This window comes from Pigmentiphaga aceris (assembly GCF_008119665.1).
Classification (GTDB): Bacteria; Pseudomonadota; Gammaproteobacteria; order Burkholderiales; family Burkholderiaceae_B; genus Pigmentiphaga; species Pigmentiphaga aceris.
In genome coordinates, this window is sequence record NZ_CP043046.1 from 1,380,099 (window position 1) to 1,495,441 (window position 115,343).

100 protein-coding genes, 1 other RNA gene, 1 pseudogene and 1 riboswitch (2 of these 103 cut by a window edge) are annotated in these 115,343 nt (G+C 61.5%); of the genes and pseudogenes, 63 read left to right on the plus strand and 39 right to left on the minus strand.

What is annotated here, in order from left to right; genetic code table 11:
* Both FXN63_RS05805 and FXN63_RS05810 read left to right on the plus strand, forming a co-directional pair.
* Positions 1-2: a 2-nt sliver of an IMPACT family protein gene (locus FXN63_RS05805; protein ID WP_148813599.1), read on the plus strand. It extends 595 nt beyond the left edge of the window; just 2 of its 597 coding nucleotides fall inside the window; the start codon falls outside the window, past its left edge; the stop codon is cut by the window's left edge — 2 of its three bases fall inside, at positions 1-2.
* Between the two features lie 324 nt (positions 3-326).
* Positions 327-2,417: a putative bifunctional diguanylate cyclase/phosphodiesterase gene (locus tag FXN63_RS05810; protein ID WP_148813601.1), complete on the plus strand. Its 2,091-nt coding sequence runs from the start codon at positions 327-329 to the stop codon at positions 2,415-2,417.
* A 306-nt stretch (positions 2,418-2,723) separates the two neighbouring features.
* Here FXN63_RS05810 and FXN63_RS05815 read toward each other — a convergent pair whose 3' ends face one another.
* Positions 2,724-2,927: a cold-shock protein gene (locus tag FXN63_RS05815; protein WP_148813603.1), complete on the minus strand. Its 204-nt coding sequence runs from the start codon at positions 2,925-2,927 to the stop codon at positions 2,724-2,726.
* A gap of 386 nt (positions 2,928-3,313) precedes the next feature.
* On the opposite strand from FXN63_RS05815, the gene FXN63_RS05820 reads away from it, so the two are divergent.
* Positions 3,314-4,168 carry a 23S rRNA (adenine(2030)-N(6))-methyltransferase RlmJ gene (locus FXN63_RS05820; protein WP_148813605.1) on the plus strand — a complete coding sequence of 285 codons (855 nt, stop codon included), beginning with the start codon at positions 3,314-3,316 and terminating at the stop codon, positions 4,166-4,168.
* A 1-nt stretch (position 4,169) separates the two neighbouring features.
* Entirely contained in the window at positions 4,170-4,910 is a 741-nt protein-coding gene (locus tag FXN63_RS05825; RefSeq protein WP_148813607.1) for a pseudouridine synthase, read from the plus strand.
* Here FXN63_RS05825 and FXN63_RS05830 read toward each other — a convergent pair.
* Positions 4,883-5,713, minus strand: coding sequence for a GntR family transcriptional regulator (locus tag FXN63_RS05830; RefSeq protein WP_246165043.1), 831 nt, complete (start codon positions 5,711-5,713; stop codon positions 4,883-4,885). The genes FXN63_RS05825 and FXN63_RS05830 overlap by 28 nt on opposite strands.
* A 360-nt stretch (positions 5,714-6,073) precedes the next feature.
* Between FXN63_RS05830 and atzF the strand changes: the two genes are divergently transcribed.
* The 8 genes from atzF (at position 6,074) to FXN63_RS05870 (ending at position 18,923) form a co-directional block, all read left to right on the plus strand.
* Complete coding sequence (gene atzF, locus FXN63_RS05835) at positions 6,074-7,795, plus strand: allophanate hydrolase (protein ID WP_148813610.1); 1,722 nt, start codon at positions 6,074-6,076, stop codon at positions 7,793-7,795.
* Between the two features lie 143 nt (positions 7,796-7,938).
* Entirely contained in the window at positions 7,939-9,198 is a 1,260-nt protein-coding gene (gene urtA / locus FXN63_RS05840; protein ID WP_148813612.1) for an urea ABC transporter substrate-binding protein, read from the plus strand.
* Positions 9,199-9,302: 104 nt separating this feature from the next.
* Entirely contained in the window at positions 9,303-11,018 is a 1,716-nt protein-coding gene (gene urtB, locus FXN63_RS05845) for an urea ABC transporter permease subunit UrtB (protein ID WP_425468663.1), read from the plus strand.
* Complete coding sequence (gene urtC, locus FXN63_RS05850) at positions 11,015-12,181, plus strand: urea ABC transporter permease subunit UrtC (RefSeq protein ID WP_148813614.1); 1,167 nt, start codon at positions 11,015-11,017, stop codon at positions 12,179-12,181. Before urtB ends, urtC begins: the two co-directional genes overlap by 4 nt.
* Positions 12,182-12,195: 14 nt before the next feature.
* A complete protein-coding gene (urtD, locus tag FXN63_RS05855) occupies positions 12,196-13,029 on the plus strand; it encodes an urea ABC transporter ATP-binding protein UrtD (protein WP_148818985.1) in 834 nt (277 codons plus the stop codon).
* Between the two features lie 3 nt (positions 13,030-13,032).
* On the plus strand, positions 13,033-13,731 hold the full coding sequence (urtE, locus tag FXN63_RS05860) for an urea ABC transporter ATP-binding subunit UrtE (RefSeq protein ID WP_148813615.1): 699 nt from the start codon (positions 13,033-13,035) through the stop codon (positions 13,729-13,731).
* A gap of 48 nt (positions 13,732-13,779) precedes the next feature.
* Positions 13,780-17,424 (plus strand): urea carboxylase, encoded by a 3,645-nt coding sequence (gene uca / locus FXN63_RS05865; protein ID WP_148813618.1) that lies wholly within the window; start codon positions 13,780-13,782, stop codon positions 17,422-17,424.
* 356 nt (positions 17,425-17,780) lie between these two features.
* Complete coding sequence (locus FXN63_RS05870; protein WP_148813619.1) at positions 17,781-18,923, plus strand: GGDEF domain-containing protein; 1,143 nt, start codon at positions 17,781-17,783, stop codon at positions 18,921-18,923.
* 96 nt (positions 18,924-19,019) lie between these two features.
* Here FXN63_RS05870 and FXN63_RS05875 read toward each other — a convergent pair whose 3' ends face one another.
* The 8 genes from FXN63_RS05875 to FXN63_RS05910 all read right to left on the minus strand — a co-directional run bounded on the left by FXN63_RS05875 (position 19,020) and on the right by FXN63_RS05910 (position 28,309).
* Positions 19,020-20,405: a tripartite tricarboxylate transporter permease gene (locus FXN63_RS05875; RefSeq protein WP_148813621.1), complete on the minus strand. Its 1,386-nt coding sequence runs from the start codon at positions 20,403-20,405 to the stop codon at positions 19,020-19,022.
* Between the two features lie 13 nt (positions 20,406-20,418).
* Complete coding sequence (locus FXN63_RS05880) at positions 20,419-20,886, minus strand: hypothetical protein (protein WP_246165044.1); 468 nt, start codon at positions 20,884-20,886, stop codon at positions 20,419-20,421.
* A 111-nt stretch (positions 20,887-20,997) separates the two neighbouring features.
* The gene (locus tag FXN63_RS05885; RefSeq protein WP_148813625.1) at positions 20,998-22,284 is read right to left on the minus strand and encodes a hydroxymethylglutaryl-CoA reductase, degradative; all 1,287 of its coding nucleotides are present in this window, start codon (positions 22,282-22,284) and stop codon (positions 20,998-21,000) included.
* 458 nt (positions 22,285-22,742) lie between these two features.
* Positions 22,743-24,716 carry a helix-turn-helix domain-containing protein gene (locus FXN63_RS05890; RefSeq protein WP_148813627.1) on the minus strand — a complete coding sequence of 658 codons (1,974 nt, stop codon included), beginning with the start codon at positions 24,714-24,716 and terminating at the stop codon, positions 22,743-22,745.
* 72 nt (positions 24,717-24,788) lie between these two features.
* Positions 24,789-25,751, minus strand: coding sequence for an alpha/beta hydrolase (locus tag FXN63_RS05895; RefSeq protein WP_246165045.1), 963 nt, complete (start codon positions 25,749-25,751; stop codon positions 24,789-24,791).
* Positions 25,748-26,542: an ABC transporter ATP-binding protein gene (locus tag FXN63_RS05900; protein WP_148813629.1), complete on the minus strand. Its 795-nt coding sequence runs from the start codon at positions 26,540-26,542 to the stop codon at positions 25,748-25,750. The genes FXN63_RS05895 and FXN63_RS05900 overlap by 4 nt, the downstream gene beginning before the upstream one ends.
* Positions 26,535-27,356 (minus strand): ABC transporter permease, encoded by an 822-nt coding sequence (locus tag FXN63_RS05905; RefSeq protein WP_148813631.1) that lies wholly within the window; start codon positions 27,354-27,356, stop codon positions 26,535-26,537. Before FXN63_RS05905 ends, FXN63_RS05900 begins: the two co-directional genes overlap by 8 nt.
* Entirely contained in the window at positions 27,356-28,309 is a 954-nt protein-coding gene (locus FXN63_RS05910) for an ABC transporter substrate-binding protein (RefSeq protein WP_148813633.1), read from the minus strand. The genes FXN63_RS05905 and FXN63_RS05910 overlap by 1 nt, the downstream gene beginning before the upstream one ends.
* Before the next feature lie 491 nt (positions 28,310-28,800).
* On the opposite strand from FXN63_RS05910, the gene FXN63_RS05915 reads away from it, so the two are divergent.
* The 5 genes from FXN63_RS05915 (at position 28,801) to FXN63_RS05935 (ending at position 33,905) form a co-directional block, all read left to right on the plus strand.
* Complete coding sequence (locus FXN63_RS05915; protein WP_187395209.1) at positions 28,801-29,472, plus strand: c-type cytochrome; 672 nt, start codon at positions 28,801-28,803, stop codon at positions 29,470-29,472.
* A complete protein-coding gene (locus FXN63_RS05920) occupies positions 29,472-30,758 on the plus strand; it encodes a c-type cytochrome (RefSeq protein ID WP_148813635.1) in 1,287 nt (428 codons plus the stop codon). Before FXN63_RS05915 ends, FXN63_RS05920 begins: the two co-directional genes overlap by 1 nt.
* 3 nt (positions 30,759-30,761) lie before the next feature.
* Positions 30,762-32,189 (plus strand): aminotransferase-like domain-containing protein, encoded by a 1,428-nt coding sequence (locus tag FXN63_RS05925; protein ID WP_148813637.1) that lies wholly within the window; start codon positions 30,762-30,764, stop codon positions 32,187-32,189.
* Between the two features lie 180 nt (positions 32,190-32,369).
* On the plus strand, positions 32,370-33,482 hold the full coding sequence (locus FXN63_RS05930) for a PA0069 family radical SAM protein (protein ID WP_148813639.1): 1,113 nt from the start codon (positions 32,370-32,372) through the stop codon (positions 33,480-33,482).
* Positions 33,483-33,599: 117 nt separating this feature from the next.
* Positions 33,600-33,905 carry a hypothetical protein gene (locus FXN63_RS05935; RefSeq protein WP_148813641.1) on the plus strand — a complete coding sequence of 102 codons (306 nt, stop codon included), beginning with the start codon at positions 33,600-33,602 and terminating at the stop codon, positions 33,903-33,905.
* A gap of 135 nt (positions 33,906-34,040) precedes the next feature.
* Here FXN63_RS05935 and FXN63_RS05940 read toward each other — a convergent pair whose 3' ends face one another.
* The 7 genes from FXN63_RS05940 to mntP all read right to left on the minus strand — a co-directional run bounded on the left by FXN63_RS05940 (position 34,041) and on the right by mntP (position 43,720).
* Complete coding sequence (locus FXN63_RS05940; protein ID WP_148813643.1) at positions 34,041-34,403, minus strand: DMT family transporter; 363 nt, start codon at positions 34,401-34,403, stop codon at positions 34,041-34,043.
* Positions 34,396-35,337, minus strand: a complete 942-nt coding sequence (locus FXN63_RS05945) for a glycosyltransferase family 2 protein (RefSeq protein ID WP_187395121.1) — start codon at positions 35,335-35,337, stop codon at positions 34,396-34,398. Before FXN63_RS05945 ends, FXN63_RS05940 begins: the two co-directional genes overlap by 8 nt.
* Positions 35,338-35,400: 63 nt before the next feature.
* On the minus strand, positions 35,401-37,434 hold the full coding sequence (locus FXN63_RS05950; protein ID WP_148813647.1) for a DUF6311 domain-containing protein: 2,034 nt from the start codon (positions 37,432-37,434) through the stop codon (positions 35,401-35,403).
* Between the two features lie 256 nt (positions 37,435-37,690).
* Positions 37,691-40,162 (minus strand): sensor domain-containing protein, encoded by a 2,472-nt coding sequence (locus FXN63_RS05955; protein WP_246165046.1) that lies wholly within the window; start codon positions 40,160-40,162, stop codon positions 37,691-37,693.
* 297 nt (positions 40,163-40,459) lie between these two features.
* Positions 40,460-42,283 carry a glycoside hydrolase family 15 protein gene (locus FXN63_RS05960; RefSeq protein ID WP_148813651.1) on the minus strand — a complete coding sequence of 608 codons (1,824 nt, stop codon included), beginning with the start codon at positions 42,281-42,283 and terminating at the stop codon, positions 40,460-40,462.
* Entirely contained in the window at positions 42,276-43,073 is a 798-nt protein-coding gene (locus tag FXN63_RS05965) for an SDR family oxidoreductase (RefSeq protein ID WP_148813653.1), read from the minus strand. Before FXN63_RS05965 ends, FXN63_RS05960 begins: the two co-directional genes overlap by 8 nt.
* A gap of 77 nt (positions 43,074-43,150) precedes the next feature.
* Positions 43,151-43,720, minus strand: coding sequence for a manganese efflux pump MntP (mntP, locus tag FXN63_RS05970; protein WP_148813655.1), 570 nt, complete (start codon positions 43,718-43,720; stop codon positions 43,151-43,153).
* Positions 43,718-43,892: riboswitch (yybP-ykoY riboswitch) on the minus strand. It overlaps the preceding gene by 3 nt.
* 331 nt (positions 43,893-44,223) lie before the next feature.
* On the opposite strand from mntP, the gene FXN63_RS05975 reads away from it, so the two are divergent.
* Both FXN63_RS05975 and mqo read left to right on the plus strand, forming a co-directional pair.
* A complete protein-coding gene (locus tag FXN63_RS05975; RefSeq protein WP_148813657.1) occupies positions 44,224-46,017 on the plus strand; it encodes an ABC transporter ATP-binding protein/permease in 1,794 nt (597 codons plus the stop codon).
* A 159-nt stretch (positions 46,018-46,176) separates the two neighbouring features.
* Complete coding sequence (mqo, locus tag FXN63_RS05980; RefSeq protein WP_148813659.1) at positions 46,177-47,817, plus strand: malate dehydrogenase (quinone); 1,641 nt, start codon at positions 46,177-46,179, stop codon at positions 47,815-47,817.
* A gap of 231 nt (positions 47,818-48,048) precedes the next feature.
* Here mqo and ssrA read toward each other — a convergent pair.
* From ssrA to ompA, 4 genes are all read right to left on the minus strand, one after another.
* Positions 48,049-48,467, minus strand: a transfer-messenger RNA (tmRNA) gene (gene ssrA / locus FXN63_RS05985).
* Between the two features lie 16 nt (positions 48,468-48,483).
* On the minus strand, positions 48,484-49,146 hold the full coding sequence (gene gph / locus FXN63_RS05990; RefSeq protein WP_148813661.1) for a phosphoglycolate phosphatase: 663 nt from the start codon (positions 49,144-49,146) through the stop codon (positions 48,484-48,486).
* Positions 49,143-49,877: a bifunctional 2-polyprenyl-6-hydroxyphenol methylase/3-demethylubiquinol 3-O-methyltransferase UbiG gene (gene ubiG, locus FXN63_RS05995; RefSeq protein ID WP_148813663.1), complete on the minus strand. Its 735-nt coding sequence runs from the start codon at positions 49,875-49,877 to the stop codon at positions 49,143-49,145. Before ubiG ends, gph begins: the two co-directional genes overlap by 4 nt.
* A 126-nt stretch (positions 49,878-50,003) precedes the next feature.
* Positions 50,004-50,648, minus strand: a complete 645-nt coding sequence (gene ompA / locus FXN63_RS06000) for an outer membrane protein OmpA (RefSeq protein WP_148813665.1) — start codon at positions 50,646-50,648, stop codon at positions 50,004-50,006.
* Positions 50,649-51,309: 661 nt separating this feature from the next.
* On the opposite strand from ompA, the gene gyrA reads away from it, so the two are divergent.
* The 9 genes and pseudogenes from gyrA (at position 51,310) to FXN63_RS06045 (ending at position 63,052) form a co-directional block, all read left to right on the plus strand.
* Positions 51,310-53,994 (plus strand): DNA gyrase subunit A, encoded by a 2,685-nt coding sequence (gyrA, locus tag FXN63_RS06005; RefSeq protein WP_148813667.1) that lies wholly within the window; start codon positions 51,310-51,312, stop codon positions 53,992-53,994.
* A gap of 120 nt (positions 53,995-54,114) precedes the next feature.
* On the plus strand, positions 54,115-55,245 hold the full coding sequence (gene serC / locus FXN63_RS06010) for a 3-phosphoserine/phosphohydroxythreonine transaminase (protein ID WP_148813668.1): 1,131 nt from the start codon (positions 54,115-54,117) through the stop codon (positions 55,243-55,245).
* Positions 55,238-56,317, plus strand: coding sequence for a prephenate dehydratase (gene pheA / locus FXN63_RS06015; RefSeq protein WP_148813670.1), 1,080 nt, complete (start codon positions 55,238-55,240; stop codon positions 56,315-56,317). Before serC ends, pheA begins: the two co-directional genes overlap by 8 nt.
* Positions 56,318-56,366: 49 nt before the next feature.
* Positions 56,367-57,281 (plus strand): prephenate dehydrogenase, encoded by a 915-nt coding sequence (locus FXN63_RS06020; protein ID WP_148813672.1) that lies wholly within the window; start codon positions 56,367-56,369, stop codon positions 57,279-57,281.
* Positions 57,282-57,284: 3 nt separating this feature from the next.
* Complete coding sequence (gene aroA / locus FXN63_RS06025) at positions 57,285-58,652, plus strand: 3-phosphoshikimate 1-carboxyvinyltransferase (RefSeq protein ID WP_148813674.1); 1,368 nt, start codon at positions 57,285-57,287, stop codon at positions 58,650-58,652.
* A complete protein-coding gene (gene cmk / locus FXN63_RS06030; RefSeq protein WP_148813676.1) occupies positions 58,649-59,326 on the plus strand; it encodes a (d)CMP kinase in 678 nt (225 codons plus the stop codon). Before aroA ends, cmk begins: the two co-directional genes overlap by 4 nt.
* Before the next feature lie 373 nt (positions 59,327-59,699).
* The gene (gene rpsA / locus FXN63_RS06035; RefSeq protein WP_148813678.1) at positions 59,700-61,409 is read left to right on the plus strand and encodes a 30S ribosomal protein S1; all 1,710 of its coding nucleotides are present in this window, start codon (positions 59,700-59,702) and stop codon (positions 61,407-61,409) included.
* A 45-nt stretch (positions 61,410-61,454) separates the two neighbouring features.
* Positions 61,455-61,760: pseudogene (locus FXN63_RS06040) on the plus strand (integration host factor subunit beta); the annotation flags it as partial.
* A gap of 278 nt (positions 61,761-62,038) precedes the next feature.
* On the plus strand, positions 62,039-63,052 hold the full coding sequence (locus FXN63_RS06045) for a Bug family tripartite tricarboxylate transporter substrate binding protein (RefSeq protein WP_148813679.1): 1,014 nt from the start codon (positions 62,039-62,041) through the stop codon (positions 63,050-63,052).
* A 220-nt stretch (positions 63,053-63,272) separates the two neighbouring features.
* On the opposite strand, the gene FXN63_RS06050 is transcribed toward FXN63_RS06045, so the two are convergent.
* The 3 genes from FXN63_RS06050 to FXN63_RS06060 all read right to left on the minus strand — a co-directional run bounded on the left by FXN63_RS06050 (position 63,273) and on the right by FXN63_RS06060 (position 67,069).
* A complete protein-coding gene (locus tag FXN63_RS06050; protein WP_148813681.1) occupies positions 63,273-64,856 on the minus strand; it encodes an aldehyde dehydrogenase (NADP(+)) in 1,584 nt (527 codons plus the stop codon).
* A gap of 225 nt (positions 64,857-65,081) precedes the next feature.
* Positions 65,082-65,996, minus strand: a complete 915-nt coding sequence (gene kdgD / locus FXN63_RS06055) for a 5-dehydro-4-deoxyglucarate dehydratase (RefSeq protein ID WP_148813683.1) — start codon at positions 65,994-65,996, stop codon at positions 65,082-65,084.
* Positions 65,997-66,307: 311 nt separating this feature from the next.
* Positions 66,308-67,069 (minus strand): FadR/GntR family transcriptional regulator, encoded by a 762-nt coding sequence (locus FXN63_RS06060; protein WP_148813685.1) that lies wholly within the window; start codon positions 67,067-67,069, stop codon positions 66,308-66,310.
* Between the two features lie 214 nt (positions 67,070-67,283).
* Here FXN63_RS06060 and garD point away from each other — a divergent pair, with 214 nt between their 5' ends.
* The 7 genes from garD to cysM all read left to right on the plus strand — a co-directional run bounded on the left by garD (position 67,284) and on the right by cysM (position 74,278).
* Positions 67,284-68,867 carry a galactarate dehydratase gene (gene garD / locus FXN63_RS06065; RefSeq protein WP_148813687.1) on the plus strand — a complete coding sequence of 528 codons (1,584 nt, stop codon included), beginning with the start codon at positions 67,284-67,286 and terminating at the stop codon, positions 68,865-68,867.
* Positions 68,868-69,096: 229 nt separating this feature from the next.
* On the plus strand, positions 69,097-69,426 hold the full coding sequence (locus FXN63_RS06070; protein ID WP_148813688.1) for a LapA family protein: 330 nt from the start codon (positions 69,097-69,099) through the stop codon (positions 69,424-69,426).
* Between the two features lie 12 nt (positions 69,427-69,438).
* Complete coding sequence (gene lapB / locus FXN63_RS06075; protein WP_148813690.1) at positions 69,439-70,674, plus strand: lipopolysaccharide assembly protein LapB; 1,236 nt, start codon at positions 69,439-69,441, stop codon at positions 70,672-70,674.
* A 16-nt stretch (positions 70,675-70,690) separates the two neighbouring features.
* Entirely contained in the window at positions 70,691-71,626 is a 936-nt protein-coding gene (gene rfaE1 / locus FXN63_RS06080; RefSeq protein ID WP_148818993.1) for a D-glycero-beta-D-manno-heptose-7-phosphate kinase, read from the plus strand.
* A 40-nt stretch (positions 71,627-71,666) separates the two neighbouring features.
* Entirely contained in the window at positions 71,667-72,656 is a 990-nt protein-coding gene (gene rfaD / locus FXN63_RS06085; protein ID WP_148813692.1) for an ADP-glyceromanno-heptose 6-epimerase, read from the plus strand.
* Between the two features lie 168 nt (positions 72,657-72,824).
* Positions 72,825-73,343: a ComEA family DNA-binding protein gene (locus FXN63_RS06090; protein ID WP_148813694.1), complete on the plus strand. Its 519-nt coding sequence runs from the start codon at positions 72,825-72,827 to the stop codon at positions 73,341-73,343.
* Between the two features lie 29 nt (positions 73,344-73,372).
* Positions 73,373-74,278 (plus strand): cysteine synthase CysM, encoded by a 906-nt coding sequence (gene cysM, locus FXN63_RS06095; protein WP_425468665.1) that lies wholly within the window; start codon positions 73,373-73,375, stop codon positions 74,276-74,278.
* A gap of 200 nt (positions 74,279-74,478) precedes the next feature.
* Here cysM and mltB read toward each other — a convergent pair whose 3' ends face one another.
* Positions 74,479-75,825: a lytic murein transglycosylase B gene (gene mltB, locus FXN63_RS06100; protein WP_148813696.1), complete on the minus strand. Its 1,347-nt coding sequence runs from the start codon at positions 75,823-75,825 to the stop codon at positions 74,479-74,481.
* 166 nt (positions 75,826-75,991) lie between these two features.
* Between mltB and FXN63_RS06105 the strand changes: the two genes are divergently transcribed.
* The 4 genes from FXN63_RS06105 to FXN63_RS06120 all read left to right on the plus strand — a co-directional run bounded on the left by FXN63_RS06105 (position 75,992) and on the right by FXN63_RS06120 (position 80,738).
* Complete coding sequence (locus FXN63_RS06105; protein ID WP_148813698.1) at positions 75,992-76,918, plus strand: histone deacetylase family protein; 927 nt, start codon at positions 75,992-75,994, stop codon at positions 76,916-76,918.
* A gap of 237 nt (positions 76,919-77,155) precedes the next feature.
* Entirely contained in the window at positions 77,156-77,905 is a 750-nt protein-coding gene (locus FXN63_RS06110; protein WP_148813700.1) for an electron transfer flavoprotein subunit beta/FixA family protein, read from the plus strand.
* Positions 77,906-77,909: 4 nt separating this feature from the next.
* Positions 77,910-78,839 (plus strand): electron transfer flavoprotein subunit alpha/FixB family protein, encoded by a 930-nt coding sequence (locus FXN63_RS06115; protein WP_148813702.1) that lies wholly within the window; start codon positions 77,910-77,912, stop codon positions 78,837-78,839.
* A 96-nt stretch (positions 78,840-78,935) separates the two neighbouring features.
* Positions 78,936-80,738 carry an acyl-CoA dehydrogenase gene (locus FXN63_RS06120; RefSeq protein WP_148813704.1) on the plus strand — a complete coding sequence of 601 codons (1,803 nt, stop codon included), beginning with the start codon at positions 78,936-78,938 and terminating at the stop codon, positions 80,736-80,738.
* A gap of 69 nt (positions 80,739-80,807) precedes the next feature.
* Here FXN63_RS06120 and FXN63_RS06125 read toward each other — a convergent pair whose 3' ends face one another.
* From FXN63_RS06125 to cysP, 5 genes are all read right to left on the minus strand, one after another.
* Positions 80,808-81,296, minus strand: coding sequence for a type II TA system antitoxin MqsA family protein (locus FXN63_RS06125; protein ID WP_148813706.1), 489 nt, complete (start codon positions 81,294-81,296; stop codon positions 80,808-80,810).
* Position 81,297: 1 nt separating this feature from the next.
* Positions 81,298-81,603: a type II toxin-antitoxin system MqsR family toxin gene (locus FXN63_RS06130; RefSeq protein ID WP_148813708.1), complete on the minus strand. Its 306-nt coding sequence runs from the start codon at positions 81,601-81,603 to the stop codon at positions 81,298-81,300.
* Between the two features lie 156 nt (positions 81,604-81,759).
* Positions 81,760-82,599, minus strand: coding sequence for a sulfate ABC transporter permease subunit CysW (cysW, locus tag FXN63_RS06135; RefSeq protein WP_148818997.1), 840 nt, complete (start codon positions 82,597-82,599; stop codon positions 81,760-81,762).
* Positions 82,599-83,447, minus strand: a complete 849-nt coding sequence (gene cysT, locus FXN63_RS06140; RefSeq protein ID WP_148813710.1) for a sulfate ABC transporter permease subunit CysT — start codon at positions 83,445-83,447, stop codon at positions 82,599-82,601. Before cysT (FXN63_RS06140) ends, cysW (FXN63_RS06135) begins: the two co-directional genes overlap by 1 nt.
* A gap of 176 nt (positions 83,448-83,623) precedes the next feature.
* The gene (gene cysP, locus FXN63_RS06145) at positions 83,624-84,640 is read right to left on the minus strand and encodes a thiosulfate ABC transporter substrate-binding protein CysP (protein ID WP_148813712.1); all 1,017 of its coding nucleotides are present in this window, start codon (positions 84,638-84,640) and stop codon (positions 83,624-83,626) included.
* Positions 84,641-84,880: 240 nt separating this feature from the next.
* Here cysP and FXN63_RS06150 point away from each other — a divergent pair, with 240 nt between their 5' ends.
* From FXN63_RS06150 to FXN63_RS06160, 3 genes are all read left to right on the plus strand, one after another.
* Positions 84,881-85,528 (plus strand): peroxiredoxin, encoded by a 648-nt coding sequence (locus tag FXN63_RS06150; RefSeq protein WP_148813714.1) that lies wholly within the window; start codon positions 84,881-84,883, stop codon positions 85,526-85,528.
* A 207-nt stretch (positions 85,529-85,735) separates the two neighbouring features.
* Positions 85,736-86,926: a CaiB/BaiF CoA transferase family protein gene (locus FXN63_RS06155; protein WP_148813716.1), complete on the plus strand. Its 1,191-nt coding sequence runs from the start codon at positions 85,736-85,738 to the stop codon at positions 86,924-86,926.
* An 11-nt stretch (positions 86,927-86,937) separates the two neighbouring features.
* Entirely contained in the window at positions 86,938-87,735 is a 798-nt protein-coding gene (locus FXN63_RS06160; protein WP_148813718.1) for an enoyl-CoA hydratase, read from the plus strand.
* Between the two features lie 116 nt (positions 87,736-87,851).
* Here the strand turns inward: FXN63_RS06160 and FXN63_RS06165 are convergent, their stop codons facing one another.
* Both FXN63_RS06165 and FXN63_RS06170 read right to left on the minus strand, forming a co-directional pair.
* On the minus strand, positions 87,852-88,661 hold the full coding sequence (locus tag FXN63_RS06165; protein ID WP_148813719.1) for a MetQ/NlpA family ABC transporter substrate-binding protein: 810 nt from the start codon (positions 88,659-88,661) through the stop codon (positions 87,852-87,854).
* A gap of 54 nt (positions 88,662-88,715) precedes the next feature.
* Positions 88,716-89,702 carry a CysB family HTH-type transcriptional regulator gene (locus tag FXN63_RS06170; RefSeq protein WP_148813721.1) on the minus strand — a complete coding sequence of 329 codons (987 nt, stop codon included), beginning with the start codon at positions 89,700-89,702 and terminating at the stop codon, positions 88,716-88,718.
* Positions 89,703-89,938: 236 nt separating this feature from the next.
* Between FXN63_RS06170 and FXN63_RS06175 the strand changes: the two genes are divergently transcribed.
* The 7 genes from FXN63_RS06175 to FXN63_RS06205 all read left to right on the plus strand — a co-directional run bounded on the left by FXN63_RS06175 (position 89,939) and on the right by FXN63_RS06205 (position 97,229).
* Positions 89,939-90,970, plus strand: a complete 1,032-nt coding sequence (locus FXN63_RS06175; protein ID WP_148813723.1) for a sulfate ABC transporter substrate-binding protein — start codon at positions 89,939-89,941, stop codon at positions 90,968-90,970.
* Complete coding sequence (gene cysT / locus FXN63_RS06180) at positions 90,971-91,864, plus strand: sulfate ABC transporter permease subunit CysT (protein WP_148813725.1); 894 nt, start codon at positions 90,971-90,973, stop codon at positions 91,862-91,864. It begins immediately after the preceding gene.
* Positions 91,865-91,925: 61 nt separating this feature from the next.
* On the plus strand, positions 91,926-92,867 hold the full coding sequence (gene cysW, locus FXN63_RS06185; RefSeq protein WP_148813727.1) for a sulfate ABC transporter permease subunit CysW: 942 nt from the start codon (positions 91,926-91,928) through the stop codon (positions 92,865-92,867).
* A gap of 29 nt (positions 92,868-92,896) precedes the next feature.
* Positions 92,897-93,955: a sulfate/molybdate ABC transporter ATP-binding protein gene (locus tag FXN63_RS06190; RefSeq protein WP_148813729.1), complete on the plus strand. Its 1,059-nt coding sequence runs from the start codon at positions 92,897-92,899 to the stop codon at positions 93,953-93,955.
* The gene (locus FXN63_RS06195; RefSeq protein WP_148813731.1) at positions 93,952-94,776 is read left to right on the plus strand and encodes a phosphoadenylyl-sulfate reductase; all 825 of its coding nucleotides are present in this window, start codon (positions 93,952-93,954) and stop codon (positions 94,774-94,776) included. Before FXN63_RS06190 ends, FXN63_RS06195 begins: the two co-directional genes overlap by 4 nt.
* 213 nt (positions 94,777-94,989) lie before the next feature.
* Positions 94,990-95,904, plus strand: a complete 915-nt coding sequence (gene cysD / locus FXN63_RS06200; protein WP_148813733.1) for a sulfate adenylyltransferase subunit CysD — start codon at positions 94,990-94,992, stop codon at positions 95,902-95,904.
* On the plus strand, positions 95,904-97,229 hold the full coding sequence (locus tag FXN63_RS06205) for a sulfate adenylyltransferase subunit 1 (RefSeq protein ID WP_148813735.1): 1,326 nt from the start codon (positions 95,904-95,906) through the stop codon (positions 97,227-97,229). The genes cysD and FXN63_RS06205 overlap by 1 nt, the downstream gene beginning before the upstream one ends.
* 160 nt (positions 97,230-97,389) lie before the next feature.
* Here the strand turns inward: FXN63_RS06205 and FXN63_RS06210 are convergent, their stop codons facing one another.
* The 4 genes from FXN63_RS06210 to FXN63_RS06225 form a co-directional block, all read right to left on the minus strand.
* Positions 97,390-98,700, minus strand: a complete 1,311-nt coding sequence (locus FXN63_RS06210; protein ID WP_148813737.1) for an MFS transporter — start codon at positions 98,698-98,700, stop codon at positions 97,390-97,392.
* 144 nt (positions 98,701-98,844) lie between these two features.
* Positions 98,845-99,507 carry a DUF4286 family protein gene (locus tag FXN63_RS06215; RefSeq protein ID WP_148813739.1) on the minus strand — a complete coding sequence of 221 codons (663 nt, stop codon included), beginning with the start codon at positions 99,505-99,507 and terminating at the stop codon, positions 98,845-98,847.
* Between the two features lie 103 nt (positions 99,508-99,610).
* Entirely contained in the window at positions 99,611-100,558 is a 948-nt protein-coding gene (locus tag FXN63_RS06220) for a LysR family transcriptional regulator (protein ID WP_148813741.1), read from the minus strand.
* A gap of 7 nt (positions 100,559-100,565) precedes the next feature.
* Positions 100,566-101,006, minus strand: a complete 441-nt coding sequence (locus FXN63_RS06225) for a TM2 domain-containing protein (RefSeq protein WP_246165048.1) — start codon at positions 101,004-101,006, stop codon at positions 100,566-100,568.
* Between the two features lie 350 nt (positions 101,007-101,356).
* On the opposite strand from FXN63_RS06225, the gene rpsP reads away from it, so the two are divergent.
* The 12 genes from rpsP (at position 101,357) to FXN63_RS06285 (ending at position 111,723) form a co-directional block, all read left to right on the plus strand.
* Positions 101,357-101,617, plus strand: a complete 261-nt coding sequence (gene rpsP / locus FXN63_RS06230) for a 30S ribosomal protein S16 (protein WP_148813743.1) — start codon at positions 101,357-101,359, stop codon at positions 101,615-101,617.
* A gap of 91 nt (positions 101,618-101,708) precedes the next feature.
* Positions 101,709-102,374 carry a ribosome maturation factor RimM gene (rimM, locus tag FXN63_RS06235; RefSeq protein WP_148813746.1) on the plus strand — a complete coding sequence of 222 codons (666 nt, stop codon included), beginning with the start codon at positions 101,709-101,711 and terminating at the stop codon, positions 102,372-102,374.
* A gap of 11 nt (positions 102,375-102,385) precedes the next feature.
* Complete coding sequence (gene trmD / locus FXN63_RS06240; RefSeq protein WP_148819001.1) at positions 102,386-103,153, plus strand: tRNA (guanosine(37)-N1)-methyltransferase TrmD; 768 nt, start codon at positions 102,386-102,388, stop codon at positions 103,151-103,153.
* Between the two features lie 115 nt (positions 103,154-103,268).
* Complete coding sequence (rplS, locus tag FXN63_RS06245) at positions 103,269-103,664, plus strand: 50S ribosomal protein L19 (protein ID WP_148819003.1); 396 nt, start codon at positions 103,269-103,271, stop codon at positions 103,662-103,664.
* A 146-nt stretch (positions 103,665-103,810) separates the two neighbouring features.
* A complete protein-coding gene (locus FXN63_RS06250) occupies positions 103,811-104,578 on the plus strand; it encodes a CoA pyrophosphatase (RefSeq protein ID WP_148813748.1) in 768 nt (255 codons plus the stop codon).
* 62 nt (positions 104,579-104,640) lie between these two features.
* Positions 104,641-105,657 carry a CobD/CbiB family protein gene (locus FXN63_RS06255; RefSeq protein WP_148813749.1) on the plus strand — a complete coding sequence of 339 codons (1,017 nt, stop codon included), beginning with the start codon at positions 104,641-104,643 and terminating at the stop codon, positions 105,655-105,657.
* A 221-nt stretch (positions 105,658-105,878) separates the two neighbouring features.
* Positions 105,879-106,664: a methionine ABC transporter ATP-binding protein gene (locus FXN63_RS06260; RefSeq protein ID WP_148813751.1), complete on the plus strand. Its 786-nt coding sequence runs from the start codon at positions 105,879-105,881 to the stop codon at positions 106,662-106,664.
* Positions 106,661-107,326 carry a methionine ABC transporter permease gene (locus FXN63_RS06265; protein WP_148813753.1) on the plus strand — a complete coding sequence of 222 codons (666 nt, stop codon included), beginning with the start codon at positions 106,661-106,663 and terminating at the stop codon, positions 107,324-107,326. Before FXN63_RS06260 ends, FXN63_RS06265 begins: the two co-directional genes overlap by 4 nt.
* 91 nt (positions 107,327-107,417) lie before the next feature.
* Positions 107,418-108,269: a MetQ/NlpA family ABC transporter substrate-binding protein gene (locus FXN63_RS06270; protein ID WP_148813755.1), complete on the plus strand. Its 852-nt coding sequence runs from the start codon at positions 107,418-107,420 to the stop codon at positions 108,267-108,269.
* A gap of 134 nt (positions 108,270-108,403) precedes the next feature.
* Complete coding sequence (locus FXN63_RS06275) at positions 108,404-109,705, plus strand: O-acetylhomoserine aminocarboxypropyltransferase/cysteine synthase family protein (protein ID WP_148813757.1); 1,302 nt, start codon at positions 108,404-108,406, stop codon at positions 109,703-109,705.
* Between the two features lie 340 nt (positions 109,706-110,045).
* On the plus strand, positions 110,046-110,681 hold the full coding sequence (locus FXN63_RS06280) for a YbhB/YbcL family Raf kinase inhibitor-like protein (RefSeq protein WP_148813760.1): 636 nt from the start codon (positions 110,046-110,048) through the stop codon (positions 110,679-110,681).
* A 160-nt stretch (positions 110,682-110,841) separates the two neighbouring features.
* Complete coding sequence (locus FXN63_RS06285) at positions 110,842-111,723, plus strand: helix-turn-helix transcriptional regulator (protein WP_148813762.1); 882 nt, start codon at positions 110,842-110,844, stop codon at positions 111,721-111,723.
* Between the two features lie 74 nt (positions 111,724-111,797).
* Here the strand turns inward: FXN63_RS06285 and rsgA are convergent, their stop codons facing one another.
* From rsgA to FXN63_RS06300, 3 genes are all read right to left on the minus strand, one after another.
* Positions 111,798-112,745, minus strand: a complete 948-nt coding sequence (gene rsgA / locus FXN63_RS06290; RefSeq protein ID WP_148819005.1) for a ribosome small subunit-dependent GTPase A — start codon at positions 112,743-112,745, stop codon at positions 111,798-111,800.
* A 125-nt stretch (positions 112,746-112,870) separates the two neighbouring features.
* Entirely contained in the window at positions 112,871-113,212 is a 342-nt protein-coding gene (locus FXN63_RS06295) for a 4a-hydroxytetrahydrobiopterin dehydratase (protein ID WP_148813764.1), read from the minus strand.
* 53 nt (positions 113,213-113,265) lie between these two features.
* Positions 113,266-114,555 carry a M48 family metallopeptidase gene (locus tag FXN63_RS06300; RefSeq protein WP_148813767.1) on the minus strand — a complete coding sequence of 430 codons (1,290 nt, stop codon included), beginning with the start codon at positions 114,553-114,555 and terminating at the stop codon, positions 113,266-113,268.
* 133 nt (positions 114,556-114,688) lie between these two features.
* On the opposite strand from FXN63_RS06300, the gene orn reads away from it, so the two are divergent.
* Together orn and FXN63_RS06310 are read left to right on the plus strand one after the other, a co-directional pair.
* A complete protein-coding gene (gene orn / locus FXN63_RS06305) occupies positions 114,689-115,273 on the plus strand; it encodes an oligoribonuclease (RefSeq protein ID WP_148813769.1) in 585 nt (194 codons plus the stop codon).
* 5 nt (positions 115,274-115,278) lie between these two features.
* Positions 115,279-115,343, plus strand: the 5' portion of a protein-coding gene (locus tag FXN63_RS06310; protein ID WP_222864006.1) for an AEC family transporter. 823 nt of this gene lie beyond the right edge of the window; only the first 65 of its 888 coding nucleotides appear in the window; its start codon is at positions 115,279-115,281; its stop codon lies beyond the right edge, outside the window.

Sequence of the window (115,343 nt, forward strand, 5' to 3'; positions counted from 1 at the left end):
AAATACAGGCTGGAATCGCCGGTTGGCGATGCCGTCTTGATAATGCCGCCCCGGGTGTGAGACTGGTATTAACCCTTGGTTTTGGCCGCTGACATCATTTTTGCCGGGTTGTATTGGTAAAAACCGCATGCAAGCGTGCAACCTGATATCCACAAGACAGTTCGCCGGAAAACTTCACATTGACGGCGTGTCTGCGGGATTTCAGAATGGCGGATTTCGCAGTCATGTGTTCGTTATTTGGCGGGTATTTCAAGGCCACCGCCGCGCCAGGCCATTTGCCGGCTCTTTGCTTTGCGCATTCCTGACCAGGACCACGGGCCCTTGCCATGACACCGCCTCCCAGTTTTTCTGCTTATTCGTCCGAGCTGTCCGAGCTCGTCGCCACGCTTTTCGAGGCGGCGGTGGACGGAATCCTGGTGTTCGACGAAAAGGGCTTGATCCAGGGCTTGAATCAGCGCGCCTCGCATATCTTCGGCTATGCCTCAGAAGATGTGATTGGCAGCAGCATCTTGTGCCTGCTGGCGCAGATCGACGCGCCAGATCAGACGGACGACGAGGCTGGTCTGACTGTTGCCAGCACCGGCTTCAACCTGCTGCCTATTCTGACCAGTCGCAATCTGCACGGTGTCAGACAGGACGGCCGGCAGTTTCCCATGCTGATCACCGTCAGCACCCATGACATGCATGGCGTGCGTTTCCACGTTGCGGTGTGCCACGATGCTTCCGAAGTGGGGGCCAGCAGTAACGCACCGGGCACATCCCAAGGCGAACCGCGACATGATCTCGTTGCGCGTCGCAACGAGGTGTTCTGTCGCTTCGGCACAGACTTTCGCCTGAGTTTCGTGAACGATGCTTACTGTCACTTCATGGCAGCAAGCCGCGAGCAATTGATCGGGCAAGACGTGTTTCGCGGCATTGGTGCCGACGATCGTGAAAAGATCGTGCTCAATCTGCGTCGCTTGCAAGGCAACGGTGCGCATTCCCGTTACGTGCAGCAGATCACGCTGCCCACCGGAGAGCGCCGCTGGCTGGAACGCGAAGACCAACTGATCGAGAACAAGGACGGCGCGATTGTCGAGTACCAGTCATTCGGTGTGGATATCACCGAACGCAAGCTGGCCGAAGAGCACGTTCACTACCTGGCCACGCACGACGTACTGACTGGCTGTGCCAACCGCAACCTGCTTGGCGATCGCATGCAGCAGGCGATCAGCGACGCGAAACGGCATCGTGCCACGGTGGTAGCCTTGTTCATCGACCTGGACGATTTCAAGCTGGTCAATGATCGGCTGGGGCACCGGATTGGGGACGACGCGCTGACGGTCATCGCCCAACGCCTGCAGAATTCGCTGCGCGACACCGACACCCTGGCGCGTGTTGGTGGTGACGAGTTCGTGGTGGTGTCCGAACTCGCTGGCAACGCCGAAAACGCATCCCACATTGCCGACCGTGTGCTGGAAGCCATGGCCGAACCGGTGGAAGCCGGTGGCGAATTGCTGTCGGTGGGTGCCAGTATCGGCATCAGCATCTATCCCGACGACGCGTCCACGCCAGCCGAATTGCTGCACCACGCCGACATGGCGATGTACCAAGCCAAGAGCCTGGGCGGCCGTCGCTTCCAGTTCTTCACGCCGGCCATGCAGGAACGCGCCACGTATTCCGTGAATCTGGCGGGGCGGCTGCGACGCGCTATCGACGCACGGCAGTTCGAGCTGCATTACCAGCCGCTGTTCAATCTGGGTTCCCTGAAAATTACCGGGATCGAGGCCTTGCTGCGCTGGAACGATGGCAGCAATGGGCAGGTCTTGCCCGAGCATTTCCTGCCTTTTGCCATCGAACATGGGTTGATGGCATCGATTACCCGCTGGGTATTGCGACAGGCCTGCACCGATAACCGCCGCCTGCTCGACATCGGTCTGCTCGATGTGCCGGTATCGGTCAATATGTGCAGTGTGCTGTTCCAGAACGGTCAGTTCCCGCGCGTGCTGGAGCGTGTGCTGGCAGACACCGCATTGCCAAGCGGCAACCTGGAACTTGAAATCACGGAATCGATCGTGATGGCGGAAAGTCAAGCGGTTGCGGCCAACCTGCGAGCGGTAAAAAAAATGGGCGTGCGCTTGTCGCTGGATGATTTCGGCACCGGGCAAAGCTCGCTGGCGCAGCTGCGGCGCGTGGGCTTCGATCGCGTGAAGATCGATGGTTCCTTCACCCGCACGCTGCCGGAAAGCGGCGATAGCGCGGCGATTTCGGTGGGTATCCTGCGCATGGCTGACGCGATGGGCATGCAGGTGGTTGCCGAAGGAATCGAGAAGGAAACCCAGCGTAATTTCCTGCGCGAGCATGATTGTGCGATTGGCCAAGGGTATTGGTATGCACGGCCAATGCCCTTTGATCAGTTATTGCTGGCCTTGAAATAAGCAATAAATGTGGGTGTGGTGCAGGGTATCTATTATGTGTGCGCATGGTCTGCGCTTAATGCATAAATAAATATGCTGCTTATTGTTTTTTGATGGTTTTCGATGTCTTTGTGGGGGCGTTTGCCGACGCACATAATGCAGCTGGAAATCGGACCACAGACAATCGAACAAGCGAAGACGCACGGCGAAAAACGCAAAAACCATAAAAAAATGGCCCGACGAATCGGGCCATTTTTTTCGCTCAGCTCGGCAGCCTGAGCTGCCGAAACATTCAGGCAGCGCGGCGAACCGCGCTGGCCCTTGCCCTTAGATGGGCTGAATGTTCGAAGCCTGACGACCCTTCGGGCCGTTGGTGACGCTGAAGCTCACTTTCTGGTTTTCTTGCAGGGTCTTGAAACCCTCAACGCGGATTTCCGAGAAATGCGCGAACAGGTCGTCGCCGCCTGCGTCAGAAGCGATAAAGCCGAAGCCCTTGGCGTCGTTGAACCACTTTACGGTACCGGTTTCCATATTTATTCCTAGCCTTAATTGACAAAAGAGCTTTCGCTCGGGCACATGACGATCAAGGAAGGGACAACGTACACGCGAGTACCGCAAAGAAGCGCCCAATGAACAGCGCCCTCATCACTTGAAAATCTTGCCGATTGTTTTTACTTGAAATTCGCGTATATCGTCAAGCGGAGATAGTCGCGATTTGATCTAGGTCAGGGTTTGCGCCAGTCATTTATCAAGACCAGCTGAATACGCTGCAGATTCAAGCATCCATTCAACATTTGCCTGGTCGGAATTCAACATTTGTCGGGCGTGGCAAGCAGGCACAGATCACCCGATGTGCGGCCGTTTTCGGCATCGGACGCCGGGATGACTACAATCACGCCACTCTTTCAAGGCTTTCCATGTTCAGTTATCGACACGCGTTCCACGCCGGCAACCACGCCGACGTGCTCAAGCACCTCATCCTCATCCAGCTGCTGAAGTACCTCGGGCAGAAGGACACGCCCTATTGGTACATCGACACCCATTCGGGCGCGGGTGTCTACGCCCTGGAAGGCGAGTGGGCCGGCAAGAACGCCGAGCACGAAGGTGGCATTGCCCGTCTCTGGGAGCGTGACGATCTGCCGCCGGCGGTGGCCGACTATGTAGAAGAAGTGGCCGCCTGGAATGAAGACGGTGCGCTGCGCCACTATCCGGGCTCGCCGTTCATTGCCGGGCCGATGCTGCGCGATCGCGACTGCATGCGCCTGTTCGAAGCGCATCCGACCGAGATCACGGTCCTGCAGGACAACGTGCGCACGCTGGGCCGTCATGTGCAGCGCAAGACCATGTTCTACGACCGTGACGGTTTCTCCGGTCTGAAGGGCTTGCTGCCGCCGCCGACGCGTCGCGGCCTGGTGCTGATCGATCCGTCGTACGAAGACAAGCGTGACTACACCTATGTGATGCACACGCTGCAAGAAGGCCTGGAGCGCTTTGCCACCGGGATGTATGCCGTCTGGTATCCGCAGGTGGCGCGCCGCGAAGCACAGCAACTGCCCGAAAAACTGATGCGCATCGACGCCAAGTGGCTGCACGTGAGCCTGACCGTGCGCCAACCGTCGGGCATCGGCCTGGGTCTCAATGGCAGCGGCATGTTCATCATCAACCCGCCCTGGACGCTGGCCGCGACCCTGAAGTCGGTCATGCCGTGGCTGGTCGAGGCCCTGGGTGAAGACGAAGGCGCGACCTTCACGCTTGATACGCACGGAGTCTGAGATGGCCGAAGAAGAAAAGATCCGTATTTCCAAGCTGATGTCCGAGCGCGGCCTGTGCTCGCGCCGCGAAGCCGATGCCTTCATCGAAGCCGGCTGGGTGTACCTGGATGGCGAGCGTGTCACCGAGCTGGGTACCAAGGCCTTCCCCAGCCAGACCGTGACGCTCAATCGTGCCGCGCAGGCGCAGCAGACCAACCGCGTGACCATCTTGCTGAACAAGCCGATCGGTTTTGTGTCGGGCCAGCCAGAGCCGGGCTACGAGCCGGCGGTGTCTTTGATCAGCCAGGGCACGCGTTACCAGGGTGACCGGGTCAAACAGCGCTTCCAGCACAGCCAGTTGAAGGGGCTGGCTCCGGCTGGCCGCCTGGACATCGACTCGCTGGGCTTGCTGGTGTTGACGCAAGACGGCCGCATCGCCAAACAACTGATTGGCGAAGACTCTGAAGTCGACAAGGAATACCTGGTGCGCGTGACGGGCGAGATTGCGCCCGACGGCTTGAAGCGCCTGAATCACGGCCTGTCGCTGGACGGGCAGGCGCTGCGTCCTGCACAGGTCGACTGGTTGAACGAAGACCAGTTGCGCTTCGTATTGCGCGAAGGCAAGAAGCGTCAGATCCGTCGCATGTGCGAAATGGTGGGCCTGCGTGTGGTCGGCCTGAAGCGTATTCGCATTGGTGGTGTGCTGCTGGGCGATCTGCCGATCGGCCAGTGGCGTTACTTGCGCGAAGACGAACGCTTCTGAGCGGGCGTCTTGGTAGGGCGGGGCGGCTTGGCAGCGGGGAGCGGTTCCGTGCTTTGCTCAGCGTCCTGTTCAGACACCTGGCTCGCCGCCTGGCGGGCCAGGAACAGGCGATGCAAGGTGATCTTGCGCACCTCTGCCTTGCTGGCCTCGATATGACTGCGCAGCAACTGCAAGGCATCATCGGTGCGTCGACAGAAGATCGCGTCCAGAATCAGCGCGTGTTCGTCGTAGGTCTTTTCGATGCGCGGCGCGCGTGTGAAGTCCAGGCGGCGAATGATCCGAATGCGTTCGGTCACGTCACGATGCACACGCGACAATTCCGCATTGCCCACCGCTTCCACCAACGAGATGTGGAACGCCTCATCGTGGCTCGCGACCAGCAAGCCATCGCTTAGCCGATCGGCAACCGGCACCATCCAGATCGCTTTCAGGCCATCCAGCACTTGCCGGGCAAATGTCTGACTGTCGAGTGCCGATTCGCACAGGCGACGCACGGCGGCCGTCTCAAGAATGATGCGCAGGTCGTAGAAGTTTTCGAACTGCTCGAAGTCCAGCGGCAGCACCGACCAGCCATTGCGGAAGTGCACTTGCAGATAGCCTTCCTGCTGCAGGCGGAACAAGGCTTCGCGTACTGGCGTGCGGCTGATCTGCAAGCGTTCGGCAGTGCTGGTTTCCGAGAACCGGTCGCCGGGTGCCAAGCGGAAATCGAAGATTTCTTCCTTCAATCGGGCATAGGCCGTATCTGCCAATGACAGGATTGGCGAACGGGACTTGCGCGACTGAGAAGGGATACTTGGCTGCATGGCGATCGCAGGATACCGGGTTTTCATCTGGTGAAACAAGCAGCCGAACATCGCGTATAGCCTGCGCGTCACGTGGGTTTCTGCATGAACTCATCGGGTCTTGGTGGTCTGCTCGCATGCGACGCTGATATGCCGTGAGTGCGGCTTCAGCTTCAGCCCAGATCGGTGCAAATGCATGTGCGGGTGCGCCAATGTGGTGCTGCGAACGCACCACTTCACGTCTACGCCAAATGACGTAGATGCGACGCGCAGGGGGCAGGCTTTGTCATCTCCCTGGGCAGCGCAGCAGACTGCTCGTCGACGCATCCGCATGGCACGGATTCTGCATTACGTCTGTTGTATACAAGACGGAATGCGAACATGCCCCACCCCGAATCTATCGCCCAGCGCCTGGCTCGCTTCAACACAGAAGCCGAGCTTGCGCCTGCCAATATCTGGATCGATCGCAAGGCGGTAGCCGCCGGTGCGGACAGTGGTCCGCTGGCTGGCCTGCTTGCTGCCGTCAAGGACAACATCGATGTCGCGGGTTTCCCGACGACGGCGGCCTGCCCAAGTTTTGCGTATGAACCGACCCGGTCTGCCACGGTGGTGGAACGTCTGCTGGCTGCGGGTGCCAGCGTGGTCGGCAAGACCAACCTAGATCAGTTTGCGTGTGGTCTGGTCGGCACCCGCTCGCCCTACGGTCCGGTGCAGAACGCGTTCAAGCCTGAATACGTCAGTGGCGGTTCCAGTTCTGGTTCTGCGGTGGCCGTGGCGCTGGGCCTGGTGGATGTGTCCTACGGCACCGACACCGCAGGTTCCGGTCGTGTGCCGGCCGGCCTGAACAATATTGTGGGCCTGAAGCCCTCGCGTGGACTGATGAGCACGCGCGGCGTGGTGCCGGCCAGCCAGCACATCGACTGCGTGTCGATCTTTGCGCGCACTGTGCCGCAAGCTATCGAGGTGTTGATGGCGGTTGCCGGCCACGACCCCGAATGCCCATATTCGCGTCACCTGCCGCTCGATCCGGCCGCCATGCCCGAGCAATTCCGCTTCGGTCTGCCGAATGCCGAGCAGCTTGAGTTCTTCGGTGACAAGCAGGCGCAAGCCGCGTTCGATGCAGCCGTAGTGGCACTGGAAGGCTTGTCGGGCACCGCGTCGCGTATCGACTATGCCCCCATGCTGGAAGCCGCCACCGCCTTGTATGAAGACGTGTGGGTGGCTGACCGGTATGCGGCCATTCGCGAGTTCTTCGACACGCGTCCCGACGAGATCGATCCCACGGTGCGAACCATCATCGGTGCAGGCCAGAAGTACGTGGCTGCCGATGTGTTCACCGCCATGGGCCGCATGGGCCTGCTGCGTCAATACGCCGACAGCCTGTGGAAAGACATCGATGTGCTGGTGGTGCCGACCGCGCCGACCGCACACACCATTGCCGCCGTTCAGGCCGACCCGATCGTGCGCAATCGGGAGCTGGGCTACTACACCAACTTCGTGAATCTGCTGGACCTGTCGGCGATTGCCGTACCGGCATCGATTCGTCCCGACGGCCTGCCGTTCGGCATCACGCTGATCGGACCGTCGGGCAGCGAATTGCGCCTGGCCGATCTGGCGCAACGCTTCCATCAACAGACCGGCCTGACACTCGGTGCAACTGGCGAGCCGTTGCCTGCCGCCAAGCCGATTCCTCGCGTTCCCGGCAGCACCGTCAAGGTCGCTGTGGTCGGTGCGCACCTGGCAGGTCTGCCGCTCAACAGCCAATTGCTGGAACGCGGCGCACGCCTGCTGTCCACCGTGAAAACCGCACCGCATTACCGCTTCTACGCGCTGGCCGGCACCGTGCCGCCCAAGCCCGGCATGTTGCGTGTGGCCAAGGATGGTGCCGCCATCGAAGCCGAAGTCTGGGAGATGCCCATGACTGCCTACGGCTCGTTTGTGGCAGGCATTCCGGGCCCGCTGGGCATCGGCAGCATCGAACTGGAAGACGGCTCGCGGGTGCAGGGTTTCCTGTGCGAAGCGTCTGCCTTGGAAGGCGCGGAAGACATCAGTGAATTCGGTGGCTGGCGGGCCTATCTGGGCCGGGCGAAAGCTGCCGCGTAAGCGCGTTGCGCGGCGCAAGCCGCGTGCATGGGGTGCTGTCTGGGCTGCCATCTGGACAGCGTGAACGTCTCGTAATCATCAGCAGTGAAACCGCACGGTCGACAAGGCGTCGACCGGCATCCGAAACGACAGGGAGTGGGGCAATGGATCGCAGAACAGCCATCAAGCAGATCGCAGTGACGGCCGGCGCAGTGGCCGCCGGTGGAGTGTCTCCTTTGGCCCTCGCTCAGGGAACGGGTCCGATCAAGGTCGGCATCCTGCATTCCTTGTCCGGCACCATGGCCATCTCGGAAACGTCTTTGAAAGACGTGGCGCTGATGACCATCGAGGAAATCAACGCCAGCGGCGGTGTGCTGGGTCGCAAGCTGGAACCGGTGGTGGTCGACCCGGCATCGAACTGGCCGCTGTTCGCTGAAAAGGCCCGTGGCCTGATCGCGCAGGACAAGGTCTCGGTGGTGTTCGGCTGCTGGACCTCGGTGTCGCGCAAGTCGGTGCTGCCGGTGTTCAAGGAACTGAACAGCCTGCTGTTTTATCCCGTGCAGTACGAAGGCGAGGAACTGGAAAAGAACGTGTTCTACACGGGTGCTGCGCCCAACCAGCAAGCCATCCCGGCCGTGGAATACCTGATGAGCAAGGACGGCGGCGGGGCCAAGCGCTTCGTGCTGCTGGGCACCGACTACGTGTACCCGCGCACCACCAACAAGATTCTGCGCGCCTTCCTGCACAGCAAGGGGGTAAAGGATTCGGACATCGACGAGGTTTACACCCCGTTCGGTCATGCCGACTATCAGACCATCGTGGCCAACATCAAGAAGTTCGCAGCCGGTGGCAAGACGGCCGTGGTGTCGACCATCAATGGCGATTCGAACGTGCCCTTCTACAAGGAACTGGGCAACGCGGGCCTGAAGGCAACCGATGTGCCGGTGGTGGCCTTCTCGGTGGGCGAAGAAGAACTGCGCGGCGTGGACACCAAGCCGCTGGTGGGTCACCTGGCTGCCTGGAACTACTTCCAGTCGATCAAGAACGCCACCAACACGGCGTTCATCGCCAAGTGGAAGGCATACGCCAAGGCGAAGAACCTGCCGAATGCCAACACGGTCGTGACCAACGATCCGATGGAAGCCACCTACATCGGCATCCACATGTGGAAGCAGGCGGTCGAAGCTGCCAAGACCACGGATGTGGAAAAGGTCATCGCGTCGCTGGGCGGCCAGACCTTCGATGCGCCTTGCGGCTTCAAGGTCACGATGGACAAGACCAACCATCACCTGCACAAGCCCGTGTTCATCGGCGAAATCAAGGCCGATGGTCAGTTCAATGTTGTGTGGAAGACCAAAGGCCCGGTGCGCGCACAGCCCTGGAGCCCGTTCATCGCGGGCAACGAAGACAAGCAGAAGATCTGATTTTTTCAGGACCGGTGCATAGCGAGTCGTACTCAGCGCTACGCACCTTGCACCACGCTCTTCGCACCACGCACGCGGCACTACGTTAAACGTCCAGGCGACCCATGCATCTTCTGTTTACCTTGATACGACTGCTCGCACGGCTGACCGCTGTCGTGTCGGATGCATGTCGTCGCCCTGTCCGTATATGCTCGGCGTTGAGCACGACCGCCGGTTTTTTTCTGGCTTGCTCGCTGCTGTTTGTGTTGCCGCAGCAAGTTGCACACGCCGCTGCCACCCCGATTCCGCAGACCATGTTGGCCCCGTTGGCGGCCGACGATACCGATGAACGGCTTGCCGCAATCACTGCTCTTGGTGAGCTTGCCAGCCCGGCTGCTGCCGCAGTGCTAGATGCATTGGGCAGCGACCGATTGTTTGCGACCGAAGCCGGTCGCATCCTGATTCAAGACGCGCAGAGCACCGTGTCAGACCCCGAGACGGGTGAGACGCTGGCCCTGCCGGAAGATGCCGCCAGCATCTCCATCAATAACCGCCTGCGTGTCGGCATTGCCAACGCGCTGGCTGCACAACAGATCCTGAGTGGCGACGTGCCCACGCGACTGGCTGCGGTGCGCAGTCTGCAACGCGATGTCGACCCAGATCGTGCGCCGCTGTTGCGCAAGGCGCTGACGCAGGAAACCGATCCGCAGATCACCGGATTGTTGCGTCTGGCCTTGGCCAACATCGAACTGTCCGACGACGACCCCGCCATGCGTCTGCGCGCCGCGCAGGCATTGGCAGATGCGACCGACGCCGGAGTGAAAACCGTACTGGCCGCCCGCTTGGTGAAGCAAGCCGATGGCAGTTATGTGGAACCCGATGCGTCGGTGCGCGCCGCCGTGCGCATTGCGCTGCACCGGCTGGACATTCATCTGTCGCGCATCGAGTGGCTGGGCAATCTGTTCTATGGCGCAAGCCTGGGCAGCGTGCTGTTGCTGGCGGCCCTTGGTCTGGCGATCACCTTCGGCTTGATGGGCATCATCAACATGGCGCACGGCGAGCTGTTGATGATCGGTGCCTACGCCACCTACGTCGTGCAATACCTGTTCCGCCAGTTCGCGCCCATGTGGACCGACTGGTATCTGCTGGCTGCATTGCCAGTGGCGTTTGCCGCATCGGCACTGGTGGGCATGGCGCTGGAGCACAGTGTCATCCGCTGGTTGTATGGCCGTCCGCTGGAAACGCTGCTGGCCACCTGGGGCATCAGCCTGATCCTGATGCAGGGTGTGCGCAGCCTGTTCGGCGCGCAGAACGTGGAAGTGGGCAACCCGTCGTGGATGAGCGGCAGCATGGTGGTACTGGACGGCCTGGTGCTGCCCTACAACCGGCTGGTCATCATCGGTTTCTCGCTGGCGGTGGTGGTGCTGGTGTGGGTGCTGCTGAACCGCACACGGCTTGGCTTGTTCGTGCGTGCCGTCACCCAGAACCGGCGCATGGCGTCCTGCGTGGGGGTTCCCACCGGGCGCGTGGACATGCTGACTTTCGGTCTGGGTTCGGGCATTGCAGGCCTGGGCGGTGTCGCGCTTTCTCAGCTTGGCAACGTCGGGCCTGATCTTGGCCAGGCCTACATCGTCGATTCCTTCATGGTGGTGGTGCTGGGGGGTGTCGGCCAATTGGCAGGCACCGTGATCGCCGCCATCGGCCTGGGCGAAATCAACAAATTCCTTGAGCCGTACTCGGGTGCCGTGATGGCCAAGATCACCATCCTGGTCTTGATCGTCCTGTTCATCCAGAAGCGCCCGCAAGGCCTGTTTGCCCTCAAGGGTCGGAGCGTCGAATGAGCAGCCCCACGCAACATTCAACCGTGCTGGCCGCTGCCTCGGTACGGCCAGCGCGCGAATCCTTCGCACCGCCGCGCGCCCGGCTTTTCCCACCCGCTGTATGGACTGGCGTGTTGATCGTGACCGCCTTGCTGGCCGTGTTGCCGGTGTTGAACCTGGTGTTCCCAGCCGGCCACGCACTGCACGTCTCGGCCTTCACGATTGCCTTGCTGGGCAAATTCATGTGCTACGCCATCGCCGCGTTGGCGCTGGATCTGGTCTGGGGCTACACCGGCATTCTGTCGTTGGGCCACGGCTTGTTCTTCGCGCTGGGTGGGTATGCCCACGGCATGTATCTGATGCGCGCCACGGCTGCCGCACAAGGCGCGGATCGCATGCCCGACTTCATGAACTTCCTGGACTGGAAAGCCTATCCCTGGTTCTGGTCCTTCACCGAGCACTTCCCCTACGCGATGTTGCTGGTGGTGCTTGCGCCGGGCTTGCTGGCCTTGGTGTTCGGTTTCTTCGCGTTCCGCTCGCGCATCAAGGGCGTGTACTTCTCGATCATCACGCAGGCGCTGACCTTTGCGGCCATGTTGCTGTTCTTTCGCAACGAAACCGGGTTCGGCGGCAACAACGGCTTCACCGACTTCCGCGAAATCCTGGGCTTTTCCATCACTGCACCGGGCACCAAGGCCACGCTGTATATGCTGACGCTCGCCACCTTGCTGGGTGCGCTGGTGTTTGCGCGCAGCCTGACGCAATCGAAGCTGGGCCGTGTGCTGACCGGCATCCGTGATGGTGAAACGCGGTTGATGTTTGTGGGCTACGACCCGCACTGGTTCAAGCTGTTCATCTGGACGGTGTCGGCGGTGTTGTGCGGTATTGCGGGTGCCTTGTATGTGCCGCAAGTGGGCATCATCAACCCCGGCGAAATGTCGCCCGCCAACTCCATCGAAATGGTGATCTGGGTCGCCACCGGCGGACGCGGCACGCTGATCGGTCCGATCATCGGTGCGGGTGTGGTCAATGGTCTGAAGACCTGGTTCACCAGTGTGTTCCCCGAGTTCTGGCTGTACGCACTGGGCCTGATCTTCGTGCTGGTGACTTTGTTCTTGCCGCGCGGCATTGTTGGCTTGGTGTCCAGCGTGCGCGAACGTCTTCAGTCGCGGAGGGCAGCATGATGATCGACAAGACCATGCAGCCCGTATCGAACGATGCGGAAGTCGGTGGCTCGGGCGGTTCGTCCAGCTATGGTCGCCTGCGTCCCGAAGGTGTCGATACCGCCCACGGCGTCATCTTGTACCTGGAAGACATCACCGTCAGTTTCGATGGTTTCCGTGCCTTGAATGCACTGACTTTGGACATTGGCGTGGGTGAACTGCGCTGCATCATCGGTCCCAACGGCGCAGGCAAGACCACGATGATGGACGTGATCACCGGCAAGACCCGGCCCAGTTCCGGTACGGCATTTTTCGGCCAGAGCATCGACTTGTCGCGCATGTCGGAAACCGCGATTGCGCACGCCGGCATCGGCCGAAAGTTCCAGCGTCCGACCGTGTTCGAACAGCACACGGTCTTCGAGAACCTGGAACTGGCGATGAAGGCCGACAAGCGCGTACGCCGCACCTTGCGCGCACGACTGAGCGGTGAGCAGATCGACACCATTGGCGAACGCCTGCAACTGATCCGCCTGCTGGGCGAGGCACATCGGCCCGCTGGCTTGTTGTCGCACGGCCAGAAGCAATGGCTGGAGATCGGCATGTTGCTGATGCAGGAACCGCAGCTGTTGCTGCTGGATGAACCTGTCGCCGGCATGACCGATGCCGAAACCGAACGCACCGCCGAACTGCTGAACGAGTTGCGCGGCAAACATTCGCTGATGGTGGTCGAACACGACATGGATTTTGTGTCCGCGATTGCGCGCGACGGCAAGGTTACGGTGCTGCACGAGGGTTCCGTGTTGGCCGAGGGAACCATGGACGCGGTGCAGTCCGACCCGCGTGTGGTTGAAGTCTATCTAGGTCGCTAAGCCATGCTCGAAGTCCAACAAGTCAATCAATACTACGGCGGTAGCCACACGCTGCGCGGTGTGTCGATGTCGGTGCAGACCGGACAGTGCACGGCGCTGTTGGGCCGCAATGGCGTGGGCAAGACCACATTGCTGAAGTGTCTGATGGGCGTGTTGCCCGTGGCGTCCGGGCAGGTGTCGCTGGATGGCCAGGACATCACCAAGATCGCGCCATACAAACGTGCCGCATTGGGCATGGCCTACGTGCCGCAGGGCCGCGAAATCTTCGCCCGGTTGACCGTCGAAGAGAACATCTTGATGGGCATGGCCACCAAGCCGGCCCGCGACGCGCGTCGCATCAAAGGCGAAATCTACGAGCTGTTCCCGGTGCTGAAAAGCATGTTGTCGCGACGTGGCGGCGACTTGTCGGGCGGGCAGCAACAGCAGCTGGCGATTGCGCGGGCGCTGGTGTCGGAACCGCGCCTGATCATTCTCGACGAGCCGACCGAAGGCATTCAGCCATCGATCATCAAAGACATTGGCCGCGTGATTCGCCTGCTGCGCGAGCGCGGCGACATCGCCATTTTGCTGTGCGAGCAGTACTTCGATTTTGCCCATGAACTGGCTGACCGTTTTGTCGTGATGTCGCGCGGCGAAGTCGTTGCCGAGGGCGAACACGCCGACATGAACAGCGAGGACGTACGCCGACATCTGTCGGTCTGATCTTCCCGCTGTTCTTCCGTTCCACTACTTCTAAATGCGAAGCCTGCCATGTTCACCAAAGTCCTGATCGCCAACCGCGGCGAAATCGCCTGCCGCGTGCTGCGCACACTCAAGAAGCTGGGCATTGCGTCCGTCGCGGTGTATTCCGAAGCCGATGCCACCAGCGCCCATGTGTTGCAGGCCGATGAGGCCGTCTGCATCGGCCCGGCACCGGCTGCGGAAAGCTATCTGGCCACCGACAAGATTCTTGATGCGGCGATTGCCACCGGCGCGCAGGCGATTCATCCGGGCTACGGTTTCCTGTCCGAGAATGCAGACTTTGCCGAAGCCTGCGAGGCACGCGGCATTGCGTTCATCGGACCCACGCCCGCCCAGATGCGTGACTTCGGTTTGAAGCACACCGCCCGCAAGCTGGCCTTGGACAATGGCTTGCCCTTGCTGCCCGGCAGCAGCCTGCTGGCAGACCTGGAAGAAGCCAAGCGCGAATCGCTGCGCGTGGGTTATCCGGTGATGCTGAAAAGCACGGCGGGTGGCGGCGGAATCGGCATGTCTTTGTGCGCGGATGAAGCGGCGTTGGAAGCCGCGTTTGAATCCGTCAGCCGCCTGGGCAAGAGCTTCTTCAAGAACGGCGGCATGTACGTCGAGAAGTACGTGACCAAAGCGCGTCATCTGGAAGTGCAGTTGTTTGGTGACGGCAAAGGTACGGTCGCCGCGTTGGGTGTGCGCGAATGCTCGGTGCAGCGTCGCAACCAGAAAGTGATCGAGGAAACGCCTGCGCCGCGTATCTCGCCGGAACTCACCGCTGAACTGTCGGCAGCTGCCGTGAAGCTGGGCGAAGCTGTGCGTTACCGCTCGGCGGGCACCGTGGAATTCGTCTATGACGACGATGCCGAACAGTTCTATTTCCTGGAAGTGAACACGCGTTTGCAAGTCGAGCACGGCGTGACCGAATCCGTCACCGGCCTGGACCTGGTCGAGTGGATGCTGCGCCAGGCCGCAGACGAAACCCTGCCGCTGGCGGGCTACACCTTCACGCCGCAAGGGCATTCGATTCAGGTGCGGGTGTACGCCGAAGACCCGGGCCGCAACTTCCAGCCCAGCCCGGGAGTATTGACCGGTTTCTCGGTGCCGGACGATGTGCGTTGCGACACCTGGGTGTCGCAGGGGACTGAGGTCAGCGCCTTCTACGACCCGCTGATCGCCAAGCTGATCGTGCATGCCGACACGCGTGAAGCCGCTGTCGAAAAAATGGCCGAGGTGCTGGCCAAAACCCGCATTCACGGTATTCGCTGCAACCGTCAATACCTGCAGCAGATCGTGGAGAGCGAGGCTTTCCGCACCGCGCATGTCTTCACGCGTTTCCTGGACAGCTTCGACTATCTTCCGACCACCATCTCGGTGATCGAACCGGGCACCTACAGCTCGGTGCAGGACTACCCGGGCCGTCACGGCTACTGGGACATTGGCGTGCCACCTTCGGGCCCGATGGATGACCTGGGCATGCGCCTGGCCAATCGCATCGTTGGCAACCCGGAAGGATATGCCGCGCTGGAATTCACGGTGCAAGGCCCGACGCTGCGCTTTGATTTTGACACCACCATTGCACTGACCGGTGCCACCATGCCCGCCGATGTCGATGGTGTCACCGTGCCGTTCTGGACGGCCATCGATGTGAAGGCGGGCAGCACCCTTACCCTGGGTGCCGCAGGCGGCACGGGCTGCCGTGCATACCTGGCCGTGCAGCGTGGTTTCGACGTGCCGGAATACCTGGGCAGCAAGTCGACGTTCTCGCTGGGTCAGTTCGGCGGTCACGCCGGGCGGCCGCTGCGCAGTGGTGACGTGCTGGAAGTGATGGATGACACCGCGCAAGACCACAAGCTTGATGCCGCCATGTACGAAGGCCTGGCGTCTGAGCTGATCCCGGCTTATCCGACGCAGTGGCAGATCGGCGTGCTGTATGGCCCGCACGGCGCACCGGACTTCTTCACGGCGGAAGCCATCGAGATGTTCTTCACGTCGGACTGGGAGGTGCACTACAACTCGAACCGCCTGGGCATCCGCCTGAACGGCCCCAAGCCCACGTGGGCGCGTGCCGACGGTGGCGAAGCGGGGCTGCATCCGTCGAACGTGCACGACTGCATGTACGCCGTGGGCAGCATCAACTTCAGCGGCGACATGCCGATCATCCTGACGCTCGATGGACCGAGCCTGGGTGGCTTTGTGTGCGCCGCAACGATTGTGCGAGCCGAAATGTGGAAGGTCGGGCAGATCAAGCCGGGCGATACCGTGCGCTTCGTGCGTTTCAGCGAAGCCCAGGCACTGGACGACGAGCTGTCGCAGATCGCGCTGGTGCAGGCACGTGCTGGCAAGCCGGTGCTGGTGGCATTGCCGCCCAGCGACGAAGCCGCCTTGGCCACGCCCGCGATCATTCACGAGATTCCCCATACCGATACGCAGACCGGCGTGGTGTATCGCCGTGCAGGTGACAAGTACATTCTGATCGAATACGGCCCGGCGATTCTGGACCTGAACCTGCGTTTCCGCGTGCATGCCTTGATGGAGTGGCTGAAGGCCAATCACGTCGATGGCCTGCAGGAACTGTCGCCGGGCGTGCGTTCGCTGCAGATCCATTATGAAAGCCGCACGCTGCCGCTGGCACGCCTGATGGACATGTTGCTGCGCGCGGAACAGGAACTGCCACCGGAAGAGTCGATCACGGTCAAGAGCCGCATCGTGCATCTGCCGATGGCGTTCGAAGACAGCTCGGTGCTGGAAGCCGTGTCCAAGTACATGCAGTCGGTGCGCAAGACCGCCCCGTACTTGCCGTCCAACGTGGAGTTCATGCGCCGCATCAACGGCCTGGACAGCGTGGAGCAGGTGCGCGACATCATCTTCCAGACCAGCTACATGGTGCTGGGCCTGGGTGACGTGTATCTGGGCGCACCGTGCGCGGTGCCGGTGGATCCGCGTCATCGCCTGCTGACGTCCAAGTACAACCCGGCGCGCACCTTCACGCCGGAAGGCGCGGTGGGTATTGGTGGCGTCTATATGTGCATCTACGGCATGGACTCGCCCGGCGGTTATCAACTGGTGGGCCGCACCGTGCCCATCTGGAACAAGTTCCTGAAGAACCCTGACTTCGCGCCGGGCGAACCGTGGCTGCTGCGCTTCTTCGACCAGGTGCGTTATTACCCCGTCAGCGAAGCAGAACTGACCGAATACCGTGCCGCGTTCCGTGAAGGCACGGTACGCCTGAACATCACCGAGGAAGACTTCAACCTGGGTGACTACAACCGCTTCCTGGCATCCATCGATACCGAGCTGAAGGAGTTCAAAGCCAAGCAGCAGGCCGCCTTCGATACCGAGCGGATTCTGTGGGACAACGAACGCGCGGAAGAAGAGGCTGCAGCGGCGGCAGTGGGCAGCATGGCCGGCAACGGTTCGGCAGCCGATGAAGATTCGCCCTTGGTCACCGGGCAGTCTGCGCTGCACGCCGACATTCCGGGCAACATCTGGCGCTTGCTGGCAGAGCCTGGCATGAAGGTCGAAGCCGGTGCGCAACTGGCCGTGATCGAATCGATGAAGATGGAGTTTTCAGTGACCGCCCGGCGTGCTGGCACCGTCAGTCGGATCTTGTGCCAACCTGGTCAGCAGGTGCGGTCGGGGCAGCGTCTGTTTGTGCTGGATGCATGACCGAGGTGTGATGTCGGATCAGATGTTGGCAAGTGCGTGATTCGCGCTTGATCAGAATCTGATCAACAAAAAGACATTTTGATTAATGGTTTGATTGGTATTTTGGATTGGCCGGAACAGCCTGTGCGAACAGTATTTTCAGAACTCGAATTCCTGTTCGGATGCGTCGTTTGATCCAGCAATACTGACCAATTCTGACATTATGGCCACGGGATACGAATATATATCCCGTGGCCGTTTTTTTATCGGGCTTTTCCTAGTGGGAAAGCGCGTGAAACCTCAGTTTTCATCTGTTTTGATGAACTTGTCCGACATAGAATGAGCCATCTTTAACTCGACCTTTCGGTGCAGCCCGCATGCTGCTCGACGTTCGCACTTTATATGTTGCCACTGCCGCCATTGCCGTCGCGCTTGGCATGGTGCAATTGCTTGCCTGCGTCACGCAGCGTTTTCCATCGTGGGTAGCTTGGTGGGGGGCCAGCAATCTGCTGGTGGGGTTAGGCGTACTGTTTCTGTCGCAGCGTGGCGTTGCCCCGGATTGGGTATCAGTACCACTGTCGAACCTGTTGATGACGGTGGGTTATGGACTGTTGCTGGTGGGCATGCGGCGCTTTGTCGCGCGCAAGGTTTACTGGCCGCTTCATGCGGTCGTCACCGTATTGATATTGGGGCTGGTCATCGTGTTATGGCCGGCATTGTCCGACTTCCGTCAGCGCGCGGCTTTGATCGCGGGGCTGGCCTGCGCCTGTGACCTGTGGATCGCGATCGATGCCATGCGCACGGCCAGGCGCGAGCGCCTGCTGTCGGCCCGGGTCGTGGGCGCACTGTTTGGATTCACATCACTGTTGTTCGGCATACGGGTAGTGACCATGATCGGCGACCTCTACGGTTATCGCGAGTGGTTCCCGATCGATTCGCCCAGCGTGTTGCTGGGCCTGACTGCCGTGATGTTGCTGCCGGTGCGCAACATGGCGCTGATATTGATGGCCAACGAGCGCTACCGCAACGACTGGCGCATGCGGGCTTTGCGTGACCCGCTGACCAGCGTGCCCAACCGCGCCGGTATTCGCGCGGCCTTCGAAGGGCTTGAAAACCGCAGCATTGGCATGTCTTTGTTGATGGTCGATCTGGATCACTTCAAGGATGTGAACGACGCACTGGGGCACGAAGCCGGTGACCGTGTGCTGCTGGGGTTCGTTGCGATTGCCCGTGGCGGCTTGCGTTATACCGATGTGCTGGGCCGTTATGGCGGGGACGAATTTGTGATCTTGCTGCCCGAGACTTCGCTGGCAGATGCGCAGGCGCTGGCCGAACGGCTGCGCCATGCTTTTGCAGACGGCATGCGTGGTGCCCACCTGGCAATGACCCCCACATTGAGCATTGGCATCGCCGGCGGTCAGGGCAAGGCGGTCAAGCTGGATGTGCTGTTGTCAGAGGCAGACAAGGCCTTGTATCTGGCCAAGCGCAACGGCCGCAACTGTCTGTACGCAGCGGCCTGATGCAAAAAAGGCGCTGGAAGAAGGCATCTTCCAGCGCCTTTTCTTGCTGCTGCGAACCGCAGTTCGCAGCAGATCAACAAGCGCAGCGAGCCTGAATCAGACGCCCAGCAGCTTCAACACTGCCGGCATGGTCAGCACGGCCGTGTAGTAGCCCATGAACTGCACGCCAGTACCAAAACCGAAGGTGCGATTCAGCAAGCCGCCCACCAGGCCCACCACCAGCACCACCAGGAAGCCCAGCACACCGCCTTCCCAGAAGCTGATCACCAGGATCAGGCCGACGAAGGTGGCGATGATGGCTTCGTGGCTCAGCTTCTTCGACACGAAGGACGCGGCGCGGTGCGCGAAGTTCATGGCGAAGGGGTAGGACACGATGGCGGCCAATGCCACAGCCAAGAGGCCGTACCAGAGGAATTCCCAGTGCGACAGCATGGTGTGCAGGTTGTTGACCTGACCCGATGCGGCGTCGATGGTGAAGCGCGGCGGTGCATTGAACAGCGGTGCGGCCGGGCCGGCAGCCACCGGGCTGAGCGGCAGGCCGAACGCGATCAGCGGGATCAGTGCTTCGGCGATGTAGGTCGCCTCGGTCACGCCGTTACGCGCAGCCAGCACCGTGGTCATGCGGTGGTAGGCGTGCTTGATGCGTGCACCCACCACTTCGCCCATCAGCACGGTCATGGCGACCGGGCTGAACACGAAGGTGGCGCTGGAGATCGTGGCAGTTGCAATGGTCCAGCCGGTCTGCTTGCGGTCCAGCACCTTCAGCGGATTGGGGAAGTAACCCTTCCAGCCCTTGATGTCCGGTGCCAGCGAGAAACGACGCGGCTCGGTACGCATCATGCGCTTGCGTTCGATGGGCGACAGGCTGGAGAACAGGTCAGCGATCAAGGGACCGATGGCGATGCCCAGGAAATAGCTGATGCCCAGCTTGACGCCGAAGCGGCCGGTACCGGCTTGCAGCGCAATGATCAGCGCCACGAAAGGCACCAGCAGCGCAACCGACGCCCAGCGACCCGGCGAGAACCAGGCGATGAACAAGGCGGCAGCCAGGAACACCCACGGTGCGGATGCAACGATGGATTCGCGGAACGGAGCCAGCAGCACGGCGAACAGCACCGCAACCGGCACGGCCACGAAGGCGGCCACGATGGCACCCGAAATCATCTTGCGCAGGGCGACGTGCGGCACGCCAAGATTGCGCATGCGGGTGGCGTCCTGCATCAGCGGCACGGCCAGCGTGTCACCCGGGATGCCAAGCAGCGCCGTCGGGATCGCGTGGGTCATGTGCTTGGCGACTGCGCCAGCCAGGAAGAAGGTGAAGACCCCGGCAGGGGCGACACCCATCAATACGACAACCAAGGTAAGCGGGGCAAGGGTGGTGGTTTCGTCAGTACCCGAAACCAGGCCGATGCCGGCGAATACGATGGCACCCAACAGGCCCATCGCAAAGGCGATGAGAATATCCGGTAGCAGAGCTTCCATGATGTGTTCCGGATCAGTGCGCGGCGGCGGCTGTGCGCCCCGCGTCAGGGGTGGATGATGACGCGGCGGCAGCGTCTGCCGCACGTTCACGTTGAGCGAAGATGTCGTACAGGCCGACGTCCTTCATTTCGGCGATCACTTCGGGCGGCAGGTCTGCCAGGCGGCCCAGGCCACCGGTGTCGGTGGCCAGTTCATCCATTGCCGATTCGCGCCAGCTGGGGTCTTCGCCTTCTTCGATGATCTGGCGTTTCGGCGCAAACAGCTTGGCGCAGATGATGCCGGCGATCAGGCAACCGCCCAGACCGACCAGCATGGCGTAGGACGCGGCCATGGCCTGGTCGGCGACGACCTGGCGCAGCAACGCACGCGACGCGATGAAGCCTGCCATGGCGATGGCACCACCGATCAGGATCGCCAGGGCCAGGTGTCTGCGGTCGACGGTGTCGCCCCAGATCTCCATCAGTTGGGCATCTTGTTTCACGGGTTCTCCTCTTTTGGGCATGTTGTGGGTGAGTGATGCCGCGCCGGATGCCCTCCGTGCGCGGCAACAAAAACACGTGCCTGGGGGACATGGCCCCCGGGGAAACAACCCTTAGGCGGGCTTGCGCTCGGCCAGCAGTTGCTGCGCCACTTCCACGCGCACGTCCTTGGCGGCGACCATCTGGCGCACGACCCAATCCACGTCGTCACCGGTGGCACCGGCCACCAGCGCGATGTTGCGCGCGTGCAGGGCCATGTGGCCACGCTGGATGCCTTCGGTCGCCAGGGCGCGCAGGGCACCCATGTTCTGTGCCAGGCCGACGGCCACGGTGATTTCGGCCAGTTCCTGGGCGGAAGTCACCTTCATGATCTTCAGTGCCAGACGGGCCAGCGGATGGGTCTTGGTGGCACCGCCAACCAGGCCCAGCGGCATCGGCATTTCGATCGAGCCGATCAGGTCGCCGTCGGTGGCAATTTCCCAGCGGGTCAGCGAGGTGTAGTGACCGCTGCGGCTGGCGAACGCATGCGCGCCGGCTTCCACAGCGCGCCAGTCATTGCCGGTAGCAACCACAACCGGGTCGATGCCGTTCATGATGCCCTTGTTGTGGGTGGCGGCACGGTAGGGATCGACAGCGGCGAATTCGTAGGCGTCGACGATGCGGTTGATGACGTCTTCACCGCTGTATTCGCTGGTGGCCAGCGTGGCGGGCGAGATGCGCACACGTGCACGTGCCAGACGCAGGTCGGCCAGGTTCGACAGGATGCGCAGACGCACCTTGCCGCCGGTGATCTGTTCGATCAGCGTAGCCACGCCTTCGGCCATGGTATTGACGGTGTTGGCACCCATCGCGTCACGCACGTCGACGATCAGGTGGGTGACAACCATCGGGCCGCGTGCGGTGTCGGGGAACACGTGCACTTCGATGTCACGGCAGCCGCCGCCCAGGCCGATCAGCACCTTGTCGCGGCTGTTGGCGATGCGCAGGATTTCTTCGCGGTGCTGCAGGATGGTCTGGCGGGCACCATAGGGGTCGGTCACGCCGATCAGCTGCACCTGAGCGCGCATGATCGGGCCGCTGCTGGAAGTCTGGAAACCACCGGCAACGCGTGCCAGCTTGGCCATGTAGGAGGCTGCTGCGATTACTGAGGGCTCTTCCACGGCCATCGGCACCAGCACGTCCTTGCCATTGATCTGGAAGTTGCCGGCCACGCCCAGCGGCAGCTCGAAGGTGCCGATGACGTTTTCGATCATGCCGTCGGCGGTGGCCAGCGGCAGGGCACCCGGCTTCGCGAGCAGGGCCTGCTCGGCGTCAGTCAGCTCAACCTTGGCAGCAAGGTGCGACAGACGTTCGGCCGGCGACAGTGCACGGAAATTGGGAAGGGTCGAATCGATGCCCACAGCGGACTCCTGATGAAATTTGTGTGCGTGGCGCGTCTGGCATCAAGCAAGTGCTTGCGATTGATGAGACGGCTGCCGAAGAAACGTGCGAGGAACGTGCGGACGGCGTGCGAGTTGCCGCCTGGGTCAAACGGCGGACGGATGTCCCGGATATGCGTCACCTTGCGATATGCCTGGCCCGGTACCAGCAGTCGCTGGCGGTCGAGCAGCAGCGCCGTTGGCTTGGTTCACCCATGAGTCGGCTGTGCCGGAGTGAACAAAACGGGGCTGAGCAAAGCAGAGGTCAGGGCGCATGGGATTCCGTCGGCTGGCCCTCTTGTGAAGGGCGCGGTGGTACGGATGGGGGACGGCTTGGATGCCGCTCGGCTCCATCTGTGCGCAATTGTGGAGATACCGACGTGGGCCGCCAATGTAAATAGAAGATACCGGCCCAGTTTTTTTATGTATTAAACATCTATTTATTCGGGTATTCCCGAGGTGTTTATGCTATTTTTCTGCTTCAAATGCCACAGGCGAAGCGCCAAGTGGATCTCCAGCGCCCGGCTGGCTTCCTGCCAATTTCCAAGTGCCGCATCGACTGCTTCCAGTCGCTGGCGCAAGGTGTTGATGTGGATGCCAAGCGTCTGCGCAGTAGCCCGCGCGTTGCGGCCTTGGTCCAGATAGGCAAGCAAGGTGCCACGCAAGCGGTCGGCGTCGCGCAGACCGCCCAGGGTGGCGTCCAGGAAGGCATCGAGTTCGCTCGCACTGCGGCCGTCGAACAGCATGGCGTAGACCGACAGCTGTGCGTCGCGGGCTGCCTGCCCGTCGCGTCCCAGCGCATGGAGCAGGTCCAGCGAACGTTTGATGCGCTGGAACGTGCGGGGCAGGGCGGCAGCGTCATCGACCGGGTCGGCAATCACCGAGGTCACGGTCAGTGCCGGGCCCGAGGCCAGGTAGCGGCGCAGCGCGGTGTGCAGCGCATCAGGTTGTGATGTAGAGGAAAGCACCACCACCATGCCGTCGTATTCGTCGAACAGCGTGGCCTCGAAGCGGAAACCGGCGCGCAGGCGCTTCAGCAGGTAGGCGTGCTTGCCACCCGGGGTATCGCAGCACAGCAGTGTCAGCGGCGCATGCATGTCGATCGCATGTTGGCGCAAACGAGCCGGCAGCGCACCGCCCAGTTCCTGCGAGCGGCCCAGCAAGGCACGCAGCACAGCGGCCACGTCGCCACTGGCCGCATATTGGGCGCGTTCCTGTGTCAGCAGCAAGATGCCGGTGACCAGGGCGCTGCGCTCGAACGTGCGGATGCCGATGCGGTTCAGCTCGCGTGGTGTGGTGATCACCAGCGAACCCAATACGCCGGTGCCGCCGTTGATTGCGGATACGCGGCACACACGCTCATCGTCGCTGAAGGCGATCACTGATTGGCCAACGCTGCGGCTTTGGTAGATGGCAGCGTGGATCTTGTCTTGTTCGTCGTCCGGCATGCGTGAAATGTCCGACGAGGAACAGATGGCCTGTTCGCCTTCGTCCAGCACTTCCACTACGCCGTTCAAGGTGGCCGCCACCATGTCCACAATGTCTTGCAGCGAGCCACCGCGTGCGATCAAGGCCGTGAGCTTTTCGTGAGTGTCTGCCGCCAGCTGGGTGTCTGCGCTCTGCTGCTGCAATTGGGCATTGGCGCGGCTGGCGGCGGCCAAGGCTGCCTGGGCTTCCGAGAACAGACGCGCATTCTCGATGGCGACCGATGCATGAGACGCCAGCGTCGACAGAATCGACACTTCCCAGGGCACGTAGCGTCGCATATAGCGGTCACCGACGAACAGCACGCCGATCACACGGTCACCGACCAGCAGCGGGACGCCCAGAATCGATTCGACCCCTTCATCGCCCACCGCATCGTCAATCAGTTCATTGTGCGAAAACCTGGGGTCGGGGCCGTATTGCGAGGAACTGTAGGGCGTGCGGTGACGTGCCACGTAGCCGCAGATGCCAACCTCGCCTGGCACGCGCACCTGTTTGAACTTGTCGGAGAACGCGCCGTCGGTGGCACGCACGTAGAAGTCCCCGGCCCCCGGGTCGAAGATCGACAGGTAGCCCACATCGCTGGCGACCAGTTGGCGCGTGCGGCGCACGATGGCTTGCAGCACCTGATCGATATCGCGCATCGCGGTCAAGTCCTGGGCAGTGTCGATCACCGCCAGCAGGCCGCGTTCTTTTTGCTGGTGCTGTTCAAGCCGGACGCGGATCGCCAGCGCCATCTGCAAGCCGTCGCGCAAGGCGGTGCGCTCAGTAGGCGTGACATCTGCGCTGTCGATGTCGCGCAGCAGTTGTGCGTAGTCTTCAGGCGGTGCTTCGCGCAACAGCAGCGCAAAGGCGTCCAGGCTGCTGACGGGACCACCGAGGGTGGTCGCGGCAGGCTCCCCGTGAACGGAGGGGGAGGAAGTGGGCATGGTGCAAAAACTCCGGGACGATGCTGGCCGTCTGCCAGCATAGCCCGAGGCAAGGATGCCGTGCGCCGGGCCTCACCGCAGCAGGGCGCGCACCTGCATGGTCAGCGCCCCGTCGGCGCGGGACAGCTCGTACAGAATACTGAAATGATTGTGGCCGGGCAGCAGCACGGTGTCGCCCGGGTAGTCGTGGCGGGCACGTGAAAACGCCAGCGATTGTCGTTGCAGCGCCAGCAGTTCCGCCTGCCCCACGCAGATCGACAGCGGCTTGGGCACGCAGGGCAGTGTCAGCGGACTGAAGTCGTCGATGTCCTGTTGGGAAAGCTGCAGTTTTTCATTCAGGTAGCAGTGGCGAATCGGCTCCAGATCGAAGATGCCGCTGATCGCCACACCGCCACAGATGCCGTCTTCGTCCAGGCACATGGCGGCCAGGTGCCCGCCCGCCGACCAGCCGGACACCACCATCTTGTCCACATCGGCACCGAACGCCGATGCATGCTCACGCAGCCAGCGGATGCCCGCGCGTACCTCTGCCACGATGCCGGCCATGTTGGTGTCGGGGGCAAGCGTGTAGCCGATCATCGCCACGTGAATGCCGTGGGCGTTCGGGCCTGCGGCCAGAAAGCTGAAGGTTTCCTTGGCGCGCATCTGCCAGTAACCGCCGTGGATGAAGATCAGCAGCGGTCCCGGCCGGCTTGCCGGGAAGTAGTCGATGCGTTGCCGGGGGGCCGGGCCGTAACGCATGTCCAGCCGGGCGTCCGGTCGCGCGCGCATGTCCGTGCTGCGGCGCTCGAAGTCGGCCAGCAGCGTGGCGCTGTCGGCAACGGCACGGGTGTTGTCGTAGGCCGCGTCCAGCGTTGCGCGGTCCATGCCCTGGTAGACCGCAGGTGTTGTCATGGGGGGATTGGTGGGTGCGTGGAGGGCGCGCGGGCAGCCGTCAGCCTGAATGGATGCCGCGTGATGTGTCAGGGCTTCATCGGATGCTGCGTGGTCGGGTGCGGAACTGCCTAATACGGAACGATCGGACAATGCGCTCATGCCGCCGCCTTGATGGCCACGTGGCTGCTCAGATACTGGGTGATATCGCGGCGAACCTGGTTGAACTCGATGCCGGTGATGTCACGCGGACGCGGCAATTCCAGCGCAATGTCGCGTTCGATGCGACCCGGGCCGGCGGTCATCACCACCACACGATCGGACAGCATCACGGCTTCTTCCACCGCGTGCGTGACAAAGATGATGGTGACGCCCGTGCGTGCCCAGATATCCAGCAGCTCTTGCTGCAGGCGTTCGCGGGTCAGGGCATCCAAGGCACCGAAGGGCTCGTCCATCAGCAGCACGTCGCAATCGTTGGCCAGCACGCGGGCAATGGCCACGCGCTGCTTCATGCCACCCGACAACTGGCCGGGGTAGTAATTGGCGAATTTCCCCAGGCCCACCATGTCGGTGTAGTGCATGGAAAGTTCGTGCAGCTGCTTGGCCGACATGCCGCGCTGGCGCGGACCGAAGGCAATGTTCTGCGCCACGGTCAGCCACGGGAACAGGCCATAGTCCTGGAACACCATGCCGCGTTCGGGGCTGGGCCCATTGATGGGTTTGCCATACATCTCGACCACGCCGTCGGTGGCGGTCTCGAAACCCGCCAGAATGCGCAGCAAGGTGGACTTGCCGCAGCCCGACGCCCCGATCAGGCAGACGAACTCGCCTTTCTCGATGCGCAGATCGACATTGCGCAAGGCCTCGACTGTCTGGCCACCCACCGTGAATGTCTTGTTCAGACCCCTGACCGACAAGACGGGCAGCGGTTTGCGTTTGCTCGGTTCAGACATGATGTTGCGGGCTCCATTTCAGCAGGCGATTGTTCAGCCACACAAGCAGTCGATCAGTGCAGAAACCGGCCAGACCGATGACGATCATGCCGGCAATCACCAGGTCGGTTCGCGACAGCATGCGGCCGTCCATGATCACGGCACCCAGGCCTTCGGGTACACCCGTCATTTCCCCTACTACGATCAGAATCCAGGCAAAGCCGTGACCCAGCCGCAGGCCGTTCAGAATCGATGGCATGGCGGCGGGCAACACCACCTGTCGGAACATGCCGGTACCCTGGCAGCCCAGCATGCTGGCCGCTTCGAACAGGCGCGCGTCCACCGTGCGCACCCCGAAGATCGTGTTGAACACGATGGGATAGAAGGCACCCAGAAACACCAGAAAAATGGCCGCCTTGGGCCCAAGCCCGAAGAAGATCATCGACAGCGGCAACCATGCCGTCACCGGTACCGGCCGCAGCAACTGCAAGGTCGGGTCCACCAGTGCACGCAACATGGCGCTGCGGCCGATCATCAGGCCCAGCGGAATGCCGACAGCGGCCGCAGCCAGAAAGCCGCCGTACACCCGCGTAAGCGACTTCCACAAGTGCAGGCCCAGCGTCTGGCTGAATGCGTCGTCATAGATGCCACCCACCGCGAAGTCGACCAGCATCAATCCCACTGTGCCCGGCGATGGAATCAACTGGGTGCCGCTGGCGCGCACCCCCATGTCCCAGGCCAGCAGCAGGACCAGCGGCAGAATCCACGGAGTCAGGATGCGCTGAATGCGCATCCGCCCCGGGGCCGGCAGCGCGGAAGGAGCGCGCGCCGACATCAGCGGCTGGCAAGCTGGCGAACCAGTGCCGGCTGAATGAAGACGGCGTAGTCAGGCAGTTGCCGGATCTGCTTCTTGTCCAGCATCTGCGAACCGTAGTAGCGCGCACGGGTGACCCAGTCTTCGTCCAGTTTCCAGGTCAGTTCGACATTGGGCGCGGCGATGTCGACCACGTTGGCCGGAATGCCCAGCTTCTGCGAGGACATGGCGACAAACGCGGCACGGTCGCCCATGGCGTATTCAGTGGCCTTGCGATGGATTTCCAGGAATACCTTCACCAGCTCTGCCTTGTCGCGCAGCGTGTCGGCGTGCGTGGTCATGACCATGTTCACCGAACCCGTGGGCGTGGTGTAGGGATACTCGACGACCTTGCCCACGTTTTTGCCGACGCTGATCGACGGACCCGGTTCGGCCCCCACGTAGGCATCGACGTCGCCGCGTTCCAGCGCAGACGCCATTTCGCTGAAGGACACGCGCACCGACTGCACGTCCTTGATGGTCATGCCTTCTTGCTTCAGACGGTCCAGGAACACCACTTCCTGGGTCGAGCCGGGCAAGATGCCAACCCGTTTGCCAGTCAGACCCTTGACCGATGTGACACCACCATCGGCGCGCGCCACGATGGCCATGCCGCGATTGCACTGGGCGGCGATCACCACCACCGGTTCACCGGCTGCGCCACCCAATGTGGCGGCTGCCAGACCATAGGTGCCGAAGTCCACCGACTTGGTCACGACCGCATTCTTGCCGTCGGTGGGCGTCTCGAAAGGAATCACTTCGATGCGATACCCGGGCGGCGTGAACTTCTCGTAGAAGTACGGCGTGATGCCGTGGATCAGCTTCAGGGTTCCGACCTTGATGACCTGATCGGCTGCCACGCCCGGCAGGGGCGCAAGCGCCATCAAGGTGCTGGCGGTGAACAGGCTGGCGAGAAGGCGGCGACGGGAGCGCATGAGGTGTCCTTGGATGGCAGGCCGCGGTTTGCGGCGCAACAGGCTCAATGCAAAGCCTGTGCCATGTGCAACCGGCAAATCTGGCAGGGACAAGGTGCTGTCATGCCCAGTCTTGGTGCGCGATTGCCGTGGTACGCGCGCTACCTTGAAGCGTCTTGGCGCTGCCCGTGTCCTTCGAATTGCTTAGTCCACGCTGCGGCGAGCAAACCGCAAGCACAAAGCGCCTGTAACTGATCCGGTTTTTCTTATGGTTTGTGCGCCTGTTTGGCCGGACGGGCATTGACTAGAATTCTTTGAAGTGCCCGCCTCGGGCCGTCGCCCGGAATGCCATGCATTTATCTGACGCTTGTTCAATGGACGTTCGTTCAATGCTTCGCGGTTGTGCTCGAACGCAGCTTCGCTTTCAACATGAAGGCTTCGCTGGTAACCCCATTCGTTTGCCGCGTTTCATTGCCAGGATTTTGACGGCTGCCGTGCTTGGTTTGAGCGCGATGGCGGCCTGTGCGGCAGACACGTCCGCCGACATGCTGCAACCCGACACCATGGCCGCCCGGCTGGTCGCCTGTACGGCCTGTCATGGTCCGCAGGGCCGTTCCGGCCCGGACGGCTACTACCCGCGCATCGCCGGCAAACCCGCTGAATATCTCTACCATCAGCTGCTGCATTTCCGTGAAGGCGAGCGTCGCTACGAACCCATGCGGGTGCTGCTGGACACCATGTCCGACGACTATCTGCGCGAGATCGCGCAATGGTTCTCCGACCAGCATCCGCCATACGTGCCCGCGCGCTCGACGCGGGTGGATGCGGCTGCACTTGAACGTGGTCGCCTGATGACGCTGCAAGGTGATGCCGCGCGTGGCATTCCCGCCTGTGCTGCCTGTCATGGTGCAACGCTGACTGGCGTCAAACCTGCGATTCCCGGCGTGCTTGGCTTGCCGCACGACTACATTGCCGCGCAGTTCGGTGCCTGGCGCGCGGGTCTGCGCAAGGCAAGCGCGCCCGATTGCATGGCCGAGGTGGCGCGCAAGCTCACACCCGAAGACATCAGCGCGGTAGCCGCCTGGTTGTCGATCCAACCCGTGCCCAACGACGGCCTGCCTGTCGAAACAGCAAACCTGCCGCAGGATTGCGGCAGCCAGACGCGCAGCGCAGGAGCACGCTGATGCTGAAGCGGATTTTCCTGACGTTGTTGATGGTGCTGGTGGCAGTCGTGGGCGCGGTGGCGTGGTTGGGCTATCGCGAAGATCCCGGACTGCCTGCCGACCCAGCGCTGGCCAGCGTTGATGCGGCACAGCGGATCGAGCACGGCCGCTATCTGGCAAGTGTGGGCAATTGCATGGGGTGCCATACCGTGCCGGGTGGCAAGCCTTATGCGGGTGGGCGTGAACTGGCCACCAATTTCGGCAGCCTGTACGGCCCGAATCTGACCCCCGATGCCGACACCGGTCTGGGTCGCTGGACCGCAGATGATTTCTGGCGCGCCTTGCATAACGGCAAGGGACGCGACGGTCGTCTGCTGTATCCGGCTTTCCCGTATCCCAGTTATCGCCATGTCAGTCGGACCGATGCCGACGCCTTGTTTGCGTACCTGCAATCCTTGCCACCGGTGCGCCAGGAAAACCGCGCGCACCAGCTTGCGTTTCCGTATGACCAGCGTTTCCTGCTGGCAGGCTGGCGGGCCTTGTACTTCCGCCCGCTGGATGGCCGCCCTGATGCCGTTGCCAAGCCGGATTCACCGCAATGGCTGCGTGGGCGCTATCTGGTGGAAGGGCTGGCGCATTGCGCCGAATGCCATACGCCGCGCAATCGCCTGGGCGCATTGCGCACTGACGCAAGCCTGAGCGGTGCCATGATGGGCGGGCAGGGCTGGTATGCACCGCCATTGACCGGGGACCCGGTGACGGGTCTGGGCAAGTGGAGCCCGCAAGAGGTCTTCGAGCTGCTGAAGACGGGGGTATCGGCCCGGTCTTCCGCTGTCGGACCAATGGCCGAGGCCGTGCACCAGGGCTTCCAGCACGTGGCTGACGCCGATCTGCGGGCAATGGTGGACTACCTGAAATCGCTGCCCCCGGCCGGCACCGATGCGCAGGCTGTCGGTGCGCTGCCCTCGGCAGGTTTGATGGATGCTGGCGGCAAGATCTACGCGCAGCAGTGTGCGCAGTGTCACCAGGACAATGGCCAAGGCAAAGCCCCCGCGTGGCCGCCCTTGCGCGACAACATCTCGGTGGTGGCGGCATCACCACTCAACACCATTCGCATGGTCTTGTCGGGCGGTTTTGCGCCTGCCACGCCCGGCAATCCGCGCCCGCACGGCATGCCGCCTTTCGGCCACACGCTGAACGATCAAGACGTGGCAGCGGTTGTTTCTTATGTGCGCAACAGCTGGGGCAATCAGGCGGGTGGCGCGTCTGCGCTTGACGTGCGAGCGGCCCGGGAGTCGGGGCGCTGATACGTGGGCGAATCGCTTAAGCGCTACGAAGCGCTGGCCCACGATCTTGCCGAATCGATTCGCTGCGGTGTGCTGCGTGCTGGGGAAAAACTTCCGTCGGTACGCGAGGCAAGTGCGCGCCGTGGTGTCAGCGCGTCCACCGTGTTCCAGGCCTACTACCTGTTGGAAGCGCAGGGCCTGATCCGCGCCCGTGATCGCTCGGGCTATTACGTGGTGCACGGCACGGCTACCATGCCGCCTGAGCCCGAGCCGCCTGTGCATATCGACCCGGACTCCAACGTGGTCGATGTCAGCAGCCAGGTGTTCGAGATGCTGGAGTCGATCCGGCAACGTGAGGTCGTCCCGTTCGGCTCGGCGTTTCCCGATCCGGCGCTGTTTCCGATGGCCAAGCTCGGGCAGGTGATGGCCAGCACCATCCGGCAACTCGACCCCTGGCAGGCTGTGGATGATCTCAGCCCCGGCAATGCGCAATTGCGGCGGCAGATCGCGCTGCGTTATCAGGTCGATGGCATGGCGGTGACACCGGACGACATCGTCATCACCAACGGCGCGCTGGAAGCACTGAACCTGTGTCTGGGCGCGGTCACGCGGCCGGGTGACACAGTGATTGTGGAATCGCCCACCTTCTATGCCGCCTTGCAGTCGCTTGAACGACTTGGCCTGCGTGCCATCGAAGTGCCAGCGCATCCCCGTGAAGGCATCGATCTGGCCGCGCTGGCCCGTGCACTGGCGCAACATCAACCAGCCGCCTGCTGGCTGATGACCAGCTTCCAGAACCCGCTGGGCAGCCTGATGCCCGAGCCGAAGAAACGCGAATTGGTGGCCTTGCTGGCGCGCCACGGCGTGCCGCTGATCGAAGACGATGTGTACGCCGAACTGTATTTCGGCGCGAATCGTCCGGCACCTGCCAAGGCTTTCGATACCCAGGGGCTGGTGATGCACTGTGGGTCGTTTTCCAAATCGTTGGCACCGGGGTATCGCGTGGGATGGGCCGTCCCGGGTCGGTTTTTCCGGGCGGTGGCGCGGCATAAATTGAGCACCAGTCTGTCGACGTCGATGCCCGCGCAGGCGGCCATCGCGGCGTATCTGGAACGTGGTGGCTACGACCGCCATCTGCGTGCCTTGCGCCATGAGCTGTCGGTTCGGCAGGGCCAGATGATGGCAGCAGTCGGTGCCAGGTTTCCCGCCGGTGCCCGCGCCACGCGACCTGCGGGCGGCTACTTTCTGTGGGTCGAGCTGCCCGGTGAAATCGATACCCGCATGCTGCATCGGCAGGCCTTGGCGGCGGGGATCAGCATTGCGCCAGGGCCGATGTTCTCGTCGCATCCGCGTTTTTTGAATTGTCTGCGGCTGAACTATGGGCACGCGTGGGATATGCGGGCAGAGGCTGCGTTTGCTAGGCTCGGCGGGTTGATACACGCGATGTGTTGATGGGGCACTGATATACAAGCGCAGCGTCTGACTGACGCTTTTTGCTGCGTTTGCCCTGCTGCATGTTGTGACAGCGCTGATCCGTTGGTCGTCTCGAAGTTGGTCGTCCTAAACCTACCTGACTTGCCATTCCTGCTTATTCGGAATACTGTTTATTTATACAGTATCAGCCGAAGCACCATGAGCGACCATCCCATCCGCATCCACCCCACCGCGATCAAGGGACGCGGCACCAGCAGCCGCACCCCGAGTCGCTTCGATACCGACGCGCGTGAAGCGGTGGACGATGGCTGGACGGGTGTCGATGCTCCTGTCGATGGCGACGACCCTTTCGACAACCCCACGCCGCCCGCCACGGAAGTGCGTTTCGAAGATGCCAAACGTGTGCTCAGCCGCAACGATTCGCCAGACATTCCCTTTGATCGCTCGATCAACCCGTATCGGGGCTGTGAGCATGGCTGCGTGTACTGCTTTGCCCGCCCCACGCACAGCTACCTGGGCCTGTCGCCGGGGTTGGATTTCGAAACCATCATCATTGCCAAGCGCAATGTGGCGGCAGCCTTGCGGGCTGAAATGGCCCACCGCGACTACGCCCCCGGCCAGCTGGCCATCGGCACCGCCACCGACTGTTATCAACCGGTCGAACGTGAACTGCGGCTGACGCGCTCGGTCATCGAGGTGCTGAAAAAAGCGCGTCACCCTTTTGCGCTGGTCACCAAATCAAGCGCGGTGGAACGCGATCTGGATCTGATCGCGCCCATGGCCGCCGACCGACTGGCGGCGGTCTACCTGACCATCACCACGCTGGACCCGAAGCTGTCGCGCATTCTTGAACCACGTGCAGCATCGCCCGCGCGCCGGCTGGAAACCATCCGCCGACTGGTGGCAGCCGGGGTGCCGGTGGGGGTAAGCCTTGCGCCCCAGATTCCCTTTGTGAATGAGGACATGGAACAGGTCATGGCTGCCGCCTTCGATGCCGGGGCACGAAGCGCGTTCTATACCGTCTTGCGGTTGCCCTGGGAACTGACGGACGTGTTCCGCGAATGGCTGGAGGTGCACTACCCGCAGCGGGCCGGTCGTATCATCTCGCGCATTCAGGACATGCGCGGCGGCAAGGACTATGACAGTGACTTCGCCACCCGGATGACAGGCGAGGGCATCTGGGCTGACCTGATCCGTCAGCGCTTCATCAAGGCTGCCGGACGCCTGGGCTTCAACCGCGAGCGGATCACGCTGGATTTTTCGCAGTTCCGCCCGCCATCGCGTGACGTGCGACAGGCCAGCTTGTTCTGATTGCAAATGCGCCGGTCGGTCGTGGCTTGGGCATAATGGTTACTTGTCAGGCTTGCCACCCCGTTTGCCTATCCCGTTTGCTTACCCCATTGCGCCACCCTAGCCCGGAGTTTCGCCATGTCACGCCCCCCGCTCGCCGCCCCGTTGGCCGCTGCCCTGGTTGCCCTGGCCTTGCTGGGCGGCTGTAAGGCACCCCTGAGCCTTGCCGAACCCACCCCGGTCCACGGCCGCGTGGTTGATCGCCGCGCCTTCGACGCCTTCATCGCCACCCAGCCCGGCCCATTCGAATTCCGCCGCCTGTACCCCGACGTGACCCTGGTATTGCCGCAAGACATGGCCACGCAGGAAGTGCGCAGCGACAACAGCCGCTTTTTCGCGCGCCTGAACGCGGACGGGAAAATCGTCAGCGGCGAGTTCCGCTGAGGCAAGCGTGCGCATGACCTTGCGCGTCTTTGCGTTGTCGTCCCTGCCGATCAGTTAAGCCACCGGAGCTGCTTCGCCATGCTCAGCGTGTTTATCAACTGCAGCATGGCGGGGAGAAGCAAGACATCGACAGGCTCAACGGTAGGTCAGCACCACGATGCCGGCCAGGATCAGCACGATACCGCCAATCTTGCGCACATCCATGCTTTCGCCCAGCACCAGCCAGCTTGCCATCACGATGCAGATGAAGGTCAGGCCGGCCATCAATGGCGAAGCCACTGACAAGGCGTTGTTGGCGAACACACGAATGGTCAGCAGGAAGCTCAGGCCATAAAGCGCCACAGACGCCAGCAGCCACGGCGACAGCCAGGCCATCCAGCGGCTGACGGATTCGGCGGCGTCTGCGCCGCTCATGCCGGCGCGGCCGGCAAATTTCATGGCGACTTGCGCCGAGGCGTTGCACAGCACCGCCAGCAAGGCGATCAGGGGATCATTCACGCGGTTCTTTCCTTGCCGGCTTCACCAGATATACCGGTCGTGCCTTGATTTCGTCGTACAGGCGCGCGACGTAATGGCCGATCACGCCCAGGCTGAGCATGATCGCACCTCCCATGATGATGATCAGCAGGTTTACCGTGGTGAAACCTTCCACGCCCACGCCACGAAGTTTCTGTACCAGGCTGATCACGCCAACCACCAGCCCCAGCGCAAGCGTGCCTGCGCCCACCCAGGAAATGCAGCGAAGCGGCATGCTGGAAAAACTGGTCAGGTTGTCGATGGCATAACGCGCCAGCTTGAGCTTGCTCCACGAGGTCTGTCCACCGGCGCGTTCGGCCACGGTAAACGGCAGTTGGGCAGAAGGGTAGTTCGCCCAGTTGATGATGCCGCGGAAGAAATGGCGGCGCTCCGGCAGGGCCAGGTAGGCGTCGACCACCAGCCGGTCCAGCAGCTTGAAGTCCGAATGACCGCGCAGGTTCAGGTTTGCAAAGCGCTGGAACAGGCCGTAGAACGCCTTTGCGGCCAGCCCTTGCGCAAACGATTCCTTGCCCCGGGACGCCTTGACCGCATCAACCACGTAAACACCATTGCGCCACAGGGCCAGCATTTGCGGGATCAGGGCCGGGGGGTGTTGCAGGTCGCTGTCGATCACGATCACGGCGTCGCCCCGGGCTTCACGCAGACCGGCCAGCACGGCCGCTTCCTTGCCGAAGTTGCGGGTAAACGAGATCGGCCGGATGCGTGGGTCTGCGAGCGCGGCAAATTCCAGCTGCTCTGCGCTGGCATCGGCCGAGCCGTCGTCGACCGCAACGAGTTCCAGGTCGTACCAGTCTTCCGCGCCAGCGGCGTCGAGAATGACGGTCAGGTTGGCAGCAATGGAAGACGCTTCGTTGTAAACCGGTACAACGAGGCTGACGAGAGGCTTGGAAGTCATAGGATCACGGGAAGAAACACCACCGTCTGGGTGCGAAGTGATGTGCGAAGTGATTAAAGGCATTTAGTCTGGCTCGATGTCGAGGCCGATCAACTGCATGCGGTCGGCACCCAGCAGGCGCGTGCGGATTTCCCAGCGCCCGGCGTGTCCGCGCGGGACGGTGATGATACCGTCGATCGTCGCTGCTTCGCTGGCCGTGCCCGGCATTGCTCCGGATGCCTGTTCTGTCGTGACATTCTGCGCGTCCGTGTATTGGATATCCCAGCGTGCCTGTTCCACTTCGCGGGGCGCGTCACCCCGGTACTGGATGCGGAAACGGTAGCGTCCGGGCAGCAAGGTCGTATAGGGGCCGTAGCTCAAGATACCCTCTTGGGACGCCACCATTGATGTCCCCTCGGGTTTGCCGACCAAGGACGGCAGTTCGGCACCATTCCAGTGGTTCATCAAGGTCATGGTCGGCGCAACCGCCTTCATATCCAGCGGGCCTGACCAATCGGCGGGTTTGCCCGCCGACCGGCACACCAGCATTTCTCCATTGATACCGCACTGGCCGGCCTTGATCGCCTGACGGAACCCTGCGGTGATGCTCAATGGCTTGTCGAGTTTGGCGGCTGCCATGACATACAGCGTGTCATCCGCAAAGGGCTTGGTAAAACGGTCCTGGTTAAGCGCGCAATCTGGCGTGGACCTGGCGATGTGGCCGGTATCCAGTGTGACGTTGTAGTGCGTGCCCACCCGCTGTAAGAAGCTGTAGATGGCCTCGCTGGTGTCATCGCAACCGTAGGCGGGATAGATGTTGATGTGCTTGATATCCCGCATGGCGGTTTGCCAAGGTTGCAGGTCACCACGGCTGGGGGCCTTCGCCAGCTGACGCACGCCCCATCGATGCGGGAACACGTCGTACCACTGCAGCGGCATGGCCACCAGCAGCAGCGGCAATACCCAGGCAGCGGGTTTGCGCAGCAGGCTGGCCAGCGCCATGAACAGCAGGGCGTATCCCACCGGCCAGAAGAAACGCCCGCTTGCACGGAAGGTGTTCACCAGCTTTTCAAGGAAACCCGGTACCTCGTAGGACAGCAGCACGTCGTGCTGCCACACGATGCGATTCGATACCGCGTACAAGGTGAACAGGATCATGCCGATCGTCAGCACCGGATATTGGCGCAGCAGTCGACCCACGTCGCGCAGGCGGGTCAGCAGCGCGGCGGCGATCAGCAGCAGTACGCCCGCGCCCAGGTAATTGAAGCCTTCCCCCTGGGGATTGCCCGGCGTCATCGTGCCGCAGGGGAAGACGTCTCCGCTGCAGAAGGGGGCCTGCAGATTCATCGAGAAGGTGCCAAACCCGTCAGTGGTCGACGATTGCCCCAGATAACCCAGGGTCCAGGCAATGGCCATCACGATGACCAGTGACAGCGGCACCAGGATCAGCGGCATGCGCCACCGCTCGCGCCCGCGAACGTTTATCCCGGCTTCGACCAGATACATCAGCAGCAGGGAATAGCTCATGGCGAACAGGTAGGGATGGATCAGCAGCGCCACCAAGGCAATGCCAACCATGCCCAGCGCGGCAGACATCGGACGCCACAGCCCTTCGCGGCCGCTGACATAACAACCCAGGCTCGCCAGGATGATGCTGTGCGTCATCAAGGATGTGTGCGGCATGCGCCAGACCAGTGCCGGCCATATCAGGGTCATGAAGACCGCGACAATCAGGCCCGGGGCATGGCGCACACCCAGTGCACGCAGCAGGAAGGTGGCGGCAAGCGCCTGCGTGACGTAGACCAGCGCGTGCCACAAACCGAAATAGTGGAAGCCGGCCGGCAACCAGGCAACGAAGGGCTTGAACAGCAGGGCGGCCAGCGGAATGCTGTCGGTGAACGCAATGTTCACTCCTGCCGGATAATTCAGCCGAGTCGTGTGCAGCAGCGGGAAATGCCAGGTGTCCTGCGCAAAATAACGCCAGCCCGTGACGTGCTGCGATGGGTCGCTGGTCTCGAAGAACGCGCCGTGGCCAAGCAGGAACGACACGGGATACAGCTCAAAAAACAGCGCAATGCCCAGCATTGCGGCCAACGCATAGGCGTAGGCCGGTGGCATGTCTGTCCAAGCTGAATATTTGCTGAATGTTCTTGATGTATTGGGTGCGTGCAAGCTCATGAACCGTGGCGTGACTGTTGGGCCCGGATCAACAGGCCGGCCGCGAGTGTAGAACTTTTCACGCCGCAAGCGGCTGCTAGAGTCGGTCTGCGACTGATGCTTACTTGATGCAACATCAAGGCGGGTGCGCCAGACGCGAACGCGGATGTCTGAAAGGCTTCGGCAGGCTTGTTGAAGACGGTATCAACCCGCTTCATCAATCCAATGACATCAACCAGCTCTCCAGCGCATCGGCCGGCATCGGTCGCGAGAACAGATATCCCTGTGCCGCCCGGTATCCCATTTCGAGCAGCACGGCTCGCTGGGCTTCGGTTTCCACCCCTTCGGCCACCACCGTGAGGTTCAGGCTTTCACCGATGCGCAGCACCGCGTTGCTCAAGGCCCGGCTGGTATGGTCGTATTCCAGATCACGCACGAAACTCTTGTCCAGCTTGAGTTCGTTCAAGGGCAGGCGGCGCAAATAGCTCAGACTGGAATAGCCGATGCCGAAATCGTCCATCGACAGACGTACCCCTTGCGCATGCAAGGCATGCAGGGTGGTCAGCGTGCTGGGATTGGCATCCATCAGCACGTCCTCAGTAATCTCCAGCGTCAGGCTGCCGGGGATCAGCGAATGGCGTTGCAGGATATCCGCAATCATTCGCGGCAATTCCAGATCGTGGAAATTGGTCGGCGACAGGTTGACCGACACCCCGGGCACCGGCACACCACGTTCTTTCCAATCCCCCAGTTGGCGGCAGGCTTCATTGACCGCCCAGCGACCCAGCTCGGTGATCAGCCCACATTCCTGCGCGACCGCGACAAAACGCGTCGGCGGAATATGACCCAGGGTAGGGTGGTGCCAGCGTGCCAAGGCTTCCAGGCCATACACACGCCGGTCATTCAAGTCGACCTGGGGCTGGTAATGCAGCCGCAGGTCGCCGGCGGGCAAGGCCTTGCGCAGCGCACTTTCAAGCGCCAGCTTTTCCTGCGCGGCAAGATTCATCTCTTCGCGGAAGAAGCTGAAGGTGCCCCGACTCTTGGTCTTGGCCTGATACATGGCCATGTCGGCGCGCCGCAGCAGCGTTTCCATGTCCTGCCCGTCATTGGGCAGCAGGCTGATGCCGATGCTGGCGCTGGGCGTGACGGTCACGTCGGCCAGCAGGAACGGATTCGCCAGCGCCGCCTGAATGCGTTCGGCCACGTCGGTGGCCTGCACGGCATCGCATTCCGGCAGCACCACCACAAATTCGTCACCCGACAGGCGACCGACCACGTCTGCATTGCGAATCTGTTCGCGAATGCGCTGCGCCACCGTGCACAGCAAGGTGTCGCCAGCCGGATGGCCGAGCGTGTCGTTGATCTGTTTGAAGCGGTCCAGATCGATGAACAGCACGGCCAGCGATTCCTGGTGGCGCAGCGCACTGGCAATCGCCTGTTCGGCCTGGACATGCAGCAGGCTGCGGTTGGGCAGCGCCGTCAGCGGATCGTAGAACACCAGTTGGCGGATCTGGCTTTGCGCCACTTCGCGTTCCAGGGCCAGCGCGCACAGGTGCTGGCAAACGGCCACCAGTCGACGGTGAAACTCGTCGGGCAGCGCCAGTTCACGGAAGTAGAACGCAAAGATGCCGACCACGCGTCCTTCCTTGGACCGGATCGGCGTCGACCAGCACGCTTTCAGGCTCAGCATGTCGATCAGGTCACGGTGCGCGATCCAGCGCTCATCGGCAAGCAGGTCCACCACACTCTCGGTGGATGACGCTTCACCACACCATGCTGCCGCGTTGATCCCTGCCTGGTCGATCCGGTGGGCCAGCTCATCGGGCAGGCTGGGGGCCGCCAGCGTGGCAAGTTTGCCCGCTTCATCGACTTTCAGCACCGAGGCGATGACCTCGGGCGCAATCCGCTCCACCTCGCGGCACAGCAGGTTCATCACGTCGGCCAAGGGGCCTTCCTGAACCATGGCTTCCAGCACCCGTCGCTGGATAACTTCGTGCATTTTTGCGTCGGTGATGTCGGTCAGCACACTGACGGTGTGCTGCAACTCGCCCTGGTCGTTGCGCAAGGCATTGCCGGTGATCGAGCACCAGAAGCGTTGGCCGTGCTTGCCGTAGACCAGGTCGTCCGAGCGTTGCGGGCGGCCTTCCTGCAGCGTCTGGCGCACGTTCTGCACCGTCGTCTTCGGGGTATAGGGCGTCAGCAAGGTGCTGGGAACACCACCCAGGACTTCGTCCAGTTCATAACCGAACATGCGCGTGAACGCCGCGTTGACGTAGATGATGCGCCACGCCATGTCGGTAATGATGATGGCATTGTCGGTCTGGTTGGCCACCAGCGACAGCAGATGTTCGCGTTCGCGCGCGGCCAGTTCCCGTTGCACGTGCGGCGTCACGTCGAACGCAAATTCGATCACGCGTTCAAGCGCGCCGTGTTCGTCGAATATCGGGGAATAAGTCGCCTGCAGCCACACCGTCTGGCCATTGCCCGCCACGCACTCGATCTGCTGGGATACGCGGCCGCCGCTTCGCAGCGTGCGCCACACCTCGTCATCGGCAGGCTTGTCGGCAATGCTGCGCGGCCGGAAAGCCCGGTGATGTTTACCGACGACTTCATCCAGCGAATGACCGAGGTCATCGAGAAAACATGCGTTCGCTTGCAGTACCTTGCCGTCAGGCGATATTTCGAGCACGGCAATGGCCCGACCTATCGTTTCAAGCCAACGTTGGTCTGCATCCGAGTGCAAGGACAATGACGCACCGGTTCTCATACTTATTCTGTCTGGTCCCGGTTGGCCTGTCGCGCAGTGCTGGATGGCGTGGCGATTGCGCGCGTGAGAAAGCGCGACAAAAAGCCATTTTGGAGCTGAGATAATAGGCGTTGCGAGAGAAAAATGAAATGTCCACGCTTGAGCGCATGGCAAACGTCGTGGCTTGCACAACGTCTCTCGCAATACGCCTACTCCAAACAGATGGCTGTAACACCCGTGTCACGGACGCCACATGGTTTTTGTGTCGCCACTCAATTCCCGGTCCAGATAATAGGCCGCGCTGATCAAGGCAAGATGCGTCAGTGCCTGCGGAAAGTTGCCCAGATGGCTGCCGTCGTGATCCAGTTCCTCGGCATAAAGACCCAGGTGGTTTGCATAGGCCAACACCTTGGTAAATGCCGTGCAGGCTTCATCCAGGCGGCCAGCCCTGGCCAGACATTCGACATACCAGAATGAACATGTGGTGAAGGCACCTTCCTTGCCCGGCAGGCCATCGTCCATGTTGTAGCGCAGCACCATCGCATCGTCGCTCAGCTCACGCCCGATGGCATCCAGCGTTGCCAGCCAGCGGGGATCGGTGGCCGCCACAAAACGCACCAAGGGCATCAGTAACAGTGAGGCATCGAGATCCGTCCCCTCGGTGCTTTGAACGAAATGACCTTTCTCTTCGTTCCAGAACGTTGCCCAGATGTCCTCGTGAATCTCGTTGCGCAATGCCGCCCAGCGGCCGAAAGGCGCAGGCAATGAGCGTTTCTGCGCCAGACGCAGTGCCCGGTCCACGGCAACCCAGCACATCAGGCGGGAGTGCAGGAACGCCCGCGGAGTGGCGCGAATTTCCCAGATGCCTGCATCGGGGTCACGCCAATGGCCGGCCACGTATTCCACCAACTGGCAAACCTTGGCCCAGCCGTCACGCGAAATGGCTTCACCATATTTGTTGCTCAGATAGACCGCATCCATCAGCTCGCCATATATATCCAGCTGCTTCTGATCGAAGGCGGCGTTTCCGATCAGGATCGGGCGCGATTCCCGGTAGCCCGCCAGATGGTCAAGCGACTGCTCGGCAAGCTCGGTGGAACCGTCGATGTTGTAGACCAGGTGCAGATGGCCTTCTGCATCGGTATGGGTAATGCGTTCATCCACCCAGCGCGTGAACCGATGCGCCTCGTCGTTGAAGCCCAGGCGGATGAATGCATACATGGTGAACGACGCGTCGCGAATCCAGGTGAAGCGATAGTCCCAGTTGCGCACGCCGCCCGGGGTTTCTGGCAACCCGAAGGTGGGTGCCGCCACCATTGACCCGTGATCGCGCGAGGTCAATAACTTCAGCGCCAATGCAGAGCGCATGACGGTTTCTCGCCAGCGTCCCTTGTAAGTGGATTTGGCTACCCAGTTGCGCCAGTACGTCGTGGTGTCATCCAGCGCCTGCTGGGCCTGCTGCGCAGTCAGCGGCGCAAACTGGCCGTCGTCCAGTACGAACCATGCGATCTCCCCGGCATCAAGCGAGAAGTCGGCGGATACGTCGCCACCGCTTGCCTGCAGCGCAATGTTGCTGGTCAGGCGCAGGTTCACGTCGGCTTTACCACCATCGATATTCACGCCCTGATCGCATGGGGTGACTGTGCCGACGATGCGGCCGTAATCGAAACGCGGGCGGCAAGACAGGGTGAATGCAATGCGCCCGCGTGTGGCTTCGACGCGGCGTATCAGTTGCGATCCGCCGCCGTCTTCCCCCAGGGCGGGACGCATGAAATCGACGATTTCGGCGCTGCCGTCATGAGACATCCAGCGCGTCAGCAATATATTGGTATCTGGCAGATAGATCTGCAGATTGCGCGCATCGGGCAGTTGGGGAGTAATCGAAAATTCGCCGCCTTTTTCTGCGTCCAGCAGGCGCGTGAACAGGCTGGGGCTGTCAAAGCGAGGCCAGCACATGAAGTCGATGGTGCCGTCGCGCGCCACCAGCGCAGCGGTGCTCATGTCGCCGATGATGCCGTGGTCTTCGATCTCGTGAAGGGCAGTGCAGGGAGTCCGTTCAACCATTGTCGCGGAACCCGGGGTACAGCATCATGCCGCCATCTACATATAGCGTTGCACCCACTACGTAGTCGGAACAATCCGAAGCCAGCCACACGGCGGTATTCGCAATATCTTCCACATCACCCACGCGGCCGTAGGGAATCAGTTTCAGCAGCGCCTTCTCGGCGTCGCCTTCGGTGGCGTCGCGGTTGATTGGCGTGCGGATCGCACCGGGCGAGATCGCGTTCACACGAATGCCGGATTCCGCCACTTCCTGGGCCAGTGTTTTCATCATCATCGCGACGCCACCCTTGGACGCCGCGTAATTGACATGGCCTGCCCACGGAATGGCATCGTGTACGGAGCTCATGCAGATGATCTTGCCGAGCGCGCGCGAGACGTTTCGCCGGCCTTGCTTATGGAATTGCTGGATGGCCGCCTGCGCGCACAGAAACTGGCCGGTCAGATTCACATCGAGCACCCGACGCCAGTCTTCCAGGCTCATGGTGCGTGCGGCCGCATCTTTCTGCATGCCCGAATTGGCGACCACGATGTCGATCGCGCCAAACGCGTCCAGGGTCTGTGCAAACAGGCGGGAGACCTGCTCGGGGTCGGACACGTCCGCCTTGATGGCGATAGCCTTGCCGCCGTTTTCTGTGATCTCACGAACCAGCGCCTCGGCAGCCTCGGCGTGGGAGTGATAGTTGATGGCGACGGCGGCACCGTTTGCCGCAAAGCTGCGGGCAACGGCGTGGCCGATTCCCGAGCTTGCGCCGGTAACGATGGCGACTTGATGGTCTAGACGGATTTCCATGCGGCGGCCTCCTGACTGGGTTTCCCCATTGCGATCGCCGTGATGTCGCAAGTCGCGTGCCGGTCAGATTTTTGCGTTCAGACCTCGTGCAGATGTTCCCAGAGAATCAGCGAGCCGATGACGATCAGCAAAATTCCGCCGACGATTTCGGCACGACTGCCGGCAAGCTTGCCCAGCACCCGTCCCAGCATGACGCCAAGCGTCACCATGATGGTGGTCGTACAGCCGATGGCCAGGGCCACCGGCAGGATCTCCACATCCAGAAACGCCAGTCCCACGCCAACTGCCATGGCATCGATGCTGGTTGCCAGGCCAGTGATCGCCAGCAGCCAGAAGCCGTGTCGGCTGGGCTTTTCTTCCTCGGCGTCGCTATCGGCCTGCAGGCCCGCATAAATCATGCGGATACCCAGCAGACCGAGCAGACAGAACGCAATCCAGTGATCCCAGGCCCTGACGTAAGCGGCTGCGGCCAAGCCCAATAACCAGCCGACGATGGGCGTCAGGGTTTCGATGGCACCAAAGATCAAACCGGTTCTAAGAGCTTCGCGCAGGCGAGGGCGGTGCAGCGCTGCACCTTTGCCAACGGCTGCGGCAAAGGCGTCCATCGACATGCCAAAGGCAAGCAGTGCAATGGTGGCGATATTCATGGAGTTCCAGGCCGGACGGACGTAGAGATACCTCACGCGGCCGACATGCGCGTTGACGTACCCTGGTCTCGCCAACCTGATATGGCTGCCCGCACCACGGTGCACGTGGTCACCGAGTATGTTGATACGGGCGCTTCCGGGGGATGGAAGCAGGCTACTCCCCAACAGACGGGCCGCACTGTATCACGAAGGTCTGGATGAATTTCGTGGTGTGGCGGGAATGCCGCAACGGCGATTGCTGACCGTGTGTTTTTGCGGATGCGTGACCGCACATTAACCGCTTGGGTGCTTTCAGTGCTTTCTGATGAATAGCTGAATATTAATTTCCAAACTTGGTTTGCTAACAATAAGCTGAATATGTAGATCTCGTGTTTTTGGTTTTCGTTTGTCACCTTGGCTGGTTTTAAGTATTCACTGACGGAACTTCCATTGCGCCGCAGCACTCACTGATGCATATGCGCAGATTTCCGATCTGCGCACGCTGCCCACTTTTGAAGAAGACCATGAGCGCCGATTGGAATATTCAGCTTGCTGCCAGTTTTATCTGGTTGGGAAAGGCATTTCTGATTACTTTGGTTTGTCTGGTGCCGGTGCTCTGGCTGGCCAGTCGATTCACCCGCTGGGGTAGACAATTCCGGCAACTGGCTTGGCCGTATCTGCGCCCCGGGCGCGGCTGGAAGCCACTGCTGACGATTGCGCTGATGCTATTGCTGGCCTTGTTCTCGGTCCGCATGAGTGTGCTGTTCTCGTTCTGGTACAACGGCTTCTACAGTGCATTGCAAGACCTGAACATCGGCACCTTCTGGTTCCTGCTTGGGGTATTCAGTGTGCTGGCGACCATTCACGTGGCGCTTGCGCTGCTGACCTATTACATCGGACAAGCTTTCGAGATTCGCTGGCGCAGCTGGTTGAATGATTGGCTGACGCAAGACTGGCTGGCTGGCGATGCCTATTATCGAACCCAGTTTCTTGATGTGGTGGTCGATAATCCCGATCAGCGTATCGAACGTGATATTGCCGCATTTGTGAATGGGTCCAGAACCTTGTTCTTCGGTGCGGTCAGTGCACTGGTGTCGCTGGTTGAATTCACGGAAATACTGTGGGGGCTGTCTGGCCCGCTGACAATTGCGGGTGTCGATATCCCGCGCGCCATGATTCTGATCGTATATCTGTATGTGATCATTGCCACGCTAATTGCCTTCAAACTTGGACACCCGCTGATTCGTTTGAATTTCATGAACGAAAAGCTCAGTGCAAACTTCCGCTATGCGCTGATGCGCCTGCGCGAATATGCCGAAAATGTGGCGTTCTATCAGGGTGGGGCCGTGGAAAATCGCACCTTGTGGTCAAGGTTCTCCGCGTTGATCGCCAACCTGTGGGCCTTGGTATTCCGCACCCTGAAATTCGATGGTTTCAACCTGGCCGTGACCCAGGCTGCGGTGGTGTTCCCGTTCATCGTGCAGGCGCCGCGCTTTTTCAGCGGTGCCATCAAGCTGGGTGACGTGATTCAAACCTCGCAGGCATTCGGCCAGGTGCAGGACTCGCTGTCGTTCTTTCGTACCTCTTACGATGCGTTCGCCCAGTATCGCGCCACCCTGGATCGCCTGACCGGCTTTCTGGACGCCAACACACAGGCCCGTGCGCTTCCCGCCATTGCCATCGAGACGCGCGCAAACACCTTGGATGTTGCAGGATTGCGGGTGCAGCGCCCCGACGGCAAGGTATTGCTGGACGGGCTGACCTTTGCAATGCAACCGGGCCAGACCTTGCTGATCAAAGGGCCGTCCGGTAGCGGCAAAACCACCTTGCTGCGTGCACTGGCAGGCCTGTGGCCACACGCCGAAGGGCAGGTACGGCGACCGACTGGCACCCAGGCACTATTCCTGTCGCAGCGGCCCTATCTGCCATTGGGGAGTCTGCGCGACGCGCTTGCGTACCCGGCAACGGCAAGCGCGGCGGACGATTCGCGCATCAACACCGTGCTTCATCAAGTCAGCCTGGGTCATCTGTCGGCCCGCCTGGACGACGTGACTGACTGGTCCCGCATCTTGTCGATCGGCGAGCAGCAGCGCCTGGCCTTTGCGCGCGTCCTGTTCAATCGACCACAACTGGCGTTTCTGGACGAAGCCACCTCGGCCACCGACGAGGGGCTTGAACACGCGCTGTATTCGCTGCTGCGCACCGAATTGCCGGATTGCATGCTGGTCAGCATTGGCCATCGCAGCACGCTGGATGCGTTTCACGCGGTTTGTCTGCAACTCGACGGGCAGGGCGCGTGGCATCTGAATCCAAGCTGAAGCTTCGAAATTAGCGTAAATACTTAATGGTTAACCCGGGTTACTATGCGGTCTCAGCGTCGGTGTTGTGCCCGACTCCTGACCTGTCGAGCTTGTTGCCGCGTTAGACGCCGCGTGATGAGGGGGAGCAGGTCGCCCTTTTAGCATTTGGATTGCGTAATGTTGTTGAAGAAAACAAGCAAGGTCCTGCTTGGCCTGGCGATGTCGTTCGTCGTGCTTCAGGCACAGGCGGCCGACCCCAAGAAAGTGGATGTGTTGTTGATTGGCGGCGGCATCATGAGTTCGACGCTGGCCGTGTGGCTCAGCGAACTCGAGCCCGGCTGGTCGATGGAAATGGTCGAACGCCTGGACGGCGTGGCCAAGGAAAGTTCGAACGGTTGGAACAATGCCGGCACCGGCCACTCGGCATTGGCCGAACTGAACTACACCCCGATGGGCAAGGACGGCAAGGTCGATATCTCGAAGGCCATCGAAATCAACGAGGCGTTCCAGATCTCGCGCCAGTTCTGGTCGTGGCAAGTCAAAAACAACGTGTTGAAGAACCCGCGCTCGTTCATCAACTCCACGCCGCACATGAGCTTCGTGTGGGGTGCCGACAACATTTCCTTCCTGAAGAAGCGTTACGACGCGCTCCAGGCAAGCCCGCTGTTCCGCGGCATGGAATTCTCGGAAGACCACGAGCAGATCAAGAAGTGGGTTCCGCTGATGATGGAAGGCCGTGATCCGTCGCAGAAGCTTGCGGTCACCTGGTCGCCGATCGGCACCGACGTGAACTTCGGCGAGATCACCCGCCAGTTCGCCACCCATCTGCAAACGCTGCCGAACTTCAATCTGAAGCTGTCGAGCGAGGTGAAAGACATCTCGCGCAACAAGGATGGCACCTGGCGCGTCGAATATGAAAACCTGAAAGACGGCACGGTAACGGAGACGGACGCCAAGTTCGTCTTCGTCGGTGCGGGCGGCGGTGCGCTGAAGCTGCTGCAGGAATCCGGCATTCCCGAAGCGAAGGAATACGGTGCATTCCCGGTCGGTGGCTCCTTCCTCGTGACCGAAAACCCGACGATCGCCATGCAGCACATGGCTAAGGCTTACGGCATTGCTTCGGTCGGCGCACCCCCGATGTCCGTGCCCCACCTGGACACGCGTGTGCTCGACGGCAAGCGCGTGATCCTGTTCGGACCCTTCGCGACTTTCTCGACCAAGTTCCTGAAAGAAGGCTCGTACCTCGATCTGCTCAGCAGCACGACCTTCCACAATGTCTGGCCCATGACCAAGGTCGGTATCGAGCAATACCCGCTGGTCGAATACTTGGCCGGCCAGCTGATGCTGTCGGATGACGACCGCTTCGCCGCCCTGAAAGAGTACTTCCCGCATGCCAAGAAAGAAGAATGGCGTCTGTGGCAGGCCGGTCAGCGCGTGCAGATCATCAAGCGCGACGAAGAGAAGGGCGGTGTGCTGAAGCTCGGTACCGAAGTCGTGGTGTCGCAGGACAAGAGCATTGCCGGCTTGCTGGGTGCTTCGCCGGGCGCATCGACGGCCGCGCCGATCATGCTGAGCGTGCTGGAGAAAGTCTTCAAGGACAAGGTGGCGACGCCTGCCTGGCAAGAGAAGATCCGCCAGATCGTGCCCAGCTACAGCACCAAGCTGAACGATTCGCCCGAGCGCGTTCAGAAAGAGTGGAACTACACGGCAGAAGTGCTGCAATTGACCCCGCCGCCGGTGATCGACCTGACCGTGTCGCCGCAAGCCGCGCCGACCGTGCCGGCCGTGCGTACCCCGGCTCAGGATATGGCGCTGTAAGGCACTTGCTGGATTGAGCCAGGCATCTGCGTAGTACGCTGAAGCCCGTACCGAGTAATCCGGTGCGGGCTTTTTAATGTGCTGGGATTTTGCTTGATGCGCAGTGCTGCTGGATGGCCGATCAGCCTGAGCATCGATACGGGTGAGCTTGAATATGCAGTCCGACAGCCAAAGAAAAAGGGCGGCTCGTGTTCGAGTCGCCCTTTTCATTTTTGCTATCTCTTGCGATTCTGGTGGAGCCGGGGGGAATTGAACCCCCGTCCGCAAGCCCTCAACAGGCAGTTCTACATGTGTAGTCGATTTATTTTAATTTAACCCTGCACTTAGCCAACCGACAGGCCGGTGCAAAGCGATTCACGTAGTTTAAACGTACACCGTGTGACCCCAGTGGACGCCGATTCCTTGTGAATGTCACTGCTGCGGTTCAAGATGACACCCGTCGAGGTTAGTCTTCGAATGAAATCCTTAGAAGAGTTGCCCCTTCTCCGCCTGGTCCAAGGACAAACCAGTGCAGCGGCTCACCGCTTAAGCGGCGAGAGCGAAACGCTCGTCGTTGGCGTTTATTTGCGTTTCCAGTGGTTTTACGAGCGTACTGGTGCTCGACATGCCCTGCGCTGAATCTTGACTCACGTCGAATCCGGATCGGCCCCAGACGTTCAGTTTACGCTATTTGGCGTTCGCGCGCAGGCTCTGCAAAGCAGGCCAGATCTGATGTGCACTGGCCACCGTCGCGTCTGCCTTCCATTCATCCACCGGCTCGCCATCTCCGATGTAGCCGTAGGACACGGCAACCGTCGGCATGCCGGCGGCGCGTCCTGCCTGGATGTCACGCAGGTCGTCGCCGACGTAGATGCAATCTTCGGGTGCGACCCCTGCCGTGCGGGCAGCGTGCAACAAGGGTTCGGGGTGGGGTTTGCTGTGTGCCGTGGTGTCACCGCATACCAGCACGGTGCACTGGGGATTCAGGCCCAGGTACTCCACCAGCGGCGCGGCCAGCAGGGTCATCTTGTTGGTGACGATGCCCCAGCGCAGACCGGCGTCGGTGATCTGTTCCAACAGGGCGGGCACACCGTCGAACAGCGTGGTGTGCACCGTCATTGCTGCTTCGTAGTCGGACAGGAACTTGATGCGCGCCGCCGGGTATTCCGGGTGCTCGGGTGTCATGTCCAAGGCAACGCGCAGCAGTCCGCGTGCACCTTGCGAGGCCATTGGACGCAATTGTTCGTAGGGCAGAGGGGGCAGCCCGCGATCGGTGCGCTGCTTGTTGGCAGCAGCGGCCAGGTCGGGGGCTGTATCCGCCAGCGTGCCATCGAAGTCGAACAGGATCATTTGGCCACTCGCTCGGTTGCCATCAGGTAATTCACGCTGGTGTCGCCGCTCAGTTTGTAGACGTCACTGAAGGGGTTGTATTCCAAGCCCTTGATGGCGGTGATCTCCAGCCCGACCTGGCGCGCCGCACCGCCAAGCTCGCTGGGTTTCAGGAATTTGGCGTAGCTGTGTGTGCCACGCGGCAGCAGATTAAGTACGTATTCCGCACCGACGATCGCAAACGCAAAGGACTTCAGGTTGCGATTCAGTGTCGAGAAAAACACCTTTCCACCGGGACGAACAAGCCGTGCGCACGATTCGATGATGGAAGCCGGGTCGGGCACGTGTTCCAGCATTTCCATGCAGACCACGATGTCGTAGGTTTCTGGTTCAGCTTGCGCGAGTGCTTCTGCAGCGATGTGGCGGTAATCGACCTTGATGCCGCTTTCCAGGCTGTGAAGCCGCGCAACCTTCAGGGATTTTTCCGCCAGGTCGATGCCGGTGACGGTGGCGCCGCGCGCTGCCATGCTTTCCGCAAGAATGCCGCCGCCGCAGCCGATATCCAGGATGCGTTTACCGGAAAGACCGCCAGCCAGGCCTTCGATCCAATCCAGTCGCAGCGGATTGATGGCGTGCAGGGGTTTGAATTCGCTGTTGGGGTCCCACCAGCGAGCCGCGAGCGCGCTGAACTTGGCCAGTTCGGCTTCGTCGGCGTTTTGGTGTTGGGTAGTGGATGTCGCGGTGGCGTTCATGGTCAGCCCCGATCTGGAAAGAATGTCTGCAATCCAGTATTTTGCCCAAAAAAAATGGGGGAGGCCGAAGCCTCCCCCATTTCTTCATCGCATTTTCAGGACCGCGTGGGGTCCTGAGTCATCGATTTAGCGGCCGCGAGTGCCAACCACTTCGATTTCAACGCGACGGTTCTTAGCACGACCTGCTGCGCTACGGTTGTCAGCGATAGGCTGCTTTTCGCCCTTGCCTTCAGTGTAGACGCGGTTCGATTCAATGCCCTTGCTCACCAGATAGGCCTTGACGGCTTCAGCACGGCGAACCGACAGACGCTGGTTGTATGCGTCCGTACCGATCGAGTCGGTGTGACCGACGGCGATGACGACTTCCAGGTTGATGCTGCGAACCTTGGAGGCCAGATCGTCCAGCTTGACCTTGGCTTCGGGCTTCAGAACCGACTTGTCGAAGTCGAAGAATGCGTCAGCGGCGTAGGTCACCTTCTCGCTGACCGGCACCGGAGCGACCGGGCGGGCAGGTGCGGGAGCCGGAGCCGGTGCGGGTGCCGGAGCAACTGCGACCGGAGCCGGGGCACCACATTCCACACCAGCGGCGGTAGCCGGGGTCCAGAAGGCATTGCGCCAGCAGTGTTCGTTGGTACCGTTCTTCCAGGTCAGCCCGTACGGGTTTTGCCAGTTGTCGATAGTCTTGGTAGCTTGGGCAGCAGCAACGCCAGAGGCCGTAATGGCAGCGAAGGCGAGGGCCAGAGAGATCCCAACTTTGGAGCGATTGTTCATGGTTCTCCTCTTGAATCCTAGATGAAACTCGCAGCGAACCCCCGCCGCAACTTTTAGTCTGAACGTGGCCCAAAGTATAGCATCGGGACCTCGTTCTAAAAGAGTGTGCCCCCGGGGAGTTCACTTGAGAAAGGGCATTGATATTCTGCGCCGCCACCCGCAAAGCGGGAATACACCGAAGGATTCCAAATGCTTCAGCCTCCCAAAATAGGTGGCTTGCATGTGGCTTTTGCGCAACGTTGTGGCCAGTTTGGGCGTCCGAACCCGGTTTCGCCGTGTGCTGGCACCTTCCAGCGGACCGGTTCCCTTTGCGGGTTATTGGTTCGGCCCATGAGCGGCATCCAGCAATGGATGTGCCTGAACGACTCTCGGTGATCAGCATACCTGCCGACGAGGTCGCTGGCGAGTATCTATGTGCAGCAGATGGATGGCAAGGCGGCTTGGCTGTGGTTCGCAAGGCGTGGGTGGTAAACTGGATAGCTTGGCCCGCGTTGTCACTTTGCCACTGTTTGGATGCCCTTTGGTTCACGATGAACCTTTTGGTGCGTCGGCAGGCAAGCTGACGGAACGAGGCCGGAAGGCCTTCAGCGCATATCAAGACCGTCAGGGCTTGAATGTCTGGGCTTGAGACGACCCTTTTTCATTCTTGCGATACGTGCCCATGGATTCCTTTGCCAAGGAAACAATACCGATCTCTCTAGAAGAGGAGATGCGTCGAAGCTATCTCGATTACGCCATGAGCGTGATCGTGGGCCGCGCGCTTCCCGATGTGAGAGATGGATTGAAGCCGGTTCACCGTCGTGTGCTGTTTGCGATGCACGAGCTGAACAACGACTGGAACCGCGCCTATAAGAAGTCCGCGCGTATCGTCGGGGACGTAATCGGTAAATATCACCCGCACGGCGATCAGTCGGTCTACGACACGATCGTTCGTATGGCGCAGCCGTTCTCGCTGCGTTACCTGCTGGTCGATGGCCAGGGTAACTTCGGCTCGGTCGACGGCGACGGTGCCGCAGCAATGCGCTACACCGAAGTGCGTCTGTCCAAGCTCGCGCACGAGCTGCTGGCCGACATCGATCAGGAAACGGTCGACTTCGGGCCCAACTACGACGGCAGCGAGCAGGAACCGCTGTTGCTGCCTTCGCGTCTGCCGAATCTGCTCGTCAATGGCAGTTCCGGCATTGCCGTGGGCATGGCCACCAACATTCCGCCGCACAATCTGGCGGAAGTGGTCGATGGCTGCCTGTTTGCGCTGCGCAACCCGGGTTGCACGGTCGATGAGCTGATTGAAATCATTCCAGCGCCCGACTTCCCCACCGGCGGCATCATCTACGGCATTTCCGGCGTGCGTGAAGGCTACCGCACTGGTCGTGGCCGGGTGGTCATGCGTGCGAAGACCCACTTCGAAGACATGGAGAAGGGCCGCCAGCAGATCATCGTCGACGAAATTCCGTACCAGGTGAACAAGCGCACGCTGCTCGAGCGCATTGCCGAACTGGTCAACGAGAAGAAAGTCGAGGGCATTTCCGACATTCGCGATGAGTCCGACAAGGACGGCATGCGCGTCGTGATCGAGTTGAAGCGGGGCGAAGTGCCGGAAGTCGTGCTCAACAATCTGTACAAGAACACGCAGCTGCAAGACACCTTCGGGATGAATCTGGTGGCGCTGGTCGAAGGCCAGCCGCGCCTGCTCAACCTGAAGCAGATGGTCGAGTACTTCCTGTCGCATCGCCGCGAAGTGGTCACGCGTCGCACGGTGTTCCAGCTGCGCAAGGCGCGCGAGCGCGGTCACGTGCTGGAAGGCCTGGCGGTTGCGCTGGCCAATATCGATGACTTCATCGCGATCATCAAGGCTGCGCCCACGCCGCCGATCGCGCGTCAGGACTTGATGGCCAAGACCTGGGACTCGGAGCTGGTGCGCGAGATGTTGACGCGTGCGCAAGGCGAGACCCAAGGCGGCTTGGCTGCCTATCGTCCGGAAACCCTGGGCGTGGAATTCGGCATGCAGGCCGACGGCCTGTATCGCCTGAGCGAGACGCAGGCTCAGGAAATCCTGAACATGCGCCTGCAGCGCCTGACGGGTCTTGAGCAAGACAAGATCGTCAACGAGTACAAGGAAGTGATGGCCACCATCGCCGACTTGCTCGACATCCTGGCGCGCCCCGAGCGCGTCACGATCATCATTGGCGAAGAGCTGACCGCCATCAAGGCTGAATTCTCGACCAATGCGAAAGACGTTCGCCGTTCGCACATCGAGAACAACGCCTACGAGCTGGATACCGAAGACCTGATCACCCCGACCGACATGGTGGTGACCTTGTCGCACACGGGCTACATCAAGAGCCAGCCGCTGTCGGAGTACCGCGCGCAGCGTCGTGGCGGTCGTGGCAAGCAAGCCACTGCCATGAAGGACGACGACTGGATCGACCAGTTGTTCATCGCGAACACCCACGAACACATCCTGTGCTTCAGCGACCGTGGTCGCGTGTACTGGTTGAAGGTCTGGGAAGTGCCGCAGGGCACGCGCAATTCGCGTGGCCGTCCGATCGTGAACATGTTCCCGCTGATCGAAGGCGAGAAAATCACCGTCGTGCTGCCGGTCAAAGCATTCAGCGAAGACCACTACGTGTTCATGTCGACCGCCAAGGGCACAGTCAAGAAGACGCCGTTGTCGGACTTCTCGAACCCGCGCAAGGCCGGCATCATCGCGGTTGACCTCGATGAGGGCGACTACCTGATCGGTGCGTCGCTGACCGACGGCAAGCATGACGTGATGTTGTTCTCGGACAGCGGCAAGGCTGTGCGTTTCGACGAAAACGACGTGCGTCCGATGGGCCGTACGGCACGCGGCGTGCGCGGCATGGCGCTGGAAGAAGGCCAGTCGGTGATTTCGATGCTGGTCGCTGCCGATGAAACCCTGAGTGTGCTGACCGCCACCCAGAACGGCTACGGCAAGCGTACGCCGATCACGGAATACACCCGCCACGGCCGTGGCACCAAGGGCATGATCGCCATCCAGACCTCCGAGCGTAATGGCAAGGTGGTGGGCGCTGTGCTGGTCACGCCGTCCGACGAGATCATGCTGATCACGACGGCTGCTGTGCTGGTGCGTACCCGTGTCAGCGAGATCCGCGAAATGGGTCGTGCGACCCAGGGCGTGACGCTGATCAGCGTGGATGACGGCAGCCGCCTGTCGGGCATTCAGCGTGTGGCGGAATCGGATACCGATGAGCTTGACGAGGCAGGCACCGAGACTGGTGCAGCAGCGTCGGACGCCCCGACTTCCGAGAACACTGGCGCAGACAAAGACGCTGCTGCCGACACCACGCCGGATACGGACGCCTGACAGGAACTGCCAGCGCGAACTACCAACGCGCAAGACGCTACGCCGACCACCGGTCTCTGCCACATGGTTTGTCGCAGAGACCGGTCGAAACAACCAGATTTCGATACTCAGCTGACCACGATGACCCGTCCTTTCAATTTCTCCGCCGGTCCGGCGGTGTTGCCTGATACCGTGCTGGCGCAGGCTGCCTCCGAGATGCTCGACTGGCATGGCTCTGGCATGTCGGTGATGGAAATGAGCCATCGCGGCAAGCATTTCACCCAGATCTGCGACGAAGCCGAAGCCGATCTGCGCGAGTTGATGAAGGTGCCGGCCGATTACGCCGTGCTGTTCATGCAAGGTGGCGGGCTGGCTGAAAACGCCATCGTGCCGATGAACCTGATCGCGACCAAGCCTTCGCAAGAGGCCGATTTCCTGATCACCGGTTCGTGGTCCAGCAAGTCCTTCAAGGAAGCGCAGCGTTACGGTGATATCAAGGTTGCGGCCACCAGTGCAGACGCTGCGCGCATTGGCGATCGTGACCAGGCTGCGTTCACCTATGTGCCGGATGCATCGACCTGGAAAGTTCGCCCCGATGCGAGCTATCTGCATCTGTGCAGCAACGAAACCATCGATGGCGTGGAGTTCCTGGACTGGCCCGATCTGGCTGCGCTGGGTGCGCCTGATGTGCCGCTGGTCGTGGATGCGTCTTCGCATATTCTGTCGCGCCCCATCGACATCAATCGTGTGGGCGTGCTGTTTGGCGGTGCGCAGAAAAACATCGGCCCGGCCGGTCTGACCATCGTGATCGCGCGCCGTGACCTGCTGGGCAAGGCCTTGCCGGTTTGCCCGTCTGCGTTCGACTACAGCATCGTCGACAAGAACGACTCGCGCTACAACACGCCGCCGACGTATTCGATCTACATCGCCGGCTTGGTGTTCAAGTGGCTGAAGGCCCAGGGTGGCGTCGAGGGCATCGAGGCGGCCAATCGTGCCAAGGCCGACCTGCTTTACGGTTACCTGGATGCCAGCGCCTTCTATCGCAACGCCGTGCACCCGGCTGTGCGCTCGCGCATGAACGTGCCGTTCTATCTGAACAACGATGCGCTGAACGCAGATTTCCTGAAAGGCGCGGACGAAGCTGGTCTGCTGCAGTTGAAGGGCCACAAGAGCGTGGGCGGCATGCGCGCCTCGATCTATAACGCCATGCCGCTGGCGGGCGTACAGGCCCTGGTCGATTATCTCAAGCACTTCGAGCAACGCCATGGATGAAGCACTTCTGAAGCAGCTGCAGCCGCTGCGTGAACGCATCGACGCCATCGACGTCGAGATTCTTGGCTTGCTGAACGAGCGTGCACGCACCGCGCAGCATGTTGGCGAGATCAAGAAAGATGTGAATGGCCCGGTGCTGCGTCCCGAACGCGAAGCGCAGGTGATTCGTCGTCTGCAGCAGCACAACCCTGGTCCCTTGCCCGCGCTGGCGGTGTCGGCGATCTGGACCGAAGTGATGTCGGCCTGCCGCTGCCTGGAAAAGCAGGGCTCGGTCGCCTACCTGGGGCCGCAAGGCACGTTCTCGGAACACGCTGCGTTCTCGCACTTTGGTCAGTCGGTGCAAGGCATTCCTTGCGCGTCGATTGACGAGGTGTTCCGTGCGGTCGAGGCCGGTCGTGCCGACTTCGGCATGGTCCCTGCCGAGAATTCCACGGAAGGTGCGGTCAGCCGCACGCTTGACCTGTTGCTGACCACCTCGGTACGCATCATTGGCGAGCGTGCCATGCCCATTCGCCATCATCTGCTGACGTCCAGCGGCACGCTTGACGGCGTGACCAGTGTGCGTGCGCATCCGCAGGCATTGGCTCAGTGCCAGGACTGGCTGACGCAGAATCACCCGCACCTGGCGCGTGAATCGGTTGCCAGCAACGCCGAGGCCGCGCGCCAGGCGTCGATCGACCCGACCATTGCTGCGATTGCCGGTGAGCCGGCCGCGCTGATGTGGCAACTGCAATCGGTGGCTGCCGACATTCAGGACGACCCGCACAACCGCACGCGTTTCTACGCGATCGGTCGTCTGGAAACCTGGCCGTCGGGTTCGGACAAGACCAGCATGATTCTGGCGGTGCCGAATCGTGCGGGCGCGGTCTATCAGATGCTGGCGCCGCTGGCTGAAAACGGCGTGTCGATGACCCGCTTCGAGTCGCGTCCGGCACGCACTGCCGAATGGGAGTATTTCTTCTACGTGGACATCGAAGGGCACCAGTTGGCACCGCAGGTGGCAAGCGCGCTGGCTGCGCTGAAATCGCAGGCGGCATTCTTCAAGGTGCTTGGCTCGTACCCGGCCGCATGATTGCACGCTGCGGGTTCAGCACCATCAGCAAGTCGACGCTCGGCCAGGGATGCACGCCATGAAGACCACGTCCTCCCAGCCGCTGATCCCTGTTCTCGCCGTGGTTGGCGTGGGACTGATCGGCGGCTCGTTCATTTCTGCGCTGCGTCATGCAGGGCAGGTCGGTCATGTGATTGGCGTCGGTCGCAACGCACAGACCCTGGCGCGCGCACAAGCGCTTGGTTTGATCGATGAGGCTGCGTCGCCGGAAGATGCTGCTGCACGCGCCGACCTGATCTTGCTGGCGACCCCGGTGGGGGCGTTGCCGGCCGTGTTTGCGGCGATTGCCCCGCATCTGCGCCCGGGTACCGTGGTCACGGATGCGGGCAGCACCAAACAGGACGTCATTGCCGCCGCATACAAGGGGCTTGGCGCACGCATCGACCAGTTCGTGCCCGCACACCCCATTGCCGGCAGCGACCGCCAAGGCCCTGAAGCGGCCGATGCCGCGCTGTACCGTGGTCGCACCGTGATCCTGGCACCGCTGGCCGAGAGCCGCCCGGCAGACGTCGAGCTGGTGCGCAGTGTCTGGCGTCATTGCGGGGCCGCGGTGGTGCAACTCACGGCTGAAACGCACGACGCCGTTTTTGCGTCGGTCAGCCACCTTCCTCACTTGCTGGCCTTTGCCTATATGAATCAGGTGGCTGCCGCGCCGGACGCGGCCACGCGCCTGGCCTTGGCCGGCAGCGGTTTCCGCGATTTCACTCGCATCGCAGGCAGTTCGCCTGAAATGTGGCGCGATATTTTCATTTCCAATCGACCCGCCTTGCTGGCCGAGTTGGAGCAGGTGCAGGCGATGCTGGACACGTATCGCGATGCCTTGTTGACGGATGACGTGGCGCGGCTGGAAGGTCTGCTCGGCAATGCTTCCGACACCCGCCGCACCTGGCTTCCCGTTGCTCCCACCGATTTCCTGGATCTTTGATCGATGAGTCTGTCTACGTCTTCTGCCCGTCCTGCCTTCCTTGATCTGCAACCGGTGCGCCGTGCGCGTGGTGAGATCGTGCTGCCGGGCTCCAAGAGCATTTCCAATCGTGTGCTGCTGCTGGCGGCGCTGGCGGCCGGGTCCACGACCGTGCACGGTCTGCTCGATTCGGACGACACCCGCGTGATGCTCGATGGCCTGCGCAAGCTGGGTGTGCAGGTCAAGGCAGGTGATGCTGCCGACGAATATGTGGTCACCGGCGTGCCGCGTTTTCCTGGCGAGAAGGCAGACATCTTCCTGGGTAATGCCGGCACCGCGTTTCGTCCGCTGACCGCCGCGTTGGCGCTGATGGGCGGCGACTACCAATTGCATGGCGTACCGCGCATGCACGAGCGTCCGATCGGTGATCTGGTCGACGCCTTGCGTGGTCTGGGCGCGAATGTGACCTATCAGGGCAACGAAGGTTATCCGCCGCTGGCGATCGGCCAAGGCAAGCTGGACCTGAGCAAACCCGTGCGGGTGAAGGGCAATGTGTCCAGCCAGTTTCTGACGGCCTTGCTGCTGGCCGCCCCGCTTGCGACCGCATCGACGGGCAGCGACTTCCATCTGGAAGTGGACGGCGAACTGATCTCCAAGCCCTACGTCGACATGACCATCAAGCTGATGGCGCGTTTCGGCGTGACCGTCAGCCGCGACGGCTGGCAGCGCTTCAGCGTGCCGGCCAATGCACGTTATGTGTCGCCGGGTGAAATCTGGGTGGAAGGCGATGCCTCGTCGGCGTCCTACTTCCTGGCGCTGGGCGCGATCGGTGGTGGTCCGGTGCGTGTGCGCGGCGTGGGCCGCGACAGCATTCAGGGTGACGTGTCCTTTGCCGACACATTGGCCGAACTGGGCGTGCAGGTCTTGCAGGGCGACGACTGGATCGAGACTTGCGGCGTGAGTGTGGCAAACGGCGAAAAGCTGCGTGCCTTCGACACCGACTTCAATCTGATTCCCGATGCCGCCATGACGGCTGCCGTGCTGGCCTTGTACGCCGATGGCCCGTGCCGTCTGCGCAACATCGGCAGCTGGCGCGTGAAGGAAACCGACCGCATCCACGCCATGCACACCGAATTGGTGAAGCTCGGCGCAACCGTGGAAAGCGGCCCTGACTGGCTGACGGTGACACCGCCCGCCGCTGATGCCTGGCGCACGGCCGAGATCGGCACCTGGGACGACCATCGCATGGCCATGTGCTTCTCGCTGGCCAGCTTCGGCGGCGTGCCGCTGCGCATTCTCGATCCCGATTGCGTCAGCAAGACTTTCCCGACTTACTTCGAGGTCTTCGGCGGCTTGGTCGCCGGAGCCGATACTGCCAAGGCACCGACTTGAAACCCTCCGCCATCCCCGTCATCACCATTGATGGCCCGACCGCATCCGGCAAGGGTACGGTTGCCTGCCGTGTCGCCGCCGTCCTGGGCTGGCATGTGCTCGACAGCGGCGCGCTGTATCGCCTGACCGCTCTCACGTGCATCAAGCGTGGCATCGGCATCCATCAGGTGGGGCAGATTGCCGATGCCGCTGCCTACCTGGACGTGGTGTTCAAGGGTGACGAGATCCTGATGCACGGTCAGGATGTGACTGCGGCGATCCGCCAGGAAGCCGTGGGCGAGTTCGCGTCGCGGGTGGCTGCGCTCGAACCGGTGCGCGCCGCCTTGCTCGCCCGTCAGCGAGAATTCCGTCAGGCCCCAGGCTTGGTGGCCGACGGACGGGACATGGGCACGGTAGTGTTTCCCGATGCCCACCTGAAGGTTTTCCTGATCGCCAGCGCCCGCGCGCGGGCCGAAAGGCGCTATAAGCAGTTGATCGAAAAGGGTTTTTCCGCTAATATCGATGAGATATCGCGGGACTTGGAGGCGCGCGATGCACGAGATTCGCAGCGCCTTCACGCTCCGTTGACCCCCGCGCAAGATGCGCTGCGGCTGGACTCGTCGGCACTCGACGTCGATCAGACCGTGAATCAGGTTCTCGACTGGTACAAAGATCGAACTCAAGCGGTGCAGTAATACAACGCTTTGGTCGCTGTTTTGGTCCCAGATCGATTTTTGAATAAGTAGTAATGGCCGGAATATTTAGCCCGGCACTTTTGCCTTATTCAAATGCTGAGCCTGCATGCTTGAGCGCAGTAGCATCAGTCCGATTTCTCCACCGCCGCATGTTTATCTTGTGGATTACCCGCAAGATATTTCCCGACGGGAACATACGGCCGATGTGGATGGTCTAAATCCGAATGCAAGACATGGCTGCGCCGCGCAAGCGTTGCTGCCATGCAAACCGCCTCAGCAATGAGGCTTTTTTCCAACTCCACCGACAGGCGAGTTTCAGGGCGAATATCTCTCCCACTCCCTGAAAGTGTGTAACCGGCAGGTCCCCTACTCAATGTCATCGGTTTCCGAAAATCAATTCGCAGGCGAAGAAAGCTTTGCCTCGATGTTCGAAGAAAGCATCAAGAAGCAAGAGATGAAGTCCGGCGAGGTCATCACCGCCGAAGTGGTCCGTATCGACCACAACTTCGTCGTTGTGAACGCAGGCCTGAAGTCCGAAGCGCTGATCCCGCTGGAAGAATTCCTGAACGACCAGGGCGAGCTCGAAGTTGCTGAAGGCGATTTCGTGTCCGTGGCTATCGACGCACTGGAAAACGGCTACGGCGACACCGTGTTGTCGCGTGACCGTGCAAAGCGCCTGGCTGCTTGGCTGCAACTCGAACAAGCGCTGGAATCCGGCGAATTGGTTACCGGCACGATCACCAGCAAGGTCAAGGGCGGCCTGACCGTCATGACCAACGCCATCCGCGCCTTCCTGCCGGGTTCGCTGGTCGACATGCGTCCCGTCAAGGACACCACGCCGTACGAAGGCAAGACCCTGGAATTCAAGGTCATCAAGCTGGATCGCAAGCGCAACAACGTCGTGTTGTCGCGTCGTGCCGTGCTTGAAGCCAACATGGGCGAAGAGCGTCAGAAGCTGCTCGAAACGCTGCACGAAGGCGCGATCGTCAATGGCGTGGTCAAGAACATCACCGACTACGGCGCATTCGTGGACCTGGGCGGTATCGACGGCCTGCTGCACATCACCGATCTGGCATGGCGTCGTGTGCGTCACCCGTCGGAAGTCCTGACCGTTGGCCAGGAAATCCAAGCCAAGGTCCTGAAGTTCGACCAGGAAAAGAACCGCGTCTCGCTGGGCGTGAAGCAGCTGGGCGAAGATCCGTGGGTGGGCCTGTCGCGTCGCTACCCGCAAAGCACCCGCCTGTTCGGCAAGGTCACCAACCTGACCGACTACGGTGCATTCGTTGAAGTCGAAGCCGGTATCGAAGGTCTGGTCCACGTGTCCGAAATGGACTGGACCAACAAGAACGTTGATCCCAAGAAGGTTGTGACCGTCGGCGAAGAAGTCGAAGTCATGGTCCTGGAAATCGACGAAGACCGTCGTCGTATCTCGCTGGGCATGAAGCAGTGCCGCGCGAACCCGTGGGAAGACTTCTCGGCCAACCACAAGCGTGGTGACAAGGTCCGCGGCGCCATCAAGTCGATCACCGACTTCGGCGTGTTCGTCGGCCTGCCGGGCGGCATCGATGGTCTGGTGCACCTGTCTGACCTGTCCTGGAGCGAAACCGGCGAAGACGCCGTGCGTAACTTCAAGAAGGGTGACGAAGTTGAAGCCGTGGTTCTGGGCATCGACACCGACAAGGAACGCATCTCGCTGGGCATCAAGCAGCTGGAAGGCGATCCGTTCACGAACTTCGTGGCAACGTACGACAAGGGCATGGTTGTCCCGGGTACCGTCAAGTCCGTCGAAGCACGTGGCGCTGTCGTGACCCTGTCGGCTGATGTCGAAGGCTATCTGCGCGCATCCGAAATGTCGACTGGCCGTGTCGAAGACGCGACCACCGTCATGAAGGCTGGCGAAGAACTCGAACTGATGATCCTGAACATCGACCGCAAGTCGCGTTCGATCCAGCTGTCGATCAAGGCCAAGGACAGCGCAGAGACGGCTGACGCCATCGCTCGTATGTCGGAAGCCAGCGCTTCGTCGGGCACCACGAACCTGGGCGCCCTGCTGAAGGCTAAGCTCGACCAACAAAACGGCTAATCAAGGAGTCCTGACGGGATGAGCAATGCATCGGATGCTGGCATGATTTCCATGACGAAATCCGAATTGATCGCCCGTCTGGCGGCTCGCTATCCGCAGCTGGTCGCCAAGGATGCCGATTACGCAGTGAAGACGATTCTCGACGCGATGGCCCAATCCTTATCGGAAGGTCATCGCATCGAAATCCGGGGTTTCGGCAGTTTTTCGCTGTCGAAGCGCCCACCGCGTATCGGTCGCAATCCCAAGTCTGGCGAACGGGTGCTGGTCCCTGAAAAACGGGTACCGCACTTCAAGGCCGGCAAGGAATTGCGCGAACGTGTCGATGGCCCGCTGGACAGCGCCGCCTCGACCGGTTGATTTGCCCTGTTTTGCGATCTGATTGGTTATCGCTGGTCAGACAAACAAACGCCCCCGCGTAGCAATACGCGGGGGCGTTTGCATTGGTGCTTGCTCATTTGGTTTTTGCTGAGTCGTACTTACTAAGTCGGTGCTTGCTAAGGGCTTTCCCCTTACCTCGGGTAAACCTAGTCGAAGTCATCGCAACATGCGTGCACAATTCCCTAAAATTCGTATTAAGAACATTGGTTCGTTATTAGAACAAAATAACGCGATTTCAAGGGGATCGACGCATGAAGCTTCGCAGCACTGATATCACACGCCGCCGTGTTCTTGCACTGCTTGTCCACAGTGGACTCGCCACTGCTGGCCTGGGGGCCGCCACGATAAGCAGCGCCCACGCTCAGGACTTTCCCACCAAGCCGATCACCATCGTGGTGCCGTTCTCGGCAGGCGGTACGACGGATATCCTGGCGCGCATCGTGGCGCAGAACCTGCAGGCCGAACTCAAGCAGCCGATCGTGGTGGACAACCGGGCTGGTGCTGCAGGCAATATTGGTGCGCAGGCGGTTGCACGCGCGCAGCCAGATGGCTACACCTTGCTGCTGGGTACCGTGGGTACGCATGCCATCAACGGTGCGTTGTACAAGAAGCTGGGCTTTGATCCGGTCAAGGATTTCGCTCCGCTCACGCGCGTGGCCAACGTACCGAATCTGTTGGTGACCAATCCCGAACAGCCGTACAAGACGGTGCAGGAACTGATCGCATACGCCAAGGCCAATCCGGGCAAGGTCAACTTTGGTTCATCGGGCGCTGGAACATCGATTCACCTGTCAGGCGAACTGTTCAAGCGTATGGCGGGCGTGGATATTCAGCACGTTCCCTACAAGGGAAGTGCGCCGGCATTGAGCGATCTGCTGGGCAACCAGATCGGCATCATGTTCGACAACATGCCTTCATCGATTTCACATGTGCGCAGCGGCAGGCTGCGTCCGCTGGCCGTTACCACCGCCAAGCGTTCACCAGAACTGCCCGACGTGCCGACTGTGGCGGAAGCCGGTGTACCGGGCTACGAGGCGAGTTCGTGGTTTGGCATGTTCGCACCTGCCAATACGCCAGCGCCGGTGCTGGCCCGTCTGCATGACGCGTTGATCAAGGCTCTGAGCGACCCGGGTGTCCGACAACGCATTGCCGAGCAGGGTGGCGAGCCGGTGACCGAGACGCCCGCGCAGTTCGCAGACTTCATCGCCGCAGAAAGCAAAAAATGGGGGGAGGTCGTGAAGCAGTCAGGCGCAAGCGTGGACTGATGTGGATTGATCCCGGGCCGGCGAGCTAGCCGGATCGTCATGGCGACGATTGGATCGCACCCCAACGATCGGACAATACTGTCCTGATCGATGGGGTGTTTTTCATGGTGATGCAGGGCTTGCAGGTCGATCTGAGCTAGTTCGACTTGAGCCGTTTCGACCTGAGCCCAGCACATCACCATCTTATGTGCAACGGTGGTGTGCTCGTAAAAAGCCTGGATTAGCCTTTCACGCGCTCGCCGTCTTTCAGGCGCCACAGGTTCAGCGGGTTGGCATCCTGCAGTGCCGGGGGCAGCAGGCGGTCCGGCAGATCCTGATACGACACCGGGCGCAGGAAGCGATCGATTGCCGAGGCACCCACCGAGGTGAACGCAGCGTTCGATGTGGCCGGGAAGGGGCCGCCGTGAACCATGGCATAACCAACTTCCACGCCGGTCGGGAAGCCGTTGGCCAGAATACGACCAACCTTGCGTTCCAGGACCGGCAGCAGGCGACGGGCGATGTCGTCGTCGCTGGCTTCGAGTTGCAGCGTGGCGGTCAACTGGCCTTCCACGTGTTCGGCGATGGCGATCAGTTCATCGACATCACGTGCCACCAGCACCAGCGAGCTGGGGCCGAAGACTTCGTCTTGCAGCGCGTGCGATGCCAGGAAGGTCGAGGCGTCGGTCACGAACACGGCGGGGCGTGCGCCCCAGGTGCCGGCTTCCGCTTCCACGCCTTCGCCCAGCGAGGTGACGCCAGCCTGGCTGCGCAGTTGCGACACGCCCTTTTCGTAGGCGTCGAAAATGCCCGGGGTCAGCATGGTTGCCGACCCTTTCTTGACGACCGCTTCTGCGGCCGCCTGACGGAAACGCTGCAGATCGGGGCTGTCCAATGCCACAACCAGACCGGGGTTGGTGCAGAACTGGCCGACGCCCATGGTCAGGGAATCAACGAAATCCTGGCCGATCTTTTCAGCACGCGCGGCGAGTGCGCCCGGCAGCAGGAACACCGGGTTGATGCTGCTCATTTCAGCGTAGACCGGAATCGGTTCCGGGCGTGCATTGGCGATGCGCACCAGCGCCAGGCCACCTTGACGCGAACCGGTGAAGCCGACGGCCTTGATGACCGGATGCGCAACCAGTGCTTCGCCCAGTTGGCGACCGGCACCGATCAGCAGCGAGAAAACGCCTTCCGGCAGGCCAGCATCGGCCACGGCCTTCTGGATTGCCTGACCGACCAGTTCCGAGGTACCCAGGTGGGCGCTGTGTGCCTTGACGATGACCGGTGCGCCGGCAGCCAGTGCCGATGCGGTGTCACCACCCGCGACCGAGAAGGCCAGCGGGAAGTTGCTGGCACCGAACACGGCGACGGGGCCGAGCGGAATTTTGGCCAGACGCAGGTCCACGCGCGGCATGGGCTTGCGCTCGGGCTGTGCGGGGTCGATGGTGGCGGTCAGGTGGTGGCCGCTGCGAACCACTTGCGCGAACATGCGCAACTGGCCGACGGTACGGCCGCGCTCGCCTTGCAGGCGGGCGATCGGCAGGGCGCTTTCCTGGTGGGCACGGTTGATCAGCTCATCACCGAGGTCCAGTATGTTCTGAGCAATCGCTTCCAGGAACTTGGCGCGGACTTCCGGCGTGGTGGCACGGTAAGTGTCGAAGGCGGCTTGCGCCAGCGACGCAGCACGATCCACTTCAGCGCTTCCGCCCAGACCGAATTCAGGTTCCAGGTCTGCACGGGTCACTGCGTCGATGGCACGCAGGGTGCCAAGGTTGCCACGAACGCTGCTTGCGCCGATCAGCATGTTGCCGGTAATGGGCATCACAAACTCCTGTCAGAAATAGCTATGCGGCAACGCAACATACGTTGTCGTACAACATAAAGCTCAATCATTGATGGTAGTCGATCTTGGATGGCTCCACATGGAACAAGGCGCCGGGTGCGATCATGCCGCCCGGCGCCTGTCATCCAACTTGAATTCTGTCCTGCGTACGATCAGCGTCGACAAAGCCAACTGCACTGGCCAGCAACACTGATCGTAACCGGATTACTGCGGGCCCAGCTTCTTGATCAGGGCGTCGAGCTGTGCCAGCTCGCTTTCGTTCAGGTCGGTCAGCGGTGCGCGAACCGGGCCTGCATCGTGGCCAACCAGCTTGGCACCGGCCTTGACGATGCTGACTGCATAACCGGCCTTGCGGTTGCGGATGTCGAGGTAGGGCAGGAAGAAGTCGTCGATCAGGCGACCGGTGGTGGCGCTGTCACCCGCGGCAACGGCGTTGTAGAACTCCATCGCGGTCTTCGGGATGAAGTTGAACACAGCCGACGAGTACACCGGCACGCCCAGGGCGCGATAGGCCTCGGCATAGACTTCGGCGGTGGGCAGGCCGCCCAGGTACGAGAAGCGATCGCCCAGCTTGCGGCGCACGCGGACCATGCTTTCGATGTCGCCCACGCCGTCCTTGAAGCCGATCAGGTTGGGGTTGCGTTCAGCCAGGCCAACCAGTTGGTCGGCGTTGAGCTTCGAGTTGGCGCGGTTGTAAACGATCACGCCGATGTCGAGTGCCTTGCAAACCTCTTCCACGTGACGGGCGATACCGTCTTGCGAGGCTTCGGTCAGGTAGTGCGGCAGCAGCAGCACGCCCTTGGCACCCAGACGCTGAGCTTCCTTGCCATAGGCAATGGCAGTGCGGGTCGGGCCGCCGATGCCGGCGATGATCGGCACCAGGTTGGCGCAGGTGTCGACAGCCGTTTTCACGACGCTCGAGTATTCGTCATGCGACAGCGAGAAGAACTCACCGGTGCCGCCAGCTGCGAACAGTGCGGTTGCACCGTAGGGTGCCAGCCACTCCAGGCGCTCGGCATAGGTCTTCGGGCGGAAATTGCCTTGCTCGTCAAAGTCGGTGACGGGGAAGGAAAGCAGGCCCTGAGAAACGATTTGCTTGAGTTCCTGGGGTGATGTCATGGTGATCGCGTCCTGTTACCGCCGAGAGGGCGTGTGCGAGTGGATAAGGTTAAGTCGTATGTCATCGTACAACTGGTTAAACAAAAGGGCAACCGGTTCGACTTGTCCGACAGCCCCGGATTTACCCTTGAATCACAGGGCTGGGTAATCCGGCGTTGGCTATCGGCAACAGGATCAAAGGCCTGATCCTGCAGTCCGTGCTGTTCAAGGCGCTATTTTGTTGGCGTGCGACGTCGGTCGATATGCAGGTACGAGTCGTCTGATGCCCAGAGTAGACACGTATGATCGACACGTACGATCAGTACGTGTTTTTACGCAGTCGGTTGCGCAACGGCATCGTGTGCGCGACGCAGACGTTCCCGGCTGTTGGTCAGGTGCGTGCGCATCGCCGCGCGGGCTGCTTCCGGGTCACGTCGTTCGATGGCATCAACGATGTTCTCGTGTTCGCGGTTGACCTGGCTCAGATAACTGGTCTGGTCGGCAGCGGCCAGCGCGGCGGAATTGACCCGGGTACGCGGGATGATCGTGCTGCCGAGCTGTTCCAGGATATTCAGGAAGTAGCGGTTGCCGGTTGCGCTGGCGATCGCCAGGTGAAACGCCACGTCGGCAGACACGGCATTGCCGGTGCGCTTGACGATGTGATTGTCGAAGTCGGTCATGGCCTGACGCATCTGGCGCAGGTGCGTGTCGCTGCGGCGATTGGCCGCCAGGCCTGCGGCCTCTGCTTCCAGGCTGATGCGCAGTTCCAGGATTGCCATGACGTCGAGCATGGTCAGAATGCTGGCGGTGTCGATCTGGAAACTGCTGTCCTGAGCGGCTTCCAGCACAAAGGTGCCGATGCCGTGACGAGTTTCCACCAGACGCGCTGCCTGCAGACGTGAAATGGCCTCGCGCACAACCGTGCGGCTGACACCCTGAGCGTCCATGATTGCCGATTCAGTTGGCAACTTTTCGCCCGGCCTGAATTCTCCATTGCGGATCTGCTCGGACAAGGCATTGACCACTTCTTCAGTCAGGCTGCGAGCTTTTCGGCGAGGACGGCCAGGTGGGACAACGAGCGGGGAGGTATCCATGGGGGTGGCGCGGCACGTTGCAAAGAAGGTGTCATTATATCGGTGCTGAAGACGTATGACGACTGATCATCGGGTAGACGCTAGTGCTGTCGCGTCGCGTTGACGCCATGTCCAGCCACAGCGGGATCAGGGTAAGCGCTTGATGGAGCAAGGCCGGGCCTTCCCTATAATCAAGTTGTACGACGACTAGTCGAAATCTTGCAGGATTGCCCGCATGTCCCTTGCTCCCATCTCTGTTCCGCGTGCGCCGCTTCGCATTCAGATTCACCCGGCCGATAACGTCGCCATCGTGGCCAATGACGGCGGATTGCCGGCTGGTACGGTATTTTCGGACGGCCTGGTGTTGCGCGACGCGGTTCCGCAAGGCCACAAGCTTGCGCTGGTCGATCTGGCCGCTGGCGACCCGGTGCTGCGCTACAACGTCGTCATCGGCTACGCTGCCCGCGACTTGCCGCAAGGCAGTTGGGTCTCCGAGCGGGTCATGGAGATGCCGGCGGCACCCACGCTGGACAATCTGCCGATTGCCACCCGTGTCGCGCCCGAATTGCCTCCGCTGGAAGGGTTCTTCTTCGACGGTTATCGCAACGCAGACGGTTCGGTCGGCACGCGCAACATTCTTGCCATCACCACCACGGTGCAGTGCGTGGCGGGCGTGGTCGAACACGCCGTTCGACGCATCAAGACCGAGTTGCTGCCGCGTTATCCCAATGTGGACGACGTGGTGGGCCTTGAGCACACCTATGGCTGCGGCGTGGCCATCGACGCCCCCGATGCAGTTATTCCCATCCGTACCCTGCGCAACATCAGCCTGAATCCCAATTTCGGCGGAACGGCGATGATGGTGAGCCTGGGTTGCGAGAAGCTGCAGCCTGAACGCCTGCTGCCCGCTGGCACGATTCCTATCCGCGATGGCGTGGCCATGACGGTGGGGGCCGGCGTGGATACGGTGCGACTGCAAGACGATTCCCACGTGGGTTTCGAATCCATGATCACCTCGATCATGCAGACTGCCGAGCGCCACCTGGCCATTCTGGATGCCCGACGCCGTGAACCCTGTCCCGTATCGGAACTGGTGGTGGGCGTGCAGTGCGGCGGCAGCGATGCGTTCTCGGGTGTTACCGCCAACCCGGCCGTGGGCTTTGCGACCGATTTGCTGGTGCGCGCAGGCGCGTCGGTGCTGTTCTCGGAAACCACGGAAGTGCGGGACGGCATCGATCAATTGACCTCGCGGGCGGCCAACCCCGACGTGGCTGCCGCGCTGATCCGCGAAATGGACTGGTACGACCGTTATCTGGACCGGGGCCGTGTCGACCGCAGCGCCAACACCACGCCGGGCAACAAGGCGGGCGGGCTGTCCAATATCGTTGAAAAAGCCATGGGCTCGATCGTGAAGTCGGGCAGCGGTGCGATTTCGGGCGTGTTGTCGCCGGGCGAAAAGTTGAAGCAGAAGGGCCTGATCTACGCCGCCACGCCTGCCAGCGACTTCATCTGCGGCACCTTGCAATTGGCAGCTGGCATCAACCTGCACGTGTTCACCACTGGCCGGGGCACGCCTTACGGCCTGGCGGAAGTGCCAGTGATCAAGGTCGCGACCCGCAGTGACCTGGCCCGCCGCTGGTTCGACCTGATGGATGTTGATGCCGGCCGCATCGCCACCGGCGAGGCCAGCATCGAAGAAGTGGGCTGGTCGCTGTTCAATCTGATGATCGAAGTGGCCAGCGGACGCCAGCAGACCTGCGCCGAGCGACTGAAACTGCACAACGCGCTGACCTTGTTCAATCCGGCCCCGGTGACTTGAGTTGCTGCACCACCGGCCCGCGCCAGTGAACTGACCCCCGGTCCAGCGATGGCGCAGGGGGTGTTCGCAAAGCATCTTCAGGATGCCTCAACGCCCCGGTATGCAAGGCAATCCGCCCCCTGATCGTCCCCAGGATCGGTGACGCAGCACGGCAAGTTGTGGTCATCGATGGCGCGCGGCTTACAATCGCGTCATCGAGATAACCCCTCACGCCGGAGCATCTACAACGATGCGTTACTTCATCTGGATTCTTCGCCTGGCCGTTTTTGTGGTCGTGTTGCTGTTCGCACTCAAGAACACCGACCGCGTCACGGTCCGCTTTTTCGTCGACACCCTGACCACCGACATCCCGCTGATCGTGGTGATGCTGGCCTGCTTTGTGGCAGGAACCTTGTTCGGGCTGCTGCTGACGGTTCCGGCTTCGCTGCGTCGTCGTCGCGAACTGGCTGCGCTGCGCCGCGACCTGGAGCGCGCGCGCGCCGAGGCCGTTGTGGTGCCTGCTGCGGCCACCACAGCACCGCCGTCGTCCGACGTCGTGTTGCCCATGCATCCCTTGTAAGGACGGGATCGCGTGGATTTCGAACCTTGGTTGTTGATTGTCATCCCGCTGCTCTTCGGGCTGGGATGGATTGCTGCACGCGTGGACATCCGGCAGATGCTGTCGGAAACCCGCAATCTTCCCGACTCCTATTTCCGGGGCCTGAACTTCCTGCTGAACGAGAAGCCGGACCAGGCAATCGATGCGTTCATCGAGGTTGCCAAGCTCAACCCGGAAACCATCGAACTGCACTTCGCGCTGGGCAGCCTGTTCCGACGGCGTGGTGAGATCGAGCGCGCGATTCGCGTGCACCAGAATCTGCTGCAACGAACCGATCTGCCGTCCTTGCAACGTGAGCAGGCTTTGCATGAACTGGCGCAGGACTATTTGCGCGCAGGCTTGCTGGACCGTGCCGAAGCCGCTTTCGAGCAATTGAAGGCCACCCGCTTTGCGCCCGAAGCCTTGCGCGCGCTGATTCGTGTGCACGAAACCGAACGCGACTGGCCGCAGGCCATTCTGGCTGCGCAGGCGCTGCAAGGCCTGGTAGACGAGCCTGTGCCGCAAGCCGTGCATTTCCATTGCGAGCAGGCCGCGGCAGCGATGATCGCCACGCCGCCGGAACTGGACGCCGCCCATGCTGCGCTGGATGCCGCCAGCCATGCATCGCGCCAGCGCAATGCCGCACCGGATGCGCCCACGGTGCCGCACGTTCGGGTGTCGATCATGCGTGCAGAGCTGGCCATGCTGGAAAACAATCCGGTGGCATGCCGGGTTCATCTGGAAGCGGTGCTGGCACATGCGCCGGAATACGCGGGCCTAGTGGCTGCCAAATTGTTGGACAACCACCGTGTCGATGGCACGGAAGCCGACGGCATCGCCATGCTGGAAGCGCATTACGCGCGCTATCCGTCGCTCGATGTGTTCAACGCAATCTTCCAGGCACGGCGCACCGTCTACGGCATTGCCGACGCCTGGGTATTTGCGCGCGCCGCCATGCAGCGCAATCCGTCGCTGCTGGGCCTGGACCGTTTGCTGGAAGCGCAGCTTGCTGCACCTGCCCGCGCAGACGGGGTACCCGCACCCCATGCTGTGGCCGTCGTCGACGACGTGGCATTGATGCGCAGCCTGATCCACAAGCACACGCAGCGCATGGACCGCTATATCTGCCGTTCATGCGGCTTCAAGGCCCGTCGTTTCCACTGGCAATGCCCGGGCTGCAATGCCTGGGAAACCTACGCACCCAAACGCTTGGAAGAGTTGGATGTCTGAACTGAATGCTGCGCCGATGTCGGCGTTTCCCAGTGCCGAGGCGCGTGCCGCTGCCCGGGTATTGGTGGTTGGCGACCTGATGCTCGACCGCTACTGGTTTGGTGAAGTGGAGCGGATCTCGCCCGAGGCACCGGTGCCGGTGGTGCGGGTGTCGGTCAGCGAAGATCGCTTGGGCGGTGCCGCCAACGTGGCGCGCAACGTCGCGGCCCTGGGTGGCCAGGTCACCTTGGTTGGCATCGTTGGCCGTGATGAGGTCGCACAGACCTTGTCGACGCTGTCTGCGGAAGCCGGCATCAAGACGCGCTTTGTCAACGACGAGACCGTGCCCACCACCATGAAGATGCGGGTGTTGGGCCGGCAACAGCAGTTGTTGCGTGTCGATTTCGAAAAGACGCCAACCGAAGCCGCCCAGGCTGAAATCGCTGCCCAGGTAATCGAAGCACTGCCGCACCATGAAGTGCTGGTGCTTTCAGACTACGCCAAGGGTGTGCTCGGGCAGGTCGAGCCGATCATTGCGCGCGCCCGTGCGCTGGGCTGCATCGTGTTGGTCGATCCGAAGGGCGACGACTACGGTCGGTATCGCGGTGCGTCGCTGGTTACGCCGAACCGGGCCGAGATGCGCGAAGCAGTAGGTGCCTGGCGTGATGAAGATGATCTGAGCGCACGTGCGCAACGTCTGCGCGAAGCGCTCGGCCTGCAAGCCTTGCTGGTTACCCGTTCCGAACAAGGCATGACGCTGTACACCGCTGAAGGCCGCGACCACGTCGAAGCCCAGGCGCGCGAAGTGTTCGACGTGTCGGGCGCGGGCGATACTGTGATTGCGACCCTGGCACTGATGCAAGCGGTCGGGCTGGACCTGCATGCCGCCATGCGCTGGGCCAACCTGGCTGGCGCGGTGGTGGTCGGCAAGCTCGGTACCTCTACGGTAACCCCGGCAGAACTCGGCGGCTGAGGCCAGTGGCCGCACCGCATACGCATTACAAGGAATTCCCATGATTATCGTCACCGGCGCTGCCGGCTTCATCGGCAGCAACCTCGTTCGTGGCCTGAATGCCCGCGGCATTCGCGACATCATCGCGGTTGACGATCTGCTGCAAGGCGACAAATTCGTCAATCTGGTCGACGCAGACATTGCCGACTACCTGCACAAGGACGAGTTCCGTGCACGGGTCGCCAACGGGTCGCTGCCGCCCATTCGTGCCGTGTTGCACCAGGGCGCGTGTTCAGACACCACCGAGCGCGACGGTCACTACATGATGGACAACAACTACCGCGTCACGCTGGAGTTGTTCGAATACTGCCAGGCGCACCGCGTGCCGTTCCTGTATGCCTCGTCGGCAGCGGTGTACGGCGCAGGTCCGGTCTATGTCGAAGATCCGGCCAACGAGCGCCCGTTGAACGTCTACGGCTACTCGAAGTTCCTGTTCGATCAGATCTTGCGCCGTCGCATGAGTTCACTGCGCTCGCAGGTGGTCGGCCTGCGTTACTTCAACGTCTACGGTCCGCGTGAACAGCACAAGGGCCGCATGGCCTCGGTGGCCTTCCACAACATGAACCAGTTCCTGAGCGAAGGCCATGTGCGCCTGTTCGGCGGCTGGGACGGTTATGAAGATGGCGGGCAGCGTCGCGACTTCATTTCCGTTGAAGACGTGGTCGCCGTGAACCTGCACTTCCTGGACCATCCCGAACAATCGGGCATCTTCAACTGCGGTACCGGTCGCGCACAGCCTTTCAACGATTTGGCCGCTGCTGTGGTCAACACCTTGCGTGAAGAGAAGGGTGAAGCACCGCTGTCCTTGGCAGCCTTGGTCGAGCAAGGTCTGCTGCGTTATGTGCCGTTCCCGGACGACTTGAAGGGGCGTTATCAGAGCTTCACCCAAGCCGACACCACGCAACTGCGCAACGCCGGTTTCACGGCTCCGATGCGTGATGTGCAGACGGGTGTGGCCGAGTACATCCGCACGTTGCGGGCAGGGCGCTGAGGCAGTGCTGATGGGTGAGCTGCGCAGCCATCACGCGGCAACCGCGCAGCGGCCTACGCAGTAGCCCTCACGGACATCACGCGGATGCGCACCGCCCAATATCTGCACCGGGCGGCAAGCTGGCTGGGCCTGCCGTCATCATGACGACAGGCTCACCCGGAGCCTGTGATGAACCCATTCCTGCACGAACCCGTAGCCAGTCCCGTTGCTGACGCGGCTACTGATCTGATCCCCAATCGCAATACCGATTCCGCTGTCGGCACCCTTGGTGGCTTGCCTGCTGTGTCCAAGGTTTCTCCATCATTCATTTCTCCTTCATTCGGCTTGGGCACACTTGCCCGTCTGGCGGGGCAGTTCGCGCTGGCGGCCGGTTTGGTGTTCGGTGCGGCAAGCCCGGCGCTTGCGGTGGATGTGAACACCGCCACCTTGTCCGACCTGGAAACCGTGCGCGGCATCGGTCCGAAAACCGCAGAATCGATCTTGCAGGAGCGTCAGAAAGGCGGCGCGTTCAAGTCGTTCGATGACTTTTCCGGGCGGGTGCGAGGCATCGGCACCAAGCGTGCCGAGAAGCTGCGCGAAGCCGGCCTGACCGTAGGCACCAGCACCACGGCGGCTGCGTCTCCTTCACAGACCGCCGCAGCCAATCCGCGCAATACGCCCAGAGCGCCTGGGGTTAAGCCAAACTGAGCGTGGGCCTGCGCGGTATCATGCTGCGCATGAAAACCTACACCACCATCGAAGACACGATCGGCAATACGCCCCTGGTCCGCCTCCAGCGCATTCCCGGTGCGGACTGCGATGCGCGTGGCAACGTCATCCTCGGCAAGCTCGAAGGCAATAATCCGGCGGGCTCGGTCAAGGATCGTGCCGCGCGGTCGATGATCCGCCGCGCCGAAGCGCGCGGCGAGATCAAGCCCGGCGACACGCTGATCGAAGCCACCAGCGGCAATACCGGTATTGCGCTGGCCATGGTCGCCGCCACGCGCGGCTACAAGATGATCCTGATCATGCCCGACAACCTGTCGGTCGAACGTCGGGTATCGATGACGGCCTACGGTGCCGAATTGATCCTGACACCGGCGTCGCAAGGCGGCATGGAATACGCCCGTGACCTGGCCTTGCAGATGCAGGCCGACGGCAAGGGCAAGGTGCTGGACCAGTTCGCCAACGCGGACAACCCGCAGGCGCACATCGAGACGACCGGCCCGGAAATCTGGCGTGACACCGATGGTGGCATTACCCACTTCGTCAGCGCCATGGGTACTACCGGCACCATCATCGGCATGTCGACCTATCTGAAAGCCCAGAACCCCGACATCCAGATCATCGGCGCGCAGCCCACCGAAGGCTCGCAGATTCCCGGCATCCGCAAGTGGCCGGAAGCCTATCTGCCCAGCATCTATCAGGCAGACAAGGTGGATCGCATCGAATCGGTGACGCAGGCAGACGCCGAAGACATGGCGCGTCGTCTGGCAGCCGAGGAAGGCATCTTCGCGGGTATCTCGGCGGCGGGTGCGCTGGTCGTGGCACTGCGCATAGCGCAGGAAGTGCGCAACGCCACCATCGTGTTCGTGGTCTGCGATCGCGGTGATCGTTACCTGTCTACGGGTGTGTTCAAGTAATCGCGGCTGCAACTGCTAGCGCAGGCAAGCGACACCCCGGACATCAGATGTTTTTCTGATGTCCGGGGTGTTCTTTTTGGTGATGTGCTGATCGCGTAGCGGTGACCTACAACAGGCAACACCGTGCATTCACCGCATTACACCATCAGCAGGAAAAAACGCGCGCCACCTGATCGGCAGCGCAGCGCTTCTTCATCCCATTACGGCTGCTGTCCCGCAGGCACCGTATCCGGCATGGCTTCCGGCGAGGTCAGGCTGGGATCGACCGTGCGGGTGCGCTGACTGGTGTAAGGCGCGGGCCCTTGCGTGGGCGCGGGCCTTGCCGCCGGCATGGCTGCACGCACTGCGGCGGGGGCAGGGGGCACATAACTGCCCTGGCCCGCTTCGAGCGCCTGTGCCAGATCGGCTACTGAGGCTGCATAGAAATAGCTGCGGTTGTACTGCGTGATCACGAAGAAATTCGGCAGCGCCAGGCGGTATTCGGCGTTGCCCGTGTCCCCATCGATCAGGTCGATGATGCCGACTTTTAGCGCCGACCACGCGCCGCCTGCCTCTTGCGGCAAGACGGCACCGGCCTGTTGCAGCGTGCTCCAGTCCAGCGTGGGTGCCAGGCCCCCATCGACCAGCGGCGCAGGATCGGTCGGCAATCCACGCGGCGAGAACACCGGCTGGTCGCGCTGCCAGCCATGCTCGACCAGGAAGTTCGCCACCGACATCACCGCATCGTCGCGGTGGTTCACCAAGTCTGGCGTGCCGCCATCGGCGGCAACCGCGAAGCGGCGAATGCTGCCAGGCATGAACTGAGGCAGGCCGATCGCGCCAGCAAACGAGCCACGCAGCGTGCGCGGGTCCAGGCCACGTTCCTTGCAGAACAGCAGGTATTCCGCCAGTTGTTCCTGGAAGAACTCGCTGCGGTCACGCGGCGCATCGCTGGGGAAATCGAAGCCCAGGGTGGCCAGCGCATCCAGAATGCGGAAGTCACCCATCACGCGGCCGTAGAACGTTTCCACGCCAATGATCGACACGATCACCGAGGCCGGCACGCCATATCGCGCCTGTGCTCGGGCCAGTACCTCGCGGTTCTGGTCCCAGAACGCCAGGCCAGCCTGAATGCGTTGCTGCTCGACAAAGCGGGCGCGATAGCGCGTCCAGCTGCGCACGGAAGGCGAGGCAGGCGGCATGATGGCGCGGGCGGCCACCGACACATAACGGGCGCTGGCCAATGCCGATTGCACGTACTGCCGGTCCAGCCCTTGAGCCACCACCTTGTCGGTAAAGGCCATGCCTGCGGGGCGGGTAGCGTAGGTCACCGGATCGGGCTTGGGGGCAGGCGGCGTGGCAGCGCGGGCGGGACTGGCAGCGGGCTTGGCTGCCTGGGACGGTGCAGCAGGCTTGGCTGCTGGTCGCGGCGCAGGCGTCGTCGCGGGCTTCTGGGGCTTGGCAGGTGCCGGTTGTGCAGGCTGCGTCGTGGATGGCGTCTGAGCGTTCGCCATGCCGGCAGACGCCAGGCTGGCGGCAACGGCCATGCAGACCATACTGACACGCATGGTCGATCCAACACGCTTGGCAAAGAATTGATGAGGCATCTGGAGCAATGATGGGCCGGAATGTCCGGGGGATAACCCTGGGACTGCCGGCAGCTTGGGGAAAATGCGTAGCAGTAACGCAAGACGGCTGACTGGCGCCCGCAACGCAGGCGGCATAATCTGTGGCATGACCACCCTTTACATCACACATCCAGCGTGCCGATTGCATGAGATGGGGAGCTGGCACCCCGAATCACCTCAACGGCTGGATGCCATTTCCGATCAGTTGCTGGCGTCGGGCATCATGCCCCACCTGGATACACGCGATGACGTGCCACGGGTTACCCGTGAAGCGGCGCTGCGCGTGCATACGGCGGCCTACCTCGACGAGCTCGCGGGCAGAATACCACGCGAGGGATACGCCTCCATCGACCCCGACACCATGGTCAATCCGCATAGCCTGGAGGCTGCCGAGCGCGCCGCCGGTGCGGTGGTCGCGGCTGTCGATGCGGTCATGACGGGCGACGCCGAGAACGCGTTCTGCGCGGTACGTCCGCCCGGTCATCATGCCTGCCCGGACAAGGCCATGGGCTTTTGTCTGCTGGGCAATGTGGCGATCGCCGCGCGGCACGCCATCGCCCAATACGGGCTGACGCGTGTCGCCATCATCGACTTCGACGTGCACCACGGCAACGGCACGGAAGCCGCGCTGGCAGGGGACCCGCACGTGTTGATGTGCAGCTTCTACCAGCACCCGTTCTTCCCGTTCCGCGAGATCGAGCATCCCGCCGACAACATGGACAACACGCCATTCGCGGCCTACACCGATGGCGCGGCGGTGCGCCAACTGGTCGCGCAGGACTGGGTGCCACGGCTGGACGCGTTCAAACCCGAGCTGATCCTGATCTCGGCGGGTTTCGATGCCCACCGCGAAGACGATCTCGGCCAGATGAAACTGGTCGAGTCCGACTATGCCTGGATGACCGAACAGATCGTTGCGGTCGCGGCCCGGCATGCCCAGGGCCGGGTTGTCAGTTGTCTGGAAGGGGGCTACAACCTGTCGGCGCTGGGTCGCAGCGTGACCGCCCATCTACGTGCATTGGCGGGGCTTTGAGCGGCGTGCGGGTGCCATCATCTGGCCGTCTGGGGGCCGAGGCGTGGTGAGCGCACGGACTGATCGCAATGCGATTCGGAATCAGATGCCTATAATCGAAAGATTGGTCTTTTTTCGACCGGATCGCCGCTGCGCCGATTTCACTGATCGGCATGCGTGGGCGTCCGCACTGTCGTCTTACACGACCTGTTTTCAATTCACCTCGGTCAAGCCGGGGTTCAAACAAGAGGCCGCTTCATGAAAGTGTTGGTGCCCGTCAAGCGTGTAGTTGACTACAACGTCAAGGTTCGCGTGAAGTCGGATCAAACAGGTGTGGACATCGCCAACGTCAAGATGTCGATGAACCCGTTTGACGAAATCGCTGTGGAAGAGGCGACTCGTCTGAAAGAAAAGGGCGTGGTCACGGAAGTCGTCGCCGTGTCTTGCGGCGTGACCCAGTGCCAGGAAACCCTGCGCACGGCCATGGCCATCGGTGCCGACCGCGCCATCCTGGTCGAGAGCGCCGTTGAACTGCAACCGCTGGCTGTGGCCAAGCTGTTGAAGGCGCTGGCCGACAAGGAACAACCGAGCCTCATCGTCCTGGGCAAGCAAGCCATTGACGACGACGCCAACCAGACCGGCCAGGCACTGGCTGCGCTGCTGGGCTGGCCGCAAGCCACCTTCGCCAGCAAGGTCGAGATCGCCGACGGTGTTGCCACCGTCACCCGCGAAGTCGACGGCGGCCTGGAAACCGTGGCTCTGACGCTGCCGGCCGTGGTCACCACCGACCTGCGCCTGAACGAGCCGCGTTACGTCACGCTGCCGAACATCATGAAGGCCAAGAAAAAGCCTTTGGAAACCGTCAAGCCGGAAGACCTCGGCGTGGATGTCGCCCCGCGACTGAAGACGCTGAAAGTGACCGAGCCGCCGGCACGCCAGGCAGGTATCAAGGTTGCCGACGTCGCCGCCCTGGTCGACAAGCTCAAGAACGAAGCGAAGGTGGTGTAAAGACATGAGCATTCTCGTCATCGCAGAACACGACAACGCGTCGATCAAGCCTGCCACGCTGAACACCGTGGCTGCCGCTGCCAAGATTGGCGGCGACATCCACGTGCTGGTGGTCGGTGCCGGCGCAAACGCTGCTGCCCAGGCTGCTGCACAGATCGCTGGCGTGTCCAAGGTCTTGCTGGCCGACGCTGCCCAATTGGGCGACGGCCTGGCCGAGAACGTGGCCGAGCAAGTCCTGAAGCAAGCCGCGGGTTACAGCCACATCGTCTTCCCGGCGACCGCTGCAGGCAAGAACGTGGCCCCGCGCGTGGCCGCCAAACTGGATGTGGCGCAGATCTCGGAAATCATTTCCGTTGAATCGGCAGACACCTTCCAGCGCCCGATCTACGCCGGTAACGCCATTGCCACCGTGCAATCGTCCGATGCCGTCAAGGTCATCACGGTTCGTGCCACCGCCTTCGACGCCGTCGCTGCCACCGGTGGCTCGGCTGCCGTTGAAAACGTCGACGCCGTGGGCGATTCGGGCAAGTCCCGTTTCGTCGGCCGCGAAGTCGCCACCAGCGATCGTCCTGAACTCACCGCCGCCAAGGCTGTGGTGTCGGGTGGCCGTGGTCTGGGCAGCGCCGAGAACTTCAAGATTCTCGACCCGCTGGCCGACAAGCTGGGTGCAGCCGTGGGCGCATCGCGCGCTGCGGTCGACGCAGGCTACGCACCGAACGACTGGCAAGTGGGCCAGACCGGCAAGATCGTCGCCCCGCAGTTGTACGTGGCGGTCGGTATCTCGGGTGCCATCCAGCACTTGGCCGGCATGAAAGACTCCAAGGTGATCGTTGCGATCAACAAGGATGCCGAGGCACCGATCTTCGGTGTGGCCGACTACGGTCTGGTCGGCGATCTGTTCCAGGAAGTACCGGCACTGGTCAACGCGCTTTGACCTGAGCGTCGTGGGCGGGCAGTGCGTGAAGCACTGCCCGCTGCTGAATTGTTTATCGGCGCCGACAGGCGCTTTTATTTCGCTTGGAAAACTGACATGAGCTACATCGCACCGCTGAAAGACATGCGTTTTGTGTTGAACGAACTGGCCGGACTGGACCAGATCCAGCAACTGCCGGGCTTCGAAGACGCAAGTTCCGAGACGGTCGATGCGGTATTGGAAGAGAATGCCCGCCTGGTTCAGGACGTGATCGCGCCGCTCAATCGCATTGGCGACGAGCAGCCTTCGTCATGGAAAGATGGTGAAGTCATCACCACGCCGGGCTTCAAACAAGCATTCACGGAATACGCCAGTGGCGGATGGCAAGGCTTGCAGCATCCGCAGGAATACGGTGGCCAGGGCTTGCCCAAGCTGGTGGCATCGGCCTGCGTGGAAAACCTGCACGCTGCCAATCTGTCGTTCGCCTTGTGTCCGCTGCTGACCGACGGTGCCATCGAAGCGCTGTTGACGGCCGGCACCGAAGAACAGAAGAACCTGTACGTGCCGCACCTGATCGACGGCAGCTGGACCGGCACCATGAACCTGACCGAGCCGCAGGCCGGTTCCGATCTGTCGCAAGTGCGCACGCGCGCCGTGCCGCAGGAAGACGGCAGCTTCCGTCTGTTCGGCCAGAAGATTTTCATCACCTACGGTGAGCACGACATGGCCGAGAACATCGTCCATCTGGTGCTGGGCCGCACGCCCGACGCGCCCGAAGGCGTGAAAGGCATCTCGCTGTTCGTGGTGCCCAAGTTCCTGGTCGATGCCGACGGCAAACTGGGCAAGCGCAACGACGTGTGGTGTGCGTCGATCGAACACAAGCTGGGCATCAAGGCCAGCCCGACCACCGTGCTGCTGTTCGGTGACGACAAGGGTGAAGTTGGCGCAGGTGCAGTGGGCTACGCCATTGGTGAACTCAATCGCGGCCTGCAATACATGTTCGTGATGATGAACGCCGCGCGCTTTGCAGTGGGCGTGGAAGGCATCGCCGTATCGGAACGCGCCTACCAGCAAGCCGTGACTTTCGCGCGCGATCGCAAGCAAAGCCGCGCGGTGGAAGGCTCGCCTGCAGCGGTCGCCATCATCGAACACCCGGACGTGCGCCGCATGTTGATGACCATGCGCGCGCTGACCGAAGGCGCGCGTGCCGTGGCCTTCGTCGGTGCTGGCGCACATGACCTGGCCACGCATCATCCCGATGCCGCCGTGCGTGCACAGAACCAGGCCTTCTACGAATACCTGGTGCCGATCATCAAAGGCTTCTCCACCGAGATGTCGCTGGAAGTCACGTCCTTGGGCGTGCAAGTGCATGGCGGCATGGGTTTCATCGAAGAAACCGGCGCAGCACAGCACTATCGCGACGCCCGCATTCTGCCGATCTACGAAGGCACCACCGCCATCCAGGCCAACGACTTGATCGGCCGCAAGACCGTGCGTGACGGCGGTGCGGCTGCCTATCGCATCGTCGAAGATATTCGCAAGACGGTCGATGAGCTGGAACGCTCGAAGCATGCATCATTGGTGACCATCGGTGCGCGCCTGGAAATGGCGGTCGAAGCCTACGCGCAGACCATCCAGTTCGTGCTGGAAGAGGTCAAGGACGACGTGCGTGGCGTGTACGCAGGCAGCGTCGCCTACCTGATGCTGGCCGGCTACGTGCATGGCGGCTGGCAAATGGCCCGCGCCGCGCAGGCTGCGGTGAAAAAGATCGAAGCCGGTGACCTGGACCCGTTCTATGAAACCAAGCTGGTGACGGCACGCTTCTACGCCGAACACCTTCTGCCGCGCGCGCTGTCGCTGCATGCGGCTGTGGTGGATGGGGCAGAGAGTGTGCTGGCGCTGGACGCGGATCAGTTCTGATCCTGCAGGCATGAAGACAAAAACGGACGCCGAGGCGTCCGTTTTTTATTGAATGTGTCTGCAGGCACGTCAGGCAATGTCAGTAGCTTCACCCATCAGCACCCGCTGCGTTTCCGCCGCCAATGCGCGCGCTTCGTGCACCAGTTCCGGGTGACGCTCAAGCAGGCTGAAAAGCGTGGTGACCGCAGCGACGGGAAGCGCGCCACCATTCTCGTAGCGCGAAAACGCGTTGTGCCCACCGCCGGCCAGTGCCGCCGCTTCGACCTGGCTCAGGTGCAAGGTCTGGCGCGAACGTCGCAGCCGTTCACCAATCTGCTTTGCACGGGCGCGCTCCTTCAACACCAAGGCATCACCTGCCGCGACCCATCGCTCCAAGGAATCCGTGGATTCGTCGAACTCGATTTCTTCGCAGGCCGGATCCACGCAAAACCAGCCGCGGATATCCGCGACGCTGGCTTCCAGGCCACGATGCGCGATCTTGACGTCCCGTATTTCGTACACAGGATGAGGTGTGCCGCATTCGCGGCATACCTCAGGTGCAGCTTGTCTGGCGTGCATTTCATTTTTCCTTGAAGGAAACAACCACTTTGCCCTGGACGCCCAGCGAGAACTTCACGTAGGCGATCTGACCAAAGGGCGTGGGCCAGTGATACACGTCCTGCATCTGGTCTGGGTGCGTCTGTGACGGCATGGTCTTGTAGCAAGTGATGTCGTTGCGGGCGAGAATCATGTCGATCATCTCCTGCACGGTCATGGTGAGCTCGCGCCGCCCGCATGCAATCGCCATCGACGTGAAGGCTCGTGGTCCTTGCACCCTGATCAGTGCTTTGATCTGCTGCAAGTCATAGGTCGGCGTTGCAATCATGGATATTACCCTTTAAGGGTGAGAATTCAACCCTTAGAGGGTAGTTTCGACGACAAATTGAGCCACGTGATCATTCCGGCCCCTGCCATCTACCCTACGTTTCCCTAAAACAAAACGGACGCCTGCGCGTCCGTTTTTGTCCTACCCAAAACAGTTTCAATGCCCCGCCGCCCTGACCGGCGCTTCGCCTTTTTTCGCCAGTCGCCACTCCATCAAGCTCTTGGCCACCAGCGTCACCAGTGCCATGCAGGCCAGCAAAGCCGCCGCAGTGAACGCGCCGATCACCTTGTTGTCCTCATTCAACTGCTCAACCAGCAGCGACAAGGTCACCGTCCGGCCACGAATCGCGCCCGCCACGACCGATACCGCGCCGAATTCACCCACCGCCCGCGCGTTGGTGATCACCACGCCATACAGCAGCGCCCAGCGAATGTTCGGCAAAGTCACTTTGCTGAAAATCTGCCAGCCGCTGGCACCCAGCGTCAGCGCTGCCTGTTCTTCGTCGCTGCCTTGCGCCTGCATCAGTGGGATCAGAATCCGGGCGATGAAAGGCGAGGTGACGAAGATGGTGACCATCACGATGCCGGGCCACGCAAACATCAGCTGCACGCCGCGCGCCGACAAGAAGCCGCCAATGGTGCTTTCCAGGCCGTAGATCACCAGGTAGCACAGGCCGGCGACCACGGGCGAGGTGGCGTACGGAATGTCGATCAAGGTGACCAGCAGTTTGCGACCACGGAATTCATAGTGCGTCACGCACCAGGCCAGCAAGATGCCGAAGACCAGGTTGATCGGCACGGTCAGGCCGGCCGCCAGCAGGGTCAGGAAGATGGCGTGACGCATATCGTCGTCCGCCAGATTGTTCAGCAGTACACCCACGCCGCCTGAAAAGGCCTTGGCGAAGATCAGTGCCAGCGGAAGCAGAAGCAGCAGCGTGACCAGGGTCAAGCCCAGGCCGATCAGGCTCCATTGTTGCCAACCACGGGGTTTTTGCATCATGCGCCTCGACGTTGCCAGGACAGGAACCGGCCCTGCAACACTTGCAGGGTGAACAGCAGGATCAGCGACGCACCCAGCACCACGGTGGCAATCGCCGATGCGGCCTGGTAGTCGTATTCAGACAGGCGCACAAAAATCATCAGGGACGTCACTTCTGTCTTGAAGGGCATGTTGCCGGCGATCAGCACCACCGCACCGAATTCGCCCAGGCTGCGGATGAAGGCCTGTGCCGCACCGGTGACCAGCGCCGGGATCAGCGAGGGGAAAATCACGCGGCAGAAAATCTGTATGCGCGTCGCGCCCAGCGTGGTGGCGGCTTCTTCGTATTCGGGGCCGAAGTCCTGCAGCACCGGTTGCACCGATCGCACGATGAAGGGCAGGCTGGTGAAGATCATCGCGATCACCAGGCCGGGGTAGGCGTAGGCAATCTTGATGCCGTGGGCTGCGAAGAATTGCCCGACCCATCCGCCCGGTGACAGCAGCGTGGCCAGGGTCAGCCCGGCCACGGCGGTGGGCAGCGCAAAGGGCAGGTCGACCAGGGCATCGACCAGTCGCCGGCCCGGGAAGTCGTAGCGCGACAGAATCCACGCCAGCAGCAGGCCGATGAGGGTGACCACCACCGTGGAATAGAACGCCGCGCTGACCGTCACCCAGTAGCTGGACACCACGCGCGGGTCTGACACGGCACGCCAGAACTGCGGCCAGCTCATGTCGCTGGTGTACAGGAACAATGCCGACAGCGGCAGCAAAATCACCAGGCTGAGGAAGGTGACACTCAGCCCGAAGCTGAGCGTGAAGCCCGGCAGCACAGGGTGTTTTGTGAAAAACCAGGAAGCCTTGGCCACGTCTACCCGTCGATCCGGTTGGACACGCGATCCCGCGCAGCCAAGGCTGAACAGAAAAGGCGCGTGCGATGAATGAAAACGCCGGTGAGCTGCTCAAGGCAGCTCACCGGCGAGTACCGGGGGTGAGTTTACCGACCCCGGTGGCTGCGCGTCATGTCATGACGCGAAATGCGGCATCAGGGCTTCTGCGCAAGCAGCTGGTCCAGCACGCCGTTGTTGGCGAAGTGGGTCTTGGTGATGTTTTCCCAGTTGCCCAGCACGTCCGTCGGGTTGATCAGCTTGATCGCCGGGAACTGTGCGGCGGTGGCCTTCACGACTTCCGGGTTGTGCACACGCAGGTTGAAGGTAGCCAGCAGGGTCTGGATTTCCTTGCTGTACTGATATTGCAGGAAGGCGGTGGCTTCCTTGCGAGTGCCCTTTTCGTCGACAACCTTGTCGACCACGGCAACCGGGAACTCAGCCAGCACGCTGACCGGCGGCACGATGACTTCGAACGCACCCGACTTGAACTCGTCGCTGGCGGCGATGTTCTTGACCTCGGACTCGAAGGTCAGCAGCGCATCGCCCTGGCCGTTCTGGGCGAAGGCCACGGTGGCACCACGGCCGCCGGTGGGGAAGTTCTCAACGTTGTGCAGCAGCTTGCCAACGAATTGCTTCACCTGGGCTTCGTCACCCTTGAACTTCTCGTTGGCATACAGCCATGCACCTAGATAGCTGTAGCGCGCGTTGCCCGAGGTCTTGGGGTTCGGGAACACCAGCTTCACGTCGTTGCGCACCAGGTCGTCCCAGGTCTTGATGCCCTTGGGATTGCCCTTGCGGACCAGGAAAGCGATGGTGCTGTAGTAAGGCGACGCGTTGTTGGCAAACGCCTTTTGCCAGTCTTTGTTGACCAGACCGCGTTGGGCCAGCACGTCGATGTCGGGCACTTGGTTGAAGGTGACGACGTCAGCCTTCAAGCCCTGGATGATGGCCTGAGCCTGGCGCGAGGTACCGGCATGCGACTGCTCGATCTTGATGTTCTGGCCGCTTTCGGCCTTCCAGTGGGCAACGAACTTCGGATTGATCGCGTCGAACAATTCACGCGCTACGTCGTAGGACGTGTTGAGCAAGACCTTTTCCTTGTCTTGCGCGTGGGCGTTGACGCCAAGCAGGGCGGCCGAGGCCAGTGCGACGACAAGTGCTTTCTTCAACATGAATCCGATTCCTGGAAGGCGATGGGTAGGACCGAATCATGCGGTAACGCTTAATTACGCGGAAGTATATTTTTCGATTTTATAAATTACTTTTAAGCATAAGCGGCGCATAAGGCTTATGTTCGAGCTTGTCGATGGGCGATACGCGTTATGTGCATATCTTTATATCGAAAGCTTATTATCGACAGCCGGCCGGCGGTGCCACAATTCTCAGCTGCCAGCCATTTCACGGAGATATGCATGTCGTCGACTACCTTGCGTTTGGGTGATGTTGCCCCCGATTTTGAACAAGAATCTTCGCTCGGAACCATCCGTTTCCACGACTGGCTGGGCAGCAGCTGGGGTGTGCTGTTCTCGCACCCGGCCGACTTCACGCCGGTCTGCACGACTGAGCTGGGCTACACCGCCAAGCTCAAGGACGAATTTGCCAAGCGCAATGTGAAAGTGTTGGCGGTGTCGGTAGACGAGCTGGAATCGCACCACGGCTGGATCAAGGACATCAACGACACGCAGAACACCACGGTCAACTTCCCGATCCTGGCTGACGCCGATCGCAAGGTCGCCACGCTCTACGACATGATCCACCCGAATGCCAGCGTCACCGCCACCGTTCGCTCGGTGTTCATCATCGATCCGAACAAGAAGATCCGCCTGACGATCACCTACCCGGCCAGCACCGGTCGCAACTTCGACGAAATCCTGCGCGTGATCGACTCGCTGCAACTGACCGACAGCCACAGCGTGGCCACGCCGGTGAATTGGAAAGATGGCGACGACGTGATCATCGTCCCGTCGCTGAAAGACCCGGAAATCATCAAGCAGAAGTTCCCGAAGGGCCACACCGAAGTGCGTCCGTATCTGCGCATTACCCCGCAACCGAACAAGTGATCCGGTTGAGGCCTGCCCGTGAGTCGGGCGGGCCATCCCGGCAGGCTGGTGGTCCAGGCTTGCCGGGCTCATGATTCATCTGAACCGCCCGACCCGGACCGCTATCCGCGTCGGGCGGTTCCGTTTTTGCCCATGCGTTGCCTCTTTGGCGCATCGGGTGTCTTCTCGGCAGGTTCGTCTTGCCGTCTTCTTGCCCCACGCATTGCCATGACCTCCCAGACTTCCGCTCCGCTTGCACGTTTCCGCGTGCTCGATATCTCACGTGTGCGCGCCGGCCCGACCTGCGCGCGTTTCCTGGCCGATTTCGGGGCCGATGTGATCCGCATCGAAGCCCCTGCTGGCGTCGATCCGAACGAAGCGATCTTTGCCGACCGTGACAGCGGGGACTTCCAGAATCTGCATCGCAACAAGCGGTCGCTGACGCTGAATCTCAAGAAACCCGAGGGCCTGGCGATTTTCCGCCGCATGGTGGAAGACGCCGATGTGGTGCTGGAGAACTGGCGGCCCGATGTGAAGACGCGTCTTGGTCTGGACTATGAGTCGCTGAAGGCGATCAATCCGCGCATCATCCTGGCCAGCATTTCCGGCTTCGGCCAGGATGGCCCGTATGCGTGGCGGCCCGGTTTCGACCAGATCATCCAGGGCATGGGTGGCTTGATGTCGGTGACGGGCTTCCCCGGACAGGGACCGGTGCGCGCGGGTGTGGCGATTTCGGACTCCAGCGCCGGCATCTTCGCCGCGATGGGCGTATTGACGGCTTTGCTCGAACGCGAGCAATCGGGGCAGGGCCAGTGGGTGCAGACCTCGCTGCTGCATTCGATGATCGCCATGATGGATTTCCAGGCGGTGCGTTATCTGGTCGATGGCAAGAACCCGGTGCAGATCGGCAACGACCACCCGCTGTCCAGCCCGATGGGCCTGTATTACGCCGCCGACGGCGCGCTTAACCTGGGTGCTTCGGGTGAAGGCAATTGGAAGCGGTTGTGCGATGCGCTGGAGCAGCCGCAGTGGTTTGCCGACCCGGAATTCGTGAACGAAAAGCTGCGTGTCGCCAACCGCGAGCGCCTGAATCTTGAGTTGAACGCGCTCTTCAAGAGCAATACCGTTGCGCACTGGACCGAGCTGCTGAATCGCGCGGGCGTGCCATCCGGCCCAGTCTACAGCGTGCCGCAGGTATTCGACGATGAGCAGGTCAAACATCTGGGCGTGGTGGGCGAAGTCACCGGGCCGGATGGTGAACCCCTGCGACTGATCACGCAGCCGGTGGTGCTGGATCGCACGCCTGCGCAGTTGCATACTGCAGCGCCGGGCCTGAGCGAACACAGTGATCAGATTCTTGCGTCACTGGGTTACGACGAGGCAGCCATTGCCGCGTTGCGCGCGGCCGGTGTGACCTGAGGGAGTGCTGAATGCCTGAAGTACGTGTGCCTGAAGTACGTTTGCAGATTCAAGACAACATTGCACGCATCACCTTGTCCAATCCCACGCGCCTGAACGCGATGACGATGGCGATGTGGACGCAACTGGCCAATGCCTTCGACACCATCGCAGAAGACGCCAGCGTGCGTGTGGTGGTGCTGGCAGGCGATGGAGACAATGCCTTTGTGTCGGGTGCCGATATTTCGGAGTTCGAGACGCAGCGCAACTCCGAGGCGCAGGTCTTGGCCTACGAAGCGGAGGGTGATCGCGCACGTGACGCCATGCTTGCCTGCTCACGCCCCGTGATCGCTGCGATTCGAGGTGTCTGCGTAGGCGGCGGCCTGGGTTTGGCGGGTGGCTGCGACCTGCGTTATGCCACGCGTTCCTCACGTTTCCGCATGCCTGCGGCCCGCCTGGGCGTGGGTTATGGGCTGGAAGGCACCAAGCGTTTTGTGGATGTGCTGGGGGCCGCGCGCACCGCAGAGCTGTTCTACACCGCACGCATGTTCGATGGCGACGAAGCCGAGCGCATCGGCTTTGCGCACAAGGTGTTTGCTGACGATGAATTCGATACCGCCATCGAGGGCATCATCGCGAACATTGCGGTCAACGCACCCTTGCCGATTCTGGCGGCCAAGCTTGCTATTCGCGAGGCGCAGAAAGACCCGGATGTGCGCGACGAACAAGTCGTGGCCGATGCGGTGAAAGCTTGCTTCGACAGCGAGGACTACAAGGAAGGCCGGCGCGCGTTCATGGAAAAGCGCACGCCGAAGTTCGAAGGTCGTTAACGGTGGGGTTTTAACGCTAGGGGCTGATAAAACGAAGGGCGTACCTCACGGCACGCCCTTTTTACATCTGCAATGCGTCTGTCGCACCCGCGACCGCTTCTCGCGGCCGCAACCGATCAGAAGGTCGGAATACCCGAACCCTTGAACTCCGTCTCGATGAATTTGCGGATTTCTTCCGACTGATACGCCTTCAACAGCTTCTTCACCCAGGGCTTGTCCTTGTCGGCTTCGCGCACCACCAGCAGGTTGGTGTGCGGGCTGTCGATACCTTCGATCACGATGGCATCGCGTGCGGGCACCAAGCCAGCCTTGATCGCAAACGAGGTGTTGATCGCGGCCATGTCCAGGTCATCCAGCGAGCGCGGCAGCTGTGCGGAGTCCAACTGGTGGAAACGCAGCTTCTTCGGATTCTCGATGATGTCGGCAGGCGTGGCAGTAGTGCCCACACCGGCCTTCAGCTTGATCAGACCGGACTTCTCCAGCAGTTGCAGTGAACGGCCCGAATTGGCCGGGTCGTTCTGAATACCCACGCGTGCGCCTTCCGGCAAGTCCTGGATGTTCTTGTACTTCTTCGAGTAGTAGCCCATCGGGAACAGCACGGTGTTGCCGACGCTGACGATCTTGTAGCCGCGCGCCTTGATCTGCGCGTCCATGAAGGGCTTGGTCTGGTAGTTGTTAGCGTCCAGGTCGCCGGCGTCGAGCGCCGCATTCGGCTGGATGTAGTCGCCGAATTCGATCACTTCGATGGTCAGGCCGTCACGGGCCGCAATGCCCTTGACCACTTCCATGATCTTGGCGTGCGGGCCACTGGTCTGGCCGACCTTGATGACGGTCTTGTCGGCTGCGTTCTGCGCAAAGACCGGTGCGTGCAGGCCAGCGGCGACGATCAGGGCGGACAGGGCTTTCAGGGCAAATCGGCGATTCATGGGGCGTGTAAAACCGGTACTGATAGGGGGCCGATATGATGGGCCGCCATGCCTTCATTCCGAAAGACTGTTTTCGGATATGTATATGTTCGGTACCAGGGGTTCCGATGGCAATGCACCCGGCGTGATGTCGGATTCGGTCACGATGCGCCGGTTCAGATGGGGCGCGAACATCTCGATGAACGCGACGGTGAAGTCGCGCAGATAGGCCCCGCGCCGCACGGCCACGCGCGTCATGTTGGCTTTGAAAAGATGGGTGGACGAAATCGACTGCAACTGGCGGTCTTCCTCGGTCTTGTAGGCCACCGAGGCAATGATGCCCACGCCCAGGCCGGCTGCGACATAGGTCTTGATGACGTCGGCATCCATCGCCGTCAGCACGATGTCGGGTGCAAGACCTGCCCGTGCAAAGGCCTCGTCGATGCTTGATCGCCCGGTCAACCCAAGGTCATAGGTGATCAGCGGATAACGCCCGAGTTCATGCAGGGTAGGGTGATCCACGCCAAGCAAGGGGTGTCCGTGGGGCACCACGATCACGTGGTTCCATCGATAGCCCGGGAAGGTACACAGGCGCTCGTCGTGCGACAGCCCTTCGCTGGCAATGCCCACATCGGCCTGACCGGTGGCTACGCGCGAGGCAATGTATTCGGGCGCGCCTTGTTGCAGGCTTAAATGCACACCGGGAAAGCGTTGGCGAAACGCCTGGATCACGGGCAGCAGTGCATAACGCGCCTGGCTGTGGGTGGTGGCCACCGTCAGGCGGCCGACATCGTGCGAGGTGAATTCCAGCGCGGCGCGCTTGAGATTTTCCTGCTCGATCAACAGGCGTTCGACCACCTTGACGATTTCCCGACCGGGTTCGGTCAACCCGGTCAGCCGCTTGCCGGCGCGTTCGAAAATCGCCACGCCCAGTTCATCTTCCAGTTCACGGATCTGACGGCTGACGCCGGGTTGAGACGCGTCGAGCGCATGGGCGACCTCGGTCAGATTGAAGTCGCGGCGCAAGGCTTCGCGTACCGAACGGAGTTGCTGGAAATTCACAGATATGTCCTGACAGAAGCAGGCCATCTTGCCGTGGCTCGCCTGTCAGTCGAAAGAACGATTCGGCATTAGCTTGGTGCGGGAAGGCATGAAGCACTTCTCGTACGGGCGCGCGCGAAAAATCGAGCAAGCTTATGTGGCAAGCGCATTAGCAACTACCGAATATGTCGTTCGCGCAGCGGCAGACGGCTGGCACCATGCTTCCCATCAATTGCCCACCACCCAGGGGAAGTTCAATGCGCACTGCCAAACGTCATTTCATCAAGCTTGGTCTGGCCACTGCACTTGCAGCCGCCGGACTGGCTGGTATCCATCTGCCCGCCGCTGCGCAGCAGAAGATCGACTTGCTGAACGTTTCCTACGATCCGACGCGTGAGCTCTATTCCCAGTACAACCCGCTGTTCGCCAAGCACTGGAAAGAAACCACCGGTGGCGACATCACCATCCGCCAATCGCATGGCGGCTCGGGCAAGCAAGCCCGCACCGTGATCGACGGCGTGGACGCCGATGTGGTGACCTTGGGTCTGGCTCCCGATGTCGAAGCCCTGGTCACCCACGGGAAGCTGATCAACGAAGGTTGGCAAAAGCGCCTGCCGCTGAATTCGGCCCCATACACCTCGACTATCGTGTTCGTGGTCAAGAAAGGCAACCCCAAGGGCGTCAAGGATTGGGACGACCTGACCAAGACGGGCGTTCAGGTCATCACGCCGAATCCCAAGACCTCGGCTGGCGCACGCTGGAACTACCTGGCCGCCTGGGAATACGGCAAGCGCAAGTTCGGGGGTGAGGCTGGTGCCAAGGACTACATCACCAAGGTATTCGCCAACGTGCCCGTGCTGGATTCCGGCGCGCGCGGATCGACCATCACCTTCTCGCAACGCGGCGTGGGCGATGTGCTGCTGGCCTGGGAAAATGAGGCGTATCTGACGCTGGCTGAATTCGGCGCTGACAAGTTCGAAATCGTCTATCCGTCGCTCAGCATCCTGACCGAGCCCACCGTGGCCGTGGTCGACAAGAACGTCGAACGCAAGGGCACCCGTGCTGCGGCCGAGGCCTATCTGAAGTTCCTGTACACCGAACAGGCACAGGAACTGATCGCCAAGAACTACTACCGCCCCACCGACGAAAAGGTGAAGGCCAAGTACGCCAGCCAGTTCCCGAAGATCGAACTGTTCACGCTCGACGCAGCATTCGGCAACTGGCCCAATGCCGACAAGGTGCACTTCGCTGACGGCGGTTCCTTCGACCAGATCTACGTGAAGAAATAAATGGCACACGGCAGCATCCTTCAACCGCAGGACGGCGCTGGTGACACGGCGTCGGTTGCCCCGCGCCGCAAACGCAAGCGGGTGCTGCCGGGTTTCCATCTCACGCTGGGCTACTCGCTGTTCTATCTGGGCCTGCTGGTCCTGATTCCCTTGTCGACCTTGTTCTTCAAGGCGGCAGGCATGAGCTGGGACGCCTTCGTGACGGCAGTCAGCGCGCCCCGGGTGATGGCCACGTATCGCATCACTTTCGGTGCGTCCCTGATCGCAGCCTTGATCAATCTGGTGTTCGGGCTGCTGGTGGCCTGGGTGCTGGTGCGCTACAAGTTCCCGGGCAAACGCATTGTCGACGCGCTGGTCGATCTGCCGTTCGCACTGCCCACGGCAGTCGCCGGGATTGCCTTGACGGCGCTGCTGGCTGGCAATGGCTGGGTCGGCCAGTTTCTTGAGCCGCTTGGCATCAAGCTGGCCTACGCCCCGGCTGGCATCGTGGTGGCGCTGACTTTCATCGGCCTGCCGTTCGTGGTGCGCACGGTGCAACCGGTGTTGCAAGACGTCGAAAAAGAACTGGAAGAAGCTGCGGCCAGCCTGGGGGCCAGCCGCTGGCAGACCTTCCGCCGCGTGTTGTTCCCGGCCATTGCGCCGGCATTGCTGACCGGATTCGCCATGGCATTTGCACGCGCGGTGGGCGAATACGGATCGGTGGTATTCATCGCCGGCAACATGCCGATGATCTCCGAGATCACGCCGCTGATCATTCTGATCAAGCTCGAACAATTCGACTACGCCGGTGCGTCCGCCGTGGCCGTGGTGCTGCTGGTCGTGTCCTTCCTGATGCTGCTGGCCATCAATGCCTTGCAGGCCTGGCAGCGCCGTCTGACGAGTGCGCCGACATGAAGCCTGTCCTGAAGCTCACCATGCAAATACGCATCGACCGATCCTGTACAAGGGCTGCCTCATGAGCAAACCCGGCATCGCGACAAGTTCGTCGCGCCGTATCGAGCAAAGTACCGAAGAGCCCGCCTGGGTACGCATCACGCTTATCGGCGTGGCCCTGGCCTTCCTGTTGCTGTTCCTGGTCTTACCCTTGGTGGCGGTATTTACCGAGGCCATGCGCAAGGGCTTTGGCGCGTACCTGGCTGCCCTGGTCGACCCGGATGCCTGGTCGGCAATCAAGCTCACCTTGCTGACCGCAGCCATTGCCGTGCCCCTGAACGTGGTGTTCGGCGTGGCAACGGCCTGGGCGATTGCAAAGTTCGAGTTTCGTGGCAAGTCGGTGCTCACGACCTTGATCGACCTGCCGTTCTCGGTGTCGCCCATCGTGGCGGGCTTGGCGTTCGTGCTGGTGTTTGGCGCACAGGGCTGGTTGGGGCCTTGGCTGATTGAGCACAACCTGAAGATCATTTTCGCCGTCCCCGGCATCGTATTGGCGACTGCCTTCGTTACACTTCCACTGGTCGCCCGCGAGCTGATTCCGTTGATGCAGGCGCAGGGTAGCGACGAAGAACAGGCCGCGATCGTGCTTGGCGCAAGTGGCTGGCAGACCTTCTGGCACGTGACCCTGCCGAACATCAAATGGGGCCTGCTCTACGGCATCATCCTGTGCAACGCACGCGCCATGGGTGAGTTCGGTGCAGTGTCGGTGGTGTCCGGCCATATCCGCGGCCTGACCAACACCATCCCGCTGCAAGTCGAGATCCTGTACAACGAATATCAGTTGCAAGCCGGTTTTGCGGTGGCATCGCTGCTGGCCTTGTTGGCGCTGCTGACCCTGGTGGTGAAGTCGGTGGTCGAATGGCGTCACGAGCGTGCGCTGGCCGTCGATCTGCCGCCCGAGCAACCCTTGGCACGAACCAGCAGCCCGGCGCGCGCCACGCCCGCTTCGGTTGCAAGCGCCTGAGCGCAGCCCTGGACGCATGAAGGAAAAACATGAGCATCGAAGTCAAGAACGTCCATAAGCAATTCGGCAGCTTCACGGCCCTGAACAACGTCAATCTGCACATCGAAACCGGTGAGCTGGTGGCCTTGCTCGGCCCGTCGGGCTGCGGCAAGACCACCTTGCTGCGCATCATTGCCGGTCTGGAAACGCCAGATACCGGCAGCATTCTTTTTGCGGGCGAAGACAGCACCGATGTGCATGTGCGCCAGCGCCAGGTGGGGTTTGTGTTCCAGCATTACGCACTGTTCCGCCACATGACGGTTTTCGAAAACGTGGCATTCGGCCTGCGGGTGCGCCCGCGCAAGCTGCGTCCCTCGGAAGCGCAGATTCAGGAAAAGGTGCACAGCCTGCTGAACCTGGTGCAGCTCGACTGGCTGGCTGATCGTTATCCGTCGCAGTTGTCCGGCGGCCAGCGTCAGCGTATTGCGCTGGCCCGTGCACTGGCCGTGGAGCCGCGCGTGTTGCTGCTCGACGAGCCTTTCGGTGCGCTCGATGCCAAGGTGCGCAAGGAACTGCGTCGCTGGTTGCGTCGCCTGCACGACGACCTGCATGTGGCCAGTGTGTTTGTCACGCACGACCAGGAAGAAGCGCTGGAAGTGGCCGACCGCGTGGTGTTAATGAATGCCGGCAATATCGAGCAGGTCGGTACCCCGCGCGAAGTCTGGCAGTCACCTGCCACGCCGTTCGTGTACGGCTTTTTGGGCGATGTGAACCAATTCAATGGTGTCGCCGATCGCGGTGGTCTGCGCATCGATGACTACACCTTGCCGGTGCCCGCGCACCCCGATGCCAGCAACGCCAAAGCGGTTGCCTATGTGCGCCCGCACGAACTCGATGTGGAACGTTATCGCCCTGGCGATGCGGGCATTGTGGTGAAACTGTCGCGGGTGTATCTGGCCGGCCCGAGCGCCTATCTGGAACTGGATCGCGCCGGTCACGACATTCCAATCGAAGCTGAAATTCCCGTCGCAGCCTTCCAGGCGCTGGACTTCAAGGAAGGCGAAACCCTGGTGGTCCGTCCGCGATCTGCACAGGTATTTTTGACATGAGCGAACAGGGTTTGACGACGCAGTGGTCTGCGTCCGGCAGCAAGAGTGCATCCACGAGCAGCACGGATACGGGGATCGGCGCAGCGGAAACAAGGCCGTCTGGCGATACCACCCCCTGGCAGAGCCGCTGGGAAACACTGGTGCACAGCTTGCGTGATATCGCTGCGCGCTATCCCGGGGTAGGGCTTGCCTCGTCGCTGGCCGCCGAGGACATGGTCCTGACCCATGCGATCTTTTCCGAGAACCTGGACATCGAGGTGTTCACGCTCGACACCGGTCGCCTGAACCCGGAAACCCTGGCCGTGGTCGATGCGGTGCAAGCGCGCTACCAGCGTGGCTTGACTGTCGTCTACCCCGATGCAGAAGCCGTTGCTGGATATGTGAAGGAACACGGGGCCCATGCTTTCTACGAAAGCGTGCCGCTGCGCAAAGCCTGTTGCGAGATTCGCAAGGTCATTCCCTTGCGCGGTGCCCTGGCGGGTCGCCCGGCCTGGATCACCGGGCAGCGGCGCGAACAAGCCGTCACGCGCGGCAGCCTGCCGGAACAGGAATTCGACAGCGTGTTCGGATTGGAAAAATTCAACCCGCTGGCGGCCTGGACCTTCGACGATATCTGGGCTGCCATCCGCGCCTTGAACATTCCCTACAACGCCTTGCACGATCGCGGTTATCCGTCGATTGGCTGCGAGCCCTGTACGCGTGCGATCCGGCCAGGTGAAGACCTGCGCGCCGGTCGCTGGTGGTGGGAATCGTCGGACTCGAAAGAATGCGGATTGCACGCCGGAAACCTGTCGGCCATTCCAGTGAAAGTGCTGTCCTGAAAGCGTTGTTCTGAAAACGCGGTTCCGAAAACGCATATTCAGAACGTGTTCGACCCTGATTTTCACGCTGAACCTTCAAGCCCGATTTTCACGCTCCATTGACACCCTGCATGAACGCCCCACGGATCAGCCCAGACGTACCGCCTTGCCCACAGGGCGGTACTGCGAACTTGGTCTTATCCACACGCCCCCTTTTTTGTATGTCGGTGATGTATGTCTCAAACACTTGCTGCGACACGTAGCCACCTCGACTGGCTTGAGGCCGAGGCTATTTATATCTTGCGCGAAGTGGCGGCCGAGTCGGCCCGTCCTGCGCTCTTGTTCTCGGGTGGCAAGGACTCGTGTGTCCTGCTGCGGCTGGCCGAAAAGGCCTTCCGTCCCGGAAAGTTTCCGTTCCCGCTGGTGCACATCGACACCGGCCACAACTTTGACGAAGTGATCGCCTTCCGCGACCGTCGGGCCGCTGAACTGGGTGAACAGCTGATTGTGCGTTCGGTGGAAGATTCGATTGCACGTGGCACGGTGGTGCTGCGTCGCGAAACCGATTCGCGCAACGCTTCGCAGGCCGTCACCTTGCTGGAAACCATCGAGGAATTCCGTTTCGACGCGTGCATTGGCGGTGCCCGCCGCGACGAAGAAAAGGCGCGCGCCAAGGAACGCATCTTTTCCTTCCGCGACGAGTTCGGCCAGTGGGACCCGAAGGCCCAGCGCCCGGAACTCTGGAACATCTTCAACACCCGCGTGCACGCGGGCGAGAACATGCGTGTGTTCCCGATCTCGAACTGGACCGAGCTGGACGTGTGGCAGTACATCGAGCGTGAACGCATCGACCTGCCCAACATCTATTTCAGCCATCGCCGCGACGTGATTCGCCGCAAGGGCTTGCTGGTTCCGGTGACGCCGCTTACCCCGCCGCAAGCCGGTGAGGAAATCGAAAACCTGGAAGTGCGATTCCGTACCGTGGGCGATATTTCCTGCACCTGCCCGGTGGCGTCCGACGCCGCCGACGTCAAGGCCATCATTGCTGAAACTGCACTGAGCACCATCACCGAGCGCGGGGCAACGCGCATGGACGACCAGACATCCGAGGCCTCGATGGAGCGCCGCAAGAAAGAGGGCTACTTCTGATGAACGCGATCAACGATCTTCCTGACAATGCGCGCTTGGACGCGGACACTGACCTGGGCGTGCTGCGCCTGATCACGGCGGGTTCGGTCGACGATGGCAAGTCCACGCTGATCGGCCGCCTGCTGCTCGACAGCAAGGGCGTGTTCGCCGATCAGCTCGATGCCATCTCGCGCGCCAAGTACAAGCGCACCAGCGGTGACGCGGTCGATCTGTCGTTGCTGACCGATGGCCTGGAAGCCGAGCGGGAGCAGGGCATCACCATCGACGTGGCCTATCGCTACTTTGCGACGCCGCGCCGCAAGTTCATCGTGGCCGACACCCCGGGCCACGAGCAGTACACCCGCAACATGGTGACGGGCGCATCGACCGCACATGCTGCGATCATCCTGATCGATGCCACGCGCGCGCAAGATGGCACGCTGCTGGCACAGACCAAGCGCCACAGCACGATTGCCCACCTGCTGGGCATTCGTCACCTGATCGTCGCGGTCAACAAAATGGACCTGGTCGATTGGGACGAGGCCGTCTACCAACGCATTCGTGATGCGTATCAGGTGCTGGCCGGCAAGCTGGGCATTGCCCACTTCCACGTCTTGCCGCTGTCTGCGCTGACCGGCGACAACGTCGTGACTTCATCCGAGCGCACGCCTTGGTACACCGGTGAACCGCTGCTGACCTTGCTGGAGAACCTGCCGGTCGAAACCGAAGCTACCGATGGCCCGCTGCGTTTCCCGATTCAGCAGGTTGCGCGTCACGATGGCGACCGTGCCGACGATTTCCGTGGCTACATGGGCCAGTTGACGAGCGGTGCGGTGCGTCGTGGCGATCGTGTGCTGGTGCTGCCGTCGGCAGTGGAAGCCACGGTTGCCCGCCTGGTTACTCATGATGGCGATCTGGAAACGGCGGTTGCCGGCCAGCCGGTGACCATCGTGCTGGCGGAAGATGTGGACGCCTCGCGCGGCGACGTGCTGGTGCATGTGGATGCGCCCGCGCAGGTCAGCAAGCAATTCGAAGCCGATCTGTGCTGGCTGGACGCCCAGCCGCTGAATCCGGCGCGCAAGTATCTGTTGAAGCAGGGCACCCGTCTGACCGCCGCCAAGCTGCGCGGCGTGCTGACGCGTCGTGATATTCACGAACTGGAAGAGCTGCCTGCGGAAGCGGGTGCCGTGTTGGCGATGAACGATATCGGTCGGGTAAGCCTGCACACACGGGATGCGCTGGCCATCGATCTGTACGACACGCTGCCGGCATCGGGCGCGTTCATTCTGATTGATGAAGCCACTAACCAGACCGCTGCTGCGGGCATGGTGCGCCAGATCGGCTGAAGTGTGTAGGCAGGGCACGGTGCACAGGAAAGTGTGCCGTTGGCCTGCATTCGCGTAGACAGACTTGCATGTGAAAACAGCCACGATTTTTTGATCGTGGGCTGTTTTTCCATATTGCTTCAGGTGGTGCCAGATGACTGCACAGTCATGGCCGCAGCCTTCATTCTTCCAGTGGCTTGTGCGCAGTTTCCTTCGCAATCGCAACCGACATCAAGGTAAGCCCCAGCGCCGCCACCACGTACAGCGACACCGCCACCGTCGTGCCGTAGGACTTGAACAACGTGGCAATGATCAGCGGGGCAAAACCACCGCCCACGATACCGGCCAGCGTGTAAGCCAGCGAGGCACCGGCGTAACGCACGCGGTTCGGGAACTGCTCTGTGACGAAGGCGGCTTGCGGGCCGTACATCATCGCGTGGATCAGCAGGCCGACCACTACGGCTGCGCAGATCGCAATTGGCTGCGCCTGGTTCATCAGCACAAAGAACACAAACGCCCACACCATGCCCAGCAGTGCGCCGGCAATGTAGACCGGACGGCGACCCACGCGGTCGGACAGGGCACCGAACCAGGGCACGGCGATGGCATTGCACGCTGCGCCAATCATGGTTGCCGTCAGTGCCAGGGGACGCGACAGGTTCAGCACGGTGGTCACATAGGTCAGCGTGAATACCACCACCAGGGCATACAGCACGTCGGAACCGATGCGCGAGCCGCCTGCCAGCAGCAGACGACGCCAGTGCTGCGACATCACGTCCTTGATCGGGGCCTTGGCGGTTTCGTCCTTGGCTTCCATCTCGCGGAATACCGGTGTTTCTTCAACACCGCGACGCAGCCACAGACCGAAGACCACCAGCGCAACGCTGGAGATGAAGGGCAGACGCCAGCCCCAGGACTGGAAGTCTTCAGGCGTCAGCAGCATCGACACCAAGGCGATGAAACCGGTGCCCAGCAGCGTGCCGCACGACGGGCCGACTTGCGTGAACGAGGCATTGCGGCCGCGCTGATTCGGCTTGCCGTGCTCCATGGCCAGCAACACCGCGCCCGCCCATTCGCCACCCAAGGCAACGCCTTGCACAAAGCGCAGCGCCACCAGCAGCACGGGTGCCCACAGGCCCCAGCTTGAGTATGTGGGCAGCACGCCCATCAACCCGGTGCTGACGCCCATGATGACCAGCGTCGCCACCAGCACGAAGCGTCGGCCCAGGCGGTCGCCCAGGTGGCCGAACACCACGCCGCCCAAGGGACGCGAGATATAACCCACCGCGTAGGTGGAAAACGCCAGGATGGTGCCGGTCAGCGGGTCGAACGAGGGAAAGAAGATGGCGTTGAATACCAGCGCCGCCATGATGTTGTAGACCGTGAAGTCATACCATTCGAGCGTGGTGCCGACCGCGCTGGCCATCGCCAGACGCTTCATTTTCGGATCATTGGGCGCGTGTGCGCCCGCCGATTGGGCAATTGTTGACATGTTGTTGGTGTCTCCGTTGTCGTTATCTTTTGCTGCTGCTCAAGCAGGGCGAGGCGAGGCATGCCGCGTGGCGTGGCCGAGGCGCGGAACTGTCCTGGCGTGACGCTCGATGGCTATGTCTGCGCTTGCACCTGCACCTGGGCGTCAGGCGAGATCCTGGCGAACCAGCTTCCAGCCGAGCGCATAGCGCCAGGCATCTGCCGGGTTGGTGCCAGCAAGTGCGGCAGCGCGCTCACGTACCGTGTCGGCAGCCTGTGCGTGGCTGGATTCGATCACCCACAGCGGTTGCAAAACACGGCCTTCCGTGGCTTCGCGCGGCAGAGGTCCGCTCAGCAAGGTGTCGGGTACCAGCAGGTAGGACTGAATCACGCCAGGCAACTGGGCCAGCTCACGGCCTGCATCGGCAATGCGGGCGACCAGTACACCAGCATCAGTGGTTTCGGGCAGACGCAGAATCGTCAGTTGGCTGCCGCTGCCTTGACCGACCACGGCTTCGACGCTGCAGACACGACGCATCGGGCCGACCATGCGGCCCAGGTTGGTCACCGACCAGGCGGTTTGCTGACCAAACGCAGCGCGATAGGCGTCGGTGGTGAAGGCAGCCAGCGATTCCGTGCGGTATAGACCCAGGTAGCGCGGTGCGCCGCCAGAGGTTTCATCAAGCACTTGGTAACGCGCACCTGACAGGAAGCCCGGCACCCGAACGCGTTCTTCCACGTGTTCGCGGTCGTACCAGGCATTGAAATCGGCTTCGTGTTCAGGCTCGACGCTGGTCGCGACGAACAGCAGGCCATTGGGGGCAGTCATGGCAGTCTCCGTTTGAGTTGTTTGGCTTATGTCGGTGATGTGGATGTTCATCCACCCCGGCCAGCACTCACAAACGGGTTTTTCTGCCGTGACCTGATAAGAATTACTGATTGCGTGGGGGCAATATGGTGGCGATTGACCCCGCATCCAGGCTGGCGGGCAGGGCTGCAATGAACCGGTCCGACTCGCGGCAGGCAAGTGCCGCCACCGGCGCAATCGCAGCCGAATCACCGCGCTCGATGTGACTGACCACGATGCGTTGCGGTGGCAGCGGGGTGGCGCAAGGCAGCACTTGCAAATCGCCGCGTGCGATTTCGTCCAGCACGGGCGGCAAGGGCACCAAGGCGTTGCCGAAGCCGGCACGCACCAGCCGCACGATGGCCGCAATCGAACTCACGCAATGCACCTTGCCCACCGGCATGCCGGCGTCGTGATAAAGCTGTTTGAGCGCCAAATGTGGTTGTGAGCCCGGGCTCATGGTCAGCACGGGCTGGCGCAGCAAGGCCGAGATTCCGCCTTGCGGGTCGGGCATCTGGCGGTCCCCGGCACCGACCCAGCCCATGGGCATCGGCAGGCAAGGCGTGCTGATAATGCCCGATTCAGTGATCTGGTCGGTCTGCAGCGCAATGTCCAGCGAGCCTTCGCGCAGGCGTGTGTGCAGCGCCTGGGTGGTTTCCGACGTCAGCTGTACTTCAATACCGGGGTAGGTCGAACGCAGATTTTCCAGAAACCCGACCAGCCAGGTGTGCACCACCGATTCGATGGCACCGATGCGTACCAAACCGATCAGTTCTTCCTGCGGTTTGCCCAACGCCACGATTTCGCGGCGCAGCTCAAGCAGGCGGTCGCCATAGTCGAGCATGCGCTGGCCCACGGGCGTCAATCGCAGCCCGCGCGGGTCGCGGTCGAACAGCCGGGCACCGATATCGGCTTCCAGCGAAGCGATGCGGTTGGATATTGCTGCCTGGGTCAGATGCAGGCGTTCGGCGGCAGCGCGAAAGCTGCCTAGCCGCGCCACCCACAGGAATGCTTCGACGAAACGGGTGTTCATGAGGCGTTCAGACGCCGGACATGGCCCGGTACGTGGTTTCGACCAGAATCGCGATACCGCTGACCATGACCGTCACCCCCAACAACAGCGTGACAATCGCCACCAACACCGGTGCCCACCCGGTTTTCGAACGACGTGCCGTGTTGGGGTTGTAGCGGGCATCGAAACGCGCATCGGACATCAGGCACAGCACAATGGCCTCGATATAACTGCCAATCGCGGGCAGCAGGAACAGGAAGAACGCGGGCGACTTGTACCAATCCTCTGCCCGCAGCGCGGTCCCGATCATCATCATCGAGAACAGCAGCAGCACCCAGCCGTAACGCCTGCCCAGATACCACCAGTGGGCACCGGCCCAGCCAAACAACAGCGCAAGCAGGCCGGCGATTGCCTTGTGGCGAAAGAACGGAGCGGGGGCAGCGAGGGCGTCGGCGTTGGCGTTTGTCATGGGTCATGTCCACATGAGGGTGTTGACGAAGTCTTGACGCAGGCGATCTGTGTCGCATGAGAATTGCGCAAGCGGGTCTTGCTTAGATCAAACCTCTTGCAGCGATCGAACCGTTCGTCGGGCAGATGGTTGCATGGCTGGTCAACCCACGCCCGTCATGCAAGGGTCTGATCGTGTTCCCAGCCCGTTTTGCCGCGTTTTCGTCCCTGATCGTGCCGGATTTGGTCGCTATAAAACGTCAAAGCCTGTTGATTATGAAGGACTTTACCGCATCGCTGCTTGCTATGCCCGGACCACCCCGCTATACTTTCCGGCTTTTCGCACGTCAACTTTTTTAAGAGATTACCGATATGGTGGTGATTCGTCTCGCGCGCGGCGGCTCTAAGAAGCGCCCGTTCTATAACGTGGTTGCTACGGATTCGCGCAATCGTCGCGACGGTCGCTTCATCGAGCGCGTGGGTTTCTACAACCCCGTAGCTGCTGAAGGCGAAGAAGGTCTGCGTCTGGCGCTCGACCGCGTTGAATACTGGACCAACACTGGCGCCCAACTGTCGCCGGCAGTTGCTCGTCTGGTGAAAGACTTCGGCAAGAAGGTTGCCGCAGTAGCCTAATACCGTGATCAAACCGGTAGCAGGAAAGTTTTCCGCAGGAAAGCAAAGTCCGTCTGAAGGACGTGCAACGCGAGTGACCAGCATCTCTCAGATGCTTGTTCCTCCGGCCGTGGATGCCAATCCGCCCGAAGACCTGGTTGAACTCGGCCGTATCGTCGAGTCTTTCGGGGTTCAAGGCTGGTTGAAGGTCCAGGCCCATTCCCAATCCGATACCTTGGTGAAAGCCAAGAAGTGGTGGCTGCGCAAGCACGATCCGCGTGCGGCAACGGAAGCAGGGCAACCTTCATGGAGCGGGGCGACGATGAGCGCTACGGTGCTGTCGGCGAAACCGCACGGAAGCACGCTGGTAGCAAGCTGGTCTGGCTTGTCCGACCGCGATCAGGCTGACGCCTGGCGCAATTGGTCGGTCTGGCTGCCGCGAAGCGCGTTCCCCAAAACGACGGATGACGAGTTCTACTGGGTTGACCTGGTGGGCTGCGAGCTGACTGCGGAAGGCGGTGTAGTGCTGGGTAAAGTGGCCGAGGTGCTGGACAACGGCGCGCACGCGATTCTGCGTGTGCAGCGTTATGCAGCGCCGGGGTCCGAACCGGCTGAAGGTGAGGTTTCGGGCAATGTCCCGGGTGCTGAGTCAGACCCGTGGCAGCGTGACGCCAAAGGGCGCATCCAGGAAGTTCTGGTGCCGTTTGTCGATGCGTTTGTCGGAACCGTCGATATCGCCGCAAAGCGTATCGACACCACATGGCCGGTGGACTTCTGAGCGCGCAAGCGCTGCGCTTCGATGTGATCTCCCTGTTCGGGCCGATGTTTTCGGCAGTCAGCGAACTGGGGGTCACGGGTCGCGCGCATACCCAAGGACGCTGGTCTCTGCACACGTGGAATCCTCGTGATTTCACGGAAGATGTGCATCGCACGGTGGACGACCGTCCTTACGGGGGCGGACCGGGCATGGTGATGCGGGTCGAGCCGCTTGAACGCGCCGTCAAGGCAGCGCGCGAGGCTCGTCAGGCAGCCGATGCACCGGTGGTGTTGCTCTCGCCGCAAGGCAGGCGCTTCGACCAGCGTGCAGCACAGGAGTTGGCCGCAAGCCCAGGAGCAATCCTGATTTGCGGTCGCTACGAAGGTATTGATCAGCGTTTCATCGATCGCTGGGTGACGCAGGAAATCTCGCTGGGCGACTTCGTGTTGTCGGGTGGAGAAATCGCGGCACTTGCAGTGATCGACGCGACGGTCCGGCTATTGCCCGGCGTGTTGAACGATCGTGAATCCGCCATTCAGGATTCCTTCGACGACTCGCTGTCCGGTTTGCTGGATTGCCCGCACTACACCCGTCCCGAGCAGTATGGGGACGAGCCGGTGCCCGAGGTCTTGTTATCCGGGCATCACGCAAACATCGTGCGCTGGCGGCGTGAGCAGTCATTGCGCGCAACCGCAACGCGTCGGCCCGATCTGATCGAGGCCGCGCGAAAGCAGGGTTGGCTCAGTCGCAACGATGAAAAGTATTTGACCGGTCTGGCGCAAGCCGGGCAGGCGAATTGATCCGGCGGGTAACGGTACCCGCTGGCTAATGTTCTAACCCCATCCTCTGGGGGCGGCAAGCAGCGAATGCTGCAGAAAAAAAGTCCGCCTTGCATGATGGTTAACGGAGTGCATGATGGCCAACATCATCGAACTGATCGAAAAAGAAGAAATCGCCCGTCTGACGGAAAACAAGACCATTCCCGCGTTCGCTCCTGGCGATACCGTGGTGGTCAACGTCAACGTCGTTGAAGGCACGCGCAAGCGCGTCCAGGCTTACGAAGGCGTGGTCATCGCCCGTCGCAACCGCGGCCTGAACTCTGCTTTCATCGTCCGCAAGATCTCTTCCGGCGAAGCCGTCGAGCGTACGTTCCAGCTGTACTCGCCGCAAATCGCTTCGATCGAAGTGAAGCGCCGCGGTGACGTCCGTCGTGCCAAGCTGTACTACCTGCGCTTCCGCTCGGGCAAGTCGGCTCGTATCAAGGAAAAGCTGGTGCGCAACCCGTCGCACGCAGCAGCCTCGAAGGGCTAAGCACGGCGCAAGCTGTGAAGAAAAGGCGCCCCACGTGGGCGCCTTTTTTCATGGCGCCGTCCTGTTTGCTCAGGCGCCTTTTTTCATGATCGGGCGTCTTTTTCCCTGATCGCTTACGATCTCTGAAACCGTATCTCGGATATTCGATGTCAGGCCCGATCACGCCACCTCTTTCTGCCGACCTGCCGACCGATCCCGGTGACGTGACTGCCGTTCCCGAATCCGACGCCCGTCTGCCCCAGCGCCCCTCGTTCGACCCGGTCATCCAACCGTGGACGGTAGACACCAGCAACTTTGCCCCGGTCCCGCCCGAGCGCCTGGATGTGGCCCATTTGCGTGCACGCTTCCGTTCGCCGCCGACCTGGACGCCGGAACTGTCCGACGAAGAATGGTTCAGGCGCGTGGAGCAGACCCCGGAATTCACGCAGGCATCGGTGTTGATCGGCTTGGTCAAGCGCGAAACAGGGCTGACGGTGCTGCTGACGCAGCGCACCGCGCATTTGCGCGACCATGCAGGCCAGATCAGTTTCCCAGGCGGTCGTTCCGAAACCTTCGATGCCGATGCCACCGCGACCGCCTTGCGCGAAACCGCAGAAGAAGTCGGCATGGGATCCGAGCACATCGAGATCATCGGCAGCCTGCCAGACTTCTACACCGGTACCGGTTTCCGTGTGGTGCCCATCGTTGCGCTCATCACGCCGGGCTTTACGCTGAAGCCCGATCCGTTTGAAGTGGCGGAAGTGTTCGAGGTGCCTTTGCCGTTCCTGATGGACCCGGTGCATCACCAGCGCCATACGGTAGACCTGCCCGAAGGCCGGCGTCGTTACTATTACGCGATGCCCTGGCAGCACTATTTCATCTGGGGTGCGACGGCAGGCATGTTGCGCAACCTGTACCATTTCCTGCGCGCCTGACCCGCTGCTGCATTCCGCACTTACCTGCATCCAGCACTCCCTCATTTTCATCGAATCCCGCAATGAGCTTCCTGGCCCTTCTTCTCGCTTTCCTGGTTGAACAGCTTCGGCCGCTGCCACGTGCCAATCCTGTGCACGAAGGCATGCGTCGTCTGGCCGACTGGGCAACGCGCAGCTTCGACGCGGCCAGCCAATACCACGCGTCGCTTGCCTGGGGTACCGTAGTGGTCGTGCCCACGCTGGTGGTGTGGGCGATTGCTTTGTTGCTGGGGGCGTTGCACCCGATTTTTGAATTGATGTTCCACGTGGCCGTGCTGTGGTTCACGCTGGGCTTTCGTCAGTTCAGCCATCATTTCACCGAAATGCAGTTTGCGCTGGCCCGTGGCGACACCGGCTTGGCGCGCCAGCATCTGCAAGCCTGGCTGCGTGCGCGCGACCCGTCCTGGTCTGCGGAGCCGCTGACGGTTCCCGAGCTGTGCCGGGTTGCCATCGAAGAAGGCGTGGTCGATTCCCACCGCCATGTGTTCGGTGTGCTGTTCTGGTACACCGTGCTGCCCGGCCCCTGCGGTGCCGTGCTGTATCGCTTTTCCGTGCTGCTGCGTGAACACTGGGAAAACCGTGTCGACGGATTTGGCATATCTTCGCGCAAGGCCTTCTACGTGCTCGATTGGGTACCGGCTCGCCTGACCGCAATCGGTTTTGCCATCGTGGGCAACTTCGAAGATGCTTTGTACGGCTGGCGCCAACGTGCAACGGCCTGGCCCGATCGCCAGCGCGGCATCGTGGTGGAAGCCGCCGCCGGTGCGCTGGGTGTTCAGCTGTCGCCCCGTGTGTTGAACGACACGGCGATGGGTGCATCAGCGCCTGTTTCCGCTTTTGGTGTGCCTGGCGATCCTGCCAGCACCCCAGCGGCCGCCGCCAGCGACATTGGCGCGTCTGCCGACGGCATCTTGCCGGAATCCGAGCGCATCCCACCCCAGCCCGCCACCTTGCATGCCGCTGTTGGCCTGTTGTGGCGCGCGGTGGTGCTGTGGATGGTGTTGCTGCTGATGATTTCGCTGGTCTACTGGATCAGCTGATCCGCGTTGTTTTCTCTTGGTCCTTGTGGCCGGGCGGCGTTGCTGCAACGCCTGCCTTATATCCGGAAAGCCGATTTTTCCGGAATAAGAATCCATATAAGTCATAAATCTCGAAATTTGAGTTTTATATAGCTTTGGGTAATTAATACCTAAGCAAAGAATCGTTCCCAGTCGAACGCCTCCCGCACCATGATGTGCGCTCTCTCCAGTTGTGAACGTCCATGATCCAGCTCGACCAGGTAAGCAAACGTTTTGCGACGCCCCAAGGCCAGACCTTTACGGCGGTAGAACCCACGTCTCTGCAGATTGGTGCCGGTGAAATCCACGGCATCATCGGCTTCTCGGGCGCGGGCAAATCTACCTTGCTGCGTCTGATCAACCTGCTCGAAGTGCCGAGCGGCGGTCGCGTGATCGTCGACGGCAAGGATCTCACCGCCTTGTCGAAGACCGATTTGCGCACCGCACGTCGCAACATCGGCATGATTTTTCAGCACTTCAACCTGCTGCATAACCGCACGGTTGCCGGAAATGTGGCATTCGCGCTGGAAGTCGCCGGTACGCCGCGCGCCCAGATCGCTGCCCGCGTGAAGGAATGCCTGGACATCGTTGGCCTGAGTGACAAGACCGACAGCTATCCCTCACGCCTGTCGGGTGGCCAGAAGCAGCGCGTGGCCATCGCACGCGCGCTTGCCAGCCATCCGCAGATTCTGCTGTGCGACGAGCCCACGTCTGCGCTCGATCCCTACACCACCCGCGACATTCTGGAAGTGCTGGCCGACATCAATGCCCGCCTGGGCGTGACCATTGTCATCGTCAGCCATTCCATGAGCGTGGTGCGCGCCATCTGCGACACGATTTCCGTCATGGATGCCGGCAATATTGTCGAACGCATCGACCTGGCCGATTCAGTCGTCACCCCCGTTACCGAAGTCGCTCGTAAGTTGCTCGACGACGTCCCCACCAATGTCAACGTCCGTCGTTTGAACGCACTCCGAGCTGCAGCATGATTTCCGAAGAACTTCTCTCTATCGGCCCCGACCTCGTCGTTGCCATCGGCCAGACTTTCCTGATGCTGGCCATTGCCCTGGCCAGCGCGCTGTTCATCGGTGGCCCGCTGGGCGTGCTGCTGCTGTTGACCGGCCCCGGCCAGACGCTGGATCGCCCGGTGCTGCACCGAGTGCTCAGCGTGATCGTGAACCTGGTGCGGTCCTTCCCGTTCATCATCTTGCTGGTTGCGCTGGTGCCATTCACCCGCGTGATCGCCGGCACCACCATCGGCCCGCTGGCCGCTGCCGTGCCGCTGTCCTTTGCCGCCATTCCGTACTTTGCGCGCCTGGTCGAACAATCGCTGCGCGAAGTGCCGCGCGGCGTGATCGAAGCAGCTCATGCAATGGGCGCATCCGACCTGCAGATCATCTGGAAAGTGCTGATTCTTGAAGCCCGTTCCGGCCTGGTGCTGGCAGCCACCGTGATGTCGGTCAGCTTCCTGTCGTACTCGGCGGTGGCCGGCGTGGTCGGCGGCGGCGGTATCGGTGACCTAGCCATCCGTTTCGGTTATTACCGCTTCCAGACCGACGTGATGGTGCTGACCGTCGCGGTGCTGGTGGTGCTTGTGCAGATCATTCAATGGGCTGGCAGCTTCCTGGCACGCCGACTCGATAAGCGCTGACCGGTCGACCGGGACGGCGTAGTAACTCTGTCCGCGGCACCCGCCGCGGATACACCCCAGATTTACCCACGTAATCCCGGAGCGATCTTTCATGTTTGCACGCGCAGTCACGTCCGCAGTTTCCGCATCTGTCTCGGTCAAGTCAGTCAAGACCTTCCTGTTTGCCGCGGTGCTCGCGGCATCCCTGACACCGCTCGGTGCGCAGGCGCAAGACGCCCAGAAGAAGAACCTGGTATTCGGTGCCACCGCCGGTCCCTACGCGGACCAGATCAAGTGGGGCATCAAGCCGATTCTGGAAAAGCAGGGCTACACCGTCAAGGTGGTGGAATTCGCCGACTACGTGCAGCCCAATCATGCGCTGGCCGATGGTGCACTCGACGCCAATGCCTTCCAGCACATCGTCTACCTGAACAAGTTCGCGTCTGATCACAAGCTGGCGCTCAGCCCCTTGGTCCAGGTACCGACCGCGCCTATCGGCCTGTACAGCAACAAATTCAAGAACGTGTCCGAGGTCAAGGACGGTGCCCGCGTCGCAATCCCCAACGACCCGACCAACCTGGCGCGTGCGCTGATCATGTTGCAGGACCTGGGCTGGATCAAGATCAAGGCCAACTTCAATCCGGTCACGGCATCCGAGAAGGATGTGGAATCCAGCGCGAAGAACATCAAGCTGGTTCCGCTCGAAGCCGCACAACTGCCGCGCTCGCTGGCAGACACCGATTTCTCGTTCGTGAACGGCAACTTCGCGATTGCATCCGGCCTGAAGCTGACCGATGCGCTGTCGCTCGAAGCAATCCCGGACCAATACATGAACCTTGTCGCAGTGCGCACCGCAGACAAGGACCGCCAGTTCGTGAAAGATATCGCCGCGGCGTATCGCTCGGCAGAATTCGGCGATGTCGTGAAACAGCGCTTCGCCGGTTTCTACGTACCCAAGAAATAAGCGGTTAGTAATCAGCAGCAGGCAGTAAACAGTGCTGCGACGCGTTGACCACCATGGTCTGCGCGTGTCCGTCTGCATGCCCGACGGGCGTGACGTCATGAGACGCCGCGCCCCTGTCATTCCAAGGAGATGAAGTGAGCGACACCACCCAGAACGCACCCGCCTGGAAGCTGGACACGATTGCCGTCCACGGCGGCTACCGCCCCGATCCGACCACCCGCGCAGCGGCTGTGCCGATCTATCAGACTGTGGCCTTTGCGTTCGACGACACCCAGCACGGCGCAGACCTGTTCGACCTGAAGGTCGCAGGCAACATCTACTCGCGCATCATGAACCCCACCAACGACGTGCTGGAACAGCGCGTCGCGGCACTGGAAGGCGGCATTGCTGCGCTGGTGCTGGCATCGGGCCAGGCAGCGGTGACGTACGCGATCCAGACCATTGCCGAAGCCGGTGACAACATCGTGTCGGCCAGCGCTCTGTACGGTGGCACCTACAACCTGTTTGCCCACACCTTGCCGCTGTCGGGCATCACCACGCGGTTTGCCGACGCGCGCGATCCTGCAAGCTTCGCCGCATTGATCGACGACCGCACCAAGGCGATCTTCGTTGAGTCGATCGGCAACCCTTCGGGCGTCGTGACTGACATTGCCGCGATTGCCGACGTTGCCCATAGCCACGGCATTCCGCTGATCGTCGACAACACGGTGGCCAGCCCCTACTTGCTGCGCCCGATCGAACACGGTGCCGACATCGTCGTGCAATCGCTGACCAAGTATCTGGGCGGGCACGGTACCAGCCTGGGCGGCGCAATCATCGACTCGGGCAAGTTCCCGTGGGCTGAACACAAGGCGCGCTTCAACCGCCTGAACGAACCCGACGTCAGCTACCACGGCGTGGTCTACACCGAAGCCTTCGGCCCGGCCGCCTACATCGGTCGCGCGCGCGTCGTGCCGCTGCGCAATACCGGCGCAGCACTCGCCCCGTTCAATGCCTTCCTGATCTTGCAGGGCATCGAAACCCTGGGCCTGCGCATGGACCGCATCAGCGAAAACGCGCTGAAGATCGCGCAGTTCCTGGAAGGCCATGAGAAGGTGGAATGGGTCAGCTACGCTGGCTTGCCTTCGCACCCCGACCATGCCCTGGCCAAGCGCTACCTGGGCGGCAAGTCCTCGGGCATTCTGACCTTCGGCGTGCGCGGTGGCCGAACCGGCGGTGCCGCGTTCCAGGACGCGCTGAAGCTCTTCACACGTCTGGTCAATATCGGTGACGCCAAGTCGCTGGCCACGCATCCGGCATCGACCACGCATCGTCAGTTGTCGCCGGCAGAACTGATCAAGGCGGGCGTGCGCGAAGAAACCGTGCGTCTGTCGGTGGGTATCGAGCACATCGATGATTTGCTGGCTGATCTGACGCAGGCGCTGGCTGCTGTCTGATTGACCCGGTGATTGGTGTATTGGTCGGCGCATCCATGCGCTGACCAAAAGGTTGATTTGCCGTTTGACAAGCGGGGCGACGCAGTATGGTCGCCCCGCGTTTTTATTGAATACCGGGAAGCGTTTGGTATCAGCCGTTTGGCAGCCGCCGCCTGGCTTTGGACACCGGCAATCTGTTCTTCGAATTGCACCAAAATATCAATTGACGTCAAATTGACTGGATAGAGAAACTCATTGATCGGCTGTGATGTTTTTGCGAGACCTTGCATCCTTAGAATCCTTCCGATAGCACGGTGCCCCACAGCATCGACCTCTCACCCAGATTCAGAACAGAACTTCCATGCAAGTCACCAGCCAGAGTTTCCAGGACGGCCAGGCAATCCCCGGCGAATTCGCTTTCGCAGTGCCCGATGCCACCACCCGCATCGCGCTGTCGGCCAATCGCAATCCGCATCTCGCTTGGCACGATGTGCCTGCGGGCACGAAGTCGTTCGTTGTTGTCTGCCATGACCCCGACGTGCCCAGCCGTGGCGATGATGTGAACCAGGCCGATCGCGAAGTGCCGGCCAGCTTGCCGCGTGTGGACTTCTTCCACTGGCTGCTGCTCGATATTCCGGCCACCACCACCGAGATCGCCGCAGGCGCGCACTCGGATGCGGTTACCCCGTGTGGCAAGTCCGGTCCTGACGCCGCAGGCGGTTTGCGCCACGGCATCAATGACTACACCGGCTGGTTTGCCAATGATGAACAGATGAAGGGCGACTACTTCGGTTACGACGGCCCGTGCCCGCCGTGGAACGACACCTTGGTGCACCACTACATCTTCACGGTCTATGCGCTGGCCACACCGTCGCTCGCCGTGACTGGCCCGCTGACGGGGGCGAACGTGCGTGCTGCGCTGGCGTCGGCGCAGGTGCTGGGGCAGGGCAGCCTGACCGGGCTTTACAGTCTGAACCCGTCGGTGGCGGTTGCTTGAGCGGTGAGTGAATCTGATCAAGTCTTGAAGACGAGTTGACCAAGCGTTGACCAAACGTCGACCGAAGGTTTACCAACCATCGACCTAATGTCGATCAAGCCTGAACCAAGCTTGGTCCAGACCGCACCCGCCAGCAGCAACTGAGTAGACGACGCAAACGATGAGCTTGCCAATCAAGGCGTATCCCTTGCCCGAAGCTGCTGCAGACAGGCAACTGCCGTCGGGGGCATCGCTGATGGCGCGCAGCGTATGCCAACTTGCGCGGCCATGCCTGACCCAGCCGCTGCACACGCCACGCTTTGTTTTTCATGAGGCGAGCTTGTTGCAGGTGCTGGGTGGCCGGCTCGATCTTGATGCCGGTATCGACGGAAGTATCGATCGGCTATCGGTTGATGACACCGCATCATTGCTGCTGGTCGAACCGAATACATGTGTCGATCTAATGAAGACGCCCGATGGCCCTGAGCGGCCTTTCCGGTCCGTATTCATGGCCTTGCCGTCCGACTTGCTGGATGCGTTTTACCGGGCGCACCCAGAGAAGATGAATACCAACGTCACTACCAACACCACCGCACCATTCCACCAAATCCCGTTCGATGACGATCTGGCCGCGACGTGGCTGCATGTGTGCAACAGCGCAGCCTCAGCCCAAGTCAGCGACACACGATTGCACTACCGATTGATGGATTTGCTGACGGCGTTGGCCGAGCGTGGCCATCGCTTCCGTCAGACAGGGCCGCGCGGAACAGCGGGGCGCTTGCGCACGCTGATCGGCGAAACCCCGGCACGTCATTGGACTGCGCACGAAGCCGGCAGCGCATTGGCAATGAGCGAGGCAACCTTGCGCCGTCGCCTGGCCGGTGAGGCCACACGTTTCGAAGATGTGCTGATCGACACCCGCATGCATCACGCGATGATGCTGCTGCAAACCACGCCCTTGAGCATTCCGCGCATTGCGCTGGCCTGTGGTTACCAGTCGCGGGCGCGGTTCTCGGAACGCTTCCGAGCGCGCTTCGGCTATCTGCCGTCTTCGGTGCGCTGAAGTACCACCACTACGGGTGCGCGAGCTGCGCACCCGGATGTCCACCTATCACTTCCACCTATCACTTCCGTCTATCAATACTTCGGAGCCGCTTCGATCTCGCTCAAGATACGCGTGAACAGCGTGTATCGCTCTGCGTGAATCTCACCGGCATCACGCGCCGCCAACACTGCACAGCCCGGTTCGTGGCGATGCGTGCAGTTATAGAAACGGCACTGCTCGGCGTACTTGGCGAATTCGGGGAAACCGCGTTCGATGTCTTCGACCGACAAGTGCTGCAATCCAAAACCCTGGAATCCGGGCGAGTCGATCAAGTCGCCATAACCGCCAGTGGGCGTTGCATCCGGCGATTCCGGCGTGTCACCGAACAGGCTGGGCGGCAGGTGGTACAGGCGGGTGGTGGTGGTGGTGTGCCTGCCTGCGTTGAGTGCCTCGGAATGCTCGCGGGTGGCGGCCATTGCATCGGGCACCAGGGCGTTCAACAGGGTCGATTTGCCCATCGCGCTTTGCCCCAGCAGGATGCTGGTCTTGCCACGCAGAATCGGGGCAAGCGTTGCACGCGTGGCGTCCAGGTCATGCGCCGACAGTTCGATCACCGGTACGCCAATCGATGCCAGTTGTGCCACACGGCGGCGCGCGTGTTCCAGCTTGGGCAGGCGGTCTACCTTGTTCAGCAACAGCACGGGCGAAATGCCGACGCTCCAGGCGCTGGCCAGCGCGCGTCCCACCAAGTCCTGAGAAAACTCCGGCTCGGTGGCCACCACGATCAGCAACTGATCGACATTGGCTGCGAACTGCTTGCTGCGCATATCGTCCGAGCGATACAGCAGGTTGCGGCGCGGCACGATGGCGTCGATGGCTCCTTCTTTCTGGCCTTCGATGGCGATATCGACTTCATCGCCTACGGTGGCCAGGCCCTTCTTGCCGCGCGGGTAACACTGGCGCTGCGTGCCGTCCGGGAATTCCACCGTGAAGTGGCGGCCAAAGGCGGCGATCACCCGTCCGCGCAACTGCGTGGGGATGGGTGCAAAAGAAATGGCAGAAGTGTCGGTCTGGCCATCGGGCTGGAGTGCTTCGCGCAGCCCCAGCTGAATATCGTTCTGAATGGCTGCTGCGGCGGCAGCGGCTTTGCGCGAGGGTTTTTTGCTCACCGATCGAAAACCATGTCTAGCTTGGCGGCGGCGATGAAATCGTTGATCGAGATTCCGTTCACCGAATGCGTGTTGAAGGCCACGCCAACGCGGTTGTAGGACACCGTCAGGTCAGGGTGGTGATCTTCACGGTGGATGATCCATGCAATCGCGTTCACGAAGGCAATGGTCTCGTAGTAGTCGTTGAACTTGTACTCGCGGCGAATGGCCCCGTCGGTGTACGACCACGCAGGCAGCACACTCAGTTGCTCGGCGATGGCGGCATCGCCAAGGGCTTTGCCGCCTTCCTGCGGCAAGCTGTAGGCCGCGCGCAGCGCGTCCAGGGTAAGAATGGTCATGGAAACTCCAGGAATCGGGGATGCGTCGCCGGCATGGGCATTGTCTGGACCGCTTACGCGGGTTGGGCCAGCGGCACGTCTGCACTGGGCAGGCGTGCACCGGCTGCAATCAGGCGACCGATGCGAATGGTGGCCGGCGGATGGCTGTCGTAGAACGCTGAGTGGATCGGGTCCGGGGTCAGGGTCGCGGCGTTGTCGTCGTACAGTTTTACCAGTGCCGACACCAGATGATTCGGATCGGCGTGATCGGCTGCGTACTGGTCGGCCTCGAATTCATGGCGGCGCGACCACCAGCTTGCCACCGGGGTCAGGAAGAACATGAACACCGGTGCGACCAGGAAGAACAGCAGCAAGGCCATGCCCTGGTTGCCGCCAGTCAGTGATGGGGCCACGCCCAGCGCTTCGTAGAACCAGATTTGCTGCGATACCCAGCCCAGCAGCGCAAACACGCCCAGCGCCATGGCAAAGCTGAACACGATGCGCTTGAAGATGTGCTTGTGGCTGAAATGACCCAGCTCGTGGGCCAGCACCGCCTCGATTTCATCGCCGTTCAACTTGGCCAGCAAGGTGTCGAAAAACACAATGCGTTTGGACCGGCCAATGCCGGTGAAATACGCATTGCCGTGGGCGGAACGGCGCGAGCCGTCCATCACGAACAGGCCATCCAGCGCAAAGCCGCAGCGCTTGGCCAGTGCCTGGATGCGATCGACCAGCGCCGGGTCGTCGAGCGGCGAAAACTTGTTGAACAGCGGGGCGATGAAACGCGGGTAGACCAGCATGACCGTCAGATTGAACCCGGCCCACACGGCCCAGGCCCAGATCCACCAGGCGGTGCCAGCGCTGCGCATCAGCCACAGAATGGCGGCAATCAGAGGCAGGCCCAGGACCACCGACACCACCAGGCCCTTGATCGCGTCGCCCATGAACAGGCCGAAGCTCATCCGGTTGAAGCCGAAACGCGCTTCCAGCCCGAACTGACGGTAAATGCTGAAGGGCAGGCCCAGCAGGCCCAGCAGGCCCGCGACTGCGCCCAGCAAGGCCAGCTGATGCCAGAAGTCATTGCTGATGAAGCTGCCCACCCAGTCGTTGATCCAGGCCAGGCCACCCAGCAGCGTCAGGCCGATCAGCACCGCGCTGTCGAACAGCAGCGACCACATCTTCAGGCGCACCCGCGCCACGGTGTAGTCGGCCGCGCGTTCGTGGCTGATGGCACCGATGCGACCGGCAAATTCAGCCGGCACGGTATCCCGGTTGCGGATCACATGCCGCATCTGGCGCGCACCCAGCCACATGCGAATCAGCACCCCCGCGACGAGAAAAACAACGAACAGCAGCGTGAACATGTTGCGCAACCGAGGGAATCGCCGCGTTTGCATCCGGCAAGCGCGACGGTATGAGAAGATTTTGGGTTTGGCGCGGGCGGCCGTATGCAAGTCGGCCCGGCATGACCCCGCGCGGCCCTGGAGCAAGGATTATATGGCGTCGAACCCGAACGCAACGTTGAAGCCCACCGAGTCGAAGCCCAATGACAGCCATCTGATATGGCTCGACATGGAAATGACCGGTCTGGACCCGGAAAAGGAACGCATCATCGAAGTGGCGATCGTCGTCACCGATTCGAACCTGGAAACCGTGGCCGAAGGCCCGACCCTGGTCATTCACCAGTCGGATGAACAGCTGGACGCAATGGACAACTGGAACAAGTCGACCCACGGCCGCACCGGCCTGATCGACAAGGTGAAGGCGTCCACCCTGACCGAAGCCCAGGCCGAAGACCAGTTGATCGCCTTCCTGCAGCAGTACGTGCCGGCCGGCAAGTCGCCCATGTGCGGCAATTCCATCAGCCAGGATCGTCGTTTCATGTTCCGCTACATGCCGCGCCTGGAAGAGTTCTTCCACTACCGCAATCTGGATGTCAGCACGCTGAAGGAACTGTGCAAGCGCTGGCAGCCCGAGGTGTACAAGGGCTTCCAGAAGAAGAACCCGCACGAGGCGCTGGCCGACATCTATGAGTCGATCGCCGAACTCAAGTACTACCGTGCCAACTTCCTGAAGGCCTGAACGACTTGGACGTCCTTGAGCGCGTTTTCGGGGCGATCATCCCCGTCTTCCTGATCATCGGGGTGGGTTT

Bases quoted from the DNA above. Each gene is read 5' to 3' on its own strand.
- FXN63_RS05810 (WP_148813601.1), top strand. From the start codon at position 327: ATGACACCGCCTCCCAGTTTTTCTGCTTATTCGTCCGAGCTGTCCGAG.
- FXN63_RS05815 (WP_148813603.1), bottom strand. From the start codon at position 2,927: ATGGAAACCGGTACCGTAAAGTGGTTCAACGACGCCAAGGGCTTCGGC.
- FXN63_RS05820 (WP_148813605.1), top strand. From the start codon at position 3,314: ATGTTCAGTTATCGACACGCGTTCCACGCCGGCAACCACGCCGACGTG.
- FXN63_RS05825 (WP_148813607.1), top strand. From the start codon at position 4,170: ATGGCCGAAGAAGAAAAGATCCGTATTTCCAAGCTGATGTCCGAGCGC.
- FXN63_RS05830 (WP_246165043.1), bottom strand. From the start codon at position 5,713: ATGCAGCCAAGTATCCCTTCTCAGTCGCGCAAGTCCCGTTCGCCAATC.
- atzF (WP_148813610.1), top strand. From the start codon at position 6,074: ATGCCCCACCCCGAATCTATCGCCCAGCGCCTGGCTCGCTTCAACACA.
- urtA (WP_148813612.1), top strand. From the start codon at position 7,939: ATGGATCGCAGAACAGCCATCAAGCAGATCGCAGTGACGGCCGGCGCA.
- urtB (WP_425468663.1), top strand. From the start codon at position 9,303: ATGCATCTTCTGTTTACCTTGATACGACTGCTCGCACGGCTGACCGCT.
- urtC (WP_148813614.1), top strand. From the start codon at position 11,015: ATGAGCAGCCCCACGCAACATTCAACCGTGCTGGCCGCTGCCTCGGTA.
- urtD (WP_148818985.1), top strand. From the start codon at position 12,196: ATGCAGCCCGTATCGAACGATGCGGAAGTCGGTGGCTCGGGCGGTTCG.
- urtE (WP_148813615.1), top strand. From the start codon at position 13,033: ATGCTCGAAGTCCAACAAGTCAATCAATACTACGGCGGTAGCCACACG.
- uca (WP_148813618.1), top strand. From the start codon at position 13,780: ATGTTCACCAAAGTCCTGATCGCCAACCGCGGCGAAATCGCCTGCCGC.
- FXN63_RS05870 (WP_148813619.1), top strand. From the start codon at position 17,781: ATGCTGCTCGACGTTCGCACTTTATATGTTGCCACTGCCGCCATTGCC.
- FXN63_RS05875 (WP_148813621.1), bottom strand. From the start codon at position 20,405: ATGGAAGCTCTGCTACCGGATATTCTCATCGCCTTTGCGATGGGCCTG.
- FXN63_RS05890 (WP_148813627.1), bottom strand. From the start codon at position 24,716: ATGCCCACTTCCTCCCCCTCCGTTCACGGGGAGCCTGCCGCGACCACC.
- FXN63_RS05895 (WP_246165045.1), bottom strand. From the start codon at position 25,751: ATGAGCGCATTGTCCGATCGTTCCGTATTAGGCAGTTCCGCACCCGAC.
- FXN63_RS05900 (WP_148813629.1), bottom strand. From the start codon at position 26,542: ATGTCTGAACCGAGCAAACGCAAACCGCTGCCCGTCTTGTCGGTCAGG.
- FXN63_RS05905 (WP_148813631.1), bottom strand. From the start codon at position 27,356: ATGTCGGCGCGCGCTCCTTCCGCGCTGCCGGCCCCGGGGCGGATGCGC.
- FXN63_RS05910 (WP_148813633.1), bottom strand. From the start codon at position 28,309: ATGCGCTCCCGTCGCCGCCTTCTCGCCAGCCTGTTCACCGCCAGCACC.
- FXN63_RS05915 (WP_187395209.1), top strand. From the start codon at position 28,801: ATGGCGGCCTGTGCGGCAGACACGTCCGCCGACATGCTGCAACCCGAC.
- FXN63_RS05920 (WP_148813635.1), top strand. From the start codon at position 29,472: ATGCTGAAGCGGATTTTCCTGACGTTGTTGATGGTGCTGGTGGCAGTC.
- FXN63_RS05930 (WP_148813639.1), top strand. From the start codon at position 32,370: ATGAGCGACCATCCCATCCGCATCCACCCCACCGCGATCAAGGGACGC.
- FXN63_RS05935 (WP_148813641.1), top strand. From the start codon at position 33,600: ATGTCACGCCCCCCGCTCGCCGCCCCGTTGGCCGCTGCCCTGGTTGCC.
- FXN63_RS05945 (WP_187395121.1), bottom strand. From the start codon at position 35,337: ATGACTTCCAAGCCTCTCGTCAGCCTCGTTGTACCGGTTTACAACGAA.
- FXN63_RS05950 (WP_148813647.1), bottom strand. From the start codon at position 37,434: ATGCCACCGGCCTACGCCTATGCGTTGGCCGCAATGCTGGGCATTGCG.
- FXN63_RS05960 (WP_148813651.1), bottom strand. From the start codon at position 42,283: ATGGTTGAACGGACTCCCTGCACTGCCCTTCACGAGATCGAAGACCAC.
- FXN63_RS05965 (WP_148813653.1), bottom strand. From the start codon at position 43,073: ATGGAAATCCGTCTAGACCATCAAGTCGCCATCGTTACCGGCGCAAGC.
- mntP (WP_148813655.1), bottom strand. From the start codon at position 43,720: ATGAATATCGCCACCATTGCACTGCTTGCCTTTGGCATGTCGATGGAC.
- FXN63_RS05975 (WP_148813657.1), top strand. From the start codon at position 44,224: ATGAGCGCCGATTGGAATATTCAGCTTGCTGCCAGTTTTATCTGGTTG.
- mqo (WP_148813659.1), top strand. From the start codon at position 46,177: ATGTTGTTGAAGAAAACAAGCAAGGTCCTGCTTGGCCTGGCGATGTCG.
- gph (WP_148813661.1), bottom strand. From the start codon at position 49,146: ATGATCCTGTTCGACTTCGATGGCACGCTGGCGGATACAGCCCCCGAC.
- ubiG (WP_148813663.1), bottom strand. From the start codon at position 49,877: ATGAACGCCACCGCGACATCCACTACCCAACACCAAAACGCCGACGAA.
- ompA (WP_148813665.1), bottom strand. From the start codon at position 50,648: ATGAACAATCGCTCCAAAGTTGGGATCTCTCTGGCCCTCGCCTTCGCT.
- gyrA (WP_148813667.1), top strand. From the start codon at position 51,310: ATGGATTCCTTTGCCAAGGAAACAATACCGATCTCTCTAGAAGAGGAG.
- serC (WP_148813668.1), top strand. From the start codon at position 54,115: ATGACCCGTCCTTTCAATTTCTCCGCCGGTCCGGCGGTGTTGCCTGAT.
- pheA (WP_148813670.1), top strand. From the start codon at position 55,238: ATGGATGAAGCACTTCTGAAGCAGCTGCAGCCGCTGCGTGAACGCATC.
- FXN63_RS06020 (WP_148813672.1), top strand. From the start codon at position 56,367: ATGCACGCCATGAAGACCACGTCCTCCCAGCCGCTGATCCCTGTTCTC.
- aroA (WP_148813674.1), top strand. From the start codon at position 57,285: ATGAGTCTGTCTACGTCTTCTGCCCGTCCTGCCTTCCTTGATCTGCAA.
- rpsA (WP_148813678.1), top strand. From the start codon at position 59,700: ATGTCATCGGTTTCCGAAAATCAATTCGCAGGCGAAGAAAGCTTTGCC.
- FXN63_RS06045 (WP_148813679.1), top strand. From the start codon at position 62,039: ATGAAGCTTCGCAGCACTGATATCACACGCCGCCGTGTTCTTGCACTG.
- FXN63_RS06050 (WP_148813681.1), bottom strand. From the start codon at position 64,856: ATGCCCATTACCGGCAACATGCTGATCGGCGCAAGCAGCGTTCGTGGC.
- kdgD (WP_148813683.1), bottom strand. From the start codon at position 65,996: ATGACATCACCCCAGGAACTCAAGCAAATCGTTTCTCAGGGCCTGCTT.
- FXN63_RS06060 (WP_148813685.1), bottom strand. From the start codon at position 67,069: ATGGATACCTCCCCGCTCGTTGTCCCACCTGGCCGTCCTCGCCGAAAA.
- garD (WP_148813687.1), top strand. From the start codon at position 67,284: ATGTCCCTTGCTCCCATCTCTGTTCCGCGTGCGCCGCTTCGCATTCAG.
- FXN63_RS06070 (WP_148813688.1), top strand. From the start codon at position 69,097: ATGCGTTACTTCATCTGGATTCTTCGCCTGGCCGTTTTTGTGGTCGTG.
- rfaE1 (WP_148818993.1), top strand. From the start codon at position 70,691: ATGTCGGCGTTTCCCAGTGCCGAGGCGCGTGCCGCTGCCCGGGTATTG.
- rfaD (WP_148813692.1), top strand. From the start codon at position 71,667: ATGATTATCGTCACCGGCGCTGCCGGCTTCATCGGCAGCAACCTCGTT.
- FXN63_RS06090 (WP_148813694.1), top strand. From the start codon at position 72,825: ATGAACCCATTCCTGCACGAACCCGTAGCCAGTCCCGTTGCTGACGCG.
- cysM (WP_425468665.1), top strand. From the start codon at position 73,373: ATGAAAACCTACACCACCATCGAAGACACGATCGGCAATACGCCCCTG.
- mltB (WP_148813696.1), bottom strand. From the start codon at position 75,825: ATGCGTGTCAGTATGGTCTGCATGGCCGTTGCCGCCAGCCTGGCGTCT.
- FXN63_RS06105 (WP_148813698.1), top strand. From the start codon at position 75,992: ATGACCACCCTTTACATCACACATCCAGCGTGCCGATTGCATGAGATG.
- FXN63_RS06110 (WP_148813700.1), top strand. From the start codon at position 77,156: ATGAAAGTGTTGGTGCCCGTCAAGCGTGTAGTTGACTACAACGTCAAG.
- FXN63_RS06115 (WP_148813702.1), top strand. From the start codon at position 77,910: ATGAGCATTCTCGTCATCGCAGAACACGACAACGCGTCGATCAAGCCT.
- FXN63_RS06120 (WP_148813704.1), top strand. From the start codon at position 78,936: ATGAGCTACATCGCACCGCTGAAAGACATGCGTTTTGTGTTGAACGAA.
- FXN63_RS06125 (WP_148813706.1), bottom strand. From the start codon at position 81,296: ATGCACGCCAGACAAGCTGCACCTGAGGTATGCCGCGAATGCGGCACA.
- FXN63_RS06130 (WP_148813708.1), bottom strand. From the start codon at position 81,603: ATGATTGCAACGCCGACCTATGACTTGCAGCAGATCAAAGCACTGATC.
- cysW (WP_148818997.1), bottom strand. From the start codon at position 82,599: ATGCAAAAACCCCGTGGTTGGCAACAATGGAGCCTGATCGGCCTGGGC.
- cysP (WP_148813712.1), bottom strand. From the start codon at position 84,640: ATGTTGAAGAAAGCACTTGTCGTCGCACTGGCCTCGGCCGCCCTGCTT.
- FXN63_RS06150 (WP_148813714.1), top strand. From the start codon at position 84,881: ATGTCGTCGACTACCTTGCGTTTGGGTGATGTTGCCCCCGATTTTGAA.
- FXN63_RS06155 (WP_148813716.1), top strand. From the start codon at position 85,736: ATGACCTCCCAGACTTCCGCTCCGCTTGCACGTTTCCGCGTGCTCGAT.
- FXN63_RS06160 (WP_148813718.1), top strand. From the start codon at position 86,938: ATGCCTGAAGTACGTGTGCCTGAAGTACGTTTGCAGATTCAAGACAAC.
- FXN63_RS06165 (WP_148813719.1), bottom strand. From the start codon at position 88,661: ATGAATCGCCGATTTGCCCTGAAAGCCCTGTCCGCCCTGATCGTCGCC.
- FXN63_RS06175 (WP_148813723.1), top strand. From the start codon at position 89,939: ATGCGCACTGCCAAACGTCATTTCATCAAGCTTGGTCTGGCCACTGCA.
- cysT (WP_148813725.1), top strand. From the start codon at position 90,971: ATGGCACACGGCAGCATCCTTCAACCGCAGGACGGCGCTGGTGACACG.
- cysW (WP_148813727.1), top strand. From the start codon at position 91,926: ATGAGCAAACCCGGCATCGCGACAAGTTCGTCGCGCCGTATCGAGCAA.
- FXN63_RS06190 (WP_148813729.1), top strand. From the start codon at position 92,897: ATGAGCATCGAAGTCAAGAACGTCCATAAGCAATTCGGCAGCTTCACG.
- FXN63_RS06195 (WP_148813731.1), top strand. From the start codon at position 93,952: ATGAGCGAACAGGGTTTGACGACGCAGTGGTCTGCGTCCGGCAGCAAG.
- cysD (WP_148813733.1), top strand. From the start codon at position 94,990: ATGTCTCAAACACTTGCTGCGACACGTAGCCACCTCGACTGGCTTGAG.
- FXN63_RS06205 (WP_148813735.1), top strand. From the start codon at position 95,904: ATGAACGCGATCAACGATCTTCCTGACAATGCGCGCTTGGACGCGGAC.
- FXN63_RS06210 (WP_148813737.1), bottom strand. From the start codon at position 98,700: ATGTCAACAATTGCCCAATCGGCGGGCGCACACGCGCCCAATGATCCG.
- FXN63_RS06215 (WP_148813739.1), bottom strand. From the start codon at position 99,507: ATGACTGCCCCCAATGGCCTGCTGTTCGTCGCGACCAGCGTCGAGCCT.
- FXN63_RS06220 (WP_148813741.1), bottom strand. From the start codon at position 100,558: ATGAACACCCGTTTCGTCGAAGCATTCCTGTGGGTGGCGCGGCTAGGC.
- FXN63_RS06225 (WP_246165048.1), bottom strand. From the start codon at position 101,006: ATGACAAACGCCAACGCCGACGCCCTCGCTGCCCCCGCTCCGTTCTTT.
- rpsP (WP_148813743.1), top strand. From the start codon at position 101,357: ATGGTGGTGATTCGTCTCGCGCGCGGCGGCTCTAAGAAGCGCCCGTTC.
- rimM (WP_148813746.1), top strand. From the start codon at position 101,709: ATGCTTGTTCCTCCGGCCGTGGATGCCAATCCGCCCGAAGACCTGGTT.
- rplS (WP_148819003.1), top strand. From the start codon at position 103,269: ATGGCCAACATCATCGAACTGATCGAAAAAGAAGAAATCGCCCGTCTG.
- FXN63_RS06250 (WP_148813748.1), top strand. From the start codon at position 103,811: ATGTCAGGCCCGATCACGCCACCTCTTTCTGCCGACCTGCCGACCGAT.
- FXN63_RS06255 (WP_148813749.1), top strand. From the start codon at position 104,641: ATGAGCTTCCTGGCCCTTCTTCTCGCTTTCCTGGTTGAACAGCTTCGG.
- FXN63_RS06260 (WP_148813751.1), top strand. From the start codon at position 105,879: ATGATCCAGCTCGACCAGGTAAGCAAACGTTTTGCGACGCCCCAAGGC.
- FXN63_RS06265 (WP_148813753.1), top strand. From the start codon at position 106,661: ATGATTTCCGAAGAACTTCTCTCTATCGGCCCCGACCTCGTCGTTGCC.
- FXN63_RS06270 (WP_148813755.1), top strand. From the start codon at position 107,418: ATGTTTGCACGCGCAGTCACGTCCGCAGTTTCCGCATCTGTCTCGGTC.
- FXN63_RS06280 (WP_148813760.1), top strand. From the start codon at position 110,046: ATGCAAGTCACCAGCCAGAGTTTCCAGGACGGCCAGGCAATCCCCGGC.
- FXN63_RS06285 (WP_148813762.1), top strand. From the start codon at position 110,842: ATGAGCTTGCCAATCAAGGCGTATCCCTTGCCCGAAGCTGCTGCAGAC.
- FXN63_RS06295 (WP_148813764.1), bottom strand. From the start codon at position 113,212: ATGACCATTCTTACCCTGGACGCGCTGCGCGCGGCCTACAGCTTGCCG.
- FXN63_RS06300 (WP_148813767.1), bottom strand. From the start codon at position 114,555: ATGTTCACGCTGCTGTTCGTTGTTTTTCTCGTCGCGGGGGTGCTGATT.
- orn (WP_148813769.1), top strand. From the start codon at position 114,689: ATGGCGTCGAACCCGAACGCAACGTTGAAGCCCACCGAGTCGAAGCCC.